Source organism: Rhodanobacter sp. L36, assembly GCF_009765755.1.
Lineage (GTDB): Bacteria > Pseudomonadota > Gammaproteobacteria > Xanthomonadales > Rhodanobacteraceae > Rhodanobacter.
The window spans coordinates 957,975-1,071,431 of the sequence record NZ_LMUV01000011.1 but is presented as its reverse complement, the minus strand read 5'-3'; the positions used below and the strand labels follow the sequence as shown (position 1 = coordinate 1,071,431).

Sequence of the window (113,457 nt, the reverse complement as noted above, 5' to 3'; positions counted from 1 at the left end):
TCGGCATCGGCCACTGCCGCTATCCGACGGCCGGCTCGGAAGGCTCGGCCGAAGCCCAGCCGTTCTACGTTAATTCGCCTTACGGCATCGCCTTCGCGCACAACGGCAATCTGGTCAACACCGACGTGCTGCGCCGGGAAATGTTCGAGGACGATCGCCGCCACATCAATACCGATTCGGACTCCGAAGTGCTGTTGAACGTGCTCGCGCACGAGCTGCAGATCCAGGACCGGATGGAATTGACGCCGGATCACATCTTCAAGGCGGTCGCCGGCGTGCACGCGCGCGCCAGCGGTGGTTACGCATGTGTGGCGCTCGTGCTCGGCTACGGCTTGATCGCATTTCGCGATCCGCACGGTATCCGTCCGCTGGTGCTGGGCGAACGCGTGACGCCGGAAGGCACCGAGTACGCCGTAGCATCCGAGTCGGTCGCGTTCGACGTGCTCGGTTTCCGGCGCGTGCGCGACATCGCGCCGGGCGAGGCAGTGATCATCACCGACCAGGGCAAGCTGTATAGCCGCCACTGTGCCGACGGCGCGCTGCATACGCCGTGCATTTTTGAATACGTGTATCTCGCGCGACCCGATTCGATGATCGAGGATGTCTCGGTCTACAAGGCGCGTCTGCGCATGGGTGAAAAGCTCGCCGAAAAAATCATGCGCGAGCGCCCCGACCACGGCATCGACGCGGTGATTCCGATCCCCGATACGGCACGCACTGCGGCCAGCGCCTTGGCCGGCGCGCTTGGCGTGCCGTTCCGCGAGGGCTTCGTCAAGAACCGTTATATCGGCCGCACCTTCATCATGCCGGGGCAGGGCGAGCGGGTGAAATCGGTGCGCCGCAAGCTCAACGCCATCGATCTGGAATTCCGCAAGAAAAACGTGTTGCTGGTGGATGATTCCATCGTGCGTGGTACCACGTCGAAGCAGATCATCCAGATGGCGCGCGATGCCGGCGCAAAGAATGTCTACTTCGCATCGGCAGCGCCGCCGGTACGCTATCCCAATGTCTACGGCATCGACATGCCTTCGACCTCCGAGCTCGTCGCTGCCGGTCATTCCGAAAAGGAAGTGGAGAAAACCCTCGGCGCCGACTGGCTGATCTATCAGGATCTGAAAGACCTGATCTGGGCCGTGCAGGATGGCAACGAGGCGCTGCAGCAGTTCGACACGTCGTGTTTCTCCGGCGAATACGTCACCGGCCTCGACCAGCGATATCTGGAACAGATCCAGCTGCTGCGCTCGGACGACGCCAAGGCCGCGCGCCGCGTGGGTTGAGTGCGAGAGTCGAGGGCGCCAGAACCGCGCCTTCGTTCCACCATCTCGTGCTACTCGGCTCTCGTCCCTAGATTGATGACTGACCTCCACGCTGCCGCCAAGCGATGCCTCGACGCCACCGATCCGGCGGAAAAGCTGCGCCTGTCGCGTGAAACCTGGGATGCATTGCAGGCTGGCGAATTGCATGCCGATTCATCGTCGACATTGCCCGAGCCGATCACCGCGCCGGGCCGCCCGCTCAAACCGCAGTTGGTCAATGCGCGCCAGGTGCCGCAGCGCGGACTCGGCAGCGCGGAAGGTCGCGCCGCGCTCGTGCATGCCGTGGCGCACATCGAATTCAACGCGATCAACCTGGCGTGGGACGCGGTCTATCGTTTTCGCGGCAAGCCTGACACGTACTACCGCGACTGGGCGAGTTGCGCCAACGACGAGGCGCGCCACTTCGCCATGCTGTCGGAGCGCCTGGCCGAACTCGGTCACGCCTACGGCGATTTCGACGCGCATGACGGCCTGTGGCAGATGGCCGAAAAAACTGCGGACAGCGATATCGCACGCATGGCGCTGGTGCCGCGCGTGCTCGAGGCGCGCGGCCTCGACGTGACGCCCGGCATGATCGATCGCCTGCGCCATCTCGGAGACACACGCACGGTGGAAATTCTCGAAATCATCCTGCGCGAGGAAGTACCACACGTCGCCGCCGGCACGCGCTGGTATCGCCATTGCTGCGAGCGCGCCGGACTCGAACCGGTCGACACGTTTTTCACGCTGCTGCGTGATTACATGGGCGTCAATTTACGTGGCCCTTTCAATCGCCCGGCGCGACTTGAAGCGGGATTCGTGGACGCGGAACTCGATCGACTCACCGCGATGGCGCAAATCGGCTGAACTTGTAATGCAGCTCAGTGCGTGCGCGGCGCCGCGTAATTTTTGCCCGGGTCGAGCGTCGTCACGTAACGGCCATTCCAGCCGGCATCGAAAATCTGCGTGAGCGTTTTTGCCGCCCCGACGCCGTGCACGAACACCGATGCATCGACCGACGTATTGAAATAGCTCCACTCCCAGTTGCCGGTGCCGATGAAGGCACTGCGATCGTCCGCGACCACGTACTTCGCGTGTTCGACTCGCGCGTAGGCGATGAATCCTTCCGGCGCAGGCGGCAGCTGGCTGAACTTGATCGTGATGTTGGGCAGCACAGCCAGACTCTTGAGATACGCCTGCGTCGGCTCGCGCAGTGACCAGTCGGCCACGATGATGCGCACGTCCACGCCACGCGCTGCGGCATCGCGCAGGGCGTTGTCGATCGGCGGCCACCAGCCTTTCGGGCCGAACTGCTTGATCGCGGATATCGTCATCGCCTGGATGCGCAGCACGTGCCGACTCGCTTCGATCATCTGCACCAGCGCAGCTTGTTCCTGCGTCACCCACGCAGGCATCAGCGCCGGTGGGCTGAAAGCGGGAAACACGATCAATGGATCATCGCTGCGCGCATTCAAGATGATGGGATCTGCCGCAGTCACCGGCGCGAATCCCGGCGCCTGTGCCGCGCGTTCGGCTGCCTTTGGCAAGTCGGTTTGATCGGCCAGTTGCCAGTCGACATCGAAGGTGGCCTCGAACGTCTGCGCAAAGCGCGCGTCGAGAACGCGCACGCCGATTTCGTGGATTTGTTCGAGCGCGCGCCAATCCAGGTTTGCGCTGCCGACAAAAACATCGGCGCTATCCACCACCAGGTATTTTGCGTGCAGCACGCCGCCGGTCAGGGCCGTGATCGGCAGCAGCCGAATGGTGATCTTGCCGTTCTGTCGCAAGCGATCGACGCCGACCTGGTTGTTTTTCAGGAAGCTCTGGTCCAGCAATACACGAACGTGGACGCCCGCGTTCGCACGCGCGATCAACGCATCCAGCACCGGCGTCAGACTGCTGCCCGGCCGGTCGGAAATATAGAAAGCGGCGATGTCGATGCTGTGCCGCGCACCGCGGATCATCTGCAACCACACGTCCTGTGTGCGCGGCACGCCGGGCGCGCCGTAGACCGTTGCCTCGGGCACGCTTTCGACGATCTGGAAATCCGCGGCCGGCGCAACACGGTGACGGGTTTCGGCCATGATCGGCAGTGCGAACAGCAGAGCCCACAGGCACGAGAGCATGGGCAGCTTGATCATCGAAGTCCCCCGGAAAGCAGTCGAACAGGTCGCCGGCGAAAGCCGGCTGCACCGAAGCTGATCCATGCTCGCTAGCTTGCTCCGCTTGGCGTGACAAGGGAATTGCCGGTGCGTCGATTCTTCGAATGTCCAGGCGCTTTGCGACGGGTCGTCTGCGCTAAGGTCATAAAAAAGCCGCCTGGCGAGGCGGCTGATCTAACCTTGAAGTTCAAGGATGCATCTTGGTCGGGGAGACAGGATTCGAACCTGCGACTTCTACGTCCCGAACGTAGCGCTCTACCAGGCTGAGCTACACCCCGTGGGAAGCCGCGTATCTTAAACGCCGAGGGTGACCTTGGCAACAGCGCGATGCATGCGGCGCGCTCGCCCGAGGCCGCAGCTTGGCCTTCTGCTAATCTTCACGGCTGCCGTCGCGCGGCCTGCGCCGTGACGGACTTCCCCCATCGTCAGTAGAGGATTTCATGGCGCTTACCCCGGCCCGCACCATGCCCGGCGTACTCGAGCTGCTGCCGCTCGACCAGATCGCGTTCCAGCGCATGCTCGACGTAATCCGCCGCAACTACGAGCGCTTCGGCTTCCTGCCGATCGAGACGCCGGTGATCGAGTATTCCGACATCTTGCTGACCAAGACAGGCGGCGAGACCGAGCGCCAGGTTTATTTCGTGCAGTCGACCGGCGCACTCGGCAAGAGCGACGAAGGCACGCCCGAGTTGGCCTTGCGTTTCGATCTCACCGTGCCACTTGCGCGCTATGTCGCCGAGCACGAGCGTGAACTGTCGTTTCCGTTCCGTCGTTACCAGATGCAGCGGGTTTATCGCGGCGAGCGCGCGCAGCGCGGTCGTTTCCGCGAGTTCTATCAGTGCGACATCGACGTGATCGGCAAGGATGCACTGTCGGTGCGTTACGACGCCGAAATTCCGGCGGTGATTTACAGCGTGTTCCGTGAACTGGCAATCGGCCCGTTCACCATCCAGCTCAACAACCGCAAGCTGATGCGCGGCTATTTCGAAAGCCTCGGCATCGCCGACGCCGAACAGCAAATGCTGGTGTTGCGCGAAGTGGACAAGCTCGACAAGCGCGGCGCCGATTACGTGCGCGACACGTTGATGGGCGAGCTGTTTGGCCTCAACGGGGAGGTCACGCAGAAAATTCTCGCCTTCGTGCAGGTGCGCTCGACGTCTTTGCAAGATGCTCTCGACAAGCTCGATGCGCTGGGCGCTGGTCCACAAACGATGGAGCAGGGCCGTAACGAACTAAAAGAAGTGCTGAACCTCATCCACGCCTTCGGCGTACCCGATTCGCACATTGCATTGAACCTCTCCATTGCGCGCGGACTGGATTACTACACCGGCACTGTCTACGAGACCACGCTCAACGATCATCCGCAGATTGGTTCCATCTGTTCGGGCGGCCGCTACGAAAACCTGGCGAGCCAGTACAGCCGCTCGCACCTGCCCGGCGTGGGCATTTCGATCGGGTTGACCCGGTTGTACTGGCAACTGCGCGACGCAGGTCTGCTCAACACCGCGCAAAGTACGGTCGATGTGCTGATCACCCAGATGGACGAGGCGCAGATTCCGGCTTATCTCGCGCTCGCCAGTGAGTTGCGTGGTGCAGGCATCGCGACCGAGGTCGTGCTCGAAGGCGGCAAGCTCGGCAAGCAATTCAAGTACGCCGATCGTGCAGGCATCCGTTTCGTGATCGTGCTCGGCGAGGACGAGATCGCTCGCAGCGTCGTCACCGTGAAAGATCTGCGGCGCGAAGACCAGTTCGAGGTCGCGCGCACCGAGCTGATCAAGACACTGCGCGTGGAACTGGAACAAGCCGCAGCGATGGGTTGAAGAATTTTCGGTTCGGTCGACGCGATCGCTGATCGCATCGCGACGTTTTTCATGGATTCATGCGGCACTGTCTGGAGCACTTCGTGAGCAACACCATTCTTCTCGACGGCAGCAGCCTGACGCGCGCCCAACTCGTGGCCGTCGCGCGATCCGGTACGTCGGTGGCACTGAACCGAAAACAACTCGAACGCGTGCAGCACGCGGCGGACTTCCTTGCCGACAAGGTCAGTTGCGGCGAGCCGACGTACGGCGTCACCACCGGCTTCGGCAGCAATGCGGACAAACTGCTCGGTGCGCATCGCCTGCGTGACGAATTACCCGGCGGCAATCCGCACGCGCCGGAAGGCACGCTGCTGGAAGAACTGCAGCACAACCTGATCATCACCCACGCGGTCTGCGTGGGAAAACCGTTCGCCGAAGACGTGGTGCGTGCGATGCTGTTGATCCGCATCAACACGCTGATGCGCGGGCATTCCGGCATTCGCGTGAGCACACTGGAAGCCTTGACGGCGATGCTCAACGCCGGCGTGGTGCCGGTGGTGCCGGAGAAGGGATCGGTCGGCGCAAGCGGCGATCTCGCGCCCTTGTCTCACCTTGCCATCGTGCTGCTGGGCGACGGCGAAGCGTTCTACGAGGGCGAGCGCATGCATGGCGCCGAGGCACTCAAGCGTGCGGGACTCGCGCCGATCCGTCTCTCCTTCAAGGAAGGTCTGGCGCTGAACAACGGCACCGCGCAAATGCTGGCGACGGCCGCGCTTGCGCTGGACACGCTGGAACAGTTGCTCGACACCGCCGACCTCGCTGCGTCGATGACGCTGGACGCGTTCGCGGGCCGCAGTGGCGCGCTCCGCGCCGAAGTACACGCGTTGCGTCCGCATCCCGGCCAGGTGGAAACCGCTGCGCACGTGCGCGATCTGCTCAGCAATTCCACGCTCATCGACATTCCTTATCACCTGGTGCCGCGCTTCAAGTCGTGGAGCGCCGATGCGTGGAGCGAGCCGGATGATCAGTCGCTCAGCTTCGACATCAGCTGGGATTGGGTGCCGGCCAATCAGCGGCACGGACGCGAAGCGTTCTACAAGCGCTTCATGCCATTCAGAGGCGGAAAAAAACATCAGCCACAGGATGCGTACAGCCTGCGCTGCATGCCGCAGGTTCACGGTGCGGTTCGCGACGCGTGGGCGCAAGCGTGTCGCGTGATCGATATCGAACTGAATTCGGTCACCGACAATCCGCTGATCTTCCCGGACAACGACGACGCGCAGTTCATCGAGGAGCAGGTGATATCCGCGGGCCACTTCCACGGCATGCCGCTGGCGCTGGCGATGAGCTACGTGAAGGCGGCGATTCCCGTGCTCGCCTCGATCTCCGAACGGCGCCTCAACAAGTTGGTGGATTCGGCGACGAACGATGGCTTGCCGGCTTTCCTCACCGGCAACGAGGACGGCACGGATTCGGGTTTCATGATCGTGCAGTACACGGCCGCTGCGCTGGTCAACGATCTGGCGACGCGGGCGCATCCGTCCAGCGTGTATTCGATTCCGACCAGCGCCAACGCGGAAGATCACGTATCGATGGGCGCGAACGAAGCGCGTCACGTGCTGGAGATGATGGAAGATCTCGGCCATGTGATCGCGCTGGAAATCTACACCGCCGCGCAAGCGCTGGATTATCGCCAAGCCATGTTGAACGCGGCGCGCCGGCTGGCAAGTCGTGGAGGCTGGCAGGCACTGGCGGGCAAGATCGCCAACGCGCCGCGCGAGGATCATCCGCAACACGCGCAGTTCGTCGACGAGGTGCAACAGCTTGCTTCGGCGCTCGCCACTGCGGGCGACTTCCACGCCGGCACCAGCGTGCGCGATGCGCATGCAATCCTGCGCCAGCACATCGCCTTCATGCATCGCGACCGAGCCATGGACGGTGACGTGCGCACGGTGTGTGCACTGGTGCAGCAGGGTGCGTTCCGACAGTCCTGAACGCGACAAACCATTCAAACCTTTGTAGCGGAAGACACGCGATGAGCCTGATCCAGACCCCCGTTTCCTACGGCGAACTGATCGACAAGATCACCATCCTCGAGATCAAGTCACGTCGCATTACCGACGATGCGAAACTCGCCAACGTGCGCAACGAACTTGAGTTGCTTCTCGCGACGTGGGCGAACAGCACGGCGTCGCAAACCGATATCGCCGATGAACGTGCGCGCTTGCTTGCGGTGAACGAACTGCTGTGGGACATCGAGGACAAGATTCGCATGAAGGAGCGCGCGCAGGCGTTCGATCAGGAATTCATCGAGCTGGCGCGTGCGGTGTATTTCCGCAACGACGAACGCGCGGCTTTCAAGCGAGAGATCAACCTCAAGCTCGGCTCCGAGCTCGTCGAGGAAAAGTCATACCAGGATTACCGAGCGGTATGACGTCCGCCATGTAGAGGCGCACCCTGTGCGCGAATGCTCTTACGCAACGTGACGGAGAGCATTCGCGAACAGGGTGCGCTCCTACAATCGCATGGCGAGGGCGGCGGCTTCGAAGCGTTCGATCACGTCGTCGACCGCGATCAAATCCATCACGCCGGGCTTCTCGATCTTGGTGCCCCACGCGATCTCGCTGGCCGGTTTGCCGAGATATTTGCGCGACGCTTCGTCGTACTTGTTGACGCACCAGCGCCGGTCGGAATAGGGGCCCGAGCGATCGGGATTGCTGGCGGCGTGCAGGCCCAGCACCTTGGTACCGGCGGCATTGGCGATGTGCATCGGGCCGGAGTCGGGCGTAAGCAGCAACGACGCGCGGCCGAGCAACGCCAGCAGTTTTTTCAGCGTGTCCTTTCCGGTCAGGTCGATCGGCGCAGAGCGACACGAAGAGATCACGGCATCGGCCATTTCGCGCTCAACGGCCGATGGCCCACCGACGAGCACTACACGCCAGCCACGAATCGTAGCGTGGTCCATTACAGCCGCGTAGCGATCGGGCCGCCAGTTGCGCAGCTCGTGGCTCGACGTGGGGCTGACCAAGAGCGTCGGCGCTGTATCGGGCAGCTGTTCGGCCGCCCAGTCGAGCGCTTCGTCAGGCACGGGAATGTCCCAGCGCACTTTCGATTGCTTGAGACCGAGCGGTTCGCAGAAGCTGCCGATCGCATCGAGCACGTGTTCGCCGCTGCGCTCGGGAATTCGTTCGTTGATGACCAGGCCGTGCAAGTCTTTCGAACGCGCGCGGTCATAGCCGATGCGCCGTTCGGCGTGTATGCCCATGCTCAGCAGGTTCGAGCGCAACGCCACCTGCATCTGCAGCAGCGCGTCGAAACGTCGTCCGCGCAATGCAACGTGCACCGCGCGCATGCCTGTCCATCCGGCCGACTTGTCGAAGGTGACGAATTCCACGCCGGGGAGATCACCGACCAGTTTGCGTTCCAGCTTGCCGACAATCCAGGTGAGCGACGTGTTCGGCCACGCCTGTTGCAGCGTGCGTACCAGCGGCACGACATGCGTAACGTCGCCGATGGCCGAGGTGCGCAGCAGGCAGATCGAAGCGGGGGCTGTCATGGGCTTGGGCTAGAATTGCCAGAGAAATGAGCGGTGGAGTTCGCAGCACTGATGATGCAGGAACGCACACACGAAGATGCGGAAGGCGTGATTCTGTTCGATGCCGCCGTGTCACCACAAGTCGGGCGCGAATGGCTCACGCCGGATTACTGGCGTGAACGTGGCGCGCTTCGGCTGGAATCCGGTGGGCGGGGTGGCGTGGCGATCATCGACACGCCTGCGGGTGAATGCGTGCTGCGCCACTATCGGCGTGGCGGCGCGGTCGCGTCGTTGATGGCTGATCGATATGTGTGGACTGGCGCGAGTCGCACGCGACCGTTCGCCGAGTTTCGCCTGCTCGCGCACATCGCGGAGCGTTCGTTGCCTGGGCCAATCGCTGTCGTGGCGGGCTACCGTCGTCACGGCCTGTTCTACAGCGCCGATTTGATCACCCGGCGTATCGATGACGCGAAGACGCTGGCTGACTACATTTCAGGGAATCGTTTCGATCGCGAGATCGCCGAAGAAGTTGGCGCGCTGGTCGCGCGTTTCCATCGTGAAGGGATCTGGCACGCGGACCTCAACGCACACAACGTGATGATCGCCCCCACCGGGTTGTATCTGATCGACTTCGATCGCGGTCGTGTTCGTGAACCCGAGACTGGCTGGCAGCAGGACAATCTGCAACGCTTGCGCCGCTCCTTGCTCAAGCTTGGTGCAGCGAGAGAGGGCGAAGCAGCTTTTGATCACACTATCTGGCAACCCCTTCTCGATCGTTACGGACGTACGCTGACCGCATGAACTGGCATCTGCATTTTCTCGGCGTCGGCGCCGCACACGCGGTGTCGCTCGGTTCGTCTGCCGCGGTACTCGAGCGCGACGGCGTGCCGATGCTCTTGATCGATTGCGGGCCGGATACGCTCGATCGCTATCTGGCGGCTTACGGCGCACCACCGGCTGCGGTATTCATCACGCATACGCATATGGATCATGTAGCCGGGCTGGAACAGTTGTTCATCAAGCTGTGGTTCGACGAACGCCTGCGCGGAAAGACGCGGCTGTTGGCGCATGCGGCGCTGGTTCCATGGCTGCAGACGCGAGTCGCCGATTATCCCGGCGTGCTTGCCGAGGGCGGCGTCAATTTCTGGGAAGCATTCCGCTTCGTGCCATGCACGCGCGGTTTCTGGCTCGATGGTCTGTGGTTCGACGTGTTCCCCACGCGGCATCACGTGCCTGGAACGTCCTACGGTCTGGCCCTCGATGGCAGCTTTGTGTACACCGGTGACACCCGCCCGATACCCGAAGTACTCGCGCGCTACTCCGCCACCGGCGAAACGATTGCCCACGATTGCAGCCTGGTGGGCAATCCCTCGCACAGCGGCATCGATGATCTCGAGCGCGAATACGTCGATGAAACGTTGCGTGCGCAATTGCTGCTGTATCACTACGGCAGCGTCGCCGATGGCGTGACATTGGCCGCGCGTGGCTACCGCATCGCGGCCCAGGGCGATCGCATCGAACTGCCTGCTCCTTCCACGCCAAGGCCCGACGCAGGCTGAAGTGAAGGCCTGCTCGCTTGCCTGTCGTGGGGCCTGCGGCTATCCTTCCGCTTCTTTGTCGGGCCCGATGCTCGCCGAAGAGAGTGATGCGGAGAGATGTCCCGGTGATTGTTCGGGGAAAGTCTGGAGTCGCGTATACGGTCAAACGTATCGACCATTCCGCTCTGTGTACGGTAGTGCTGAAAAGTTATGCGGAGAGGTGTCCGAGTGGTTGAAGGAGCACGCCTGGAAAGTGTGTATACGGTCAAACGTATCGCGGGTTCGAATCCCGCTCTCTCCGCCAGATTATGAATCAAGCCCCTGATTTCAGGGGCTTTTTTGTTTGGCCGGCGGTACTATCCACAATTCTACCCATGAGTCACTTTTCCTTGTTTAACCCATCCCCAAAGCGGCGGTGTGACTAGCAAGGCGATCCAGACGAGCGTGATAGGTAGGAGAATAATTACCGTGGTCGACAGGGTGGGGCAACTATTCACTAGATCCGCATACGCTTGGGCAATCTTGACCCAGTTCAGAAGGATGGCCGCGCATGTGCCCCAAGCAATGCTGGCTAGCATAGCCAGCCGGTGCCAAGCGTTGGGCCACGTTGTATCGAATGCGAAAAATCTGGATTGGGAGTACCGGATTTTGGTGGTATGTATGAGTCTTGAGACCAGTGGTGTTCCCCGATCTTCCGCCGACTTGACTCGTTCAATGCAGAGCCTCACCGTTGTTGCGCACGCTCGTGGACCTAGTCGATCGCTATCAAGACACAACCATTTAAATCCGGTTCTGAATGCGGCCAACTGCTGATAAACGTAGGCGACATCCTTTGCGTTTTGCAGTCCTAAGAGTCCAAGCCTTTCAACGCAGGCATCGAACACGGGATTAACAGGCGACTCAAAGCTGGGGAAGTTCGGTTTTTCCCCGCGGTCGAACATTTCCGCCAACGATGGGAAGGTGGATTGAACCGGAGATACGGCCTCCAGAAAAGATCCTATTTCTCCCGCGAGAGCGGCTGCCAAAGTCTGTCCGTCGCGGAAGCGCCTGTAGTCTTCTGAGACAAAGTGCGCCAAGTAACCGACGATGATTGCGCCGGCTACGGCAATGACTGCGCCATACAGACTTTCCATTTGTGCGTCCCTTATTGCTGAACATACCCGCGAGCGCGCATGCACTCTGCGAGCAGCGACCGCGTGGCGAACGGATTGAACGGGCCGTTCTGCGTGTGCAGATCGACGTCGTACTCGCACTGCGCCTTGTCTTGCTCGAAGTTGGAATAGTCGCCGTCTGGCTTGGACCATTTCAGCGAGGCGCAGCTCGCCAGCACGGCAGACACCACGCAGGTCGCGATCAATCGTTTCATCCCTGTCCCCTGTTCGGTTGTGACGCGTGTGAGCGTGACACCTCATCCCGGGCGATACGGTACACCGGGTTCGCCGCAGCGGCTACAGGTCGAATCTGAACCCCTGAGACGCCCCCGTAGCTATCGTAGGCTTCGAATTTTCTCCTTAAATTGTGCATCACTCGGACCACATTCGTGATCAACATACAGTCTCAGTATTCGCCTGAAGCAGCAGATCATTTGGCACGCGGTCGAGCATGGCTCACTGAAAGCTCAAGCGGCGATAACTGCGCTGCAATCGCCTACGCTGCTCTGGAGCTAAGGTTTGCCATAGAGCGCCTGACTGTCAGCTACTGGTATTCGCTGCGCAACCAAGAGATACAAGCGCGTGACCTGCATGAAATTAGATCTTTCAAGCGCGTTGAGAAGCGAATCTATGAACTAGGCGGGCACCAGAAGGAAATCAACGGCAACTTCGAATTCATGCGCATCATGCTCGAGGCGTTGAAGATCGATAGACCTTGCGAAACTCCCAAGATGGGTGAAATAGCTAGCCACTGGCACGTGTGTAGCGAGTACTGCCATATCGGCTGGCCGCTCGCTTCGATCGCCCCGGAGGTTAAAAGCGCAGCATTCGTGGAGCTGACTGAAGTTTCGGAGTCTTTGCTCCGCTACGTGACGAGTTTCGGCTGGCCCGTGTTTCGAGACCAGGCGACGATCCACCTTAGAGATAAGTTTGTGAGGGGTGAGATATCTTCGGAAGACGTGCTGGACCACTTCAGGAAGACAGGGCTGTATGCGGTGGAAAAGCCGGCGGGCGACAAGGTTGCCAGATTTATGGGTATAGCCGTTCCGCCACAGTTGGAAGCCTGATTCGCTGAGGCTGGCCACTGGTTAATCTTTCCTCAACCCACTCCAGGGGCGGGCAATCCCATGCTTCCCGATCGCGGCAACCTGAAACGCATGCTGGTGAGCCTGGACAAGGCCGTCGCCAATGCGGTGAAGCATCACCCGGACGAAGTCGATTTCCGCGCGACGTTCCGCGAATCCGTGCGTCTGCTCATGCTTGAGTCCAGCGAGTGCGATCACGAGTGGATTCACGGCCAGCTCGAGGAAATGCTCGCGCGGCATGGGCTGAAAGACTTCGAGCTGTAGCCACGATGGCGCACGACGTGCAGGTACGCTGGAATCGCGCAGTTCGCCAAGGACAGCCAATCGACCGATGGTTCGCCCACGTGGACTTGCCGACCTACACGATGGGCTTCGCTCAGGTCGAGTATGTCGACGGGCAATGGTGGTTGATCGTCTTCACCATGGCGTGCCGGCGTGCGCACCCCGAGTTGAAGGAACAGCGCATTCCCTATGCGTCACCGCGGACGGCCAAAAAGCACCTGGAGGCATGGGTGCGGGCGAACTGGCCGATGATCAAACGGCGATTTGGCTTGTACACGCCGCCCGTCATAGGTAATTCGTCGTAGCTGCCGGCGCACTTCCGCCCATCGGCCAGCCCCTACAAATTCCGGTGCATGCCGCCGATGCCGGGCAGATGGCCGCGGCGTCACGCTGTGTCTGCCCCGTGAGCCGGGACCAACCGACAGGACGTCAGGCGCAAGCCGGCATCAGGATGTCAGGTGGCACCGGCAGAGCGGGGCGACTCTTTTCCACGTGAGCTGCGCGCATGGTTCTGTACACGGTCAAGCAAGACGCCATGGGGTTGTGGAGCGTTCGCCGCATGGGCTTGGCGTTGTTCAGTGACTTGAAACTCGCCGCGGCCATCGAGTTGGCGCGATCGGTAGCCCGCGACGAACACGTCCGCAGCGCCCGGCCAGTAAATATCGAATTCCACGACGTGTCGTCGGTGATCCGGCTGGGCAGCTACGCGCGTGAGCGCGTGCAGGAACGCGTCACGACTTGGTGAGCGCTTAGTACCTCAGACTACGTCCTAGCCCACAGCGCGGTCCGTATCAAGTGCAATCCTCTCCGAATCCGCTGTACCCGGTTTGAGAACAACATGGGATGGACAATGGATAGCTGCGGAGGATTTTGAAGCGATGAATCATCAAATTTCACTATGAACGAAAATTCTGACGATCTGCTGAATCTATCGACCAGTCGCAATACAAATTTCAATTCCGCAGCATCGAATTCCGCTACCGGCTGCGCCGCGTGATCGAGTAGAAAATACTTGCCTCGTGTTGTAGAAAACCATGCGAATAACTGCAAACTCTGTGTTTGCCCGGCATCGATAGTTGCTCGTTGTCCGGCGCCCAGACCGTCCCATAAAAGCGGGTAAGACACGTTGCGTGCTTTCTGTCTAAGCCATGCGCTCACGTCTTTTGCGGCTTCGCCGGCAAAAGGAATGCCCAAGAACGCTGGCTTGTTCAGTATCGTTATATTCCAGCCTTGAAGCGCGGAAGTTCCCCCGCCGCCGCCGCCGGAAATAATCAATCGCGGCCGGTTAGACCTGATCGATAAAAGAGTGCTTAGGGTAGCGCCGACTACCGCGCCAATGACCAGAAGCGCCCAAGGGCTTAACGAGGTGATCAAACTATGGATCTTCGGCCACATACGTCCGCCTTCTTCCCTGGGCACAATCTAGAATATATCGCTAAACCACCTCCGCCAACGCGTACCCATTCAACACCGCGCTGGAAGTGATGGGCGCGCGAGGAACGCGCGGGCTCTGCGCAACCATCTTCGCGATGTTGCGACGCTGCTCTGCCATCACTGCAGCCTTGTGCCTGGTCGTAGCGAGCTCGGCCGCGCGCGAGACGCGTTCCGCGATCGGTAGCGCGCGCCACGCGGTAGGGTCTTCTGCTTCCAGGTCGTGGAACGCGGTTTCTACGCGTTCCTCCGCGGCGTGTATTTCGTCGTTGTGAAGCTCACGGCCGGCGGCTACGTGCATTGCGTCGAGTGCGATCTTGTCCATTGCTCAGGCTCCGTTGCGTGCAGCACATGAGGCGACTGCGTCGAAAACGCGACTGTACTTATCAGACGCGTTGCGCTGCTGCTGCATCTCGTTTGCCATTTGCCGATAAGTGATTTCGCGTCCGTCGTCGGCTAAATACGTGCTGCTTCCATTGTTGTGCACGAGGTGGTCGAGCATTTGCTGGTGAAAATCGTCCAAGAGCACATCATCCGACGACGTGTCTCTCGCCGGCGGCGCGGTGTCTTCGGGCAGGGCTCGACGTTCCGACTGCGCAAATTCGGATGGGTCGATCATTTCGTGCGCGATATGACCGACAAATTCGAGCGCATGCGCTGGAGGGAATAGCATTCCAAGTGCTGTTCCTGCGCCGTGAATCGCCGTGGCGACACTGGCGGCCCTCTGTCGCCACGGGGCCAACTGCTCGGCAGGCAATTCTTGTCTGTCGACTTCGGCGATGGCTTCTTCGTATCCCGGAAGATCTTCCATAGCCGCTTCGTGCAGCGATGCATCGACCTCGTGTATCGGATCGGGAATCACGCCGTCCATGATCTTCTGCGCAACGTCAGGCTGCACGTCAGGCAGATCGCCGTCTGCCATGCGCGTCAGCGAGTCGGCCATCGTTTCCGCGTGCGCGTTCGCCGCGGTCGGATCCGTTGGTACGCCAGGCGCCGATCGGTTGAAGTGTTCTTCGGTGGAGACGGCCGAAGCTGCGTCGACATCGGCCGGATTCACGGCGCCGTGCGTGTAGTGGCCCATCGTGCCGAAGGCGGCGCCCAAGATGGCATCCGATGCGATCGCTTCGCCATCGAACACGCGATATTGATTCGCCTGCGAGTCGTAGCCGTTGGCTTTCAGCACGGTGCTGGTCGCGTACCGCTGCGCCGCACCGAGCCCGATGCTCGTCGCGCTGCCGCCGATGATGCTCTGCGCCAACGTCTTGCCGAACTTCATCGGGACGAACGCGGATGCGGCGGAAAAGATGCCGGCCACGCCTGCCTGTTCCATCGCCGTGTTGTCGTCCAGGCCGTTCTGCTTCGCTTCCAGGAACGTGCTGTGCGCGCCAGTGCTACCGAGCAACGCGGCTGCGCCCCACGGTCCCGCCACCGCCGCGCCCGCGCCGCCGATCGTGACGTTCTCGGCCGTACCGGACACGACGCGGCCCACCGCGCCTGTCTGCCGTGGATCCTGTCCACTCGCGCCCCATTCGGCCACGACCTGCGCAGCCGCCGCGGACTTCGCGCGCGTGACTTGGTCGAAGACTGGAACCGTCTCGGGCAAGCCGAGTGTCTGCATGTTCTGGTTCGACTCATCGACCAGTTGTCGGAACGCGTGATAGTTCTCGTCCAGCGGCGTGCCCTGCAGCGTGTCTTCTGCCAAGGAGCCCAGTTTGTCGCCAGCGGACGCTAAGCCCTTGGGTATGGCAGTCAGCAGTCCTTGCAGCGCGCCAGGGGCAGGCACGGCGGTCGTGCCCGCCATCTGCGAAATGCGGGAATCGTCGTCATCGGTCCAGGACAGAAAGCCCATCTCAGTTTTCCATTTGAGTTTGTGGAGCAACACGCAGCCAGGACATCAGACGCGCGTACGCGATATCGACGTCCACACCGACCACATCGAGACACCAGCGGAAGCTAAACGGCGCGCAGCTGGCTTTGTTCTGTATCCACGCGAGGGCACTGCGCTCGTCTTTGCGTGCGAGTGCAGTCGGATCCAGTTGCCAGCGCTTCGCGAGGCGTTCCAAGTCCCTGATCGCAACGTTCACCATTTCCGCCGCCATCTGGCGGGCAGGGCCGTAGCCGGCCGTTCGCTCGATGTCGTACGCGGGATCGGCTTGGACGGCTCGCGACTGATGCATCAATCGCCCCAGCCGCCGGAGCTGCTTCCAGATCCGAGCGTGCCGTAATCGGTGCCACCGGTCAGGCTGTTGCCGCCGCTGTAGTAGCCGGTGCTGTTGCCCGAGCCCAAGTAGCCATAGTCGCCACCGCTGTCGCCGCTGATGCCGCCGGCGCTATTCATGTCGTTCATGAAGCTGCTGCTGTTGCCGCCAACGCTCGACATGTCGCTGCTGAAGCTGCTGTTGTTGCCGCCGAGGTTGTAGGTGTCGTTTCCGCTCGAGTTTTGGCCGGCGTTATCCATGCCGCCATTGCCGCCGCCGAAGGATGCAAGGCCAGCCGCGGAAGCCGTCGCGAACTGTGTTCGTTGGGTGTTGTGCGCCAGCAAAAGCAGAGAGGCTTTTTGCTTCATGTAGTTCAGAGCGGTGTTGTTGTAGTTGTATGCCTGCGTCGAACGATCGAGCACGCCGCGGCGGATCGAGTCCGCCAGTGCCGCATTCGGCGATCCGTCCATCGTGACGCCCGAGCCGCTGTAGCCCGCAGCCATTTTGCCTTGCGTGCTGGCGATATCACGTGCCATCGCCTGGTCTGCTGCCTGACCTTGCTGCAGTGTCGTGTCGGCGTTGAACTGCGCGACCTGTGCATCGTGCTTGTCGGCGGCGATCTGATCGGAGATGGCATGCTCGGTTCCGAAGAACGAGATGCCCGCGGCTACGTAGTTAGTCATTTGGCTTAGCCGTAATACGAGACGTTGAGAATTCCGCCGGCGACTTCGGTAATCAGTCGGATCGCCGCCAGGTTGCCGGCGTAGTCGATTTCCGTAGCCGCGGTGATGCGGTTGCCAGTGGTGGCGGTCGGGTTCGTGCCGTCATCGCGCCAGCGGATCACCTGCGCTTCCGCGCCGATGCGTGCCTGCCGAGCGCCGGCCGGCGGCGTCAACGCGAAAGCTGTACCGGTCGCCGTGATCTGCTGATAACCCAGCGGAATAAGTGCGGCATGGAACACGGCGGATTGCTGGACTTTTTGACCGTTGCGCGAATCGAATAAAGACATTTCAGTTCCTCGAAAATAATTTCAAAAAAGTAGAGCGGGTGTTCGCGAGTTGGCCTTGGAAGAACAAGTCGCGGCGACATCAGGCCCCCACCGGCACCAACCCTCCCCGTGCCGCCTTCGATGGGACCCGCTCACAGATTCATGTCCGGCCAGCCGAAGGGCAGAGAAAACGGCGCAACTGATTCCGAATCAATTGGTCGATGAGCCGCGGTGTTAGGCACAGCAACGGTTTCGGCTTGCGCGGGCTGTGCTGAGTCGCACGGGAGTCGCGTTTCGGATCGCCGCTGCTCCAAGCTGCGCTGAATTTCCAGCTGCTGGTACGTGGGCATGCGCGTCATTGATCGACTCGGTATCCGAGCGAAGTCAGGTGGCGATTTAGGTTGCGACTCGCCAAACTCTTGATGGCGTGCGTGTCGTAGCCCAAGTGGGTATTGCGCAGGATGTCGGTGATCTGCGGATTGTCCCGCGCCATCAATCGGGCTTCTTCATGAGCCAGGTTGATGATGTGCGTTGCGTCGTTGCCGTACTGGGCGGTGAGCTCTGCCTTTGCATCCTCGATGCCCGTGGCCTTCTCTTCCGCGCTGGGCGGCGGCATCGACAAGGCGCTTGCGACGCGCTGCTGGTACAGCGCCGCCACGGCAGGCTCAACACCTAGGGCAGTCAGATGTGCGTGGACAGCGGCCGCGGTCTTGGCTGGTGCCAGCTCGGCGGCGGCCGCCGCTTCTTCAGCTGGATCTTCATCGCCGAAGGGCGACACCGTCGTGTCCGGCATGCGTGGGCCTGGCGGTGTTTTCGTCGTCGGCGCAGCGATTCCCATAAGTGCGCTTGCGGAAGGTGGAGCAGGCGGCGCAGGGGCAGGGGCAGGTGCGGCCACCGGTGCCGGCGCGGACATGGTGGGGAAATTAGCCATGGGCTGCCGCCTCACGCGACAGTTCGCGCGCTTGCTCAATGCATGTCACGGCTTCGGTGTATCGCCGTTCAATGCTGGGCGGAGTCAGTCCGCCAAGGTGAGGGCCGCCAGGCATTCGATGGCGGGAATACAGAATTCGCAGAAGTCCCGCGAGCAGGTCGTTCTCGATGGCGAAACCGCTGGCCGCGTGGATGGGGTAGCCAACGGGCAGGGCGCGGTGAACAGCGACGTTTGAGGCCACGAGTTCGGCGTATTCGTCCGCAGCTTCCTTGAACTTGGCTTCGAAGCGGGCGGCCTTCGCCACGCGGTCCCTCGCCTTCGCCAGCGTGTCCGCCCAGGCCGCATCGATGGTGGCGGCTGCCGCATCCGCACGAGCACGTTGTTCGCGTCGTTCGATCGCCTGTCGGAGACTTTCCGCGCGAACGACTGCATCGCGACATCGGACCAGTTCGACGTGCGCGCGGTCGGCCAGGGCTTGGTCGCCGCCATCGGCTGCGGCGAGCGCGAGCTCGTCGTATCGCTGCAGCAAGTCGGCTTCACGCACGCGCAGTTCCTCCAGCGTGGCGACTGCCTGTTCCGGGGTCTTTTGCTGCTTGAGCTTCAACGCTTGAAACATGTGTGGAGTCCATCGTCAGGATGTCTCCATTTTACTCCATATCGTGGGTTGAAGTATGGGTAGAAACTCGAAGTGCCTTGTACATGGCGGATAACCTCGGACGATGGCGGAGAGAATCACCGCCAATCGGCAAAATCGGAGCTGAATAATGTTTACGGATCAAGGCGTTCGCGGTATCCACGCGCCCGCGCGCGTAGTACGACCTGAAGCTGGCAATTGTGGCTATTTTGTCCACACCTTTGGCTGCGTAAGGTGTTGAAGGTGTGGCTAAAATAGCAACAAAAACAACGTGTTGCATTCAATTGCGAGTGGGAGCAATCTCTGCGCTGCAGCCGACCGGCTGTGCAAAAAACGGGGAATCCAATGTTCACACTGCAAATCCTGTGCGCCACCATCGAAGACGCCGAGCGGATCATCGCCACCCTGAAATACGGCGTCGCACCTTCCGTTGTTTCGGAACTCGCCGACCGGGCCGATGCGCCACTACTGATCGAGAATGAATCAACGCCACGGCCCGGCACGCTGGATGCCGCACGCGCTGCGTTGAAGGGGCTGCAGCAGCGGCACGGCGCCGACAAGATGGAGGTGCCGCTCGAAGTCCTGGGCCGGTTCAGTGCCGGCCGCGTCGGCGAGGTTTCGCCGGTCGACTACGAAGCGTTCGTCGCTGCGTGCGAGGCTGCTTGACCGTCATGCACCTGACGCCGGGCGAGCTCTCTGCACGCTGGCACGGCGTCATCAAGCCGCATACCTTGGCTGTCTGGCGGAACAAGCGAAAGGGCCCGCCCTTCGTGAAGTTCGGCCGGCGGGTGCTTTATCCGGCGTCTTTGCTGGAGGAATGGGAAAAACGACAGCTGGTGCAAACCACGGGGTGATTTTGGCCAGGGTTGCGGGCATTTGGTCAGGGTGTAATCAACGACCCTGACCGGCCACAACCCTTACTGCACTTGATCTGGTCAGGGTGGTCAGGGTGGTCATAGTTAAATTAAGATATATACACACAGTTAGGAATCTCCCCCGCTGGCAGAAAGAGTCCGCGACTCACAGCGCCCAGAACTTTCCAATGCGAAAAAACCCTGGTTTCTATGACCACCCTGACCAAGCGTTGTGCCGCAACGGTTTGCGCGGGGCAGGGTTCGCGTGGTGGTCAGGGTTGACCCTGACCAGGAGGGCTATTTGCCCAATGCCGCGTTTGACTCGACCAGAAAAAGAATGTTCGAGGCGGCGAGGTTGAGCGCATAACGTGCCACGTGCTCTGGCACCACTACTACTTCGGAACCTTGACCGTGCCCGCCCATGTTGTTGCGCACTGTCGGGACGCCGCTCGCCAACAGGGTCCGAAGCGAACTCAACTGAGATTCGTAACTCTTCGCGAACAGTCCGTTGTCTGCGCAACAGTCGATCAGGGCGGCAGCGGTCGGCTTGGTTGGCGTCCATTCCCGTTGGTCGCAAATCGCCTTCATTGTGCTTTCAAGGGCCTTGAGTGAGTCGACCAAGCACTCTTTGTGGCGTCCATGCCGGTAATGCTCGTGAGCCGCTAAAAATTCATCGTTGGCACCTGCGAATCCTTTCTGTCGTAGTAGGACAAGTGCGGGCTTTACGGCTTCGCTGTGTACATACTCAGAGTCGATTCGTATTAGGTGATTTGCTTCGAAGCGAAATCCGATAGCGTGTTCCTTGAACCGAAGGTTCAATTCATTGACGGCGTCGCGTCCAATTTTGAACTTGTCCGCGAAGTATTCCCGCGAATCCCACCTGTCCGGCGAAGTGGCAACGGAAAAGCAAAGTTCAATCACATCCAGCGCTCTTTCGGTGTTTTCCTCTTGCCCGAAAAATTCAAAGAGTTCCGATCTGTGGTCGCGCCGACCCGGTATGAGGTGGAACACCCCATATTCACGACATAGCGCTTTGACTACAAGTGCATAAGCATCGACTGTTTCAGATGAATAGTCCGATGCAAATGCATCATCGATGATGTGCAAAATTTGCACTCGTAGCGGTGTGGGCAAATCGTCGTACGTGTAAACGTCGGAGACTTCGCCCCGCGCACGCCGCTGTCGCTTTGAATAAAGGTCGAAGATAGGCATGACTGGGCGTCCCTGTTCCGCCGCTATCGGCCCCCTATCTTCGCGCAATCGTTACCCCCATGCACTGGCATCCATACTCATGTGCGCCTCAAACGCCAAGCGCGCTTGCGGCAGCCCCGGCAATATCCGCTGCAGCTCACGCTCGCCACCGATGCGCGCGCGGATGTCCTTCGCCAAGATTCCGCCCGCCGCTAGAATCCGGGTCAGTGACTTCCAAAAGCTCACGGAGTGGTCGGCCTTGAAGTCGCCCAAGCTGCGCGCCTTCGTCTGATAGTCGCTGTAGGCCGCGGCCTTCGAAACGGTAACGGGATCCTCGCCCCAGTGATTGCCGGCAATGTTCTCTGCGGCCAGCGCTTCATAGAGCCAGCGTTCCGGGCCCCGCAGGCTTGCGGTTTTCTGCTCAGTGGCCGCGCCGGTGTTCGGAACATGCCAGACGTTGAAGTCCGTGATGTCGTGAGCGAGCAAGTCGTGCAGCATGGCGGACAGGCCGCCGTTGTCCATCTGCTTGCGAATCGAATCGAAATAGTCGATGTCCTGCTGCCGTTGGTTGCCCATGTCTATCACGCAAAATCTGCGCTCGAATGGTCCGGCAGGAACTACCCAGGCATCGTTGCTCGCAATCAAGAGATGGACACAGTTTCGAACATTCCGCGCGACCTGATACTTCTGTTCCATGTCGAGCGAGCGTTCAGTCACCAGCGTTTTTAGCACTGCCTCGTGCTTGCGATCGCCAGCAAAAAACGCTTCATCAGCGAACAGGAAAACCTTGTCTGCCAGATGGCCGTTGAAGTCGCCGGTGACGCGTCGCGAGTTGGCAACATGCATGCCATGCGCGCCGAAAATTCGACACAGCATTTCACCGAGTGTCCCTTTGCCGGTGCCGCGACCACCGCGGAGAACTAGAGCCACATGGCCAGGTTCTCCCGGCTTCTGCACGAGACGCGCGAGCCAGCCCATCACGTAGCGGTCCAGCTTCTCGTCGCCCGAACAGATGACATCGCGGATGTGGCTGCGCATGAGTGACCAGTCGCCGGCGATATCTCGCACCGCGAAGCCGCCCCACGTGTTGAGCACGTTCTCAGACGCGCCGCCGCCGGGCGCGAAGTCCGTTCCACCTTCGAACGTCTTTCGCCGTGGCGACTCCCACCACTTAGCAGCCAGCGGCGATCCATCGAATTTTTGATTCGCCAGCAGACCGAAAAAGCCGTCGCGCGTGTAGCGCTCAAATATCTTTTGGCCCGTCGCCTGGTGGCTTCGCGTTCGGTAGATGACGGTGTTGGGTGGTTCTGCAACTGCAGCCCACTCGGTATTCAACATATCGAACGGATGCAACGTCGCCACATCTTCGTTCGACATCTCGACTTTCTCGAACACGGCTTCGGCCGAATCCGATCCCGGCGGACTGGTCATGTACTTCCAGGCGTGCTCGACCTTCTCGGCCAGGCGATCGGCGGACCATCCGCAGCCTTCATCCCAGTGCTCGGACAGCATCAGGTCGACCGTCATGGCGACGTCCGCACAGATAGCCAAGCACCTCGCGGCCACGCGGTACGCCGCTTGATCGCCGCCGGCGCCCTTGACCGAACGTTCGGCGGTCTTGAGATATTCGATGACACTTTTTTCGGCGCGTTCGGGGTCGGGCTTCAGCGCCGTGCGGTTGCTCGCGCGGACGCGCGCTGGTTTCAGCATGGACAGCAACCAGTCGGGGCAATCGATGATTGGCGCCTGTACAAGTTCGGTGTACTCGTTGCCATCAACAACCGAACCGGGCCCCAGCACGTATCCGTTTTTCCCGCGGATATCGATCCCAGATGCCAATGTGTCGACGCCGTTCGCGACAGCGTGCGGCACGTACAGAAACACGTGCTGGCCGCCCGAGCCGGATCGAGTCGTGTACGTGGGCGGCAAACCGCCGTGCGCTTCGCAGATCCGCGCAAATTCGGCCACGCCGTCTTTGCCGTTCTTGACGTCGAGGTCGATGACGACCATGTGGCGACGCTGACCGTCAGCAATCCGTTCGCCGGCATAGATCCCGTAGTTGAGGTTGCCTTTCGCAAACCAGTCTTGTGCCTTCGCGACATCGCTGCTCGCGACCGACGGCCATGCCGCAACGTCGGGTTCCTTTCGGTTTTCCTTGACTGGAAAAATTCTGAAACCGGCGGCTGCTGCTTCGATGGCGCAGTGACGCTGCTGCAATTCAGCTGCACTCATGCGGCGGCCTTTGTATCGCGCTCAGCAAACCGTGCGGCCAACCATTCGTCTATCTCTGCTTCGCTCCAGATGGAACGCCGGCCCGCTTTCGCTGGTGCGGGGAAGCTGCCGTTCTTGATGCCATCGTAGATGGCGCTCTTACCTTGGCCGGTCTTGGCCGTGACGTGCGGGAGAGTGAGGGCTTGCATTCTGTCGGCTCCGTACGGACGCGTTGTGGTCCGGTGCCTAAAGAATGGAGTGGAAGCGCGTTTTTGTAGTGGACAGTTAATGCACGTTGATTTCTGTCCATCAATCAAACATGGATTTGAGGCGCTTCTCCAATCGACGTCTCACCGATCGACCATCTTTCAGTCCGAACAGCTCAGCCACGACCGCAAAGCTTCCCTCGTCAGACCGGGAGCGCTCAAGGCGCGGCCTCGTTTTGTCATTCCGAACTTTGAGCAGTTGCTCTGCCATGGCTAGGTCTTCTTCGACATCGGCGGCGGGCCGACCGCGCCGGCCAGGTTGCAGAAGTTTCTCCACGGCTTCGCCGAGATGTGCCCACTTCTCGGCATCGGTGTGGTTAAAAATATCCGCCCATAGGTCAGCGCGTTTTATCAGCGCGCGCACGTCCGCGATGGTCGCCATCATTTCTTCCCCGCGCAGTAACGCGCCCAGTCGTTCATGAGCTTGGCACGGCGAGCCAGCTGGTCGCCGCGGGAATACGCGGCCTCGCTGGCATTCTTGAGTCTGTGCGCCATGGCTGACTCGATGATTTCGCGCGGATGGCTGGTCGTCTCGCCAGCCCAGTCGCGGAAGCTGGAACGGAATCCGTGCGCGGTGATCCCGGGCTCCAGATCCTTGAGCAGCTTCATACCCGCCGCCGTGGTCAACGGCCGGCCCCTGACGCCAGGGAACACGTTGCCAGTCGTCTGCGTTGACAGCGATCGCAGCAGCGCCACAGCCGCCGGAGACAACGGCACGCGATGTTCTAGTCCGGCCTTCATCCGCGAGCCGGGGATGATCCAGACGGCGGCGCCAAGATCAAATTCTTCCCATTGCGCCGCGGCCGCTTCGCCGGGTCGGGTGGCCGTGAGTATTTGCAGATCGAGCGCGCGAGCGGCCAAGCCAGTGCGCGCACGCAGCCGCGCCATGAATTCGGGCATGTCGGCGTACGCCAGGGCAGGGCGATGCTCTACGGCCTTCACCTTGCTCCGCTTCGGCAGCAACTGGTCTAGGTGGTTTTTCCACGCTGCCGGGTTGTCGCCGGTCCGCAGTTTCCGCACGGTCGCCCATGCAAGAACCGATTCCATGCGGCCGCGGACACGCGACGCTGTTTCGGGCTTCGTCGTCCAGATCGGTTCGATGCACTCCATCACCAGAGCGGTGTCGATCTTTGCAACGTCAAGTTTCCAGATGGGCGCGCAGTACGTGACCAACGTGGCGGACCACTGCGCCGCGTGTTTGTCGTTACGCCAGCCGGCGCGATGCGCATCGATGTACTTCTCGCAGCAGACGCCGAAGGCCATGACGTGCGCTTCCGCGACGCGCTTCGCTTGCTGCTTTCGATCTCGATCGGCGATGGGGTCGATCTTGTCCACCAACAACTCGCGCGCTTCCTCGGCTTTCTTTCGCGCCTTCTCCAAGGTTCTGTCCGGGTACTTTCCCAGTCCCATCTCGCGCGCTTTGCCGTCTAGCTGGAATCGAAACACCCACGACTTGCTGCCCGATGGGGATATCTGCAGGTAGAGTCCACCACCATCGCCAAGATATCCCGGCGTCGATGCGCGATTGACTTCCAATGCCGTCAGTTTCTTTGTTTGCCTTGCCATATCCAACCCCCGTTTCTACCCATGATTATCCTCCGGATAGAGACGGATGGCAACGGACATACCCGGAGAGCAAACGCTTTGCAAGCCTTGTTGCGTCGGTGCGCAGCAACTACCATGGACGTTCTTGGACAGACCTTTGGCGGTCGCTCTCTCCGCCAGCTTTCAGATCCAGAAGTAAACCAGCAAGCGCCTGGCGCTTGACGTCTATGGTGGCCCCGTCGGTCCCCCCGCGACGATAGTTCGTAAACTCCGCCAGGTCCGGAAGGAAGCAACGGTAGCGAATGATTCGGGTGCCGGGGTGTGGCTGGCGGGGCTGCCGCCTTTTGCGGCATCGATCTTCATCGACTTAACTGACTTACCACCTGCGACTTGGCACAATCACGGTTCGCCCCAAGGTAGTCAGGCATGTCTTATCAGGTACTCGCACGCAAGTGGCGGCCGCGCAAATTCGCCGAACTGGTCGGGCAGGAACACGTCGTCCGCGCGCTCAGCAATGCGCTGGATACCGGGCGCATGCATCACGCCTATCTGTTCACCGGCACTCGCGGCGTCGGCAAGACCACCATCGCGCGCATCTTCGCCAAATCACTGAACTGCGAACGCGGTCAGTCGGCCGAGCCGTGTGGCGAATGCGCAGTTTGCACGTCGGTCGATGAAGGGCGTTTCGTCGACCTGCTGGAAATCGATGCGGCCAGCAACACCGGCGTGGACGATGTGCGCGAAGTGATCGAGAACGCGCAGTACGCGCCGTCGCGCGGACGCTTCAAGGTGTACCTGGTCGACGAAGTGCACATGTTGTCGAAGAACGCGTTCAACGCGTTGCTGAAGACACTGGAAGAACCACCGCCGCACGTGAAATTCCTGCTCGCCACGACCGACCCGCAGAAGCTGCCGGTGACGGTGTTGTCGCGCTGCCTCAAGTTCAATCTCAAGCGCTTGCTGCCGGATCAGATCGCCGGACAGATGCGGCATATCCTGGCTGCGGAAAATATTTCCTACGAGGACGCCGCGATCGGCGAACTCGCACGCGCTGCCGACGGTTCGTTGCGTGATGGCCTGTCGCTGCTGGATCAGGCGATCGCCTATGGCGGCGGTGCGCTGCATGTCGACGACGTTCGGACCATGCTCGGTAGCGTGGCGCGCGGGCAGGTGCTCGGCGTGCTCGACGCACTGGCAGCCGACGATGGCGAAAGGTTGCTTGCCGAGTGCACGCAGATTGCATCGTATTCGCCGGATTTCGGTGGCGTGCTGGATGACCTCGCCAGCGTGCTGCATCGCCTTCAGCTGATCCAGCTCATCCCTGGATATCGACCGGAAGAGGGTAGCGACGACGACGGCGCACTGATGGCGCTGGCTGAACGCATGGCGCCGGAAGACGTGCAGCTCTATTACCAGATCGCCACGTCGGGCCGACGCGATCTTGCGCTTGCGCCCGATGCGCGTACCGGTTTCGAAATGGCGATCCTGCGCATGCTGGCGTTTCGTCCGGGCGATGGTGCACCTTCGGCGCGTACGTCGGCACCGCAAGTTGCAAGTGCACCGCCCGCCGCGAAGGCGCCCGCGCCTGCGCGGCCATCGGCTGCAGTCGAGCGTTCTGCCGAACAGACGTCGGTGCACGTATCTCAAAAGCCGGAACCATCGGTAGCCGTGGCGAACACGCCGACGTCGACGCCGATGCCGATAGCGCGCGATGCGGATGGCATGCCGGACTGGGATGCATTGATCGAGCGTGCCGGCTTGCGTGGTCCGCTGGGTCTGCTCGCGCAAAACGCGGTGTTGCGCGGGCGCGATGGACAAACACTCGTGCTCGCGTTGCAGGGCGCGCACATGCACCTGGCGGTCGAGCCGATGGTCAGTCAGATGGAGGAACGCATTGGCCAGGCGCTGGGCGAACGCATTCGCTTGCGCTTCGTCGGCAATACTTCGAGTGCATCACCTGAAACACCTGCGGCACGTGCGGCGCAGGCACGCGATACCGCACAGGCGGCTGCCGAGCAGTCGATCGAAAACGATACGCTGGTGCAGTCGCTGAAACGCGAATTTGGTGCCCGCGTGGTGCCGCAATCCGTCAAACCCTTTGGCAATTGAGGTTCGAGTCAGATGATGAAAGGTCAAATTGGCCAGCTGATGCAGCAGGCCCAGCGCATGCAGGAAGACATGAAGCGCGCGCAGGAAGAAATCGCCAAGCTCGAAGTCACCGGCAGCGCCGGTGGCGGCCTGGTCAGTATTGTGATGAGCGGTGCACATGAAGTGCGACGCGTACAGATCGATCGGCAGACCTTCGCGGATGATCCGGAAATGGCTGAAGACCTCGTCGCCGCCGCCATCAACGATGCGGTGAACAAAGTGGCCGACGTCAGCAAGAACAAGCTCGGTGGCGTCACCGCCGGCATGAATCTGCCTGCCGGCTTCAAGATGCCGTTTTGAGACTGGGAATAGGGAATGGGAAACGAAGAATCGTGAAAGCCGAACGACGCTTGCCCTGTTTCTGATCACCGATTCTCCACTCCCATTCCCGATTTCTGGACATCGAATGAGCGGCTCGTCATTACTCGCTGAATTGATTGAAGCGCTGCGCTGCCTTCCCGGCGTCGGCGGCAAGAGTGCGCAACGAATGGCCTTCCATTTGCTGGAGCGCGAACGCGAACGCGGGTTGCGTCTGGCCAGTGCGCTGGAGCAGGCGATGCAGCGCATCGGTCGTTGCAATCAGTGCCGCAACTTCAGTGAACACCCTCTGTGCAGTTTGTGCGCGAACACCAGTCGTGACCGACAAGTGTTGTGCGTGGTCGAGTCGCCGACCGATCTCGCCGCCATCGAACAGGCGACCGGATTTCGCGGTCAGTATTTCGTGCTGATGGGCAGATTGTCCCCGCTGGATGGACTGGGGCCGGAAGAGCTGGGTCTGGCGCAACTGGCGCAGCGGCTGGGCGAAGGCGAGATCGAGGAAATGATCATCGCCACCAATCCCACAGTCGAAGGCGAAGCCACCGCGCATTACCTCGCGCAACTGGCGCGCGCCGGCGGCGTGCGGCCAACTCGGCTCGCTCATGGCGTGCCTCTGGGTGGCGAACTTGAATACGTGGATCGCAGCACGTTGGCGCATGCATTCGGCGGGCGACAGGCGCTGGATTGATCGGCGATGAAAAGCGAGCCTGTTCTTTCGCACGATATTCCCGCGCCGGATGAATATCGCAGCCTGCGTGTCGCTGCGGGACTCAGCGCCATGAGCGAGGCGTCCGCCGCGCAAGGTCTTCCATCGAGCTGGTGTTCCGTATGCGTGCGCGTCGATGACCAACTCATCGGCATGGGGCGCGTCGTCGGAGATGGCGGTTGTTTCTTTCTTGTTGTCGATATTGCCGTGGATCCGAACTGGCAGAAGCAGGGTATCGGCAAACGCATCATGGCTTCGTTGATGGAGCAGCTTCACGCACGCGCACCCGCCGGCGCGATGATCGGTTTGTTCGCCGATGGCCAGGCGCATCGTCTCTATCAGCAGTACGGTTTCAAACTCGTGGCGCCTGCGGCGCAGGGTATGCTGCGACTTTAGAAGCAGGAGTGCAGGCATGGGCGACACCATCTTCGGCAAGATCATCCGGCGCGAAATACCTGCCGATATCGTCTACGAGAACGATGACGTGCTGGCCTTCCGCGATCTGAATCCGCAGGCGCCGGTGCACGTGTTGTTCATTCCGAAGCACGCTATGGCCACGCTCAATGATGCGATCCCATCGGATGCAACGCTGCTTGGAAACTTGCTGCTCGCTGCAGCCGACTATGCGAAGCGCGAGGGTTTTGCGGAGCAGGGCTATCGCACGGTGATCAACTGCAACGAGCATGGCGGGCAGACGGTGTTTCATCTGCATGTGCATCTGCTCGCCGGTCGCTCGATGCATTGGCCGCCGGGCTGACGAATGGCTCTCTCATGGAATAAAAAAGCCGGCTTGCGCCGGCTTCTTTTGAACGTTTACTTGTGTGGAGGTGGACGCACCACGATCACCCGGCGACCGCCGCCGCCCCAGTAACCGCCGCCCCAACCACCAAAGCCGCCGTAACCGTAATATCCCGGACCCCAGCCCGGGCCCCAGAACGGATCGTAGTACCCGGGGTAGTCGACCATGATCGGTCGCTTGGGCCACAGGTAGACGACGTCAGCCTCGACGCGCGGATAGGCGTAATCGTAGTCGCCGACTTTTTCCGACACTGTGCCGTGCAGGGTTCCGGTCACCGTCACTTCGCGTCCGCGCATGAAGACTTCCGGATCGTAGAAGCCGCTGCGGCATGCGACGAAGCGACCCTGGTTGTCGCCGGTATTGCCACCTTCCGGACGCGCCTGGCTGTCGAGCGGACGTGCCATCAGGTAGAAGCAGGTTTGCGCCTCGCCAGGTTCGGTCTTGATGATCTGTCCGCCCCAGCGCACGTGCGTGCCACCGGCACCGCCCTGCTGCGCGCTGGTGGTCGACACGTCCGTGTAATTGCCTACGAGAGGCGTTGGAATGCTCGCGCAACCGGCCAGCAAGGCCAGTGCAGCAGCGAGGGTCAGAGGACGGTACAAGGACATGTCGTTTCTCCATCGTGGACGAAGGTGTGCACCTTCGCGTCTGTGTTCATTTGACCACGCCGGCCGGTCGAAAATCCCGAACCATTCGATGAAACATTTTTACTGATTCAGTCGGCGGTTCGTCATGGGTGTAACGCAGTTCCAGATAAAAGCGTGCAAGCGTCGCAAGTTCTTCACGTTGCGCCGACAGTGAACGCGCGGCGCGACTCAGATAGTGCTTTGGTCCCTCGCCAGATCGACGCTTGACGCCGCGACTTGCCAGCTTGCGCTCCAGCTCACGCATGGCCGCACGAAGCGGATCGCGTGGCTGGCGTCGAAGTAGCGCCCAAGCCAGCCCGATGCCAATAAACAGTACGCTGCCGATCGCCAGCAGGATGCCCAGCGTCGTCGTGTCCGTATCGTGGATACCGAACGGCGTAAGCAACCCGCGCTGGCGTAGCGCGTTGAAACCAACAACGCCTTGATCCCACCAGCGGTTGACGATGTCCCAGTGATTCTGCAAGCCCTGAATCCAGCCGCTGCGATACCAGGCCTCCTGATCACCAGCTGCCGCAGCAGCGCCAAGCGTCACGCGTTCCGGCCGGACCGCCGCCGTCGGATCGACGCGAACCCATCCGCGGCCGGCGAGCCACACCTCGCTCCATGCGTGGGCGTCGGAGTTGCGTACCAGCAGATAGTTGCCGAGCGCATTCCAGTAACCGCCCTGATAACCCGTGACGACGCGTGCAGGAATACCGGCGGCGCGCATGAGTATCGTGAAGGCGGATGAATAGTGTTCGCAGAATCCTTCATGCGTTTCGAACAGGAAATCGTCCATCGCATCGCGGCCCAGTGGCGCGGGCGCGAGCGTGTAGCGAAAACCACCATCGTGGAAGAGCGCTAGTCCGGCGCGGATGATCGCCTCGTCGTCAGCGCCGTAGCGCTGTCGCCATTGGGCGCCCAAGTCGAGCGTGCGCGGATTGAAACGATCGGGCAGGCGCAAACCCGCGACGCGTGTTGCGTCGTCGAGGATCGGTTGAAGTCTGTAATGCAGCGCCGAGTGAAGATCGTAGGTGACTGGGTCGTTGATCGGCCGATCGGCGACAACTTCACGATCGGGCCGAAGGCTCGCCTGCGCCGGTGCGGCCAACGGCACATCGAGCGTTGGAAGAATGCGTTGCTGGGTTGGCTCAAGGCTGATGCGATAGGCAATCGACCTGGTCGCTTCAAGCGCCGCAGGCTGCGTCAGTGCGCGCCTGCCTCCAGCATAACGCCAGTTGCGGCCATCGTAGTTCCACATCACATAGGCGCGGAAATAACGCAGGTTCGGCGGCGGCGGCCGATCCCCGAAACTGACGCGCATCGCCGGGTGATCATCGGTGAGCAGGTCGATGAAATCGCCGGGCGACATCGAATCGCTCAATCCTGTGCTGGCCGCTCCATTCGAAGGTGTACCCCACAACGGCGATCCCAGCCGGGGCACCAGAACGAAAGACAGCAACGCCAGCGGCAACGCGGCGACCAGCAACAAACCGCTTGCAAGAATCGAATGCCGAAAAGCGATCGGCGCCTGCGCAGGCTCAAGCGCGCGCAACGTCGCCAGTGCGGGCAGCAAACCCAATGCAACCACAAAGGTCGCCAGCATGGTCTGATCGAACAGCAACGCCGCCATGAGCGCGAAGCACGCGAAGCTGATGCCGACACGCGCATCGCGCGCGGTTTCGGTCTCCAGCAGTTTCAGCACAAGCAAACCTACCGCCAGCGCCGTGCCCGGCTCGCGCCCGAAGATATTGCCGTAGTGGACGATGACGGCGAGCGTCAGCAAGGCCAGCGCGGGCAACTTGAGCCAGCCGGGAACGCTGCCGTCGCGCTGCCGCCGCTGCCACCAGCGCCAGCCGAGGATCATCACCAGCGCAACGCTGAGCCACCAGGGAACGTGGGTCGCGTGCATGCCGATCACGAACAGCATGGTGATCGCGAGCAGATCGAACACGCGCTCGCCGACCGGCGGCTCGACTTTCTTTTTCGAGAAGAAATTGAAATTCACGGCAGCTGCGCCAAAGCACTCATGCAGTGTGCGTAATGCAGCGGGCCGCCACCGCTGGCGATTTCGTCGCCCGGCAGCCACAGGCTGTAATTGCGCCGTTGCGTATGCGCTTCGTCCACCCAGCGTGCCAGGCGCGCGATGCGCGTTTCGTTGTCGAGTCCGCCGAGTTGCCGCCAGTCCAGTTCCCATTGGGGCCGACTCTGCGGTTGCTCGAAATCCTTCACCAACAGGTTCGAATAACGCGCGCTGGCCTTCCACGCGATGTGACGTTGGGGGTCTCCGGCGCGATAGTCGCGCAATGCAGCGAGTTCATCGCCGCGATGCAGTCGCATGTGACGCGCATCATCAGACGCGCCGCGCGGCGGTGGGCCTTCCGTTTCAGGCCGCGGCCACACCAGCACTTGCTGATCCGGATGCAGCCAGCTCCACGCTCGAAACATACCCAGCGGCCAACTGCTCCATAGCCTGAGACGAGGTATTGGATGCCAGCCGCGCTGCGTCGTGGCCATGTGGACTTTGATGCCGACAGCGAGAGAGGGCGACAGCGCGAAGGGTATCGATTGGCCATCCAGATCAAGACGGATCGCCTGGCGCGTGCGCGCGGATTCGAACGTCAGCGTGAGTTCCAGCGCTTCGCCGGCGACAGCTTGTCCGGCGTGAATATGGCTTAGCCGTAAACCGTCGAGAGTGCGAAACGTCACCAGCATGCTCGCCGCGCTTGCGGCGCCGAGCAGGCAAGTGAGCAGTAACGAAGCATTGTTGGCGTAGTTCAGTGCGCCGACCAGCATCACCAGCAACAGCACGGAAAAACCGGCTCCAAAGCCGCTCGGTACGATGTAGATGCGTCGACGGTGAAGTTCGATCGGCACGCTTTCGGCGCGACGATAACGAGTGAGCGCCGGCAGCCGGCGTTCGGCCAGAGTTTGTATGCGCTGCAGGATGCCGCGCATCAATCCACCGCGACCTCGGCCAGCAGTTGCCGCGCGAGATGATCGCCGTTGCCGCCGCGCGCAGGCAGCAGGCGATGCGCTGCCAATGGAACGAACAGCGCCTGGATATCTTCTGGCAACACATAGCTCCGTTCGCTGAGCAGTGCCCAGGCGCGAGCCGCACCAAGCAGCGCGAGTCCCGCACGCGGCGACAGGCCAATGCGGATATCCGCATGGCGGCGACTCGCGGACAAAAGCGCCTGCAGATAATCGAGCAGCGATGCACTGGCGGTGACTGCTTGCGCCTGTCGACGTAGTGCGATCAACGCCGGGCCATCGAGATGCGGCGTCAGCTGTGCGAGCAGTTCGCGGCGATCGTTGCCCACGAGCAGTGCGCGTTCCGCCGTGGCGTCCGGATAATCCAGTGACAATCGCAGCATGAAACGGTCGAGCTGCGAGTCCGGTAGCGGAAACGTGCCGTTGAGGTCGAGCGGATTCTGGGTGGCCACCACGAAAAACGGTTGCGCCAGCGCATGCGTCTGACCGTCTATCGTGACTTGGTCCTCGGCCATGGCTTCGAGTAGCGCGCTCTGCGTTTTCGGGCTGGCGCGGTTGATTTCATCGGCAAGCAGCAGGCCGGTGAAGATCGGCCCCGGATGAAAACGGAACTCGCCTGACTCGCGCTCGTACACGCTCACGCCGATGATGTCCGACGGCAGCAGGTCGCTGGTGAACTGCACGCGCTGAAATTCCAGCGCAAAGCTCGCGGCGAGCGCGTGGGCGAGCGTGGTCTTGCCGACGCCGGGCACGTCTTCCAGCAGAAGATGTCCGCCGGCGATAAGGCAAGTAAACGACAACTTCACCTGACGCGGTTTGCCCAGCAGTACCTGGTTGACCTGCGCCATGGCGGCGTCGAGTCGTTGACGCAAGGTTTCGTCGCGAAGCGGGGTATCGGGCATGGTCTGGAGAGCATCCGTGGAATGTGAGGCAGCGTCTTGGCTGTGAGTGTATCCGTCGGTCGGCGATCTCATGGCAGATGCACGCCACACTTCCGCAACAGGCGAGTCAGTGCGATCAGTGGCAGGCCAATCAACGCAGTAGGATCCTGGTTGTCGATGGATTCGAACAGGCTGATGCCGAGGCCTTCGCATTTGAAGCTGCCGGCGCAATCCAGCGGTTGCTCGTGATCGACATAGCGAGTGATCTCTTCGTCATCGAGCCGCCGGAACCGCACGCGGGTTTGATCGACGTGCGTATGTCGCTGGCCATCGCGGGTATCGAAAAGGCACAACGCCGTGTGAAAAATAACCTCGCGTCCCGAACTGGCGACAAGCTGCGCGCGGGCATTCGCGACACTGCCGGGTTTGTCGAGGATCAAGCCATCGAGTTCGGCAACCTGATCGGAGCCCATGATCAGTGCGTCGTTGAAATCACCTGCTACGTCCTGTGCCTTCGCGATGGCCAGTCGCAAGGCTCGGTCGCCCGATTTTTCGTTCGGTTTGGAAGTTTCATCCGTGCCAGGTGCCCGTTGCTCGAACACCAGCGTCAGCCGGCGCAGCAGGTCGGCGCGATAGCTTGAGGTCGATGCAAGCACGATGCGCGGCGCGTGCGTGCCGGCGTCGCTCACGAATCGGTTTCGCGCTGGATGTGGTCGCGCATGGCGCTGTTCAGATCGATCTGCGCCTGGTTGAGTGCCTGCAGAAGCGGCTGCAGGCGATCGCGCGTATCACGCATGGAGGCAGCAGCCTCGTTCAGCTCATGCTGGCTCGCGCTTGGCGAGCGGTCACGTATCCACAACCGTTGCTGCAGCAGCGCGCGAAGTCCGCCGTCGATAGCGAGACGGGCCTCCTGTTCGCTAGCGGCGGGCAGGTCGGGGTTGAGCGACATTACGGCATGCGCCTGTTGCAGGCCGGTGCGGCACGTCTTGAGGTCGGCTTCGAGGAGGTCGGCGAGGTCGAGCAAATTTTGCAGGCTGCCGCCGCTATGCCCTTGGCGTCGCCGCCGCCACAGCGCCCAACCCACGGGGACAACGACTAGAACCAGCAGCACGATGATGCCGAGCGGCAGATAGACATTCACAGGTAGCAGCTCGCAATGAAGAAGGATTGAGTCTGCCGTATTGCCGGGCGATCAGGCAAAATACCCCTCCGTTTGGTCCGTAGCCATCGCCTGAAGCGCCACGCGGGTTGACTTGAAGCGGCTTCAAAACTAAAATTTGTCGATTATGTCCGTGACACTGCCAGAGTCCGTGGACGCTTGGCGCATGGTCTCGGCGCGGCGTTTATTCGAAGGAACGTTGCCCATCGCGGCCATGTCACGCTTGCGCGAGGCACTGGCTGGTACCGATGGTCTTGTGCATTTCGAGTTGGATTTCGGGCGCGACAGCCTCGGCACCGACTATGTCCATGTTCGCGCGCGGGCATCGCTGACGTTGACCTGCCAGCGCACACTTGAGCCATTTGTGTTGCCGGTTGAAGTGGATACGCGACTGGGCCTGATCAGGTCGGAGCGCGACGAAGCCGGCCTGCCACCGGATTGCGAACCGCTGCTGGTGCCCGAGGATGGCCGGTTGAAGCCGGCTGATGTGATTGAAGACGAATTGCTGTTGGTGCTGCCGCTGGTTCCGGTCAATCCGGACAGCAGCCTGCCCGACGAAGTGACAGGCCACTCGCCGGAAGAAGATTCCACCGGCGAGGGGCGCTCGGAAAATCCGTTCGCGATATTGCGCGAACTGAGGAAGTAAACCACCGACCCGGATCCTTCGATCCAGGTCATGTCGATCCAGATCATCAAAGTTTCCGTTGGAGAAATGCCATGGCCGTTGCCAAGAGCCGCCGTACCCCGTCCACCCGCGGCATGCGTCGTTCGCACGATGCGTTGAAGACCGTGCAGCTTTCCACCGACCCGACCAGCGGCGAGGTGCATCTGCGCCACCACGTCACCAAGGACGGCTACTACCGCGGCAAAAAAGTCATCGAGACCAAAGGCGCGGTGTCGGTCGAAGATTGATTGCAGACCCGGGCCTTCGCGGTTCCGGATGCCATCTAGCGAGACGGCGCGGCGACGCGCCGTTTTGCGTTAATCGACGTTGGAACGTAACGTTGCGGTGTTGCGTGAACGCTGCTCCTCGCGTTCCGCCCATGTTTCCCTTGCTGGATAGTTGAATGGCCCAGATCTACGCCCGTATCGTCGCCACCGGCAGCGCCTTGCCCGAACGCGTGGTCACCAACGCCGATCTCGAAAAGATCGTCGACACCAGTGACGAATGGATCCACAGCCGCACAGGCATCCGCCAGCGCCACATCGTGGCCGACGGTGAAACCACCGGCGACCTGGCTTTCCGGGCGGCGCAGGCCGCATTGGAAGCGGCGGGCATCAAGGCATCCGAACTCGACCTGATTGTGCTGGGCACGACGACGCCGGACATCATTTTTCCTTCCACCGCCTGCCTCGTGCAGCATCGCCTCGGCGCCAACGGTTGCGCGGCATTCGACGTCAACGCGGCCTGTTCCGGTTTTGTCTACGCGCTTGGTATCGCCGACAAGTTCATCCGCAGCGGGCAGTCGAAAAAAGTGTTGGTGATCGGCGCCGAAACGCTGACCCGCATGGTCGACTGGACCGAGCGCGAAACCTGCGTGTTGTTCGGCGACGGTGCCGGCGCGGTCGTGCTTGAGGCATCGAGCGAGCCGGGCATCTACGCCACGTGCCTGCACGCCGATGGCGGTTTCAAGGATCTTCTGTACAACCCCGTCGGTGTTTCCGTTGGTTTCACCGACGAGCCCAATCATGGCGTGCGCATTCGCATGGCCGGCCGCGAAGTGTTCAAGGTGGCGGTGAAGACGCTCGATTCGCTGGTCGAGGAAACCCTGCAGGCCGCCGGCATGGTCGAGTCGCAGATCGACTGGCTGATTCCGCATCAGGCCAATCTGCGGATCATCGAAGCCACGGCGAGGCGGCTGAGCATGTCGATGGATCGCGTCATCGTGACGGTCGACAAACATGCCAACACATCATCGGGCTCGGTGCCGCTCGCGCTCGATTTCGCGGTACGCTCGGGCAAGGTGCAGCGCGGACAGAACCTGTTGCTCGAAGCGTTCGGTGGTGGTTTCACCTGGGCATCGGCGTTGTTGCGTTACTGATTGCTTTTCACGAAGCGCATGAGAGATGCCGCCGTTTAGCGGCATTCTTTTTGTGGACGGTGCACGCGGATACAGCTGCGTATGGGCGGCGATGCTGGCACCATGGCGGTTTTCGCCACGGGAATTCCGGTCTCCATGAGTTCAAGCGCCGCCGCACTCGCATTCGTCTTTCCCGGGCAAGGCTCGCAATCGGTCGGCATGCTCGTCGAACTCGCCGCAGCGCATGAGGAGGTCGAAGCGACATTCGCGGAGGCCTCTCAAGGCGCCGGCATCGATCTGTGGACGCTGGCGATGCAAGGTCCCGAAGACCAGCTCAATCGCACAGAGAACACCCAGCCCGCGTTGCTCGCTGCCAGCGTGGCGGTATGGCGTGTGTGGCAAAAGCTGGGCGGTACGCAACCGTCGCAGTTGTCGGGTCACAGCCTCGGTGAGTACAGCGCGCTGGTCTGTGCGAAAGCACTCTCGTTGCGCGATGCGGCTGCACTTGTGGCCGAACGCGGACGGCTGATGCAGTCGGCGGTTCCGGCGGGTGTCGGTGCGATGGCAGCGATTCTCGGCGGCGACGATGCTCAGATCGCTGCTGTGTGCGAAGAAGTCGCCCAGGGGCAGGTCGTATCGCCCGCGAATTTCAACTCGCCCGGGCAACTGGTGATCGCAGGTCACGCCGAAGCCGTTGATCGCGCATTGGCGCGTCTGGCCGAACTCGGTGTGAAGAAAGCGATCAAGCTCGCGGTATCGGTTCCATCGCATTGCGCGTTGATGCGCGACGCGGCGGATCGTCTCGGCGAGCGCATGGCGTCGATCGATTGGCAGATGCCGTCGATACCGGTCATTCAAAACGCCGAGGCGCGCAGCTATGACACGGTGGAAGACATCCGCAGCGCGTTGCAGCAACAGTTGTATCTCCCGGTTCGGTGGATGCAATGTGTGCAAGCACTTGCTGCCGGTGGTGCCACGCGCATCGTTGAATGCGGCCCTGGCAAGGTGCTGAGCGGCTTGATCAAGCGCATCGACAAGACCATCGAAGCGCGCGCCATTGGTACGCCGACCGAAATGGATTCGGTTCGCGGCGAGTGGACGTGATCCGACACTTCTTTTGTTCTTTTGATCTCCTGTTTTGAAATCTGGAACCTCTCAATGAGCAATGCACTGCAAGGTGAAATCGCACTTGTTACCGGCGCCAGTCGCGGTATCGGTGCCGCGATCGCCGACGAACTGGGGGCAATGGGCGCCACGGTCATCGGCACCGCAACCAGCGAAGGCGGCGCGACGGACATCGGCGAGCGGCTCGCCGCGCATGGCGGCCATGGCCGTATGCTCGACGTGACCGACACGGCCTCTGTCGATGCACTCGTCGATGCCATTGGCAAGCAATTCGGCGCGATCTCGATCCTCGTCAACAATGCGGGCATCACGCGCGATCAGTTGCTGATGCGCATGAAGGAGGACGACTGGAACGTGATCCTCGACACCAACCTCAGCTCCGTCTATCGCACTTCCAAGGCGGTGATGCGCGGCATGATGAAGGCGCGCAAGGGCCGCATCATCTCGATCGCTTCGGTGATCGGACTCACCGGCAATCCCGGGCAGGCCAATTACGCGGCGGCCAAGGCAGGCATCATCGCGTTTTCCAAATCGCTCGCACGGGAAATCGGCACGCGTGGCATCACGGTGAATGTCGTGGCGCCCGGCTTTATCGACACCGACATGACCCGCGCTTTGCCGGAAGAGTCCAAGCAGGCGCTGCTCGGTCAGATCGCACTGGGTCGTCTCGGCGACGTGGCCGATATCGCCAAGGCAGTGAGTTTCCTGGCGTCGCCTGCCGCGGCGTATATCACTGGCGAAACCCTTCACGTCAACGGTGGTATGTACATGCCATGAGGTTTACGTTGGCGATGGTCGCCAGCAGCTTCGTTTTAGGCGACAATTGCACGTTCGCGTCAGTCAGGACGACTTGGCGCCATGTGTCACCGGCGGATCATGGCGGCGCCTCCGCTTAACCATTACAATGCCGCCGGCCTTTTGCAGGCATCACGCCGGCACAGACAAACAACTACTCCTTGAGAGAGGTATGGGCAACATGAGCACCATCGAAGAGCGCGTCAAGAAAATCGTCATTGAGCAGTTGGGCGTGAAGGAAGATGAAGTCACGGCGAATGCTTCGTTCGTGGACGATCTGGGCGCAGATTCGCTGGACACGGTCGAGCTGGTCATGGCCCTCGAGGAAGAGTTCGAGACCGAGATTCCGGACGAAGACGCCGAGAAGATCACCACCGTGCAGCAGGCTGTCGATTACATCAAGGCCCATTCCAAGGATTGATCGATCACGTGCATCGATCGGGTTCGCCTGGTCGATACGCGGAATCGATGCGTGACGGACAGGTGTTTCACGTTGCCTGACCATCCATGTGGCTATACCGAACGCTGCGCCGACAAGGCGCAGTTTTCGTTTCTGCAAGTTGTAACGTCCGATCCCGTATGGTGCGCGCGGTGCGTCCTTGCCGGTTGGCTTGACGTATCTGCAATCCGTGGCGCGAGAGATTTGCCAGCAGCGGGTTCACGGAATCACGAAGGAAGACAGCATGAGCAAGCGACGCGTGGTAGTGACCGGCATGGGCATCATCTCGTCGGTCGGCAACGATATCGCCACCGCCTGGGATCACGTCATCAAGGGCGAAAGTGGTATCGGCCCGGTGACTCATTTCGACGCCTCCGCATACGCCACGCGTATCGCCGGACAAGTGCGTGATTTCGATCCTGCTCAATGGATGGCGGCGAAAGACGTCAAGAAGATGGATCCCTTCATCCACTACGGTGTCGCCGCCGGCACACAGGCGCTGCGCGATTCCGGGCTCGAAATCACCGAGGAGAATGCACCGCGTATCGGCGTGGCCGTGGGTGCAGGCATTGGCGGTCTCTACACGATCGAAGCGACCACGCTGGAATTGAACGCGAAGGGCCCGCGCCGCGTGTCGCCGTTCTACGTGCCCAGTTCGATCATCAACATGGTCTCTGGCCAGTTGTCGATCATGTTCGGTCTGAAGGGTCCGAACATCGCCTGTGTCACTGCATGCACCACGGGTGCGCACAATATCGGCCTGGCCGCGCGAATGATCCAGTACGGCGATGCCGACGCGATGATCGCCGGCGGCGCCGAGTTCGCCACGACAGGCACTGCAATGGCGGGCTTCTGTTCGGCCAAGGCCATGTCGACTCGCAACGACGAGCCGACCAAGGCCAGCCGTCCGTGGGACAAGGATCGCGACGGATTCGTGTTGTCCGACGGCTCCGGCGTGCTGATGCTCGAAGAATACGAAATGGCCAAGGCGCGCGGCGCGCGCATCTATGCCGAGCTGGTCGGGTTCGGCATGAGCGGCGATGCGTATCACATGACGGCGCCGAGCGAGGGTGGTGAGGGTGCAGCGCGTTGCATGCTGGCCACCCTGAACGACGCCAAGCTCAACACGACCGACGTGCAGTACATCAATGCGCACGGCACCTCCACGCCACTGGGCGATCTGGGCGAAGTGATGGCCGCCAAGACGGTCTTCGGCGATCATGCGTACAAGCTGGCGATGAGTTCGACCAAGTCGACGACCGGGCATCTGCTCGGTGCAGCCGGCGGCGTCGAGGCGATCTTCACCATCCTCGCGCTGCGTGATCAGGTGTTGCCGCCGACGATCAACCTCGACGAGCCGAGCGAAGGTTGCGACCTGGATTTCGTGCCGCACACCGCACGCGATGCGAAGTTCGACGTGGCCATTTCCAACTCGTTCGGCTTCGGCGGCACCAACGGCACGCTGGCGTTCCGTCGCGTCTGAGCGTGACCTGCCATCGGCGTATCCTGAGCGGCCGGCGCGATCTTCTCGCGCCGGCCGCTGCTTTTCCGCAACGCTATCCGTGCCTGCTTGAAAGTGTGGTGCGCGGCACGGCGCAATCGCGCTTCGACATCCTGTTCGCGCTTCCGCGCGACAGCCTCACGCTATACGCAGATGGACGTCTAGTTGACAGCGCGGCAAGCCTTGTCGAAGGCCGCTTCCTCGACGCGCTTGATGCGGCGTGGCGGGCGGAACGGCTGTCGGCCTCCGACGACGATCTGCCTTTCCACGGCGGCTGGGTGTTGCTGCTGGCGTACGAACTGGCGGCGCAGATCGAACCGACGCTGCATCTTCAATCTTCCCCCGTTCTGCCTGTAGCGTTGGCCTTGCGTTGTCCCGCGGCGGTGATTGTCGATCACGCCAACGACTGCACGATCCTCGTGGCCGAAGCGGGCTGCGAAGAATTGCTCGACGAGATGGAAGCCGGTCTTTCGGCGACACCTTCTATTCCTTCGCTACCTGTACTGAAAGAATGGAACGAAGACGCACCTGCGTTGTTCCTCGACGGCGTCGATCGCATTCACGAACACCTGCGCGATGGCGACATCTTCCAGGTCAATCTTTCGCGGGCATGGCATGCGCGTTATCCGCAAGCCGTCTCGCCGGCGTCGTTGTACTCGGTGCTGCGCGAGGCGAATCCCGCACCATTTGCCGGACTGCTGCAACAGCCGGGATGGTCGGTGGTGAGCTCGTCGCCGGAGCGACTGGTGGAAGTGCGCAACGGCGTCGCGCAGACGCGGCCCATCGCCGGCACACGCCCGAGATTGCCTGGCGATGACGAACTCGCGCGCATTCGCGAGTTGAGCGCGCATCCGAAGGAACGTGCCGAGCACGTCATGCTGATCGATCTCGAACGCAACGACCTTGGTCGCGTCTGTGTGCCGGGCAGTGTCGTGGTGGACGAGCTGATGGTGGTGGAAAGTTACGCGCATGTTCACCATATCGTCTCCAATGTACGGGGCCGCCTGCGCGCCGACGTAACGCCGGGCGAAATCATCGCCGCCACGTTTCCCGGCGGAACCATCACCGGTTGCCCCAAGGTGCGCTGCATGGAAATCATCGCCAATCTCGAAGATGCTCCACGCGGCGCCTATACCGGCGCGCTGGGCTATCTCGATCGCAATGGCGATCTCGATCTCAACATCCTCATACGCACGCTGACGCTCACCGGCGATGAAGTGAGTCTTCGTGCCGGTGCGGGCATCGTCGCCGATTCGGTGGCGGCGCTGGAGCTGGACGAAACTCGCGCCAAGGCGCGCGGTCTGCTGCGCGCGCTGGGAGTGCCGGACTGATGTCGGTGCGCATGTTGGTCAACGGGGAATCAAAAGATTCCGTTTCCGCGCTCGACCGTGGCTTGAGCTATGGCGACGGATTGTTCGAGACCATTCGCTTCGTCGGCGATGTTGCGCCGCTATGGAAGCGCCACATGCAACGACTCGACGATGGTTGTCGTCGCCTCTCGCTACCGGTGCCCGATACATCAGTTCTGCAACAAGAAGCGCGAACAGTTGTGCAAGGCATGCTGCACGCCGTGGTTCGCATCACGCTGACGCGCGGGACGGGCCCGCGCGGTTATGCGCCGCCGTCGATGCCGCAGGTTACGCGAGTGGTTGCGGCTTTCGATCCGCCGACGTTCGATCAGGCCGTTCACGACGATGGCGTTCGCATGCGTGTGTGTGAGGTTCATCTTTCCGAACAACCGTTGTTGGCCGGGATCAAGCATTTGAATCGGCTGGAACAGGTGCTGGCCCGTGCCGAGTGGAACGCTCTGGATATCGGCGAAGGCCTGTTGCGCGACATGCACGACCGTGTGATTTCGGCGACCATGGCCAACCTGTTCGTGGTGATCGATGGCGTGCTGACGACGCCTTCACTGGAACGTTGCGGCGTGGCGGGGGTGGCGCGTGCGGAAATTCTGGCGACACTGCCGCACGTGCATGTGTGCGACATGACGCTCGACGCGCTGCATGGCGCGCGTGAGGTCTTTCTCAGTTCGAGCGTACGCGGCATCCTGCCGGTTCGTTCGCTGAATGAAGTTGCCTATGCGCCGGGTCCGACAACGCGAACGCTTCAACGACATTGGCGCAACCTGGGATTTTCGATGGAGCAGGCTGGATGAATCGCAAATCGATGCACGGACGTGCGCTGTCGCGCATGCTGGTTGTCGTCGTGCTGCTGGCGATTGTCGGCGCGCTGTTCTATGGCTGGAACGAGTTCAACCGTTTCAGTCGCGCGCCGCTCGATATTTCCGTGCAAGGCGGTAGCGTCGACGTCGGACGCGGTACCAGTTTCCGCAATATCGTCGGTGAGCTGCGTGAGCGTGGCGTCACGCACGCTAACCCGATCTACTGGCGACTGCTGGCCGAGCAGATGCGCGTCGCCGACCGGCTGCACGCGGGTGAATACGCGCTGGACATCGGCATCACGCCGCGACAGCTGCTTGCCAACATGGCCGCGGGCAAAGTCCTGCAACGCAATTTCACCATCGTCGACGGCTGGAGCTTCGCCGAACTTCGACAGGCGCTGTCGCAGGCAGACAAGTTGCGTCACGACAGCGCCGGTTTGGACGACGCAGCGATCATGCAGAAAATAGGCTCCCCCGGCGACGCGCCGGAAGGCCGCTTTCTCCCGGAAACCTATGCCTATGTGAAAGGCGATGGTGACCTGGACATCCTCAAACGCGCGCATGCCGACATGAGCAAGACACTCGATGCGCTTTGGCCGGCGCGCGACAAGAATCTGCCGCTGGCCACGCCGTACGATGCGCTGATCCTCGCCTCCATCGTGGAGAAGGAAACCGGCCGGGCCGACGAGCGTGCGCGCATTGCCGGCGTGTTCGTGCGACGCCTTGAAAACCACATGCTGCTGCAGACCGACCCGAGTGTGATCTACGGCATGGGCGCGTCGTATCTGGGCAATATCCACAAAAGCGACCTCACCACCGACACGCCCTACAACACATACACGCGCGCGGGTTTGCCGCCGACGCCGATTGCGCTTCCGGGCAAGCCGGCGCTGATGGCTGCGCTACATCCGGCCGCGGGCACGGACTTGTATTTCGTGGCGCGCGGCAACGGTGAGCATGTGTTCTCCAGCACGCTCGAAGAACACAATCGCAATGTCGATTGCTATCAACGGAAACATTGCCAGTGACTTCGACGCGCGGAAAATTCATCAGCCTCGAAGGTGGCGAAGGCGCCGGCAAAAGCACCTTGCTCGCCGGGCTTCGTGAGTACATCGAAAGCCATGGCATCGACCTCGTGCAAACGCGCGAACCCGGTGGCACCGCGTTGGGCGAAGCGGTGCGTGGCATCGTGCTCGATCCTGCGCAGAAAGGCCTTGCTGCCGAAACCGAACTGCTGCTGATGTTCGCCTCGCGCGCGCAGCTCGTGCGCGAAGTGATCGAACCGACGTTGAGCGAGGGCCGCTGGATTCTTTGCGATCGTTTCGCCGATGCGAGTTATGCGTATCAGGGCGGTGGTCGTGGCCAACCGTTGCAACGCATCGCCGAGCTCGAACGCTGGGCGTGCAAAGGCGTCGTTCCCGATTTGACCTTGCTGCTGGATGTGCCCGTGGCGATCGGTCGCGCCCGCGCGAGCGGACGCGGCGATGCCGACCGCATCGAAGTGGAGACCGATGCGTTCTTCGAGCGCGTTCGAGCGAGTTATCGCGCGCGCGCCGCCGCCGAGCCATCGCGCTTCCACGTGATCGACGCGAGTCGCAGCCCAGCCGATGTGCTCGCCGATGCCACACGTGCGCTTTCATCGCTCGTCGTGGAAACGCGATCGTGAGCACCTTGCCCTGGCATGCCGAGCACTGGACGCGGTTGCAGGCGCGACGGGAGCGCGATGCGTTGCCGCACGCGCTGCTCGTGTGCGGGCCGACGGGTCTGGGCAAGCGGGCTTTCATCACGCGTTTCATTGGCGGGCTGTTGTGTCAGACGCCGGTGAACGGCGATGCCTGCGGACACTGTCGCAATTGCCTGCTGGTAGCAGCTGGCTCGCATCCGGATTTGATCGGGTTGAGTTTCGGCCTGCGCAAGGACGGCGTGCAGCGCGCGGAAATCGTGGTGGATCAGATTCGCGAACTCTCAACGCGGCTCGCCATGCGCAGCCAGTTCGGCGGATGGCAGGTGGCCACCATCGATCCCGCCGATGCTATGAACATGGCTGCTGCGAATGCGCTGCTGAAAACGCTTGAGGAACCGTCCACACAGACGTTGCTGATCCTGCTGGCCGATGCGCCGTGGCGATTGCCGCAGACCATTCGCAGTCGCTGCCAGCGAATCGAATTTCCATTGCCGATCGCTGACGAAGCGCTCGCATGGCTGCAGGCCGAGGGTGTGCGCGATGCAAAAGCTGCGCTCGATGCTGCCGGTGGAAACCCCGGGCTGGCGCGTTCGTGGGCGGCCGAAGGCGCGCTCGATCAGCGTCTGGAAGTTCGCAAGGATCTGGCGGCGCTGGCGGCCGGTCGTGGCCAGACGATGGAAGTGGTCAAACGCTGGCTCGACAACCAGCCCGCACAACGCCTGTGGTTTGCCGCGCAAGCCGCGGCTGATGAACTGAAAGCCCGCGCAGATGGCGGTTCCGGACCGATGGCCAGCGCGCTCGACGAAGAAATGCTCGGGCAGTGGTATCACGCGGTCAATCGAACGCGCGAAAGTCTGCGAGGTCCGTTGCGCGGCGATCTTCTTCTGCTTGAATTGCTGGCGCAGTGGCGTTGATGTTTCCGCCATGAGCAAGGCGTCTGCGAATGCTCGCACCACGGCGCCTGTTTTTTCCGCAGCGACACGACTGCTGGTCATTGCACCACATCCGGATGACGAAACGATCGCGACGGGGTTGCTGATTCAGCAGGTGCGTGCCGCTGGTGGCAACGTGCGCATCGTGTTGCTGACCGATGGCGACAACAATCCGTGGCCGCAGCGATGGATGGAACGACGCTGGCATATCGGCATTGCCGAACGACGGCGCTGGGGCAAACGCAGGCATGCCGAGGTCGCGCTGGCGATGCAGCGACTGGATGTTTCCGCGTCGTCGCTTCAATCGATGGGCTGGCCCGACATGGGCCTCACCGATGTGTTGATGCATCGCGGGGGGCAGGCCGTGGCGTCGATGGCCGAGGCGATCGAGGCTTACCGCCCCAACCTTGTCGTCATGCCTTCGATCGATGATCGCCATCCGGATCACGGAGCCGCGCACGTGCTGGTTCGGTTGGCGCTTGCTAGTGTCGATCACGCGCCCGAGCAGTGGACGTATCTGATCCACGGGCGGTCTCGCGAGTTGCTGGACATTGAACTGCATGGGTCAAAAGAGCAGCAGGCAAGGAAGGTGGCCGCGCTCGACGCGCATCGCACGCAGATGGCGCTGAGCGGCCGCCGCATGCACCGGCTGGCCGGCGACTCCGAGCGGTTTGCCACGGTTTCTTTCACCACACCTGTTTCGGCGTTGCCTTGGAAGCCGCCGTCATGGATGCATCCATGGCTGCGCGTGAACATCGCCACTCGTGCGGGCATGCAGAGTTGGCCATGGCGGGATGCACCCTTGCGGCGCGACGAGCGCGGCAGCTATCACCTCGTCGATGCGTCATCGGCAGAACCCGGCCTGCGCTTCGTCAAGCTGACGTCCGATCTGCGTACGTTCTGGATCTTCGATCACTGGGGCTGGCAAAAGGCATAGGGCGTTTTGCCCATGGCTTGCGGCTTGCGCGACGTGGATGACAGGGCTAGTTTCTGCGGCAGGGGGGATGATGTGGGCGCACCTGGAGGTGGCTTCGTCCCGGGCACGTCATCGATGTCAGAGCAGCTCGCATGCGCAGTCCGGATCACAACTCGAACAGGGACGACCAAGGCGTGGCCGCGTCCGGCGAAAGCTTCTACGCGGCGCTGTCGGACATCGGGCAGTTGCTGGTGCGTTCGCTCGACCCCGCGGTTCTCTATGAAGCGGTGATCGAAGTACTGCAGCGACGCATCGGCGCGATGCTGGTGATGATCGGCGAAGTCGATCGCGAAAGCGGCATGTTCCGGCGCATCGCGCCATCGAGAATTTCACCAGGAATGCAGGACATCTATCCAGAACGGCTGCCCTTCGCACTGGCGCAACTGTCGTTCTGGCAGGGAACACCGCAACTGGAAACGGACGTCCGCAATCTTGCGGGCCTCGAGCCATTTCGCCAGGCGTATGTGCGACACGACGTGATGTCGTCGATCGCGGTGCCGGTGATGAAGTTCGGCGAAGTGCGAGCAGGCTTGGTGATCCGCTCGGCGCACGCCGGCTTTTTTTCACCTGCGATGATCGAGTTGCTTCGGCAGGCCGCGGCGAATATCGGGCTGGGACTCGAAGCGCACGAACAACGCAAACTGCTGCTGCAGTCGGTGCGTGACGAAGCACGCCAGCGACGCGCGCTTCGTCTGCTCAGCGAAATGGTCAAGGTGGTCACGCACAGCGTGGACGAACCAGGGCTGCTCGCTGATGCGTGCCGCGTGGTGCGTCAAACCGGCGATTATCCAGCCGCATGGATCGGACTTCTCGACCGCCATGCGACAAACACGCTGCGGACCGCTGCATGCGAGGACGGCACGAATTCGTCGTCGATCGAAGCAAGCCTGGACATGCTCGATCCCGCGCACATGGACGACGCGGTGATGACCGCGATGCGCGGCGGACAATCCAGCGTGAAAAGGTTGAAGCCCGGAGGCGCCGCGCCGCGTCCCTTCTCCGGCGTGAATCACGATCTGCATTCCATGCTGGCGTTGCCGTTGCGTGTCGATGGCGCGCTGATCGGCGTACTCGTGATGGGCGCCGCCAACGCGCACGTGTTCTCGTCGGTGGAGACGCAGGTGTTCTCAGAGATGGCGGTGGAATTGGGACTGGGCATCCAGATGCAGCGTGCGCGTGCCGCGCGGCTGATGGCGGAGAGCGATTTGCGTTTCAACCTGCAGCATTTTCGGACCGTGCTCGCAAACCAGTACGCCGGCATTCTGGTGATGGCGCAAAACGGCCGCGTGAAATTCGCCAACGATGCATTCTGCAAATTGTTCAAGCTGTCCGAAACGCCTGCCGAACTGGAAGGCTCTTCCATGGCCGATATGTTCATGCGGTTGAAAGCGATCTACGAGCACCCCGAAAAGGAGTGGCAGCGGATTCAGCAGATCCTGTCGCGCAACGAAGTGGTTCGTGGCGACCAGGTGTCGATGAGCGACGGTCGCATCTTCCTGCGCGATTTCACACCGATCACGATCGACGACGAGCCGCAAGGATGGTTGTGGCATCAGCGCGACATCACCGAACAGAAAATGCACGAGGCGCGGGTTGAACGGCTGGCGTTCTATGACGTGGTGACCGGGTTGCCGAACCGTCGACTGCTGTTCGAGTTGCTTGAACAGGCGCGCAGCCGCGCCGGTGCGCAACATTCATTGCTCGCGGTCGGCGTGCTGGATCTCGATCGCTTCAAGAACGTCAACGACACGGTCGGTCACGGCGGCGGAGATCGCGTGCTGGCCGAGGCGTCGGCGCGCATTCTCGGCATGTTGCGCGAGGCCGATGTACTCGCGCGTTTCGGTGGCGACGAGTTCGCGCTGGTGATCCCCGGCCTGGACAGCAGGGAGCAACTGGAGGTGATCAGTCGCTGCGTTTTGCAGGCACTGCGCGCGCCGTTCCATCTGGCGGACGAGCAGCTTCATCTTTCGGCCAGCATCGGCTGGACGCTTTATCCGCTGGACGATTCCGACGCCGAAGGGCTCGTTCGTCATGCCGACCTCGCCATGTATGTCGCCAAGGAAGACGGCAAGGATCGCGACGCGCTGTACGAGCCGGCGATGGAGTTGGAGCAGGTTCGGCTGCAGGCCATGCGCGATCGGTTTGCGCAGGCCTTGAAACACGCGCATCTGAAGCTGTTGTTCCAGCCGATCGTGTATATCGATGGCCTGCCTGGATCGAACGGCGTGGCCGGCATGGAAGCGCTGCTTCGCCTGCACGACACCGATGAGGGCCTGGTCGAGCCCGTGGATTTCATGCACGTGCTGGACGATCCGCAACTGGCACGGCCGATCGGGCGCTACGTGCTGGATGAGGCGTTGCGACAATGCCAGACGTGGATGCGCCATGGCCTGTCGCTGCCGGTCTCGGTGAATATCAGTACACGGCACCTGCTGCATCCGGCTTTTTTCAGCGACATCGATGCCGCGCTCGAAAGCTATCCGAAGGTGATGGACGTGGGCTTTGGCATCGAGGTGACCGAGACCGGGCCGATGATGGACCATGCGCGGGCCAAGATCGTCATCGAAGAATGCCGCCGTCGCGGCATCCGCGTCGGGCTGGACGACTTCGGCACCGGCAGTGCGTCGCTCAGTCACATCCAGCAACTCGACATCGAGCACATCAAGCTCGATCAGAGCTTCGTGAAGAACATCCTCAGCGACGAACGCAATATGGCGATCGCTGCGGGCGTCATCACCACGGCGCGTCTGCTCGCCAAGACGGTGATCGCCGAAGGTGTGGAGACGGCGGAGCAGGGCGATTTGCTGGCGTCGCTGGGCTGTCATCAATTGCAGGGCTTTTCGATTTCCCGGCCGATGCCCGGCCCGTCGGTGCCGAACTGGGTTGCCCGGTGGATTCCGCCGTCGTCGTGGGGGCGACTGGTCGGCGAACGTCGCTCGCAGATCGCGAACCGCAAGGCGTAAGCACCCAAAGACGTCCCTGAGACCCAGCATCGCCGCAAAGGTGGTGCGCGCGGACCACACCGTCTAAGATCGGCCCAGGGTGAGCGGACCGTTCGATCGTCCGTCAGGAGTGCAGCATGAAATCCGCAGGCGCCCGTCAGGGCATCATTTCTCTGAAGATCAAAGACGCCGCGTCGCTGTACAACGCGTACATGCCGTTCCTCAAGAATGGCGGTCTGTTTGCGCCGACCGCGCAGTCGTACACGCTGGGCGATGAAGTGGTCCTGCTGGTCACGCTGGCCGAAGAAACCGAACGGCTTTCGGTAGTTGGCAAAGTGGTATGGATCAGTCCGCTCGGCGCGCAGGGCAATCGCACGGCCGGCATCGGCATCCATTTCAACGAGTCGAGCGATGCCGAGGCGGCGCGCAGCCGGATCGAGAATATCCTTGCCGGCACGTTGGCCTCCGAGCGGGCCACGCATACGATGTGACGATGCCGTCACGCCATCGGCGCATGCCGCCGATCGTACGTTCGCAGTCGTCAATACTTGTCGTCTTACCCATGCGCGCTGATACAATGGCGTGATTCGCGATCCCACCTCGCGGAATATCGGACGCTCGCGGTTTCATGCCTGCGAACGTGGCTCACGCCCAAGGCTGTTTCGGCCTGCCGGATCGAAAGTCGCCGGACCGTCCCCGCGGTCACTGATGCGCCCGAGGGCGCGGAGGTACGTTGCATCGTGCTTGCCGAATACTGGCCCGTTCTGCTCTTCATCGGCGTCGCCACCGGACTCGGCCTCGTGCTGCTGGCCATCGGCCTGCTCGCCGGACCGAGTCGTCCCGAAGCGGAAAAACTCGCACCGTACGAATGCGGCTTTGAAGCATTCGAAGATGCACGCATGCGCTTCGACGTTCGCTATTACCTGCTGGCGATCCTCTTCATCATTTTCGATCTTGAAATTGCCTTCCTGTTTCCGTGGGCGGTGGTGTTCGAAAAAATCGGCGTCACCGCGCTGACTGAAATGGCCGTGTTTCTGCTGCTGCTGATCGTCGGCTTTGCCTACGTGTGGAAGAAGGGAGCGCTCGAATGGGAGTGATCGATTCCATCAGTCGCACAATGCACAACCCGCCGCCAGTCAATGTCGTCGACGACATCCTCCGTCCGGGCGGCGACAACCCGCTGGTGCAGCGCGGCTTTGCCACCGCGCGCATGGACGAGTTGATGAACTGGGCGCGCACCGGTTCGATGTGGCCGATGACATTCGGCCTGGCCTGTTGCGCAGTCGAGATGATGCACGCCGGCGCGGCGCGACTGGACCTCGATCGCTACGGCGTGATCTTCCGCCCGAGCCCGCGCCAGTCCGACGTGATGATCGTGGCCGGCACGCTGGTCAACAAGATGGCTCCGGCGCTGCGCAAGGTCTACGACCAGATGCCGGAGCCGAAATGGGTGATCTCGATGGGCAGCTGCGCCAATGGCGGCGGCTACTACCACTATTCCTATTCGGTGGTGCGCGGTTGCGATCGCATCGTGCCGGTAGACATCTACGTGCCCGGCTGCCCGCCGACGGCCGAGGCGTTGATCCACGGCATCCTGCAGTTGCAGAAAAAAATCCGCCGCACCAGCACCATCGCGCGTTCGTGAGGCTCTGACATGTCCGATCCACATCCGACCTCGCTGGCCGAGCAACTCGCTGCGCGGTTCGGCGACACGCTCACCATCAGCAAGGTGCGCAACGAGGTCACCGCCGAACTCGCTGCCGCCGACCTGATTGCGGTCGCGACGGCACTGCGCGATGAACCCGCGTTCCGCTTCAGCGAACTGATCGATCTGTGCGGCCTGGATTATCTCGGTTACGGGCAGACCGAATGGGAAACCGATACCGCCGGTGGTGATGGCTTCTCGCGTGGCGTGGAAGGGCAGGCGATGGGCCGCTTCGACTGGGCTGGACGTCCGCGCGACCACAACGAGCCGCGCCGTTTTGCGTCGGTTATCCAACTGCTTTCGATCGAACACAATCGTCGTCTGCGGCTGCGTGTTTTCTGCGCGGATGATTCGCTGCCGGTGGTGCCTTCGCTGACGCTGATCTGGCCGGGCGTGAACTGGTTCGAGCGCGAGACGTTCGATCTCTACGGCATCATTTTCGATGGTCATCCGGACCTGCGCCGCATCCTCACCGACTACGGTTTTGTCGGCCATCCGTTCCGCAAGGATTTCCCGCTCATCGGCAACGTCGAAGTGCGCTACGACCCCGAGCAGAAACGCGTGATCTACGAGCCGGTGTCGATCGAGCCGCGCGTGCTGGTGCCGCGCACGATCCGCAACGACGCAGATCTGGTGCAGGCCAGCGCCGAAGCCGCCGACAAGTGGCGGGAGAATTGAGCATGCAGGAAATCCGCAACTACACGATGAACTTCGGCCCGCAGCATCCGGCTGCGCACGGCGTGCTGCGCCTGGTGATGGAGATGGACGGCGAAACCATCGTCCGCGCCGATCCGCACGTGGGCCTGCTGCATCGTGGCACCGAGAAACTGGCCGAATCGAAACCGTTCAATCAGTCGATCGGCTATATGGACCGCCTCGACTACGTGTCGATGATGTGCAACGAACACGCGTACGTGAAAGCCATCGAGACCCTGCTGGGCATCGAGGCACCCGAGCGCGCGCAGTACATCCGCACGATGTTCGACGAAATCACGCGCATCCTGAATCACCTGATGTGGATCGGCTCCAACGCGCTCGATCTCGGCGCGATGGCGGTGTTCCTCTACGCGTTCCGGGAACGCGAAGAACTGATGGACGTCTATGAGGCCGTATCGGGCGCGCGCATGCACGCCACGTATTACCGTCCCGGCGGCGTGTATCGCGATCTGCCCGATCACATGTCCAAGTATCGTGAGTCGCCCTGGCACAAGGGCAACGACCTCAAGCGCATCAACAGCTGGCGCGAAGGTTCGATGCTGGACTACATCGAGGCGTTCACCAACGATTTTCCGTCGAAGGTGGACGAGTACGAAGACCTGCTGACCAACAACCGCATCTGGAAACAGCGCACCGTCGGCATCGGCGTGATCAGCCCGGAACTGGCCCAGCAGTGGGGCATGACCGGTGCGATGTTGCGCGGTTCGGGCATCGCGTGGGACCTGCGCAAGAAGCAGCCATACGCGAAATATGCCGAGATGGATTTCGATATTCCGGTTGGCGTCAACGGCGACTGCTATGACCGTTACCTGGTGCGTGTCGAAGAGATGCGCCAGTCGAACCGGATCATCCAGCAGTGCGTGAAGTGGTTGAAGGCCAACCCCGGCCCGGTGATGCTGAAAAACTTCAAGGTCTCGCCGCCATCGCGCGAAGAGATGAAGGAAGACATGGAAGCGCTCATCCATCACTTCAAGCTGTTCACCGAAGGCTACTGCGTGCCGGCCGGCGAAACCTACGCCGCGGTCGAGGCGCCGAAGGGCGAATTCGGTTGCTACCTCGTATCGGACGGCGCCAACAAGCCGTTCCGCGTGCATCTGCGCGCGCCGGGCTTTGCCCATCTTTCATCCATGGACACCATCGTGCGCGGCCACATGCTCGCCGACGTGGTGGCCATGATCGGCACTTACGACCTCGTGTTCGGCGAAGTGGATCGCTGAGCCGGCACGACGGAGAAACGCATGAAAGCCACCGGACATTTCGAGCAGGTCAGGAACGTCGATCCGCTCGCCGCACTCAACGATCACACGCGTCAGCATATCGACGCATGGGTCGCCAAATTCCCGCCCGACCGCAAGCGCTCGGCGCTGATTCAGTCGCTCTTCGCGGCGCAGGAACAGAACGGTGGCTTCCTCACCGACGAGCTGATCGCCGCGGTGGCGAAGTATCTCGACCTGCCCACGGTGTGGGCGTACGAGGTCGCCAGTTTCTACTCGATGCTGGAGACCAAGCCGGTCGGCCGCAACAACGTGGCGATCTGCACCAACATCTCTTGCTGGCTCAACGGCGCTGAAGGGCTGGTCAGCCATTGCGAAAAGAAACTCGGCATCAAGCTGGGTGAAAGTACGCCCGACGGTCGCGTGTATCTGAAGCGCGAAGAGGAATGCATTGCCGCCTGCGTCTACGCGCCGGCGATGACGGTGAACGGCCATTATCACGAACATCTCACTACCGAAAAGCTCGACGCGATCCTCGATGGCCTGACCATTGACGGACCCGCGGCGCATGGCCATGCAGAGGGGAATCACTGATGGCCGTCGGACCCGCACCACAGGAACACCAGGTCGTCTACACCACGCTGCATTTCGACAAGCCGTGGGCAATGGACAGCTATGTGCAAATGGACGGCTACAAGGCGTGGAAGAAAATTCTCGCCGAGAAACCAGATCCCGCCACGCTGATCGAGGAAATCAAGAAGAGCAGCCTGCGCGGTCGCGGCGGCGCGGGTTTTCCGACCGGCCTGAAATGGTCGTTCATGCCCAAGGGCACGATGCAGAAATACATCCTCTGCAACTCCGACGAATCGGAGCCCGGCACGGCGAAGGATCGCGACATTCTTCGCTACAACCCGCATGCCGTGATCGAAGGCTTGGCGATCGCCTGCTACTGCACCGGTTCGACCGTGGCTTACAACTACCTGCGTGGCGAATTCCATCACGAGCCGTTCGAGCATCTCGAAGAGGCGCTGAAGGAAGCGTACGCGGCGGGTCTGCTCGGCAAGGACATTCAGGGCACCGGTCTGGACGTAGACATCTACAACGCGCTTGGCGCGGGTGCGTACATCTGCGGCGAAGAAACCGCGTTGATGGAATCGCTCGAAGGCAAGAAGGGCCAGCCGCGATTCAAGCCGCCGTTCCCCGCCAACTTCGGCCTGTACGGCAAGCCGACTACGATCAACAACACCGAGACGTATGCGTCGGTGCCGGCGATCCTGCGCAACGGCGCGGACTGGTTTCTCAATCTGGGCAAGCCGAATAACGGAGGTCCGAAAATCTTTTCGGTGTCCGGCCACGTGGCCAAGCCCGGCAATTTCGAAGTGCGTCTGGGCACGCCCTTCAAGGATTTGCTGGCGATGGCCGGTGGCGTACGCAACGGTCACCAGCTGAAGGCGGTGATTCCCGGCGGCGCGTCGATGAAGGTGCTGCCGGCCGACATCATGATGGACATGACGATGGACTTCGATTCGCTGCAGAAGGCCGGCTCCGGCCTCGGCTCCGGCGCGGTCATCGTGATGGACGAAACCACCTGCATGGTGAAGATGTGCCATCGCATTTCGCGTTTCTATTTCGCCGAATCCTGCGGCCAGTGCACGCCGTGCCGCGAAGGCACGGGCTGGATGTATCGCGTGCTGTCGCGCATCGTGGAAGGCAAGGGCACAACAGACGATCTGCATCGCCTGAAAGCCGTGGCGGGCCAGATCGAAGGCCACACCATCTGCGCATTCGGTGAAGCCGCCGCGTGGCCGGTGCAGGGTTTCCTCGGGCGGTTCTGGAACGAGTTCGAATACTACGTCGAGCATGGTCATTCCATCGTCGACGACAAGCTTGAGGTCGCAGCATGAGTGCGCAGCCTGCCAATAACGCCGCCCCCGATCTGCTGAACATCGAGATCGACGGCAAGCCCACGCAGATCCGCAAGGGCGCGATGATCATCGAGGCGGCCGACGGCGTCGGCATCGCGATCCCGCGTTTCTGCTATCACCGCAAGCTGCCGATCGCTGCCAACTGCCGCATGTGCCTGGTCGATGTGGAGATGGGCGGCAAGCTGATGCCCAAGCCGCAACCTGCGTGTGCGACGCCGGTCGCCGAAGGCATGAAGGTGATGACGCGCAGCGACAAGGCGTTGAAGTTCCAGAAAGACGTGATGGAATTTCTGCTGATCAATCATCCACTCGATTGCCCGATCTGCGACCAGGGTGGCGAGTGCGAATTGCAGGACGTCGCGCTCGGCTACGGCCGCAGCGTGTCGCGCTACACCGAGCGCAAGCGCACCGTGGCCGACGAAAATTTCGGTCCGTTGGTCGCCACCGAAATGACCCGCTGCATTCAGTGCACACGCTGCGTGCGTTTCACCAGCGAGATTGCAGGCACGTACGAATTGGGTGGCATGAGCCGCGGCGAGAACTTGCAGATCGGCACCTATATCGGCAAGACGATCGAAACCGAACTGTCCGGCAACATCATCGATGTGTGCCCGGTCGGCGCGCTGACCAACAAGCCATTCCAGTTCCAGGCACGTGCGTGGGAGCTGATCGCCAAGCCATCGATCGGTTATCACGATGCGCTCGGCTCCAACCTGTGGCTGCACACGCGCCGCGGCGAAGTGCTGCGCACGGTGCCGCGCGACAACGAATCGATCAACGAGTGCTGGCTCTCCGACCGCGATCGCTACAGCCATCAGGGCCTTTACGCCGCCGACCGCATCAGTGCGCCGGAAGTGAAACGCAACGGCCAGTGGCAGGCGACCACTTGGGAAGACGCGTTGAGCGTTGCCGGTGAAGCGCTGCGCAAACTGCCGGGCAACGAACTGGGCGTGCTGGTGCATCCGTCCACTTCGAACGAGGAAGGCGATCTGTTGATGCGGCTGGCTCGCGGCCTGGGCAGCGCACACGTCGATCACCGTCTGCGCCAACTCGACTTTTCCGACAACGCGATCGCTCTTCCATTCGGTTTGCCGGTCGCCGGGTTTGCGCACGTCAGCGCGGCGTTGCTGATCGGCTCCGATCTGCGTCATGAGATGCCGCTACTCAACCATCGCTTGCATCAGGCAGTGAAAAAGGGCGCGAAGGTTTACACCGTTAATCCCGCCCATTTCGATTTCAATTACATGCTGGCTGGCGAATCGATCATTGCGCCACAGGCCATGGTCGACGCACTACTCGCCCTGGCGAAAGCTGCGGTCGACGGCGGCGCATCCGCACCATCTGCATTGGCCGACGCGATCAACGCAGCGCCGAGCGACGATGGAGACAAGGATGCGTTTGCCGCGTTGAAGCAGTCGGCGGAGCAGGGTGGGGCCGTCGTGTTGCTCGGCGAAGCCGCGGTCACGCATCCGCAGGCATCGTGGTTGCGCGCCGTCGCCCGTTTCATCGCCGATGCCACGGGTGCGGCATACAGCGAGTTGTCGGTCGGTGCCAATGCCGTGGGCTTGTCGAAGCTCGGCGTTGTGCCCGGCAACGGCGGACTGGATGCGCAAGCGATGCTCGCGCAGCCGCGCAAAAGTTATCTGTTGTACGGCGTCGAGCCGCCACATGATTTCGCCGATGGAAGTGCCGTGCTCAAGGCGCTGCACGAAGCGGAAAAGGTCGTAGCGTTCAGTGCTTTCGCCAGTCCGGCGCTGCGCGATGTGGCCGATGTGATTCTGCCGATCGCCCTGCTGCCGGAAATCGACGCCACGCTGGTCAACGTGGAAGGCCTTGCGCAAAGTGTTCTCGCCGGTGCGAAAGCGCCGGGTCAGGCGCGTCCGGGTTGGCGCGTGCTGCGTGCACTTGGTGGCGCCATGAAGCTCGCCGGTTTCGAGTTCGATGACATGGCCGGCCTACGCGAGGGCATCAGCGAACGTTCCATTTCGCCGCGCGATGGGCTTGCCACGCGCGCGACATCCACAGGTCTGACGCGTATCGCCACTTGGCCGATCTATCGCGGTGACGCCGTGCTGCGTCGGTCTTCCGCGTTGAACGCGCATCCGCTCAATCGCGCGCCTGCCGTACGTGTGAACGCGGATGAAGCGCAGCGCCAGGGACTTACTGGAAGCGCCAAAGTGCAGACAGGTCAGGTGCAATTGCCGCTGGTGATCGATGCGTCGGTGCCGGACGGCACGGCGTGGATCGAGGCCGCACAGGACTCCACCGCTGCGCTGCCACCGTATGGCGCGCCCATCACGCTGAGCAAGGCATGAGCATGGCTGATCAACTCATCCACCAGGTCTTGTGGCCGATCATCTACATCCTGTGCATCACGGTGCCGCTCATCATCGCCGTGGCGATGTTCGTGTACTGGGAGCGCAAGGTCATCGGCTGGATGCACGTGCGCCTCGGGCCGAACAAGATCGGTCCGTTTGGTCTGCTGCAGGCGTTTGCCGACGTATTCAAGTTGTTGCTGAAGGAAGTAATCCTTCCGACCAACGCGAATCGTTTTCTGTATTACCTCGCGCCGTTGCTGACGTTGATTCCAGCGCTTGCTGCGTGGGCGGTCATTCCCTTCAGCAGCAAGATGGTGCTGTCGAACGCGAACGCCGGCGTGCTGTATCTGCTGGCGATGACCTCGCTGGGTGTGTACGGCATCATCCTCGCCGGCTGGGCCTCGAACTCGCGTTACGCCTTGCTCGGCGCGATGCGCTCGGCGGCGCAGGTCATTTCGTACGAGCTGGCGATGGGCCTTTGCCTGGTGTGCGTACTGGTGCTCGCCGGGTCGCTCAACCTCACCGACATCGTCAACGCGCAGGCCGGGCACAAGGGTTTCTTCGACTGGTTCTGGTTGCCGTTGCTGCCGGTGTTCGTGATCTATTTCATCTCCGGCGTGGCCGAGACGAACCGTGCGCCGTTCGACGTGGCCGAAGGCGAATCGGAAATCGTCGCCGGCTTCCACGTGGAATATTCCGGCTCCGCGTTTGCGATCTTCTTCCTGGCCGAATACGCCAACATGATCCTGGTCAGCTTCCTGGCTTCGATCCTTTTCATGGGCGGCTGGCTGAGTCCGTTGCAGGGATGGATTCATGCCGACGTGTCGCCTTGGGTAAACTGGATCTGGACCGGCGGCTTCATCTGGCTTTTCATCAAGGCCTTCGCGTTCTCCTTCATGTTCCTGTGGTTTCGCGCCACCTTTCCGCGTTATCGCTATGACCAGATCATGCGTCTGGGCTGGAAGGTATTCATCCCCATTGCGATCGTGTGGGTTCTCGTTGCCGGCTGCATGAAGTACTACGGCCTGGTCAGCATCGGTACGGGGGTCTGAAGAATCTCATGTCCAGCGTCACCCGCTATTTCAAGAGTCTTTTGCTGGTCGAACTGTTCCAGGGCATGGCGCTGACCATGCGCTACATGTTCAAGCCGAAGTACACCGTGCGCTATCCGATGGAGCACATTCCGAAGTCGAATCGTTTCCGCGGTCTGCATGCGTTGCGCCGCTATGCGAACGGTGAGGAGCGCTGCATCGCGTGCAAGTTGTGTGAAGCGGTTTGCCCGGCATTGGCAATCACCATCGACTCCGCACCGCGCGCGAGCGACGGCCAGCGCCGCACCACGCGTTACGACATCGACCTGTTCAAGTGCATCTACTGCGGCTTCTGCGAAGAAAGCTGCCCGGTCGATTCGATCGTCGAAACCAGCATCCACGAATATCACTTCGAGCATCGCGGTGAAAACGTGGTGACGAAATCGCAGTTGCTTGCCATCGGCGATCGCTTCGAAAAGCAGATCGCCGCCGACCGCGCACAAGACGCAGCGTACCGCTGAGGGCCATGATGAATCCTCAACTGCTTCAACTCATCTGCTTCTACGCGTTCGGTTTCGTCACCGTGGCAGCCGCGTTGTCGGTAATCACGCTGAAGAACACGGTCCACGCCGTGCTGGCACTCGTGCTCACGTTCTTCAGCGCCGCTTGCCTGTGGATGCTGATCGACGCGGAGTTCCTGGCGCTGGCGCTGATCGTGGTTTACGTCGGCGCGGTGATGGTGCTGTTCCTGTTCGTGGTGATGATGCTCGACATCGATCAGGAGCGACTGCGCGAGGGCTTCGTGAAGTTCCTGCCGGTTGGCCTGATCGTCGCGGCGGCGATGCTCGCCGAAATGCTCGGGCTGATCGGCGTGCGTGCGTTGCATGCGCACGTGATGGGCGCCGACCCGGCGGCAGTGGCCGGCGTGTCGAACACCGAATGGCTCGGCATGGCGTTGTACACCCGCTACTTGCTGCCGTTCGAGGTTGCGGCCTTGATCCTGACCGTGGGCGTGGTGGCTGCTGTGGCGCTGACCTTGCGCCAGCGCGCCGATGCGCGTTACGAAACGGCGGCGCAGCAGGTCAAAGTCAACGCGCGTGATCGCGTGCGCATCGTGAAGATGGACGCCGTACTCGATTACGAAACCAAGGATTCGCCGGACCATTCTTCACAGGGGCCGCAACCATGATCACGCTTTCGCATTACATCGTGCTCGGCGCCGTGCTGTTCTGCATTGCCGTCGCCGGCATGTTCATCAACCGCAAGAACGTGATCGTGCTGCTGATGTCGATCGAGCTGATGCTGCTCGCGGTGAACATGAATTTCGTGGCGTTCTCGCGCTTCCTCGGCGATGTTTCCGGCCAGGTGTTCGTGTTCTTCATTCTTACCGTGGCTGCGGCGGAAGCTGCCATCGGCCTGGCGATCCTGGTGCTGCTGTTCCGCAATCGCAGCACGATCAACATCGCCGACATCGACAGCATGAAGGGCTGATCACATGGGTCTTTCGACAACCATTCTGCTGACGATCGCACTCGCACCGCTGGTCGGCTGCGTGCTGGCCGGTTTTCTCGGCAAGTTTCTCGGCCGCGCCGGTTCGCACAAGGTCACTATCCTCGGCGTCGCGATTTCGTGCGCGCTGTCGTTCTACGTGCTTTACCAGCTCACGCTGGGCGGCGCGGTCGAATACAACCAGAACCTCTACACCTGGTTTCAGGTCGGGCCGTTCAACGCCAGCGTCGGCTTCATGGTCGACCGGCTGACCGCGATGATGCTGGTGGTAGTGAGCTTCGTTTCGCTGCTGGTGCATCTGTACACGATCGGCTACATGAGCGACGACCCGGGCTACAAGCGCTTCTTCGCCTATATCTCGCTGTTCACCTTCTCGATGTTCATGCTGGTGATGAGCAACAACTTCATGCAGCTGTTCTTCGGCTGGGAAGCGGTGGGCCTGGTGTCGTACCTGCTGATCGGCTTCTGGTACAAACGGCCGACGGCGATTTTCGCCAACCTCAAGGCGTTTCTGGTCAATCGCGTGGGCGACTTCGGCTTTCTGCTCGGCATCGCCGGCGTGCTGTATTTCCTCGGCACGCTGGATTACGCCACCGCGTTCGGCGCTGCGCCGGGTCTGGTCGGCAAGACATTGCAGATCACTGCGAACACGCACTGGGATGCGGCCACGGTGATCTGCATCTGCCTGTTCATCGGCGCGATGGGCAAGTCCGCACAGGTGCCGCTGCATGTGTGGCTGCCCGACTCGATGGAAGGCCCGACGCCGATCTCCGCGTTGATCCATGCGGCGACGATGGTGACCGCCGGCATCTTCATGGTGGCGCGCATGTCGCCACTGTTCGAACTGTCGCAGAGCGCGCTCAGCTTCGTGATGGTGATCGGCGCGACCACCGCGCTGTTCACCGGCTTGATCGGCATCGTGCAGAACGACATCAAGCGGGTGATCGCGTACTCGACGCTGTCGCAGCTGGGTTACATGACGGTGGCGCTGGGCGTGTCGGCATACAGCGGTGCGGTGTATCACCTGATGACGCATGCGTTCTTCAAGGCGCTGCTGTTCCTCGGCGCCGGCTCGGTGATCATCGCGATGCATCACGAGCAGGACATGCGTTACATGGGCGGCCTGCGCAAGTACATGCCGATCACCTGGATCACCATGTGGATCGGTTCGCTGGCGCTGTGCGGCGTGCCGTTCTTCTCCGGTTTCTATTCGAAGGATGCGATCATCGAAGCGGTCGGCGAATCGCATCGCTGGGGTTCGCACTACGCGTACTTCTGCGTGATGGCCGGCGCGCTGGTCACCTCGCTGTACACCTTCCGCCAGATGTATCTGACGTTTCATGGCAAGGAACGCTTCACCGTGGTCCACGGTTCGCATGGACACCACGATGATCATGCGGTGGTTCATCACAGCGCGCACGCTGACGCGGCCGAGCCTTCGGCACACGATGCGCCACACGACGATCATCACGGCAGCCACGAGCCCGGCGTGCTGGAACATGCGCCGAAGGAATCGCCGTGGGTCGTGACTTTGCCGCTGATCCTGCTGGCGATTCCGTCGCTGCTGATCGGTTTTTTCACTGTCGGGCCGATGCTGTTCGGTAACTGGTTCGGCAAGGCGATTCATGTGGAGGAGGGCGACAACGTACTGGCTGAGCTGGGTCGTGAATTCCACGGTTCATTCTCGATGGCCTTGCACGGCTTCTCCCTGATCGGGCCGTTCGGCCTGGTGCTGCTGGCCTTCATCATTCAAACCTACATTTATCTGTTCAACCCGGCGATGGCCGGCAAGATCAAGAGCGCATTGAAGCCGTTGTGGACGGTGCTCGATCGCAAATACTGGGTCGACAATATTTATTTCGCGATCTTCGCCCGCGGCGGTGTGGCACTGGGCCGCGGTTTCTGGAAAGTCGGCGAGCAGGGCGCGATCGATGGCGCGATGGTCAACGGTTCGGTCAGCGTCATCCACCGCATCGCTGCCACGGCGCGTCGCCTGCAGTCGGGTTACCTCTATCACTACGCCTTCGCGATGATCCTCGGCCTGATCCTGCTCATGGGTGGCTACTGGATCGTCGACTCGGGGTTCGCGGGTCCCGGCATGGCCGGGCAATAAGGGAAGCAGGCATCTATGTTCACTCACTTGCTAAGCCTGCTGATCTGGCTCCCGGTCATCGGTGCGATTCCTTTACTGCTCGCCGGTAACGCGCGCCCTAACCTTGCACGCTGGCTGTCGATGCTGGTGGCGGTGCTGACTTTCGTCGTCAGCCTGTTCCTGCTGGTGCAATACAACGCCGATGCGGGCGGCATGCAGATCACCGAAAACTATCTGTGGATCGCCTCCTGGGGCGTGCATTACGGCTTGGCGGTGGATGGTATTTCGGTGGCGCTGATCGTGATGACCACCTTCGTTGGCATTCTGGTGGTGGCCGGCGCGTGGCAGGTCATCCAGGATCGGCCGCACCAGTACATGGCCGCGATGCTGATGCTGGAAGGCTTGCTGATCGGCGTGTTCTGCGCGACCGATGCGCTGCTGTTCTATGCGCTGTTCGAGGCGATCCTGATTCCGATGTTCATCCTGATCGGTATCTGGGGTGGTCCGCGTCGGGTTTACGCGACGCTGAAGTTTTTCATCTATACGTTCTTCGGCTCGGTCTTCATGCTGGTCGCGCTGTTGTATCTCTACAACAAGGCCGGCACGTTCGACATGGCGACACTCGCCGCGTTGCCGCTCACGATGAAAGAGCAAACCTGGATCTTCTTCGCGTTCCTCATCGCGTTCGCGATCAAGGTGCCGATGGTTCCGGTGCACACCTGGTTGCCTGACGCGCATGTCGAGGCGCCGACCGGTGGCTCGGTAGTGCTGGCGGCGGTGATGCTGAAGGTCGGCACGTACGGAATGCTGCGTTTCATCCTGCCGATCGTGCCGGATGCGGGCGCGCACTTCGCGTGGCTGGTGATCGTGCTGAGTCTGGTGGCGATCGTCTACATCGGTTACGTCGCGCTGGTGCAGGAGGACATGAAAAAGCTGGTGGCGTATTCGTCAGTGGCGCACATGGGCTTCGTCACGCTCGGCATCTTCATCGCGTTCCTGCTGGTGCGCGATTCTTCGAACACTGCGATGGCCGAACTGGGCATGCAGGGCGCGATGATCCAGATGATTTCGCACGGCTTCATTTCAGGCGCGATGTTTACCTGCATCGGCGTGTTGTACGACCGTATGCACACCCGCCAGATCAAGGACTATGGCGGCGTCATCAACGTGATGCCGTGGTTCGGCTTCTTCTACGTGCTGTTCGCGATGGCGAACTGCGGCTTGCCGGGCACCAGCGGTTTCGTCGGCGAGTTCATGGTGATCCTGGCAAGCTTCAGCGCCAATCCGTGGATCGCGTTGTTCGCCGCGTTCACGCTCATCATCGGCGCGGCTTACACGCTGTGGCTGGTGAAGCGCGTGCTGTGGGGCGAGATCACCAACCATCACGTGGCCGAGATGAAGGAAATCAACGGACGCGAGACGTTCGTGCTGGTGTCGTTCGCCATCGCCGTCATCGCACTCGGCGTCTGGCCGCAACCGCTGGTCCACTTGATGGGCAGCTCGGTGTCGCAGCTGGTTCATCAGCTCGCCGTCCACAAGATCTGATCGGGATACACCATGCCGAATTTGAATGACATCCTGATCATGTTGCCGGAGTTCTTTCTGGTAGCGATGGCGTGCGTCCTGTTGATCACGGACGCTTTCATGAAGGCTGAAGAGCGGCCTTACCTGCACTGGATTTCGATCGCGACTCTAGCGGTAAGCATTTATCTGGTGATCGCCGGCCAGCCGGGGCAGGCGGCGACCGCGTTTGGCGGCATGTTCGTGCGCGACGAAACTGCGGAAATTCTCAAGGTGTTCGCGCTGGTTACGACGGTGCTGGTATTCGTGTATTCACGACCGTACCTGATCGATCGAAAACTGCTGATCGGCGAGTTCTACACGCTGATGATCTTTGCGGTACTCGGCATCATGTTGCTGGTTTCCGCAGGGAACCTGGTGTCGGTGTATCTCGGCCTTGAGTTGCTGTCGCTGTCTTCGTACGCGCTGGTGGCCTTGAATCGCGATGCGGTGCTGCCGTCGGAAGCTGCGATCAAGTATTTCGTGCTGGGTGCGCTGGCATCGGGCATGTTGTTGTACGGCATGTCGATGGTCTATGGCGCATCAGGCATGGGCGGTACGCCGACGCTGGATCTGGCGCAGCTGCATCACGTGATGGGCTACACCAAGGCGCCGACGCTGCTGCTGTTCGGCCTGATCTTCATGATCGTCGGCGTCGGCTTCAAGCTCGGTGCCGCGCCGTTCCACATGTGGATTCCCGATGTCTACCAGGGCGCGCCGACGCCGGTCACGGCGTTCATCGCATCGGGTTCCAAGCTCGCCGCGTTCGGCATGGCGTTCCGGTTGCTCGATGCCGGCATGGGCGATCTGTCGCATCAATGGCAGTTGATGCTCGCGGTGCTGGCGGTCGCATCGCTGGCGATCGGTAATCTCGTCGCGATCGTGCAGACCAATCTCAAGCGCATGCTGGCTTACTCGACCATTTCGCACATGGGCTATCTGCTGCTGGGTCTGTCCGCAGCGAACGCGGAAGGCTATGCCGCGGCGATGTTCTATGCGATCTGCTACGCGCTGATGAGCGTGGCCGCGTTCGGCGTGATGCTGGCGATGGCGCGCGCGGGTTTTGAGTGCGAGGAAATTTCCGACCTGAAAGGCCTCGGCAAGAAATCGCCCTGGATGGCGTTGCTGATGCTGCTGACCTTGTTCTCGCTCGCCGGCGTTCCGCCACTGGTCGGGTTCTGGGCAAAGGCGCTGGTGCTTGAAGCGGCGATCCACGCCCACATGATGTGGCTGGCGATCGTCGGCATCGTGTTCGCGATCATCGGCCTGTACTACTACCTGTACGTGATCAAGGTGATGTATTTCGACCAGCCCGCCGAAGGCAGCGTGCTGCAGTCGAAATCGGATATGTCGATGCGCGTGATGCTCTCGCTCAACGCGCTTGGGTTGCTGGCGCTCGGTCTTTATTGGGGGCCGTTGCTTGGCTGGTGCAGGCACGCTTTCGGCATCTGACGTAAGACGAATATTTGCCGCCGAGGCTTGCAAGAAACCGGCCATCCCGGTACACTCTTCGGACTCTGATGCGGGGTGGAGCAGTCTGGCAGCTCGTCGGGCTCATAACCCGAAGGTCGCAGGTTCGAATCCTGCCCCCGCTACCAGATCTTTCTTTTTTCAAGAAAGCCTCCTAGTGAGGCTTTTTTGTTGGGCGCATGGACGCGTCGCGTGTAGTTGCCAGTCAGCTCGCGTCGGAAAGAGCTGCACGAGGAGGAACATCGGCGTGATAAGGAAATGGGCCGTTGGAGCCCATTTTTTGTTTCTGGCGGTACGAGACAAGCGAATCCATGGATACACAGGCACTGACACAACGCTTCAACGAAGTACTGGCCGATCTGGGCCTCGAATGCATTGGCGTGGAGTTCACCCCGTCACACGGGCAGAGTACCCTGCGTGTTTACGTTGACCTGCTCGACAAGAGTGGAGCGGTCGAAGGCGAACGGCGCGAAATCGGTATCGAGGATTGCGAAACTGCCAGCCGCGAGCTTTCCGCGCTGCTCGACGTCGAGGATCCGGTTCCCGGCCATTACGTGCTGGAAGTGTCCTCGCCGGGTATCGACCGGCCGCTGTTTACCGCCGCACAGTTTGCGAAGGTCAACGGCCAGGAAGTGAAATTGCTGCTGAAGGCGCCGCTCGAAGGGCGTCGTCGCCTGCGAGGTAAGTTGATCTCGGTGGAAGGCGAATATATTTCGCTGGAAGCGGAGGGCAAGACATTCGAATTCGATCACGCGCTGGTGGAAAGTGCGCGCGTGGTGCCGGACTGGGTCGCGCTGGGTTATGCGCCGCAGCCAAAGCGCGGTGGTGGCAAAGCGCCCGCTAAACAATAGGTCGCAAATAAATTGAATAGTGCGGTCATGGATGGCCGCTTCTTCCAGGCGCTAAGGATGAGCGCAAAAGTCAACGTTTTGGACGCCGGTCGGCGCCTGTGGAGTTGCTGCAATGAGCAAAGAGCTTTTGCTGGTCGTTGATGCGGTCGCCAATGAAAAGGGCGTGCCGCGCGAAGTCATTTTCGAAGCGATGGAAGCCGCGCTGGCGTCCGCCGCGAAGAAGCGCTATCCGGACGAAGAGCCGGATATCCGCGTGTCGATCGATACGGACACCGGCGAATACCAAACTTTCCGTCGCTGGGAAGTCATCGCCGACGACGGCGAGATGGAATCGCCGTTCTACCAGCTGCGCCTGATGGATGCGCTGGACGAACGTGACGATGCCCAGCTCGGCGAATACATCGAGCAACAGGTCGAGAACGCCGAATTTGGCCGTATCGCCGCACAGGCCGCCAAGCAGGTAATCGTGCAGCGCGTGCGCGAAGCCGAGCGTCAGCAAGTCGTTGATGCTTTCGCCGATCGCGTTGGCGAACTGGTCACCGGCATCGTCAAGCGCGTCGAGCGCGGCAACATCTACCTTGATCTGGGCAGCAATGCCGAGGCGTTCATTCCGCGCGACAAGACGATTCCCCGCGAATCGGCGCGAGTCGGCGATCGCGTTCGCGGTTACCTCTACGAAGTGAAATCCGAAATCCGCGGACCGCAATTGTTCGTGTCGCGCGCGGCGCCGGAATTCATGATCGAACTGTTCAAGCTCGAAGTGCCGGAAGTCGGCCAGGGCCTGGTCGAGATCAAGGGCTGCGCACGTGATCCAGGTGATCGCGCGAAGATCGCCGTGCTGGCGCACGACAGCCGCACCGATCCGATCGGCGCGTGCATCGGCATGCGCGGTTCGCGCGTGCAGGCCGTGTCCAACGACCTCAACGGCGAGCGCGTCGACATCATCCTGTGGCACGAAAACCAGGCGCAGTTCGTCATCAATGCGATGGCGCCGGCGGAAGTGCAGTCCATCATCATGGATGAGGAAAAACACTCCATGGACATCGCCGTTGCCGAGGACAAGCTGTCCCAGGCGATCGGTCGCGGTGGCCAGAACGTGCGTCTCGCCAGCAAGCTCACCGGCTGGCAGCTCAACGTGATGACGCAGGATCAAGTCACCGCCAAGAGCGAGTCCGAGCAGGAAGCTGCGCGCCAGCTGTTCATGGACAAGCTTGAGGTGGATCAGGAAATCGCGGTCATCCTCGTGCAGGAAGGTTTTTCCAGCGTCGAGGAAATCGCCTACGTGCCCAGCGCCGAACTGCTGGCTGTGGAAGGCTTCGACGAAGACATCGTCGAGGAACTCCGCGCGCGTGCACGCGATGCGCTGCTGACCGAAGCACTGGCGGTGGAAGAAGGCGTCGAGGACCACCATCCCTCGGAAGAACTGCTCGCGCTGCAAGGCATGGACGAGTCCACTGCGTATGCACTGGCCGCGCGTGAAGTGAGCACGGTCGATGACCTCGCTGACTTGGCGGTCGACGATCTCATCGATATCGAAGGCATGGACGAAGTACGCGCTGCGGCGCTGATCATGGCTGCGCGAGCGCCGATGATCGAGCGGCTGGAGAAAGGCGGCTAACCGCCGGCGGCGGCACCCGGAAGGGTGCCAGGAAGGGCTTGAAACAGCCCTTCACCCTGGACGGAGGTGGCGGTGCATAACATGCCGCACGAAGATGATAAGCGCGGGAACGGCGGAGCAAAGAACACGATGTCGGACGTCACGATCAAACAACTCGCCCAGGTTCTGGGCATGCCGGTCGACAGGCTGCTTTCGCAGCTTGGCGAGGCGGGCATGAAATTCTCCGACCAGGAGCAAGTCATCAGCAGCACCGAAAAGGTGAAATTGCTGGGCTTCCTGCGTCGCACGCACGGCAAGACCGAAACCGCCGCCGAGGTCGATGACAGCGCTCCGCGCCAGATCACCCTCAAGCGGCGCACGGTCGGCGAACTCAAGGTCGCCACGCCAGGTGCGCGCGGAACAGCAGGTACGGCCAAGACCGTCAACGTCGAAGTACGCGCCAAGCGAACCTACGTCAAGCGCAGCGTGATCGCCGAAGAAGCGAATGCCGAACCCGAGCGCGAGGACGCCGTGCGCAAGTTGCAGGAATCGCAACAGCAGCGCGAGCAGGAAGACCAGGATCGCCTGGATACGGATCGTCGCAAGCAGGAAGAGGCGCAGCAGCGCGCCCACGACGAGCAGCAGAAGCAGCACGAGAAGGAACAGCGCCATCAGGCCGCGGTCGCCGCTGCGGAACCCGAGGACAATGGCGATGTTGCCGACGTCGTCGAAGAAGCTCCGGCGGATGTCGTTGCCGACAAGCCGGTCGATCCATCCGGCGTGCAGCGCATGGACACACGCGAGCTGGGCATGATCCTGCCGCGCATCCACGAGCCACGCAAACGCGAGAAGCTGGTCAAGCCGGCTCCCGCGCCTGCGCCCGCACCGGCCGTCGTTGCGCCCGTGGCAGCACCGCGCGCCGGCACTGCACCCGCAGCTGCGAATCCGGCTGCCGCCGCATCGTCCGGTGATGCAGCACGCAAGCCGAAACATTTGCGCGAGCGCAACGAAAGCCCGAGCAGCAGCAAGGAAGAGCGCGACGGCGGCAAGCGTTTCGCCGGTGGCCAGATGCATCTGAGCGAAGCCGACCGCGCGCGTCGTTCGTCCAGCAGCAACAAGCGCGGCAAGCCTGGTCGCAGCAATCCACGCGAGATGCTTTCGCGCGGCAACAACAGCAATTCGTCCGGCCCGCATGGCTTCTCGCGGCCCACCGCGCCGGTGGTGCGTGAAGTGGTCGTGGGCGATACCAACGTCGTTGCCGAACTCGCGCAGAAGATGGCGGTGAAGGGCTCCGAAGTGGTGAAGGCGCTGTTCAAGATGGGCGTCATGGCGACCATCAACCAGACCATCGATCACGATACCGCGGTGCTGGTGGTCGAGGAACTGGGCCACACACCGGTGGCAGACAGCCAGAACAATGCCGAAGACACGCTGGCGGCCCACACCCAGAATGTGGAACTGGAAGGCGAGAAGGTCACGCGCCCGCCGGTGGTCACGATCATGGGTCACGTCGATCACGGCAAGACTTCGCTGCTCGATTACATCCGCACCACCAAGGTGGCGTCCGGTGAAGCTGGCGGCATCACGCAGCACATCGGTGCGTATCACGTGGAAACGTCGAAAGGCGTGATCACGTTCCTGGATACGCCAGGACATGCAGCTTTCACTTCCATGCGTGCACGCGGTGCGCAATCAACCGACATCGTGGTGCTGGTGGTTGCGGCCGACGACGGCGTGATGCCGCAGACCATCGAAGCGGTAAAACATGCGCGCGCTGCGAAAGTGCCGATGATCGTCGCGGTCAACAAGATGGACAAGGAAGGCGCCAACCCGGACAACGTCAAACAGGGTCTGGTGCAGTACGAAGTCGTGCCGGAAGACTGGGGCGGCGACGTGCAGTTCATTCCGGTGTCGGCCAAGACCGGTGCAGGTATCGAGGATTTGCTCGACGCGATTTCCGTGCAAGCCGAAGTGATGGAACTTCGCGCCGTCGCCGATGGTCGCGCCTCCGGCGTCGTGATCGAATCCAGCCTGGATCGCGGTCGCGGTCCGGTGGCGACCGTGCTCGTGCAGCAAGGTACGTTGCGCAAGGGCGACTTCGTTGTCTGCGGTATTGAATACGGCCGCATGCGCGCACTGATCGACGAAACCGGCAAGCAAGTATTGGAAGCGGGTCCGTCGATTCCGGTGCAGGTGCTTGGCTTGTCCGGCGTGCCGGAAACCGGCGACGATTTCGTTTGCGTCGAGGATGAGCGTCTGGCGCGCGAAGTGGCGCAGGAGCGCGAGCTCAAGCGTCGCGAAACGCGCATGGTCAGCAAGAGCAACCGGCTCGAGGACATCATCGCCAAGATGGGTCAGGGCGTGGAGCAACAGACGCTCAACATTCTGGTCAAGGGCGACGTGCAGGGTTCGGTGGAAGCATTGCGCGAATCGCTCACGCAGATCGGCAACGAGCGCGTGCGCGTCAACGTGGTTTCCTCGGGCGTCGGTGGCATCAACGAGTCCGATGCGACACTGGCTGCGGCGTCGAAGGCACTGGTCATCGGTTTCAACGTGCGCGCTGATGCGTCGGCACGCAAGGTCATCGAAACGGCCGGGCTGGACGTGCGCTATTTCTCGATCATCTACGACGTCATCGATCAGGTCACGCAAGCTGCGACCGGCTTGCTCGGCATGGAGGTCCGCGAAGACATCATCGGTATCGCGCAGGTTCGCGATGTGTTCCGCAGCTCCAAGTTCGGCGCCGTGGCGGGTTGCATGGTCACCGAAGGCGCGGTCAAGCGCAGCAAGCCGATCCGCGTGTTGCGTGACAACGTAGTGATCTTCGAGGGCGAACTGGAATCGCTGCGTCGATTCAAGGATCTCGTCGACGAAGTGCGCAACGGCATGGAGTGCGGCATCGCGGTCAAGCAATACAACGACGTGAAGCCGGGCGACCAGATCGAATGCTTCGAACGTACCGAAGTGGCGCGTACGTTGTAAAAGCACGAGCGGAACAGGCACCGGGAACAAAAGCGTCGCGGCTGGTGTTCCCCGTTCCCCGTTCCCGTTGAATTCCCCCTCCGTCTCAATTCGACAACAGCCTATGCCCTCTCGCGACTTCAAACGTACTGACCGCATCGGCGCCGAGCTGCGTCGCGAGCTTGGCTTGCTCGTACATGCGGCTGTGCGCGATCACGGGCTGCCGTCGGTGAGTGTGTCCGACGTGGAGATCACCCGCGATCTCGATTGGGCGACGGTGTGGGTCACGGCGTTGATGCCTGAGCAAGGGTTGCCGACGGTCAAGGCGCTGAACGAGATGAGCTACGAGATACGCCACTCGCTCGCACACAGCGGCATGCGCATGCGTCGTGTCCCCGAGCTGAAATTCAAGTACGACGATTCGGTCGACAAGGGCGAGCGGATCGAATCGCTGTTGCGCGAACAGTCGCGCGATCTCAAGCCGCCTGCCGACGACAAGCAGGATTGACTCGTTCTGCATCGTCCGTTCAATCGATGAAGCGCCGCATTCCACGCATCTCTCTTCGCGAACTGCACGGTATCGTGCTGCTCGACAAACCGCTTGGCCTAAGCTCCAACCAGGCACTGCAATCGGTACGACGCTTGTTGCGCGCCGCCAAAGGCGGTCATACCGGCGCGCTCGATCCACTCGCCACAGGTCTGTTGCCGCTGTGCTTTGGCGAGGCGACCAAACTGGCTGGCAGCCTGCTCGGATCACGCAAGGCTTATCTGGCCCAATGCAGATTGGGCATCACGACCGATACGGCCGATAGCGAGGGCGATGTGCTTCAACAGCGTCCAATACCGGCACTCGACGATGCCACGATCGAAGCCGCGCTGGTCAAACTTCGCGGGCGCATTCGCCAGGTGCCGCCGATCTATTCGGCAATAAAAAAAGACGGCGAGCGCATGTATGTCAAGGCGCGTCGAGGCGAGGCTGTCGATGTGCCGCCGCGGGATGTGGACGTCCATCGGCTGGAACTGTTGTCGCGAGATGGCGACACGTTGACTCTCCATGTGGAATGCGGCTCGGGCACTTACGTGCGGTCTCTTGCGGTGGATATCGGCGAGGACCTCGGTTGCGGCGCGCACATCACCGCCTTGCGCAGGCTGTGGGTGGAACCATTTCGCGAGCCACGCATGGTGACTCTGCAGATGCTGGAACAGGCTGCGGAGCAGGGCGACGGCGCGTTGCTTAAGTGGCTGCTGCCGATATCCGCCGGACTATGCGATTTGCCTGTATTGCAGCTCGATGCCGCGCAAAGCATGGCGATCGCGCAAGGCCAGCAGATACCGTTACCCGATGCGCCAGCGACGGGGCCATGCGCTGCTTATGCCAGCGATGGCGCGTTGCTGGCATTGCTGGAACTTGATCCCGATGGTCGCGCTCGCATCCTGCGCGGCTTCAACCTTCCACCGGACCAGCGGATTTCCGCGGATGAGCCGCAGCGCACTTGTTGAAACACCGTTCACATCAGTAGAATAGACAGGTTATTTCAACGCTTTCATTCATCAAGGCGAAGCTTGCGCAACGTCATCGTGGTGACGTTGCGCAAGCTTCGCATCGCACGCTCTTATAGATATTTCAAGGAAACAGATACCCATGTCCCTCACCGCAGAACAAACCGGCAAGATCATTGCTGATTTCGGCCGCGTTCCCAATGACACCGGTTCGACCGAAGTCCAGGTGGCACTGCTCTCCGCACGCATCGACCACCTCACCGGCCACTTCAAGGAACACAAGCAGGATCACCATTCCCGCCGTGGTCTGCTGAAGCTGGTCAATCAGCGCAAGCGCCTGCTCAGCTATCTGAAGGATCGCGATCTTGCGCGCTATCAGACCCTGATCGAACGCCTCGGCCTGCGCCGTTAATCCACCGGACGAGGAGTAGAACAAAGTGGCAAAAGTAACCAAGTCATTCCAGTACGGTAGTCACGAAGTCACTCTGGAGACGGGCGAAATTGCCCGCCAGGCGTCCGGCGCGGTCATGGCCAGCATGGGCGGTACGGTGGTGCTGGTCACCGCCGTCGCCGCGACCAAGCAGAAGGAAGGTCAGGATTTCTTCCCGCTCACGGTCGACTACGTCGAAAAGTTCTATTCCGCTGGCCGCATCCCTGGCGGCTTCTTCAAGCGCGAAGGTCGCCCGACCGAAAAGGAGACGCTGACTTCGCGCCTCATCGATCGCCCGGTGCGTCCGCTGTTCCCGGAAGATTTCAAGAACGAAGTGCAGGTCATCGCGCAGGTCGTTTCGCTCAATCCTGAAGTTGACGGCGACATCGTCGCGCTGCTCGGCGCATCCGCTGCGCTGTCCTTGGCCGGCATCCCGTTCAAGGGCCCGATCGGTGCCGCGCGCGTCGGTTTTGCCAACGGCAAGTACCTGCTGAACCCGTCGCATACCGAACTGAAAACGTCCGAGCTGGATCTGGTCGTTGCCGGTACGTCCGGTGCGGTGTTGATGGTCGAATCCGAAGCCAAGCTGCTCTCCGAAGACGTGATGCTCGGCGCGGTGATGTTCGGTCACCAGCAGATGCAGGTCGCTATCCGTGCGATCGCCGAGCTGGCTGCCGAAGCCGCCAAACCGTCGTGGGACTGGAAAGCGCCGGCTCGCAACGAGTCGCTGGTCGCCGCCATCAAGGGTGCGGTCGGCAGCAAGCTGGAAGAAGCCTTCCAGGTGCGCGACAAATTGCAGCGCCGCGACGCGATCTCCGCCATCAAGGCCGATGTGTTCGGTGAACTCAAGGCCCAGGCCGAAGAGAAGAGCTGGCACGGCGCCGAGCTGTCGAAGGAATTCGGCGAGCTCGAATACCACACGATGCGCGACAGCGTGCTGAAAACCAAGGTGCGCATTGACGGGCGTCAGCTCGACGACGTGCGTGCGATCAATGTCCGCGTCGGCGTGCTGCCACGCACTCACGGCTCGGCGCTGTTCACGCGCGGCGAGACGCAGGCGCTGGTCGTTGTCACGCTGGGCACCACGCGCGATGCGCAGATCATCGATGCGCCGGAAGGCGAGTCGAAAGATCCGTTCCTGTTCCACTACAACTTCCCTCCGTTCTCGGTGGGTGAAGCCGGCCGTTTCGGTGCGCCGAAGCGCCGCGAAATCGGCCACGGTCGCCTCGCCAAGCGCGGCGTGCAGGCAGTGAAGCCGAGCATCGAGGAATTCCCGTACGTGGTACGCGTGGTTTCGGAAATCACCGAATCCAACGGTTCCTCGTCGATGGCATCGGTCTGCGGTTCCTCGCTGGCGATGATGGATGCGGGCGTGCCGTTGAAGGCGCCGGTGGCTGGCATCGCGATGGGTCTGGTCAAGGAAGGCAACGACTTCGTCGTGCTCTCCGACATTCTGGGCGACGAAGATCATCTCGGCGACATGGATTTCAAGGTGGCTGGCAGTGCCGACGGCATTTCCGCGCTGCAGATGGATATCAAGATCGACGGCATCACCGAAGAGATCATGAAGGTGGCGTTGGAGCAGGCCAAGCGTGGCCGTCTGCATATCCTCGGCGAGATGAGCAAGGCGCTCACCACCGCACGCACGGAAATGAGCGAATACGCACCGCGCCTGATCACCATCAAGATTCATCCGGACAAGATCCGCGAAGTCATCGGCAAGGGCGGCGCCACCATCCGCTCGATCACTGAAGAGACCGGCGCCACCATTGATATCAATGACGACGGCACCGTGATCATCGCCTCGGTCAACCGTGAAGCGGGCGACGCGGCGAAGAAGCGCATCGAGCAGATTGTTTCCGACGTCGAGCCCGGCCGCATCTACGAAGGCAAGGTCGCCAAGCTGATGGATTTCGGCGCGTTCGTGACGATCATGCCGGGCAAGGACGGCTTGGTGCACGTGTCGCAGATCTCCAACGAGCGCGTCGAGAAAGTGTCCGACAAGCTCAAGGAAGGCGACATCGTCAAGGTCAAGGTGCTCGAAGTCGACAAGCAGGGCCGCATTCGCCTGTCGATGAAAGCCGTGCTGGAAGACGAAGCCAGCAACGCCTGAATCCACGCTTGAAGTGATTTCACAAGGCCCGGCTCGATGCCGGGCCTTGTGCGTTTCCGGACTCGATGTTTTTGCGCAACATCCTTTTGCTAGGATGCAATGTCATGGCATGAGGAAGTATCGATGGCTGAGCAGGCAAATGATTTCATCAAGGATTACCAGACGCTGGCGCAGCAGTCGTGGGATGCCTGGACAAGGCAGCAACAGCCGCAGGCAAATCCGTTCTTCACGCCGCCAGTTGCGCCTGCTTCGGGCAACGACACGCTTGAGCGTACGCTCGCCGGCCTGAAAGGCTATTTCGATCTGATGCAGGGCGCGGCCATCGCGAGCAACGCGAATACGACGGGTGACTGGCGTCAGCAATTGCAGCAGATGTTCGGTGGCGCAAGCCAGCCTTTTTCTCAAGCGTTTAGCGGCATTGATGGCGCTGGTGCCGAAAGCTTCGCCAGGCAATGGCAGTCGTGGATGCAGGCTGCGCAGCAAGGCGGTTTCGGCGATCTGTCGGGCATCGGCGGGACGTCGCCTGCGTTCGGTCTGAATCGCGAACAGCAGATGCAGCAGCAAACGCTCGCGACCGCCGTCATGGAATCGCTGCAGGCGGCAGCACGCTACCAATCGCTGATTCAGCGTGCCAATGCACAAGGCGTGGAACGCCTGCAGGACAAGTTGACGCAACACGCTGAACCAGGCCGTCAGATCGATTCGCCCAAGGCGCTGTACGACCTCTGGGTAGACAGCGCCGAAGAAGCGTACGCAGAAATCGCCTTGTCCGACGAGTTCCGTGATGCCTATGGCGAGATGGTCAATTCGCAAATGCGCGTGCGGCAGCTGCAACAGATGAGGACCGAACAGCTATGCAAGGAACTTGGTGTTCCCACGCGAAGCGAAGTATCCAGCCTGGGCGAACGCTTGCAGCAGCTGCGTCGCGACCTTCGTAGCAACGAGTCGAAGGCGGGTGACGCGCAGGCGAAGGAAATTCAGTCATTACGCCGCGAACTCGATGCCGTCAAGCAGCAGCTCGGTGCAGCGTCGGCTAGTTCCAGCGTGAGAAAGTCGCTGTCGAAGCCAAAGACTTTGGCCGTAAAGAAGGCTGTTTCGAAACCACCTGCGAAGAAGTCGGGCGAGTCCGTTGCGCCTGCCAAAACCAAGCCCGCGGCCAAACGTGGGTCCGCAGCAGTTGCCAAAACCACGCCGCGCAAGCGCAAGTAAGGAGACGACATGTATACCCCATTGCGCATCGATCCCACCCGCGTTCTCGGCGACATCGCCAACTTCCAGCGCAAGCTCGCCGCAGGCATGAGCCATCTGCGCGGCATGCGTGAACCGGAATACGCGAACACGCCACGCGAACTGGTCTACAGCGAAGACAAGCTCAAGGTCTGGCACTTCACCGGTCATGGCAAGAAGACCTCGAAAACGCCGCTGCTGATTGTCTACGCGCTGGTCAACACCGTATGGATGACCGACCTGCAGGCAGACCGCTCCATGGTGCGCAACCTGCTTGAGCAAGGCGAGGACGTCTATCTGATCGACTGGGGTTATCCCGATGGTGCCGATCGCTGGCTGACGCTCGACGATTACATCAACGGCTATCTCGATCGCTGCGTCGATGCCGTGAGAAAAAGGCACGATCTTGAGGCGATCAATTTGCTCGGCATCTGCCAGGGCGGCGCGTTCTCGCTTTGCTACACCGCACTGCACGCGGACAAGGTGAAGAACCTGATCACCATGGTCACGCCGGTGGATTTCCATACGCCGGACAACATGCTGTCGCTCTGGACGCGCAACCTCGACGTGGACCAGTTCGTCGACACGATGGGCAATATTCCTGCGGGGCTGATGAACTACGTGTACCTCACGCTGAAACCGGTGCGATTGAATCAGCAGAAATACATCGGCATGGTCGACATCCTCGACAATCCGACCGAGCTGGAAAATTTCCTGCGCATGGAGCGCTGGATTTTCGATTCACCCGACCAGGCCGGAGAAGCATTCCGTCAGTTCATCAAGGATTTCTATCAGGGCAACAAGCTGGTGAAGGGCACACTGGAAATCGGCGGAAAGCCGGTCGACCTCGGCATGGTGACCCAGCCCGTGCTGAACATTTTTGCCGAACAGGATCACTTGGTGCCGCCGGATGCATCGCGCGCACTGGGCAAGCATGTCGGCAGTACCGATTACACGCAGCTTGCTTTCAAGGGTGGACACATCGGCATCTACGTCTCCGGTCGCGCGCAGCGTGAAGTGCCGCCGGCGATTCATCAATGGCTGCACAAGCGATCCTGACCGCAGGGAAGACGGACGACGTGCTATGGCGCTTTGACGAAGGGCGGTTCAACGCTCGCAGGTTTGCGGATCTCAGCAGCGTCGCCGCGCGTCCTCGCACTTCAGTCCCCGTCCCTTACATAAATAAGCAGATGACTCCCAGCAATTCCTCCATTTCAGAAACCCACGACTCCATTCGCGCCGTGCAATGGCAAGGCGATCATCTGCGTTTGCTCGACCAACGTCGGTTGCCGAACGAGGAAGTGTGGATCGATTGTCGCGATGCGACCGAGGTGACGCAGGCCATTCGTGACCTGGCCGTGCGTGGTGCGCCGGCGATCGGCATTGCTGCCGCGTGGGGCGTTGCGATGGCTGCGCAGCAAAAGGCACCGATGGATATCGTGCTGGCGATGCTGCGTGCTGCGCGTCCGACCGCAGTCAATCTGATGTGGGCCCTGGATCGCATGAAGAAACGCATCGCTGTTGGTGCGGATGTCGATGCACTCGTGCGTGAGGCGCAAGCGATTCAGGACGAGGACCTCGCAGCCAATCGCCGAATGGGCCAACTGGGTGCCTCGTTGATCACTCCCGGTTCCGGCGTGCTTACGCATTGCAATACCGGATCGCTGGCGACCGCAGGTTACGGTACGGCGCTTGGCGTAATCCGCGCAGGTGTCGCTGCGGGCCGCATCGCGAATGTCTATGCGGGTGAAACGCGGCCATGGCAACAAGGCGCGCGGTTGACCATGTGGGAACTGGTGCGCGATGGTATTCCCGCGCAACTGATCGCCGATTCGGCAGCAGCGCACCTGATGAAATCCGGCGCCGTGCAATGGGTCATCGTCGGCGCTGATCGCATCGCCGCCAACGGTGATACCGCGAACAAGATCGGCACCTATCAACTCGCGATCGCCGCGAAATATCACGGCGTCAAATTCATGGTGGTCGCGCCCTCGTCGACGGTCGACATGGCCACCGGGAATGGCGAAGAGATCGAGATCGAGTTGCGCGATCCCGCCGAGCTGTTGAGCATGGCGGGGCAACGCACGGTAGTGCAGGGCGCGAACGCGTGGAACCCGGTTTTCGACGTGGCGCCCGCCGAATTGATCGATGCCATCGTCACGGAACGTGGCGTGATCGAGCGCCCCAACAGCATCGCGATGCAGGCGATGTTCGGCTTCTGAAATGCTTGCGATCAGGCCCCTGCGCCGACGCGATGAGCGCAGCAACGAGCGCTGCCTTGCTTGGAAGTTGATCAATTTCTAAGCATCTTTCCGACGGCTTGGAGGGCCTCTGGAAAACGCCATGTAAGTGCTTGATTTCGGTGGCTAAATTACTGTCGTTTCAGGCGCCTACGTGATACACTTCGCAGGTTGATTTCCGGTCGCTGGCGCAAGCGCTCGAGACACGGCGGCAGCGCCCTTTTTTTGTCCTCTCGGAAGCCAATTCATGGCAGAACTCGCCAAAGAAATCATTCGCGTCAACATCGAAGACGAGATGCGTCAGAGCTATCTCGATTACGCCATGAGCGTGATCGTGGGACGCGCCTTGCCGGATGTGCGCGATGGTTTGAAACCCGTGCATCGTCGCGTGCTGTTTGCGATGAACGAGCTGGGCAACGTCTGGAACAAGCCATACAAGAAATCGGCGCGCGTGGTCGGTGACGTCATCGGTAAATACCATCCGCACGGCGACCAGTCGGTCTACGACGCGATCGTGCGCATGGCACAACCATTCTCGTTGCGTTACCTGCTGGTCGATGGCCAAGGCAACTTCGGTTCGGTCGATGGCGATAACGCCGCCGCGATGCGTTACACCGAGGTGCGCATGTCGCGCCTCACGCACGAACTGCTCGCCGACATCGACAAGGAAACCGTCGACTTCGGACCGAACTACGACGAAAGCGAACACGAGCCGCTGGTATTGCCCGCGCGCGTGCCGAATCTGCTGATCAACGGCTCAGCCGGCATCGCCGTCGGCATGGCGACGAACATTCCGCCGCACAATCTCAATGAAGTCATCGCCGCCACGATGGCGTTGATCGAAGATCCGTCGCTCGGCATCGACGACTTGATGAAGTACATACCGGGCCCGGATTTTCCGACTCACGGCATCATCAACGGATCGTCCGGGATCATCGAGGCGTATCGCACAGGTCGCGGCCGCATTCTGGTGCGCGCGCGTGCGGAGATCGAAACCGAATCCAATGGCCGCGAGACGATCATCGTCCACGAGCTGCCGTACCAGGTGAACAAGGCGCGGTTGATCGAGAAGATCGCCGAGCTGGTGAAGGAAAAGAAACTCGAAGGCATCAGCGAACTGCGCGACGAGTCCGACAAGGACGGCATGCGTGTCGTCATCGAAATCCGCAAGGATGCGATGGGCGACGTGGTGTTGAACAACCTGTTCCAGCAAACGCAGTTGCAGGTCACCTTCGGCATCAACATGGTGGCGCTGCTCGACGGCCAGCCGCGTCTGCTGAACCTGAAAGACATCCTCGAAGCGTTCATTCGCCATCGCCGCGAAGTCGTCACGCGTCGCACGATCTTCGACCTGCGCAAGGCACGTGCTCGCGCGCACATCCTCGAAGGTCTCACGGTGGCGCTGGCTAACATCGACGAGATGATCGAGCTGATCAAGACCTCGGCGTCACCGGCCGAAGCGCGCGAGCGCATGGTCGTGCGTCGCTGGGAAGCGGGCCTCGTGCGCACGCTGCTTTCGGCCACGGGCGCGCACGCGTCGCGACCGGAAGACATGGATCCGCGTGATGGCCTGAAAGACGACGGCTATCAGTTGTCCGAAACGCAGGCGCTGGAAATCCTTGCGATGCGCCTGCACCGCCTCACCGGCCTGGAGCAGGAAAAGCTTTCCGACGAATACAAGCAGATCCTCGAAACCATTCGCGGCCTGATCGAAATTCTGGAAAATCCCGAGCGCCTGCTTCAGGTAATCCGCGGCGAGCTGGAAACCGTCAAGGAAGAATTCGGCGACGCGCGCCGCACCGAGATCCAGCATTCTCAGGAAGATCTCAACGTCCTCGACCTGATCGCGCCGGAAGACGTGGTGGTTACGCTTTCGCATACTGGCTATATCAAGCGTCAGCCGGCCAGCACTTACCGCGCGCAAAAACGCGGCGGCAAGGGACGTTCCGCGTCTGCGTTGAAGGACGAGGATTTCGTCGAGCAGTTGTGGGTGGTCAACACGCACGACACGCTGCTGACGTTCACCAGCACCGGTCGCGTGTACTGGCTCAAGGTGTATCAGATGCCGGACGCCGGCCCGAATGCGCGCGGCAAGCCGATCATCAATTTGCTGCCGCTGGGCGAGGGTGAGAAAGTGCAGGCCGTGCTGCCTGTACGCGAGTACACCGAAAATCGCTTCGTGTTCTTCGCAACCAAGCAGGGCACGGTGAAAAAGACGCCGCTGACCGAATTCGCGTTCCAGCTGCAGAAGGGCAAGATCGCGATCAAGCTCGACGAAAGCGATGCGCTGGTCAATGTTGAACTTACTGACGGCAACAGCGATATCCTGTTGTTCGCGTCCAACGGCAAGGTCAATCGTTTCGACGAGAACACCGTGCGCTCGATGGGCCGCACCGCGACTGGCGTGCGCGGCATGCGCCTGGCCAAGGATGCACATGTCGTGTCGCTGATCGTGGCGGCCGAGGGAGACATCCTCACTGCGACCGAACGCGGTTACGGCAAGCGCACCGAGTTGGTCGAGTTCACCAAGAAGGGTCGCGGCACGCAGGGCGTGATCGGCATTCAATGTTCCGAGCGTAACGGTGCGCTGGTCGGCGCCGTGCAGGTCACCGAAGCGCACGAGCTCATGCTGATTTCCAACCAGGGCACGCTGGTGCGTACTCGCGTTGCGGAAGTCTCGCAGCTCGGACGCAACACGCAGGGTGTCACGCTGATCAAGTTGCCGGCCGATGAAAAACTGGTCAGCGTGATGCGACTGGATGCGTTCGAGAGCAACGGTGACGATGCGGAAGTCGTCGATGTCATCGCGCCTTCCGGCGATGAGGATTCCGATGCGGTGGATGCGACACCGGTCGACGAATAAACGTTGATGTAAGTCAGTCAAAAAAAGCCCCGGTCATGCCGGGGCTTTTTTATCTCAAGGCAACGCCGCAATGGAACATGTAACTACCGAGAGAACAAATCAGGCGTCGATCACCGCCAGCATGGCCTCGGCAGTCGATACGCGGAGTTCTCCCGGCGCTTCGATCTGCAGTGATCGCACGACGCCATCTTCTGCATACAACGCAGAGCGTCGCGTGCGCAGACCCATGCCGAACGCGGTGCCATCCAGTTCGAGGCCGAGTGCGCGAGTGAAGTTGGCGTTGCCGTCCGCGAGCATCAACAATCCTGCGGGAACCTTCAACGATGCGGCCCACGCCTGCATCACGTAGGCGTCGTTCACCGCGAGGCACATGACGGTGATACCACGTTTCTGCAAGGCGTCATGGTTCGCGATGTAACCCGGCAGATGCTTGTTGGAACACGTCGGCGTGAATGCTCCGGGCACGCCGAACATCAGAACTTTTCTCCTGGCAAACAGCTCGACTGCGTGGCGCTGTTGCATGTCGACATCGATGACCTGAATGGGCGCGTCTGGAATGGATTGGCCGGGCTGAATGCTCATGCGTTTCTGGTGCCTGTGAAAGAGGGGCTGCGACATGCTAGTCGCGCAGTGTTGCGCTGTCGCCTTGAATCGCCGGCAACAGCACCTATTTTGTTCTGCAGGCGGTGATGGCACCGCAACCCATTCGAGGAAACAACCATGAGTCTTGGTCGTCACACCATCTGGAACAGCAACGGATTTTCCGGCGACATCCGGCAGACTTTCGATCGGTTCCTGCAAGCCGGTGCGTCCGACGCGGCGCGCAACGCCGATAGCCAGTGGGCGCCGCGCGTCGATATTCGTGAAGACGAACAGCGCTTCGTGATCCTTGCGGACATCCCCGGCATCGATCCTGCCCAGATCGACGTGAGCATGGATAAAGGCGTGCTCAGCATCAAGGGTCAGCGCGACGTGGCAACCGATGCACAAGACGGAAAATTCACCCGCGTCGAGCGCGCTCGCGGTGCGTTCCATCGGTATTTCTCGTTGCCGGACAGCGCCGACGCAGAAGGCATCACCGCCAACGGAAAGTTCGGCGTACTGGAAATCGTCATACCGAAGAAGGCGCAAGCAACGCCGCGACGCATTACCATCAACGCCGCCCACTAAGCATCACGCAGTTCGTGGGACATACCGCGGCGGCGCATATCCGTCGCGGGTTTTTGCGTGAGTCGGGGAGTGTCCGTGGAATTCAAAGACTATTACGAAATTCTGGGCGTGAAGCCGGATGCCAGCGAGACCGAGATCAAGTCGGCCTATCGCAAGCTGGCGCGCAAATACCATCCGGACAAGAACAAGGAAGCCGGAGCCGAGGACAAGTTCAAGTCGATCAACGAAGCGAACGAAGTCCTGAAGGATGTGGAGAAACGTCGTTCCTACGATCAGCTGCGCGCAGGCGGATATCGGCAGGGGGAACAGTTTCGCCCGCCGCCGGGTTGGCAGGGCCAGCAGGGTTTCGGCGACGGCGGCGACGGCGATTTCAGTGATTTTTTCGAGAGCCTGTTCGGACGCGGCGCTGCGGGTGGTGCACGTGGTCAGCCACGACCGCGGCGCGGGCAGGATTTGCAGGCACAGGTGCAGATCGATCTGCAGACGGCGTTCGACGGTGGACGCACGCGGTTGTCGTTGCATGATCCCGCCATCGGCGAGCGCGTGCTCGAGGTCAAGATTCCCGCAGGTATTCAGCCGGGCCAGGTGATTCGACTTTCGGGCCAGGGGCAGGCCGGCATGGCGGGCGGACCGAAGGGCGACCTTCTGCTGGAAGTGGGTATTCGCGACGACGCGCGCTTTCGTCTGGATGGCCGCAACGTAGTGCACGTGTTGCCGATCAGCCCGTGGGAAGCGGCACTTGGTGCGAGCGTGCCGGTGCCGACGCTGGCCGGTACGGTCGACCTGCGCATCCCCGCCGGTTCGCAATCGGGAAAGAAGCTGCGCCTGAAAGGTCGCGGCATGCCCGGCGCGCACCCGGGCGATCAACTGGTGGAACTGTCGATTCGCGTACCACTGGCGGAAACCGATGAGCAACGCGCGGGCTACGAAGCGTTGCGCGAACAGTTCGAGGCTTACGATCCGCGACGCTGATGTTTTGGCCGTCCATATCATCGCCAGAAAAAAAACGGCGCCTTCGGGCGCCGTTGTTCTTCAAGCACATGTGCAGGCTCAGCTTGGCAGGAATTCCTGCAACGCCTTGACCAGCTCTTCTTCCTTGATCGGCTTGGTGACATAGGCTTTCGCACCCTGACGCATGCCCCACACCTTGTCGGTTTCCTGATCCTTGGTGGTCACCAGGATGATCGGGATATGCGCAGTGTCCGGGTTCTTGTTGATCGTGCGCGTGGCCTGGAACCCGTTGAGGTTGGGCATCACCACGTCCATCAGGATCAGGTCCGGCTTTTCCGCCTTGGCGGCTTCGACGCCTGCGGCGCCGTCTTCGGCCGACAGAGCCTCGTGGCCCAGTTTCTCGACGATCCGCTTGATGCCAAGCAGCTGCGACGGGGAATCGTCAACGATCAGGATGCGTGCCATATGGTGATAGTCCCCTGCGATTTTCGATCATTCTAAGTCGTGGCGTCGGCAGTTCCAAGCGCAACCGTTCACTGCTCATCGCCAATGCGAACCAGTGTACGGCCGAACGACTCACCCGCAAGCATGCGATCGAACACTGCGGGAAGGCCGTCGAGCGCTACTTCGTCGGTCGCGATGCGAGAAAGGTGCTGCGGTTTCCAGTCGGTCGCAAGATGTTGCCAGACAGTGTCGCGCAGTTCGCGCGCGGTGCCGGCGGAAGCGATACCGAGCAGGCTCGCGCCGCGAATGATGAATGGCATCACGGTGCTGTTGAAAGCAATGCCGCCGGCATTGCCGCAGATGGCGACGTTGCCGTAAGGCTGCACCAGCGGCAGCAGGCCTGCGAGCATGTCGCCGCCGACATTGTCGAGTACGCCGCCGAACCGCGCCGAATCCATCGGCTTGCCGCTGAAGACAAGTTGATGACGATCCACGCATGCACTGGCGCCGAGGCCACGCAGAAAATCGAAGTGCGCGCTCTTGCCGCTGATCGCATGCACTTCATAGCCGGCACGCGTGAAGATGTCGATCGCCAGCATGCCCACGCCACCACTGGCACCGGTAATCGCAATGGGCCCTAGTGCGGGCGTCTGTCGATTGTCCTGCATGCGCAGCAATGCAAGTGCGGCGGTGAAACCTGCGGTGCCGAGAATCATGCTCTCGCGCAGGCTTATGCCGCGCGGCAACGGTATCGCCCAGCGTGCATCGAGACGCGCGTATTCGCCGTAGCCACCGTCGCGCGTTTCCGACAATCCACTGCCGGTGCAGAGCACCGCGTCGCCTTCCTTGAACGCAGGATCGGTGGACGCCACTACATGTCCGGCGACGTCGATGCCGCCATTGAGCGGATAGTTGCGCAGGATGCGTCCCTTCCCGGACCCCGCGAGTGCGTCCTTGAAGTTCACCGACGACCACGCCACTTTCACCAGCACTTCGCCTGCGCTCAGCGCATCGACATCGATGATTTCGACAGCTCCGCGATAACCGTCGTCATCGTTGTGGATGCGAAAGGCACGAAAGGGAATGGCTGCGGTCATGGCGCGTCCCATGAAAAGTTCTGTCGGATGACGATCAGGCTTCGACGCTGCGGCTGTCGATCCACTTGGGCGTGTCGCTTGACTGATAGTGCGCCATCCAGTCGAACAGTTGCGCCATGTTTTCGCCGAACCAGATGTTGTCGAGTTGCTCGGCGCGCACGAAACGTTCGGCCACCATGTGATCCATCATCTCGCGCAACTTCGCGTAGAAACCGCGCACGTCGAGGAACGCGCACGGGTATTTATGCAAACCCAGTTGTGCCCAGGTGAGCATCTCGAACATCTCGTCCATCGTGCCGAAGCCGCCGGGCAGGGCGACGAATGCGTCGGACAATTCGAACATGCGTGTCTTGCGCTGATGCATGGTCTCGACGACATGCATTTCGCTGAGCCCTGCATGCGCCACTTCAAGTTCCACCAACTGACGCGGGATGACGCCGATCACCTTGCCGCCACCGGCGAGCACGGCATCCGCCACCACCCCCATCAGGCCGACCTTGCCGCCGCCATAAACCAGCGCGATATGACGACGAGCCATTTCGGCGCCGAACGCTCGCGCAACTTCGGCGTATTCGGAATGCTTGCCGGGACTGGAGCCGCAATACACGCAGAGTGTGTTGAGTCGGGACATTGGAAATCTCAGGAAACGAAGAATGAGTAACGAGGGCGCAAGTTCGAAGGCTCAGGGTAAACGAGAGGTTCTGTTTTCGCGCCCTCGCTACTCGTCCTCGTCTCTGCAGAAGCGCAAACAAAAAAGCCCGCTCACGTAACGAGCGGGCCTCCTACGTACCGACCGAATCAGTTGCCCTTGTGGATGGCTCGCTTGTCGACCGACAGCGCTGCTTCGTGCACGGCTTCGGAAAGCGTCGGGTGCGCGTGAATGATGCGCGCCATATCTTCAGCCGAGCCCTTGAATTCCATTGCCACAACGCACTCGGCAATCAACTCGGAAACACCGGGGCCGACCATGTGCACACCGAGGATGCGATCGGTTTCGGCGTGCGCAATCATCTTTACCTGGCCGATCGCTTCATTCATCGCGACAGCGCGGCCGATCGCGGCGAACGGAAAACTGCCGACTTTGTACGGCACGCCTTCGTCCTTCAACTGCTGCTCGGTCTTGCCGGCCCAGGCGATTTCAGGCTCCGTGTAGATCACCCACGGAATTGTGTCGTAGTTGACATGACCGGCCTTGCCGGCGATCCACTCGGCCACCGCCATGCCTTCCTCGAAACCCTTGTGCGCGAGCATCGGGCCGCGCACCGCATCGCCCACCGCCCAGACGCCATCCACGCCGGTGTGGCAATGCTCGTCGACCACGATGCGGCCGCGCTCGTCCAGCTTCACGCCGGTGTCGTCGGCCAGCAGCCCTGCGGTGTATGCACGACGGCCCACGGCGACCAGCAATTTTTCGACCACGAGCGACTGCTCGCCGTCCTTGTCGGTGTACGTGAGATGGACGCCGTCCTTCTTGATTTCGGCCTTGCCGAGTTTCGCGCCGAGCTTGATGTCCAGGCCCTGTTTCTTGAATTCGCGCTGAGCCACCTTGGCAATATCCGCATCGGCGGTACCGATGAAATCGGGTAGCGCTTCGAGGATGGTGACTTTCGCGCCGAGCCGATTCCACACGCTGCCCAGCTCGAGGCCGATCACGCCGGCACCGATCACGCCCAATGTCTTCGGTACCTTGTCGATGTCGAGCGCACCGGCGTTGTCGATGATGTTCTTGCCGTCGAACTTGGCGAACGGCAGTTCGATCGGCACCGAACCCGATGCAAGAATCACGTTCGTCGCGGCGAGTGTCTGCTTGCTGCCGTCGTTACCGGTGATTTCGACCTGATTGCCCTTGAGCAGCTTGCCGGTACCGAAAAAGCTGGTGATCTTGTTGACCTTGAACAACTGGTCCACGCCACCGGTGAACTGCTTGACGATCTTGTCCTTGCGGCCGATGAAAGTCGCCATGTCAACCTTGGCGTTCTCGACGGTAATGCCATGCGTCGGCAGGTTGTGCGCGATGTTGTAGAACTGCTTGGACGAATCGAGCAGCGCCTTCGACGGAATGCAGCCGACATTGAGGCACGTGCCGCCCAGCGCAGCCTTGCCATCCTTCCCAACGAAGGCGTCGATCACGGCGATCTTCAGGCCCAGCTGTGCAGCGCGGATCGCGGCGTGATAACCGGCCGGACCGCCGCCGATGACGATGACATCGAATTTGTCGCTCATGGTTTTGGTTCCTTTGGAGCGTGTCGTGTTGCTAAATCGTCAACACCAATGACAAAAATTTGGTGAGCGTGGATCGGATCGCACGGCTCACCATCAGAGCTTCGTTACTTATTTCCTGATCGCGGGGGCCGCGATCAGGGCCGCTCAAATACCAAGCAACATCCGCTGCGGATTCTCCAACTGATCCTTGATGTCGACCAGGAACAGCACCGCGTCCTTGCCGTCGATGATGCGGTGGTCGTAGCTGATCGCGATGTACATCATCGGCGCGGCGATCACCTGGCCGTTCTCGACGATGGCGCGGTCCTTGATCGTGTGCATGCCGAGAATGGCGCTTTGCGGCGGGTTGACTATCGGCGTGGAGAGCAGTGAACCGAACGTGCCGCCATTGGTGATGGTGAATGTGCCGCCCTGAAGATCATCCAGGCTCAGCTTGCCGTCTCGCGCCTTCTTGGCGTAGTCGGAGATGCCCTGTTCGATCTCTGCGAAGCCCATGTCCTGCACGTCGCGCAGCACCGGCGTCACCAGGCCTTTCTCGGTGGACACCGCAATCGAGATGTCCTGGTAGCCGTGATAGATCACGTCGTTGCCGTCGACCGATGCGTTAACGATCGGATGGCGCTTCAGCGCCTCGGCAGCGGCCTTGACGAAGAAGCTCATGAAGCCGAGCTTGATGCCGTGAGTCTTCTGGAACTGCTCGCCCAACGACTTGCGCATCTTGACCACTTCGGCAAGGTTCACTTCGTTGAACGAGGTGAGCATCGCGATCGAGTTCTTCGACTGCATCAGGCGTTCGGCGATCTTCGCGCGCATGCGCGTCATCGGCACGCGCTCTTCAGGACGCGAACCCGGCGTCGGTTTCGCAGCGGAAGGGGCGGCGGGTGCGTTGTCACCCTTGCCGTAGTTGACAAGGTCTTCCTTGGTCACACGGCCATCGCGGCCTGTGCCGGCAACCTTGGATGGATCGATCTTTTCTTCCGTGGCGACACGCAGGCCGGCCGGCGAGAGGTCTTCCGTTCCTTTGCCTGGAACTTTCGGCGCAGCCGGTGCGGGGGCAGCAAGCGCAGCGGCCTTCGGGGCTTCCGCGGCCGGTGACGGTGCGGCAGCGGCGGCGCCTTCCTCGATGATCGCGATGACCTGTTGGCTGTTGACGGTGTCGCCTTCCTGCTGGCGGATTTCCTTCAGCACGCCGTCGACCGGCGAAGGAACCTCAAGCACCACTTTGTCGGTTTCGAGATCGACCAGGTTCTCGTCGCGCTTGACCGCGTCGCCGGCCTTCTTGTGCCAGCTGGCGATGGTGGCGTCGGAGACCGACTCGGGCAGAACAGGAACTTTGACTTCGATGGACATAGCGAATCCTTGGATTTTTATTCTGCCGAGTGATCGGTGCCGACAGGCGCCACAAGCGCCTGTTCGACGAGTGCGGCCTGTTCGGCGACGTGAGTGTTCAGATGCCCGGCCGCCGGTGCCGGCGAGCGCGCGCGTCCCGCATACGAAAGGCTGTGCTTGCTGCCGATGCAGGCCTGCAGATGATGACGGATCTGGAACCATGCCCCCTGATTCATCGGTTCTTCCTGGCACCAGATCACTTCCTTCGCGGAAGCGTACTTGTCCAGTTCGGCAGTGACCTCGGCGCGCGGGAACGGATACAGCTGCTCCACGCGCACGATGGCGACGTCTTTCAATTCGCGCTTGTCGGCTTCCTCGAGCAGGTCGTAATAAACCTTGCCGGAGCAGTACACCACGCGCTTCACTTTCTTCGCCGGCAACTCGCGATGCTCGCCGATCACCAGCTGGAATTCGCCGTCGGCCAGTTCGTCCAGCGACGACACTGCCAGCTTGTGACGCAGCAGCGATTTCGGCGTCATCACGATCAGCGGCTTGCGCACCGGACGCAACATCTGCCGGCGGATCATGTGGAAATCCTGTGCGGGCGTGGTCGGCACGCACACCTGCATGTTCTCGAACGCGCACAACTGCAGGAAGCGTTCGAGGCGTGCGGATGAGTGTTCCGGACCCTGGCCTTCGTAACCGTGCGGCAAGAACAGCGCGAGGCCGCACAGACGATTCCACTTCGCTTCGCCGGAGCTGATGAACTGGTCGATCACCACTTGCGCGCCGTTGGCGAAATCGCCGAACTGGCCTTCCCAGATATGCAGCGTGTCCGGATCGGTGGTGGAGCGGCCGTACTCGAACGCCATCACCGCTTCCTCGCTGAGCAGCGAGTCGACCACCTCGACGTCGGCGCCGTCGCGAATCGTCGCCAGCGGCATGTACGTATGGCCGTCCTTCTGATCGTGCAGCACGGCGTGGCGATGGAAGAACGTGCCGCGGCCGGAATCCTGGCCAACCAGACGCATGTCAAGGCCGGCGTCGATCACCGTGGCGTAGGCGAGGTTTTCCGCAAAGCCCCAGTCGGCCGGCAATTCGCCGGCAGCCATCTTGCGACGGTCGTCGTAGATTTTCGCCACGCGCGCCTGCAGCGTGATGTCGGCGGGCAGGGTGAGAATCTTGCCAAGGAGTTCGTTGAGCTTCGCCCTGGGAACGCGCGTATCCGTCGACGTGGAAAGCTTGCCGCCGAGGAACGGCGTCCAGTCGACGTGGCCATCGCGCACTGCCGGTGCCGGATCGAGATCAGTCATCGGCGCGCCCGCTTCGAGGCGATCGCGATAGGCATCGAACTGCTTCTGCGCGTCACCTTCGGCAAGCACGCCTTCCTTCACCAGCTGCTGCTGATAGAGATCGCGCGCGGTCGGTCGTTTGCGGATGATCTGGTACATCATCGGCTGCGTCGCGGCCGGCTCGTCCGCCTCGTTATGTCCGTGACGGCGATAGCAGACCAGATCGATCACCACGTCGCGGCGAAACTCCTTGCGGAAATCGTAGGCGAGGCGGGTCACGGCGATCACCGCTTCGGGGTCATCGCCATTCACGTGCAGCACCGGCGCATTCACCATCTTCGCCAGGTCGGTGCAATACATCGTGGAGCGCGCGTCCTGAGGATTGGACGTGGTGAAACCGACCTGATTGTTGATGACGATGTGCAGGCTGCCGCCGATCTTGAAGCCGCGCGCCTGCGACATGTTCAGCAGTTCCATGTTGACGCCCTGGCCGGCGAACGCCGCGTCGCCGTGCACCAGCACGGCCATCGACTGCTCGTGCATGGTGTCGCGGCGTCGACCCTGGCGCGCGTGCACGGAACCGGCGACTACCGGATTCACGATTTCCAGATGCGACGGGTTGAACGCGAGCGCGACATGCAGGCCGCCCTTGGGCGTCTTGACGTCGGCGGAGAAACCCATGTGGTACTTCACGTCGCCCGAATGCGCGGGGTCGTCCGGGTGTTCGAAGCGACCTTCGAATTCGTCGAACAAGGTTTTCGGCGGCTTGCCGAGAATATTGACCAACACGTTGAGACGGCCGCGATGGGCCATGCCGATCACGAGTTCCTTGATGCCGTTGTCGCCGGCGGCGCGCACGACGTCGTCGATCATCGGGATCAGGCTGTCGCCGCCTTCCAGCGAGAAGCGCTTCTGCCCGACGTACTTGGTGTGCAGATAACGCTCCAGACCTTCGGCCGCGGTGAGGCCATCCAGCACATGCTGCTTGCCCGCCTTGTCCAGCACGCACTTGCCGGCAGCCTGTTCCAGCCGGCTGTAGATCCAGGCGCGCTGCGCGTGATCGCTGATGTACATGAACTCCGCGCCGATGCTGCCGGCGTAGGTTTTCTGCAACCGCGAAAGCAGCTCGCGCAACTTGAGCCGCTGGCCGCCACCGGCGTAGTTGCCGGCGTCGAATTCGGTATCAAGGTCGGCATCGCCCAGGCCGTGGAACGCCAGCCCGAGATCCGGCGCGGACATTTTTTCGGTGAGGCCGAGCGGATCGAGATCGGCGGCGAGATGCCCGCGCGAACGATAAGCCGTGAGCAGGCGCAACACGCCGGCCTGCTTGCGTGCGTGTTCGTCGTCTGCGGGCGCGGATGCTGCGCCGTTGCCTGCGTGGCGCTGTTTCTGTGCAGCTTCGATGCGCGCAATCGCGCTGTTGTGCGAAACGTCGCCCGATTCACGACCCTTGAAGGTCTCGAAGTACTTGTTCCAATCGGCGGACACCGCGGAGCTGTCCGCAAGCCATGCGTCGTAAAGGGATTCGACGTAATCGGCGTTGCCGCCAGCGAGTTGGGACGACTCGAAAAACTCGCGGATCAGGTTTGTACTCACGTCACCACCGGCAGGGAAGGGATGCTTGCAGTCATCCGGTGACCTTGAAGTCGCGGCGTTTTGCCGGGAATCAAGCTCGTTTGCGCCGGCATGGGGGCCGGACAGACCGATCAAACGGATGACGGGAGAGAATCCGGACAATTATAGCCTTTGCCTGCTGCGACGCGACAACCTGCAGGCCACCCGAAAGGCACGCGATCAGCTCCCGTTCGGGCGAAGGCTTCAGAGATTGAGCGCCTGAAGTACGGTGGCGATTTCGGCGCGTTCCCAAACATCATCGAAATGCTGGAGCAACGGCACCTGCGAAGCACGGTCGTTGAGCGCGGCACGGCCCTGCGGACGATCCGCCTCGGGCAGGAACAGATAACCGCCAGCGTCGTTGAGCAGATACGTCGAAGTGTGCGCAAGGTCGACCTCTTCAACCGGCACGCGAACCTGCACCGCGCTGGAGAGCCGCTGCGTCAGCGCGATCAAGCGGTGATCGTGGCGCAAGGCTGCGGCCGGATCGTGCAGCAGGATGCGAATCTGTGCGGCGCGCCCGGAGATCGCGATGCGCTTCACTTCGTCGAGTTCGTCCGTGCTTGAATAGGTGTCGCGATCGAGCATCGGCAGGTAGATCGACAACTGGTGCCGCGCACCCGCGAGCACCTTCAAACGTGCTGCCGCAGCCTCCGCGCGAGTGGTCACAGGCAGCGCAGCAATATCGCGCGTGGGCCGACCACCGGCGTCACCAGCGGTCAGCGACAGACGCATCGCGCGATGTTGCAAACCGGCGTCCTCGAACTCGTCGCCGTAGGCGCTGAATCCCGCGCGCTCGTAGAACGCAATGGCGCTGACCTGGGCTGCGAGGCCGAGTTCGGGCCAGCCGAGTGCGCGCGCTCGCTCGACCAGTTCGCGCAACAACGCGACGCCGACGCCGTGACCGCGCCACTCGCGCAACACCGCCATGCGGCCGATCTTGTGTTCCGGCGTGAGTCGTCCGCAGCCGATCGGCTGACCGGCATCGTCGAGCGCCAGCACGTGACAGCAATCGGCATCGAGGCCGTCGCGTTCGCGCGATTCGGGCACGTTCTGCTCGACCACGAACACCTGCTGGCGGATGCGTCGCAAGGCATCGCGATCACGCTCGCGCGACCACTCGGCAACTTCGATGTGGAAGTTTTCCAGCTTCATCGACGGCGTGATTTTCTCAACAAGAGGTGTCCATCGTTGACCAGCGCGAGCAACAAGGCGAACTCGATGTGATCGATCTTCCTGCCTGCCGTGTCAAGGCTGCGTTGCGCGCAAAGCTGCTCGGCCATGCCGGGCGTGGCGTTATACGCCTGTCCGTTGGCGAACAGCGTGCAGCCTTTCCTGCGCTGGCTCCATGCAAGCCGTGACCATGGATGACGCAGCAATTGCGCACCAGCGTCGAGCTGTTTGGCGAGCGCGCCATCGGCCAGCGGTTTGTCGGGAATCGCGGGAAACTGCGCATTTCGATAGCGTGTGATGAAGCGGCCAAACCAGTCGCGCAACATGTCGTCGTCCAGCGCCGCGGCAAACGGCAGCGCGTACTTGATCCGTTCTATCACCGCGCGATCGATCTCGCCGATCGCCTTCGCCGGCTTCAGGTCCGGATCGGCGTAGCGAAGTTCTTCCGGCAGGTGTTCGGCGATGAAATCGGCCAGATCGCCGGTCAGTTCCGCCTGCGACGGCGCACGCATGCCGATCGAATACGTCATGCACGGGCCGCCGAACGCGACGCCGTCGTGCGGTATGCCGGGCGGCAGGTAGAGCATATCGCCGGTTTCCAGCAGCCACTCGTGGGTCGATTCGAACTGCGCGAGCTGCTTGAGTTCAATGTCATGACGAAAACCTTTCGGCGCCATCGGATCGTCGCTGATCGCCCAGTGTCGCTGGCCAAGTCCCTGCAGCAAAAACACGTCGTACTGGTCGACATGCGCGCCCACGCCGCCGCCGGGTTCAGCATAGGAAATCATCACGTCGTCGACGCGCCAGCTCGGCAGAAAACCAAAGCGGTCGAGCAGCGCGGCGACATCGACGTCCCACTTGTCGACGTCCTGCACCAGCAGCGTCCAGTTCGACTCCGGCGTGCGGCTGAAGTCGTCTTCGCTCAACGGCCCGGAATTCACGTGCCAGCGATCACGCTTCTCGTCATGCACGATCAACCGCGCCAGCGCCGCCGGTTCGCACGCAAGCCCGGCGAGATCATCCGGCTCCAGCGGCGCCTTGAAATCAGGAAACGCGTTGCGTATCAGCAACGGCCGCTTCTGCCAGTAGTCGCGCAGAAACTGCGCCGGGCTCATGCCGAGCGGTTGCGTGGCAGAGCCTTTGACTTCGATGGGAGGGAGCTTGCGGGAGGTTTTGGAGATGGCCATCCACGCATTGTAACCGGGCGATGTTGGGGAGCGAATTCGTGGGCAGGTTTGACGGGAGATGGAGCGTCGTCGGCCGCTATGTACTGTTAGGTTCGCGAAGACTGGGTCTAGCGTCACGGACGTTTTTCCTCACACGTTTTGCTCGTCGCCCCAGCAGGCTGGGGTCCAACTGCATGGACGCGTCGATGTTCAGAGCTAGTGCGTTTCGTGCCGCTACGCGGACCGAGTTACTTCTCTTTTGCTTTTCCAAAAGAGAAGTAGCACCCAAGAGAAAGCGACACCCCACTTGGCGCTTGCCGGGCATTCATGCGCGGCAAGTTCGTGAGACGGAGCGGGGCCTTTCGACAGCACCTCCTGTGCTGGCGAAAAGGAGCCGGCATCCATGTCGACTCCCGCTGCGCGGTCTGTCGTCGTCACCTCATCGCCGCACAGGGGCCCCGGGTAGAGCAGCGCGCCATCGTGGCGCGCACTCCACACTTCGACGATGCGCCGTCGCGAAATTGATCATGTTGTGCGTCGTTGCATGCCTGCTCACAACGTCGGCAGCTTGCGCGCGACAGTTCAAGCGTCGAGCGCAACACTTTCAACTTTGCACGCAAGAGTTTTTTCGTTGCGCGCAACCCTCAGAGCTTCGCGCGCAACTCTCTGAGCCTTGCGTGCGAGGAAAAAAGGGTCGTGCTCCGCTCTTTAAACCTGCGCGCAAGGTTCGCCACCTTGGACAAGCGCTGATTCGCTCTCAGGCGCGATGCGGCGAACATGGCCGCCTTTCGACGTGGTGCTAGATGCGAACAGGGAAAGCGAGCGTCAAAGCTGCCAACGATCGAATCGATGATTGAAGCTGTGTCTGATCTATGCTGATCGCAAAGATGAGGTGGTTGCCGATACCCGGTTGATCGAATGCCTCACCCGAAATCCTGATATGCCCCGAGCCAGCACCCGTCGCTTCCAGCGCCAACTGGCCTTCAGCGTCTCAAATCTAGCCGTGCCGGTAAGCGCCTCGTACAGCGAAACGAGCTGAGCTTGAAATGTCTCAAGCTCGCCAGTCAGAAAAGCAGCGGAAAACTTGCCGCAAAAGCTGCCGCAGTTGATTTGCACTTCTGCAGACAGCCAGTTGTCGTCGAAATACTCGCCAGATGCCTTGCGCTCGTAACCGATTGCGGTGATCGCCAGGCGCTCATGCTTTTCTCCTCCGAAGGCAACGGACCTCATGGCTGTTCGCGGGTCGTCAGATATCGCTTGCGAGCTTTGCCGCTCGGCCGATGTAGCTGCCGGGTGTCAGATCGAGCAACCGCTGCTTCGCGTCGGCGGGCAGGTCGAGGCTGGTGATGAAGGTGCGCATCGAATCCTGCGTGATGCCTCGGCCGCGGGTGAGGGCTTTCAATTGTTCGTAGGGTTCTGGCAGGCCGTAGCGGCGCATCACGGTTTGCACGGCTTCGGCGAGCACTTCCCAGTTGGCGTCGAGATCGGCAGCGATGCGGTCGGCGTTGACGGTGAGTTTGCCGAGGCCTTTCTTGAGCGATTCGAGCGCCACGAGGGTGTGTCCGAATGCCGTACCCAATGCGCGCAGCACGGTGGAATCGGTGAGGTCGCGCTGCCAGCGGCTGATCGGCAGTTTTTCGGCGAAATGCCCGAGCAATGCGTTGGCAAGACCGAAGTTGCCTTCGGCGTTTTCGAAGTCGATCGGGTTGACCTTGTGCGGCATGGTGGACGAGCCGACTTCGCCGGCTTTCAGCGACTGCCTGAAATAACCGAGCGAGATATAGCCCCAGATGTCGCGCGCCAGATCGATGAGGATGATGTTGGCGCGGCGCACGACGTCGCAGTATTCCGCCACGCCGTCGTGCGGTTCGATCTGAGTGGTGTACGCGTTGTAGTCGAGGTCGAGGCCTTCCACGAAGCGCTGCGAAAACGCCTGCCAGTCGATGTCCGGATAGGTGATGGCGTGCGCGTTGTAGTTGCCGACGGCGCCGTTGATCTTGCCGGAGATTTCCACCGCGGCCAGCTGGCGGCGCTGACGTTCGAGGCGCGCGACCACGTTGGCGATTTCCTTGCCCAGCGTGCTCGGCGAAGCGGTTTGGCCGTGGGTGCGCGAAAGCAGGGGCAGCGCGGCGTTTGCGTGCGCCAGTTCGCGCAGTTGCCCGATGATGGTGTCGAACATCGGCAGCAACACCTGCGCGCGGGCATCACGCAACATGAGTGCGTAAGAAAGGTTATTGATGTCTTCGCTGGTGCAGGCGAAGTGCACGAATTCCTTCGCCTGCGCCAACGTCGTATCGGCGCCGATGCGTTCCTTGATGAAATATTCCACTGCCTTGACGTCGTGATTGGTGGTGGCTTCGATGGCCTTGATGCGCGCACCGTCATCGACGCTGAAATGCTTAGCGATGGCTTCGAGCGTGTCGATCTGGTCGGCGTTGAACGATGGCAGTTCGACAATGTTCGGATCGGATGCGAGCGCCAGCAGCCATTCGATTTCCACCCGCACGCGCCGATGCATCAGGCCGAACTCGCTGAAGATCGGGCGCAGTGCCTCGACCTTGCCGGCATAGCGTCCGTCCAGCGGAGACAGGGCGGTGAGGGCGTGACTGGACATGGGCGCGTTCCGAGAATGGAAACGGCCATTTTACATGGCCGCGGCGTATCCCAGTTGCGCGCGTTGTCGCGCCGCCGACGGCAGGCGGCCTATAGTTGTGCCTTCCATTGTTGAAGGGTCCGGCCATGAAGGGTTTTCGCATCGAGCACGACAGCATGGGCGAGCTGCAGGTGCCAGATGGCGCGCTGTATGGCGCACAGACGCAGCGCGCGATCGACAATTTTCCGATCTCCGGCCTGCACTTGCCGCGGCCTTTCATTCGCGCGATGGGATTGATCAAGGCGGCCGCGGCGGACGTCAATCTGTCGCTTGGATATCTGAAGAAAAATCAGGCGGTGGCGATACGCAGGGCCGCCATGGCAGTGGCAGACGGCGAGCACGACGCGCAGTTCCCGATCGACATTTTCCAGACCGGCTCGGGCACCAGCACCAACATGAATGCGAACGAGGTGATCGCCCATCTCGCAGTGGCCGCCGGCGCGAAGATCCATCCGAACGATCACGTCAATTACGGGCAGAGCTCGAACGACGTGATCCCGACAGCGATCCACGTCAGCGCGACGCTCACAGTCAGCGAGCAACTGCTGCCGGCACTGAAGCATTTGAAGAAGACCATTGGCAGGCGCGCGCGCGAATTGCGCAGCACGCCCAAGACGGGCCGCACGCACCTGATGGATGCGATGCCGGTGACGTTCGGGCAGGAGCTCTCCGGCTGGGCGGCGCAGATCGGTTCATCGATCGAGCGCATCGAGGATGCGCTCAAGCGCATGCGTCGTTTGCCGCAAGGCGGAACGGCGGTCGGCACCGGCATCAATGCCGATCCCAAGTTCGGCCCGGCGATGGCGCGGCAGTTGAAGAAACTCACCGGCGTGGCGTTTGAATCGGCGGACAATTATTTCGAAGGCATGGCGTCGCAGGATGCGGCGGTCGAACTGTCCGGCCAGCTCAAGACGCTGGCCGTCGCGCTCATGAAGATCGCCAACGATCTGCGCTGGATGAATTCAGGGCCGCTGGCAGGGCTTGGCGAAATCGAACTGCCTGCGTTGCAGCCGGGCTCGTCGATCATGCCGGGCAAGGTGAACCCGGTGATCCCCGAAGCCACCGCGATGGTGGCCGCGCAGGTGATCGGCAACGATGCGTCGATCACCATCGCGGGGCAATCCGGCAATTTCCAGCTCAACGTGATGCTGCCGCTGATCGCGCACAACCTGCTGCAGTCGATCGGCATTCTCGCCAACGTCAGCACGCTGCTCGCCGACAAGGCGATCGCCGGTTTCAAGGTCAATGCCGCGCGGGTCAACGAGGCGCTGGCAATGAATCCGATCCTCGTCACCGCGCTCAATCCGGTGATCGGTTACGAGAAGGGCGCGGCCACCGCCAAGCAGGCGTACAAGGAAAAGCGCCCGATCATGGACGTGGCGCTGGAAACGACCGGTCTCTCGAAAGATGAACTCAAAAAGCTTCTCGATCCGATGACGCTGACCAAGGGCGGCATCCACGGCGAGTGATCCGAAAACAACAACGGACGCCGAGGCGTCCGTTGTCGCATGCATCAAACGTTTATCGCGAAAACAGCTGCAGCACCCGTTTTGTCAACGATCTTCCTTGGAATCGTTTTCGCAATCCGCGACTTCGTGCTCGCCGACGATCAAGGCATAAGGTTTGAAAGCGGGCAGTTGCGATGCGAGTCCATCCTGCGCGGTCTTGATGCCTGCGATGTCGCTGCAGATCTTCATCGCGGATTGAGTCACCGCATCGGTTTTCGCCTCGATGTCCTTGTCGATCTGATCCGTGTTGCCGCTGGCGACGCCCTTGGCAACGCTGCTGATCGCTTGTCCCGCAATCGCCGCGCCCGCCTTGCCGGTTTCGATGCCGTGTTCGCGAACCGCGACAACGTGCTGGTAGTACTGCTGCAGCAACTGGCGCTGCGCGTCGTTCACTGCAATCGACTGTTGCCCGATGGTCAGTTCGCCTGCGGCGCTGATCACCGCTTCCGGCGCACCATGCGCATGCAGTGTCGCCTTGCCGTCGTGAACATGGATGCCGCCATCGAGAATATTGCTGTCGCCGATACTGAAGTCGCTGTCGTTGCCGTTGTGACCGCAGGCGGCAAGCAGGGCGGTGATCATCAGTACACCGATGAGCTTTCGTGGGGACATGGGATTTCCTTCAAGGCAAAGATGGATTGAGGCGGAGATGACGTATGGAAGGACGGATGGGCCTCAGCGGCCCATCCGTTCAATCAGTCAGCTGTCGTCGCGCCAGCGGCGGAACCAGATGGCTGCTGCAATCAGTGCGACGCCGACGATGATCCCGATCCACATCTGCGGCAGTGCCAGGGTCGAGTAGGTCTGACTCAGATTCATGATGTCCAGGCTCGGCTCGCCGCCGTGGTTCTCCATGAAGTGACTAGCCGACAGTGCGATGTTGGTGCCGGGGAAGACGCTCAGGAGGCCGCGTCCCACGATGTTGCTCCAGAACCAGCCAGTGGGCAGATGGAACAAACCCATGACATCGAACCACGTGACCAGCAGGCCGGAAGCGATCGGCAGAGCGATGGCCCAGAGGAACGGCTTGCCGCGAGCCCAGGCGGAGCAGAGCATCAACCAGCCGGCTGACGGCAGCGCCCACAACAGATAGATCGGGATGTAACCGACAAGATTCGCCATCACGCGGAATGGATGCGCCAGCACCAGCAATTGCCACACGTTGATGCCGTGGAAGGACAACACGATCGCGAGAATGATCAGCTGCAGCATGCCGACCACAATACCGACCACGACCGCGATCATCGGAGCGAGCAAGGTCGCGCTGGCCAGCTTGGCGAGCACCGTGCCCGTGTCGGAGATCGGCAACGACTTCCAGAACAGGATGCTGCGGTCGCGACGATCGTCGTAAAGCGAGCCCAGGCAGTAGAAGAAGATCACGAAGCCCAACACCGTCACGATCAATCCCATCGCCGAATACATGGCCAGATCCAGCGCCATGCCGACGTGACTCATGTCGCCCGCATCCATGTTGTCGATGACATGACGCAGGTTTCCGCTCGCACCGAAGTTGATGCCGTGCTGCGCACCAAGGACCTCGGCGGTGATGATGGTCATGATGTTGAGCAGCAGGAAGATGCCGCCGGTAATCACCGGCGCCCACAGGAACCCGCCCTTGTGTTCCCAGAACTCGCGCTTGACCAGCCAATAGAACGTTTTCATGCGTAGGTTCCTTTCATGGTTGCGACGAACAGGTCGCTGACCGAAGGTCGGCGGATTTCGCCGAACGTCTCCAGCTGCGCGCGACTGGCGCCGTCGAACAGGAAAATGCTTTTGCCGAAGACCTGGCGCTCGTCGATGGGCTTGAGCGCGCGCGCGGCATCGGCCTTGTCGGCGTTCACCATCACTTCGATGAAGCGTTCGCCGATGGCATCCATGTCGGCGTCGAGCACGATCTTTCCGTCGCGGATGAACATCAGGTCGGTAAGGATGTGTTCGACTTCTTCGACCTGATGCGTGGTGACGATGATCGTCTTGTTCTCGTCGAAATAGTCTTCCAGCAGGTTCTGGTAGAACTGCTTGCGATAGAGAATGTCCAGGCCGAGGGTCGGCTCGTCCAGGATCAGCAAGCGCGCGTCGATCGCCATGACCAGTGCGAGATGCAGTTGCACGATCATGCCCTTGGACATCTGGCGGACGCGCTGATTCGGTTGCAGCTTGGTGCGCGCCAGAAACGCCTCGCACTTGGCGCGATTGAAGCGCGGATGCACGTTGGCGACGAAATCGACCGCCTCGCGAACGCGCAGCCATCGCGGAAGCACCGCGACGTCGGCGATGAAGCAGACGTGTTCCATCAGCTTGTCTCGCTGCTTGCGCGGATCGAAACCCAGCACGTTGAGGTCACCGGTGAAATCGGTGAGGCCCAGGATGGCTTTCAATGCCGTGGTCTTGCCGGCCCCGTTGGGGCCGATCAGGCCGACGATACGGCCCGATTCCACCTGGAAGCTTGCGTGGTCCAGCGCCATCGAGGTCTTGTACTGCTTGGTCAGGCCGCTGGCCGTGATCACCGTGCTCATTGCTGATCTCCCTTGGAGGCCGGATGTTCGGCGTCGGCTTCGCGCATCAGCGTCTTGAGATCGAGCCCCAGGCGCTGTAGCCGCAGGAACAACATCGGCCATTCTTCGCGCAGAAAACGCTCGCGTTCCGATTTCAACAGTGCGTCGCGCGCACCTTCGATGACGAACATGCCCAGTCCCCTCCGTTTTTCCACCAATTGTTCATCGACCAGTTCCTGGTACGCCTTGGAGACGGTCAGCGGGTTGATCTGGTAATCCGCTGCCACTTGACGTACCGACGGCAGCGGGTCGCCCTCGTTCAAGGCGCCGTCCAAGATCATCGCCACGACACGCTGGTGCAGTTGGCGGTAGATCGGGACGCTGTCGTTCCAGGTAATGGTCATGTTTTATTCCTTGCTGATACGGCCGAACTTGTTGCCAAACGAATAGTAGGGCATGGCCAATTGCGACCCGACCAGGCTGAATTGCACGGGATTACTCAAACCTCCGGCCTGTGCGAACACCGGCACCGGCGTGGTCACGACGTCGGTCAACATGCTTGCGGCACGCTGTTCGTCGGCCGAGGGAGAGACATTGATCGGCGCCAGGTTGGTGACCTTGGTGCCATGAATCTGGGCGGCAGGCATGTGGCTCAGATCGGTGTAGTTCTTGCTGACCGTGGCCAGTGTGGCGCTGGTTATCAGTGCGGCGGCGACGCTGGCGAGCAGGGTATGCGTTTTCATGACAGGCCTCCTTAGTGACCTCGTTGTCCGGTGTTGTAGTGAACTATAACACCATGTTTCAGACCGTCAAGAAAAATATCGAAATTCGCGGCATGACTGATGGGCTATACGGCGGGAATCGAGGCAGCAAGCTGCCCCAGCGCGGACGGCACGCGTTTCAGATGACGACGAATCGATTTTCAATGGGCGTGACCTGTCGCGCCGGACTACCGAATCAGGTCGGCAGGCTCGAAATCGGGCTCGTGGGAGCAACCGCGTCAGTGAATCAGGATCTCGTCGGCAAACAGCCAGGCCTCATGTCCGACACCGGGATGCTGCGGTGGCAGCGCGCCGTAGCGAACGGCATCGATGCGCACGTAGCGCGCCTTGGCCGATCGTGGATTGGCGAAATGCACGGTGCGCACGGAAGCGTGGATGTCTTCCGGATCGGCGGTCAGTTTCCCGTCATGCCAGGTGGTCCAGTGCTGGCCGTCGTCCGACACGGAGAACAACACCCGTTTCGGCAGGAGAATCCACGATTCGCTGTCCTGCAGAAAGCGTGCGTCGATGGAGTGAATAGATGTGGGTTGGCCCAGGTCGATGGTCGCGTCCATGTCGGTGCCTTGCCAGCCGAGCCATGCGCCGCCTTCGGCATCCGTTCCGCCGAGCACGCCATCGAGCAACGCCTGATCGGTGGCTACGTTGTAGGGCGCTTTCGGAGGTGCGCCCAATCGAATCGGCTTGCCCAGCGCCAGTTGTCCGATCAGGGTGAAAGTCTGTGGATGATCGTAAGCGCGACCGTCGCGATAGGGCGCCACTTTCACGATGCCCGGCCGCCGGATATCGACGCTGTCGAGAAAACCTGGCGATCGGGCATCGGGTTCACCGCCATTGACCGTGTAGTGATTGCTTATCCCGTCGAGGCCGTGGCGCGCACGAAGTTGCCAACCGTTTCTCTGCGCATTCAAGGCAACGGTGTAATCGACGACGTTGCTTTCGGCGGCGCCATAGGCCACGCGCAATTTGTCGAGTTGCGGATAGTGCGCCTGCAAGCGGCGCTGGAAATCCGCGTAGTTCGCGTCGTCACGCTGGCCGGCCGTCCACAGACTTTCGGCAAAGGCCTGCAGCCGCGGATAGAGTCTGGTTTCCGCGTTGAGCGGGTCGGCGTATTCGCTCCATAGCGGCGCTTCCGCACCAAGCACCTGGTCACGATGCGCTGCAAAACTGGCGGCGGGGTCGAGTCGATACATTGTCGCGGTACCGAGCTTCGCCATCGCCGTGTCGAGGTAATACGGGCTGGCGTTGATGATGCGATTGCCGTTGGCCAGCGCCTTGTTGCCCTCGGCATCGCCACGCCAGACCTCGATCACCGCGGTTTTATCGGCGCCGCCTTCGAGAATCTCGTCCCAGCCGATCAAGGTTTTCCCTCTGCTTTCCAGATAGCGGTGCATGCGCTTGATGAAGTAGCTCTGCAATCCTTCTTCATCCTTCAAGCCTTGCGCGTGCATCAGCGCCTGACACGACGCGCATACCTTCCAGCGATCCTTCGGCACCTCGTCGCCACCGATATGCACGTAGGGGGAAGGGAACAGCACGATCACTTCGTCGATCACGTTCTGCAGAAAAGTGAACGTCGAATCGTCGCCGACGCAATAAATGTCTTTCAGCACGCCCCACGTCGTAGAGACTTTCAACGGCTGGCGCGTGCAGGAAAGTTCGGGATATGCCGCCAGCGCAGCGGTGCTGTGGCCGGGCATTTCGATTTCGGGAATGATCATGATGTTGCGCTGACGCGCGTAATCGACCACATCGCGAATCTGGGCCTGCGTGTAAAAACCGCCGTAGCGACGGCCATCCGCTTCGGTACGCCACGCGCCGACCTGGGTCAGCCGCGGATATTTTTTTATCTCTATCCGCCAGCCTTGGTCGTCGGTGAGATGCCAGTGGAATGTGTTGATCTTGTAGTAGCTCAACAGGTCGAGCTGTTTCTTCACGAAGGCGACCGGATAAAAGTGCCGACTGACATCGAGCATCGTGCCGCGATAGCCGAATGCCGGTTGGTCGTGAATATCCACCAGCGGCAATTCGACCTGCGCGGCAGACTTCAGCGGCAGCAACTGACGCAGGCTCTGCACGCCCCAGAAAAGTCCGCGATCCTGCGCAGCGGTGATGCGAATGCCCTGAGTCGTGATCTGCAGACGGTAGGCCTCATCTCCAGTGATCGCCGGATCGATCTGCAGCACGATGCGATGGTCATCGCCCGTCGCACTGTCGCGCAACCGGATGCCGTTCTGCTGCAGGATTTGCGCGCGCAGAAAGTTCGCGATCTCGATACCGCGCTTGTCGTGCGGCGCGCGGATGCGCGTGCGCGCATCGAGCACGAAATGGCCATCGCTTACCGACATCTGCTGCGGCTTGGGGATGATCGTGACGACCGATGCAGCAAGCACGCTCGATGCACCGAGCATCAAACCCAGCGCGAGCACAGCGCGAATCGCTCGATGGAAGTTCTTGAACAGCGGATCAGCCGCACGCGGGTTGAACGTAACGCCGACCGGCGTCGGGCAGGCCAGCATTGAACGACACAGGAAAGAACGCATGCGCCACACCCCGAATGGACCAGCCCGCAGTGTGTCGTGCTGCTGCGCCGATTTCCACCGATCGGTTGCTGCAAAGAAAAACGGCCCCGCAGGGCCGTTGCACACATTCAGCCTCGAAGGACGATCAGGCAGCTTGCGCCAGTTCGATCGAAAGCCCGCCGATCGATGCCTTCGCTGCGGCGATCGCCTGCGCCTTGTGCTCGTCGCCATGGGCAAGGCCTTCGGCGCGTACGAACTGAAGTGCATCAATACCGATAAAGCCCAGCACAGTACGCAGATAGGGTTCCTGAAAGTCCATCGCCGCATAAGGAGCGCTACCGTAGCTGCCGCCTCGGCTCGAAGCGATGATCACCTGCTTGCCTCCGGCCAAGCCTTCGGCGCCGCTGGCCGAGTAACGAAATGTCTTGCCTGCGATGAGGATGCGGTCGATCCAGGATTTGAGTTGGCTGGAGATTCCGAAGTTGTACATCGGCGCGCCGATCACGACGACATCGGCGGCGAGGAATTCTTCCAGCACCTCGTTGCCGAGCACGGCATCCGGATGCGCGGCGTCGGGCACAGGCGTCCAGTGCGGCAGTGACTGGGCGGCAAGGTCGCGGTAGGTCACTTCGATATCGGGGTTGTTCCTCGTGAGCTCGGCTACGATTTCCGAACTGAGCTGGCGCGACACCGAATAGCCGCCCAGCGCGCTTGAATCGATATGCAGCAGTTTCATGTGGCGTGTCCTGATCAGAGCCGTCGAAACGGCGACTCGTTCAAGCTACATCCCGAACAATCAATCGATAAGATGGTAGTTTACGGACTTATCGTTTCGCGAGAGAAACAGCCATGACGGTACTTGGTGGAGCACTGCAGGATCTCAACGACCTGTATTTCTTTGCGGCGGTCGTCGAACACGGCGGCTTCTCCGCGGCCGGACGCGCGCTGGGCGTGCCCAAGTCGCGATTGAGCAAACGCGTGGCGCAGCTCGAAGAACGTCTCGGCGTGCGTCTGCTCCAGCGGACCACGCGTCGGTTTGTGGTCACCGATGTCGGCGAACGTTTCTACGCGCACTGCCGCGCGGTACTCGAGGAAGCGCAGGCAGCCCAGGATGCAGTAGACGAATTGCGCGCCGAACCTCGCGGCGTGGTGCGTCTGAGCTGTCCGGTGTCGCTGGCACAGACGGTACTCGCGTATTTGATGCCCGAATTTCTCGCCCTGTATCCCAAGATGCAGGTGCGGCTGCTCTCGAGCGATCGCAGGGTCGATGTGATCGGCGAAGGTTTCGATCTCGCCATCCGCGTGCGCACCAAGCTCGATACGGACGCCAACCTGGTGGTGCGCAGCTTCGGTCAGGCGCGGCCGTTGTTGGTGGCCAGCCCGATCCTGTTGAACGCGCACGGACGTCCCACCACGCCGGACGAACTGTCGGGCTTGCCGGCTCTTTCGATGCGCGAGCACGAAGGCGCGCAAATCTGGGATCTCATCGATGCACAGGGCGCGCAGGTCAACGTCGAGATGCACGCGCGATTGATCAGCGGCGATTTCGCGGTGCTGCTGGAATCGGCGCGCCGCGGTATGGGCGTGACGCTGCTGCCTGAGTTCGTCTGCGCGTCGGCGATCACGCGTGGTGAGCTCGAAGTGGTGTTGCCAGGCTGGAGTGCGCCCGAAGGCATGATGCACTTCGTGTATCCGAGCCGACGCGGCATGTTGCCGGGCGTGCGCGCGCTGGTCGACTTTCTTGCAGAGCGTCTGCCCGCCACCACCGCGCAAAGGCACGAGCAGTGCAAGACACGCCCGCTGGACGATCTGCCGGCGACTTGATGCGTGAAGTGTCAGCCATGCGGTACGCTGCGTTTTTTATGGACATCCATACGGCCGAACGATGATCGATACCAAGCTGCCTAAAGTCGGAACCACCATCTTCAGCGTGATGAGCCAGCTCGCCGTGGAGCACAAGGCGGTCAACCTGGGGCAGGGCTTTCCCGATTTCGAACCGCCGCAAGCGCTGCGCGATGCGCTGAGCCGCGCGATGAACGAAGGCCGCAATCAATACGCGCCGCTGCATGGCATCGCACCGTTGCGCGAGCAGATCGCGCTGAAGACAGAGCGCCTTTACGGCCGCAAGGTGAACGCGGACAGCGAGATCACAGTCACTTCCGGTGCTACCGAGGCATTGTTCTCCGCAATCGCGGCAGTCGTGCGCGCAGGTGAGGAAGTGATCGTGTTCGACCCCGCGTACGACAGCTATGAACCGGCGATCGAACTGCAGGGCGCGCGTGCGGTGCACATTCCGCTGACCGTGCCGACATTCGCGATCGACTGGCAACGCGTGCGTGATGCGATCACGCCGAAGACGCGGATGATCCTGATCAACAGCCCGCACAACCCGACCGGCGCCGTGCTGTCTGCTAACGATTTGGAAGAACTGGCGTCGATCGTGCGCGACACCTCGATCGTCGTGCTGTCCGATGAAGTTTACGAACACATCGTGTACGACGGCGCGCAGCATGAAAGCGTCTTGCGTCATCCGGAGCTGGCAGCGCGCAGCATCGTGGTGTCCTCGTTCGGCAAGACGTATCACTGCACGGGATGGAAGGTGGGATATGCCGTGGCGCCCGCGGCGTTGTCGGCCGAATTCCGCAAGGTGCACCAGTACCTCACGTTCTGCACGTTTCATCCCGCGCAGGTCGCGTTCGCCGAATTCATGGCGTCGCATCCGGAGCACTATCTGGAATTGCCGGCGTTCTATCAGGCCAAGCGCGATCGCTTTCGCGCGTTGATTGAGCCGTCGCGATTCAAGCTGCTCGATGTTCCCGGCGGTTACTTTCAGCTGGTCGACTACTCGGCCATTCGCGATGAGGGCGATCTCGCCTTCAGCAAATGGATGGTGGAAAAAGGTGGCGTTGCGGCGATTCCGCTGGCGCCGTTTTACGAAAGTCCACCGGACACGCGGTTGCTGCGACTGTGTTTTGCCAAGAGCGACGCGACGATGGACGCAGCGGCGGAACGGCTATGTCAGTTGTGAACGCGTCACAGCATGTCATGTCGCCGTTGACGGTCTCGCTGGTGCAGGGCGCCACGCGGTGGCACGACCCTGCGGCCAATCGTGAGTACTACGGCGCGCTGGTTCGCACGGTCAAAGGCAGTGACTTGATCGTGTTGCCGGAAACGTTTTTGTCCGGCTTCAGCAACGACACCGCACTCAGCGCCGACACCATGGACGGCGAAGGAGTGGAGTGGCTGCGTGCGCTGGCCATCGAAACCGGTTCGGTGATTTGCGGCAGCCTGGCGATTCGCGAAAACGGCACGGTCTACAACCGTTTGTTGTGGATGCGACCCGACGGCAACTTCGCACAGTACGACAAGCGGCATCTGTTCCGCATGGCCGGAGAACACACGCGTTATGGCGGCGGAAGCGAGCGGCTGATCGTCGAACTGAAAGGCTGGCGCATCCTGCCGCAGGTCTGCTACGACCTGCGTTTTCCGGTCTGGCTGCGCAACCGACGGTTGGCCGAAGCCACAGGAGGCATGGACTACGACCTCGTGTTGTTCGTCGCCAACTGGCCAGCACCGCGACGCCATCCATGGCGCACGCTGTTGCGCGCCCGCGCGATGGAGAACCTGAGTTACGTGATCGGCGTCAATCGCGTCGGCGTGGACGGCAACGACCTGCCGTATGCCGGCGACAGCGCCGTGATCGATCCAGTGGGCGAAACGCTGGTCGAACTCGGTGCACTGGAACAGGTCATCACGGTCGTGCTTGATCCTGCGCCGCTGCTCACACACAGGGAACGTTTTCCGGCGTGGATGGATTCGGACGAGTTCACGCTGCACGCGGATTGATGTTCTCGGTCGTCGGACATACATCGGCCGGTCGATATCGGACGTCCAAACCATCGCTCTAAGATTCGCCGCACATAGCCGGCGCGCGATGGGCGCGGCCGCTCAACGGGGAAATCCATGAAGCTGAAGCCGATCCTGAATTTCGGTTGCGCAATCGGTCTGTGCGCGCTGTCCGGTGCCGCCGCAGCGCAGTCTGGCCGCCCGACCATCGCCGTTGCGGAATTCACCAACCAGACCAACTCGGCCTACTGGTGGAACGGCGATGTCGGTCGTCAGCTCGGCGATGTATTGAGTAACGAACTGAGCTCTACCGGCGACTTCAACATCGTCGAGCGACAGAAGCTCGACGCGGTGATCGGCGAACAGGATCTGGCCAGCTCCGGACGTGTACGACAGGGCACTGGCCCACGCACCGGCAATATCACGGGTGCGCGCTATCTCATCACCGGATCGGTGAGCGCATACACCGAAGACACCAGCAACACCGGCGGTGGCCTGAGCTTTCACGGCATGTCGTTCGGCGGCAACAAGAGTCAGGCGTATGTCGCGATCGATCTCCGCGTGATCGATTCGGAAACCAGCGAAGTTCTCTATTCGCGCACGGTCGAAGGCAACACCACCAACAGCAGCGTCGATGTCGGCGGTTATTTTCGAAACGGTCTGGGCAGCACGTTCAGCCAGAAGAAAAACACGCCCGCCGGCAAGGCCGTGCGAGGCGCGATTGTCGAGGCGACGGATTATCTCGACTGCGTGATGGTCAAGCGCGACAGCTGCATGGCCAGTTTCAATCAGAAAGAACAGCGCCGTCGCGACAACGATCGCAAGGTGCTCGATCTGCAGTGAGTCGTTCTTCAGCGAAAACGATTTGCAGCTTCAGAGTATCGCCAGCACCGATTCCGGAGGACGGCCGATGGCCGCCTTGCCATTGGCAACGACGATCGGTCGCTCGATCAAGATCGGATGAGTGACCATCGCGGCCATCAGCGTTGCGTCATCGAGTGCGGGGTTATCCAGTCCGAGCGTTCGGTATTCCGATTCGCCTGTGCGTAGCAATTCGCGCGGCGACATGCCGAGCTGGTCGAGCAGGACGATGAGTTCGGGCTGCGAAGGTGGATGGTCGAGATAATTCACCACCTCGAACGCCACGCCGCGCTGCTCCAGCAAGGCCAGCGTGGCGCGCGACTTGGAGCAACGGCTGTTGTGGTAAACGCGCACCGTTGCTGCAGTCTTCGTCGTGGTTCGCCTGTCAGCGATCAGCGATTGCCCGAGCGATTTCCGCCACGGCCCGGAGGACGGCCACCGGACGGCGCGCCGCCATGGCCTTGCGGTCGCGGACCACCTTGCGAGCGATTGCCACCTTGGCCTTGCGGACGACCGGCGCCTTGACCTTGTGGCCGTCCCGCACCTTGACCTTGCGGACGTGCGTTGCCGTTTCCATTTCCGTAGCTGTTGCCATTGGCGTTGGCGCGATTGCCTTGGCCCTGCGGACGACTGGCGCTATTGCCTTGGCTCTGCGGACGGCCAGCGCTCGGACGATTGCCATTGCCGCGCGCTTCGCCACCGCCGCCAAAGCCACTGTAGGGATTGCCGCTGCCTCGATTTTCACCGCCGCCTGTGCGGGCACCGAAGGGCTTGCCGGCGGGGCGACGTTGTCCGGCCGCCGCGCTCGTATTGCCGCGCGGCGCGCCACCGGGACGTGCGCCGCTGCCATCGCGTGTTTCGCCTGCGAACCAGCTGCGTACCGCTGGCAATTCCTGGCCCGGTGCGACGCGTCGTCCCTTGCCGGCGGCGCGGTTGCCGCCCGCGCCACGTTCGGGGCGCGCGACGTTGCCGTTCACTTCCTTGCCATCGCGTCGTGCAGGCGGTTTGCGACCGCGCGTCGGTTCGTCGCGGATGCGATCGAACGCACGCAGTTCGCGCGCTTCATCCTGACCGCCGGTCCATGCCGTGCCGGCGCCACGCTCGGGACGATATTCAGTCACGCTGCGATTGGCGCGGCGTTGATGCAACACCGGGCTCAGTGTAAGCACGGGTTGTGGCGCACCGAGGCCGGTCTGTTCGCGCAACTGCTTGACGCTTTCGGCGTCGAGCGATTCGCAATCGCCGCGACGCAGGCCGCGCGGAAGTTCGATCTTGCCGTAGCGAATGCGTTTGAGGCGGCTGACCAGGAAACCCTGTGAATCCCACAGGCGACGGACCTCACGATTGCGGCCTTCGCGGATCACCACGCGGAACCAGCTATGGCTACCGCCGCGACTGATGATGGCGATTTCGTCGAAACGCGCCGGGCCGTCGTCGAGTTCCACGCCGGCCTTCAGGCGTTCGATGATTTCATCCGGCACTTCACCATGCACACGGCACAGGTATTCACGCTCGAGACCGCTCTTGGGATGCATCAAAGCGTTGGCGAGTTCGCCATCGGTCGTCAGCAGCAACAGGCCAGTGGTGTTGATGTCGAGTCGTCCGACCGCAACCCAGCGCGCGCCTTTCAGTCGCGGCAGCTGTTCGAAAACGGTGGGGCGGCCTTCAGGATCGTCACGGGTGGTCAGCACGCCTTCGGGCTTGTGATAGATCAGCACTTCGGTGTCGTCGCGACTGTCGGTGGCGACGACGAACTGCTTGCCGTCCAGCACGACGCGATCACCGGCATGCACGCTGGTGCCGATGCTTGCGGGAGCGCCGTTGAGTTCGACTTCACCGGACTGGATGCGGACCTCCAGCATGCGACGCGAACCGAGCCCAGCGTTCGCGAGCACCTTGTGCAGGCGCTCTTCGATGGCGGGAGCATTCGGGTCGGCCTGGGTGCCACGCTTCAGGGATAAAACGGTTTTTTGCGGCGCAGTCATGCGCGGTACTCCTCGGTGTCTTGCTCGTCGGTACCGGGTTCGGCATCGGCAGGGTTCGCTGCCTCGTCGGCAGTGTCGTGTGGGGTTTCGTGTTCCGGATCGCTGTCGGTGTCTGTTTCGCCATCGGCGGCAGGTGCATCGGCGTCGGTCATGGTGTCGTCGGCATGCGTGGCATGCGCATGCGCTTCGGTTGTCTGATCCGTCGTGGTTTCTTCGTGCGTTTCGTTGGGCGTTTCCTCGTCCGGATCGATCGGCAGATCACGTGCAACACGGACGGGCAGGGGATCCTGTTCGAAGCGCATCTGCGGATCTTCCATGTCGCGGATTTCGGAGAGCGGTGGCAACTGATCGAGCGACTTCAGGTTGAAGTAGTCGAGAAAGGCGCGGGTGGTTCCGAACAGCGCCGGTTTGCCGGGCACGTCGCGATAGCCGACGACGCGAATCCATTCGCGCTCCTCCATGGTCTTGATGATGTTGGAGGACACCACCACGCCGCGGATCTGTTCGATTTCCGGCCGGGTGATCGGCTGGCGATAGGCGATCAGCGCCAGCGTTTCCAGCAACGCGCGTGAATAGCGGCTGGGCTTTTCGGTCCACATCCGCGAGATCCACGGATGCACTTCCTGGCGCACCTGATAACGGAAACCGGATGCGACTTCCTTCAGCTCGACGCCGCGGCCGTTGCAGTCTTCGGCCAGCGCTTCGAGCGCCTTGGCGATCTGCTCCTGAACCACATCGTCGGCTTCGTTGAACAGATCGCCCAGCTGATGAATCGTCATCGGCTGACTGGAGGCCAACAAAGCGGCCTCGATCACGGGTTTGAGTTGCTCGATCTGCATGGGCCTAGGTCGTATGCCGATTCAATGAATGGTTCATTTCGAAATCGATTCGATGTGTGCCGGTTCGTCGCTGCGGTCGTCGTCGGAATCCGGCCCGGTTTGTTCTTCCGCGTGGCCTACCTTGGCCTTTACATAGATCGCTTCCAGCGGTGCTTCCTGGATGATCTCGATCAGCATTTCCTTCGCAAGTTCGAGCATGGCCAGGAAAGTGACCACGATGCCGAGGCGTCCTTCGCTGACGTCGAACAGGCTCTCGAAGCGATGAAAACTGTCGTCGCCCAGCCGGCTCAGCAGATCGCCCATGCGCTGGCGAACGCTGAGCGCCTCGCGCCGGATCGCGTGGTGCCCAAACAACTCGGCGCGATGCATCACATCTTTCAGCGCCAAAAGCATTTCGTTCAATTCAAGTGGTGGCGGCAACTTGATCACGTTGCGTTCGCCCACTTCGGCGTGCGCCACCACCGTGTCGCGTTCCAGCCGCGGCATTTCCTCGATGTCCTCGGCCGCACGCTTGAAGCGCTCGTACTCCTGCAGGCGTCGCACCAGCTCGGCTCGCGGATCGTCCTCCAGCCCTTCTTCGGCTGGCGGTCGCGGCAGCAGCAGCCGCGACTTGATCTCGGCCAGGATCGCGGCCATCAGCAGGTATTCGGCGGCCAGCTCCAGCCGCATCACATCGCGCATCAGCTCGATGTAGGTCATGTATTGCCGGGTGATCTCGGCGACCGGGATATCCAGGATGTCCAGGTTCTGCCGGCGGATCAGATACAGCAGCAGATCAAGTGGCCCCTCGAATGCTTCGAGAATGACTTCCAGTGCATCCGGCGGAATGTACAGGTCCTGCGGCATCTGCAGCAGCGGTTGGCCGCGCACGATGGCCAGAGGCATTTCCTGCTGCTGCGGTACCGACGCAAAAGCATCTTCCGGTGCGGGGACCAGGCTCTGTGGCTCGACTGGCTCAGTGGTCATCGATGCATGTCGTTGGGCCGCCTTCAGCGGCTGGCAGTGCGTTCTGTGGTGATCGGATTCATTCCAGCAGCGCGCGGGAAGCTCCGTGCTCGGAACACGGCCTAACGGCGGCGCCCCCGGGTATTGCAGTGTTCAACATCATCTTCAACCGGGCGCATTCCGCGCCTGCGTCACGAAGGCATGACGAAGCCACTCGCTGGTGGTTCGATCAGGCGGATCGCAAACGACCCATTCGTGCCGAGATCCGGGTTGTTAGCCACGGCAAAGGACGCGGGTCGTCAAGGTGGCGAATAGCGACGCCACTGACGGTTCAATCGTTCGGTTCGAGAGCTATCGGTGGAATCCACTGGTTTCGCCGAAGGTATCGGCAAAAGGCTGTCCGGGGAGCCACGCGTTGGCGAAGAGTAATGGCTGGCCGGATACAAGTCCAGCGATCGCCATTTGGCTTGATTCCCGAGCTGATCCTGTCACTGACAGGTTTATCTCCGGCGTCGGCGCGGGCACAATGAAAAAGCCGGCGCCGAAGGAATGGATCCATCGACAGGCCGGTCAACCGGATCATGGGCCGTATGTGACCCAATGCGTCCGCTACAGATCGCGACGGGGGCCGCTGGCATGAGGCGGAGCGTGCTGATGGAGAAGGGGAGAAACGCTTTCGCCGGCTGGACCGGGGCGCATTCAGTTGTCGACCGATGTGATCGTCGTGCGCTGCGCGCGCTTTCCGTGCCGGGGTGTCATGCGACTCCCAAGCGTCGCGTAGTGATGCGCGCTGCGGTGCGCGCGTTATCCGATACCGACACACAGCATTTGCGATGCGCTCGCTGTCCAAATAACAGGCGCGTCATCGCGTGTGCCTGTCGCACGAGTGCGAAATTTTGCATGGCTGGCATGTCGATTGCATTACCTGCCGTGTCGAACGCGGTAGGGGCCGTGTCCGGGACTGGCTGGAGCTGGTCTGGATCATTCAGGGGTGAAGAGGGCGCTGGATCGGACCGACGCGAAAAATTGGCGCGACGATACGATGCACGATGATCGGAAATGCAGTCTGCCGATGGCAACTGCAAGTACAAAGGAAAACGTACGACGATGATGAACGAAAAAAATGGACAAGGTGGCGACGATCCGGAGCAGCTGCGGCCCGCGCGCATGCAAATCGAGACGACCGTATTGATGAGCCGCCACGGTGAGTCTCATCCGACCGAGCTGGTGGATATTTCAGCGACCGGTGCGCTGTTGCGACGCCCGCTTGGGTGGTCCGGCGAGCCGGGGCAGAGCTGGATACTCGACATGATTTTCGGACACGATCTGCACATCCATCTGGAGGCGATGGTGGCGCGTGTTTCCGATCATCACATCGGTTTTTCCTACAGCCGTATCCCGGAAGACAAACAGGTGCCGCTATGGAATCTGCTTGGCGGATACGCGGATATTCTGGAGTACTGGAAAGACAGCTGACGCGCACTGCCTGTTTCACCGAGAACGACGCCCGCATTGCGCGGGCGCCTTCGTTTCAGGTGGCGGCTTTCGTCCCGTCACGCAGTTCGCGACGAAGAATCTTGCCGACATTGGTCTTGGGCAAGGCATCGCGAAACTCGATCGCCTTGGGCCGCTTGTAGCCGGTCAGGTTTTCGCGGCAGAACTGCCTGAGCGTTTCCTCGGTGAGGTTGGGATCCTTGCGCACGACGAACAGCTTCACCACTTCGCCGGAGTGCTCGTCCGGCACGCCCACGGCCGCGACTTCGAGCACACCAGGATGCTGCATCACGATGTCCTCGACCTCGTTCGGGTACACGTTGAAACCCGATACGAGGATCATGTCTTTCTTGCGGTCGACGATATAGAAGTAGCCGTTCTCGTCCATCTTCGCGATGTCGCCGGTGTGCAGCCAGCCATCGCTGCCAAGCACCTTGAT

The 113,457-nt window shown here is 61.3% G+C and carries 112 protein-coding genes, 3 tRNA genes and 1 other RNA gene (2 of these 116 running past the window's edge); 69 read left to right on the top strand and 47 right to left on the bottom strand.

Annotated elements, in window-relative coordinates; all coding sequences use genetic code 11:
- Window positions 1–1,277, top strand: partial view of an amidophosphoribosyltransferase gene (gene purF, locus GSQ73_RS14560; protein ID WP_158885209.1) — the 3' portion only. 199 nt of this gene lie to the left of the window's left edge; only the last 1,277 of its 1,476 coding nucleotides appear in the window; the start codon falls outside the window, past its left edge; it ends in the stop codon at window positions 1,275–1,277.
- A gap of 75 nt (window positions 1,278–1,352) precedes the next feature.
- Window positions 1,353–2,162, top strand: a complete 810-nt coding sequence (locus tag GSQ73_RS14555; protein ID WP_158885207.1) for a ferritin-like domain-containing protein — start codon at window positions 1,353–1,355, stop codon at window positions 2,160–2,162.
- 14 nt (window positions 2,163–2,176) lie between these two features.
- Here GSQ73_RS14555 and GSQ73_RS14550 read toward each other — a convergent pair whose 3' ends face one another.
- Both GSQ73_RS14550 and GSQ73_RS14545 read right to left on the bottom strand, forming a co-directional pair.
- Window positions 2,177–3,436 (bottom strand): phospholipase D-like domain-containing protein, encoded by a 1,260-nt coding sequence (locus tag GSQ73_RS14550; RefSeq protein WP_158885205.1) that lies wholly within the window; start codon window positions 3,434–3,436, stop codon window positions 2,177–2,179.
- Window positions 3,437–3,658: 222 nt separating this feature from the next.
- A tRNA-Pro gene (locus tag GSQ73_RS14545) sits at window positions 3,659–3,735 on the bottom strand.
- A 162-nt stretch (window positions 3,736–3,897) separates the two neighbouring features.
- On the opposite strand from GSQ73_RS14545, the gene hisS reads away from it, so the two are divergent.
- The 3 genes from hisS (at window position 3,898) to GSQ73_RS14530 (ending at window position 7,693) form a co-directional block, all read left to right on the top strand.
- Window positions 3,898–5,277 carry a histidine--tRNA ligase gene (gene hisS, locus GSQ73_RS14540; protein ID WP_158885203.1) on the top strand — a complete coding sequence of 460 codons (1,380 nt, stop codon included), beginning with the start codon at window positions 3,898–3,900 and terminating at the stop codon, window positions 5,275–5,277.
- An 83-nt stretch (window positions 5,278–5,360) separates the two neighbouring features.
- A complete protein-coding gene (locus GSQ73_RS14535) occupies window positions 5,361–7,253 on the top strand; it encodes an aromatic amino acid ammonia-lyase (protein WP_254063414.1) in 1,893 nt (630 codons plus the stop codon).
- A gap of 41 nt (window positions 7,254–7,294) precedes the next feature.
- A complete protein-coding gene (locus GSQ73_RS14530; protein WP_158885199.1) occupies window positions 7,295–7,693 on the top strand; it encodes a DUF6165 family protein in 399 nt (132 codons plus the stop codon).
- 81 nt (window positions 7,694–7,774) lie between these two features.
- On the opposite strand, the gene GSQ73_RS14525 is transcribed toward GSQ73_RS14530, so the two are convergent.
- Window positions 7,775–8,815 (bottom strand): glycosyltransferase family 9 protein, encoded by a 1,041-nt coding sequence (locus GSQ73_RS14525; RefSeq protein WP_158885197.1) that lies wholly within the window; start codon window positions 8,813–8,815, stop codon window positions 7,775–7,777.
- Window positions 8,816–8,863: 48 nt separating this feature from the next.
- Here GSQ73_RS14525 and GSQ73_RS14520 point away from each other — a divergent pair, with 48 nt between their 5' ends.
- The 3 genes from GSQ73_RS14520 to GSQ73_RS14510 all read left to right on the top strand — a co-directional run bounded on the left by GSQ73_RS14520 (window position 8,864) and on the right by GSQ73_RS14510 (window position 10,636).
- Window positions 8,864–9,595 (top strand): 3-deoxy-D-manno-octulosonic acid kinase, encoded by a 732-nt coding sequence (locus GSQ73_RS14520; RefSeq protein WP_158886497.1) that lies wholly within the window; start codon window positions 8,864–8,866, stop codon window positions 9,593–9,595.
- Complete coding sequence (locus GSQ73_RS14515; protein WP_158885195.1) at window positions 9,592–10,353, top strand: MBL fold metallo-hydrolase; 762 nt, start codon at window positions 9,592–9,594, stop codon at window positions 10,351–10,353. The genes GSQ73_RS14520 and GSQ73_RS14515 overlap by 4 nt, the downstream gene beginning before the upstream one ends.
- Before the next feature lie 193 nt (window positions 10,354–10,546).
- Window positions 10,547–10,636: transfer RNA gene (locus tag GSQ73_RS14510), tRNA-Ser, on the top strand.
- A gap of 64 nt (window positions 10,637–10,700) precedes the next feature.
- Here GSQ73_RS14510 and GSQ73_RS14505 read toward each other — a convergent pair.
- Both GSQ73_RS14505 and GSQ73_RS14500 read right to left on the bottom strand, forming a co-directional pair.
- Window positions 10,701–11,465 (bottom strand): hypothetical protein, encoded by a 765-nt coding sequence (locus tag GSQ73_RS14505; protein WP_158885193.1) that lies wholly within the window; start codon window positions 11,463–11,465, stop codon window positions 10,701–10,703.
- Window positions 11,466–11,476: 11 nt separating this feature from the next.
- Window positions 11,477–11,698, bottom strand: coding sequence for a hypothetical protein (locus GSQ73_RS14500; RefSeq protein ID WP_158885191.1), 222 nt, complete (start codon window positions 11,696–11,698; stop codon window positions 11,477–11,479).
- Window positions 11,699–11,872: 174 nt separating this feature from the next.
- On the opposite strand from GSQ73_RS14500, the gene GSQ73_RS14495 reads away from it, so the two are divergent.
- The 4 genes from GSQ73_RS14495 (at window position 11,873) to GSQ73_RS14480 (ending at window position 13,595) form a co-directional block, all read left to right on the top strand.
- Complete coding sequence (locus tag GSQ73_RS14495) at window positions 11,873–12,550, top strand: hypothetical protein (protein WP_158885189.1); 678 nt, start codon at window positions 11,873–11,875, stop codon at window positions 12,548–12,550.
- 60 nt (window positions 12,551–12,610) lie between these two features.
- The gene (locus GSQ73_RS14490; protein ID WP_158885187.1) at window positions 12,611–12,832 is read left to right on the top strand and encodes a hypothetical protein; all 222 of its coding nucleotides are present in this window, start codon (window positions 12,611–12,613) and stop codon (window positions 12,830–12,832) included.
- A gap of 80 nt (window positions 12,833–12,912) precedes the next feature.
- Window positions 12,913–13,155, top strand: a complete 243-nt coding sequence (locus GSQ73_RS14485) for a hypothetical protein (RefSeq protein WP_216844784.1) — start codon at window positions 12,913–12,915, stop codon at window positions 13,153–13,155.
- A 200-nt stretch (window positions 13,156–13,355) separates the two neighbouring features.
- Window positions 13,356–13,595: a hypothetical protein gene (locus GSQ73_RS14480; RefSeq protein ID WP_158885183.1), complete on the top strand. Its 240-nt coding sequence runs from the start codon at window positions 13,356–13,358 to the stop codon at window positions 13,593–13,595.
- Window positions 13,596–13,612: 17 nt separating this feature from the next.
- Here GSQ73_RS14480 and GSQ73_RS14475 read toward each other — a convergent pair whose 3' ends face one another.
- The 8 genes from GSQ73_RS14475 to GSQ73_RS14440 form a co-directional block, all read right to left on the bottom strand.
- Entirely contained in the window at window positions 13,613–14,245 is a 633-nt protein-coding gene (locus GSQ73_RS14475) for a hypothetical protein (protein WP_158885181.1), read from the bottom strand.
- A 40-nt stretch (window positions 14,246–14,285) separates the two neighbouring features.
- The gene (locus GSQ73_RS14470) at window positions 14,286–14,606 is read right to left on the bottom strand and encodes a hypothetical protein (protein WP_158885179.1); all 321 of its coding nucleotides are present in this window, start codon (window positions 14,604–14,606) and stop codon (window positions 14,286–14,288) included.
- A gap of 3 nt (window positions 14,607–14,609) precedes the next feature.
- A complete protein-coding gene (locus GSQ73_RS14465) occupies window positions 14,610–16,130 on the bottom strand; it encodes a hypothetical protein (protein WP_158885177.1) in 1,521 nt (506 codons plus the stop codon).
- Window position 16,131: 1 nt separating this feature from the next.
- Complete coding sequence (locus tag GSQ73_RS14460) at window positions 16,132–16,461, bottom strand: hypothetical protein (protein WP_158885175.1); 330 nt, start codon at window positions 16,459–16,461, stop codon at window positions 16,132–16,134.
- Window positions 16,458–17,162: a hypothetical protein gene (locus GSQ73_RS14455; protein ID WP_158885173.1), complete on the bottom strand. Its 705-nt coding sequence runs from the start codon at window positions 17,160–17,162 to the stop codon at window positions 16,458–16,460. Before GSQ73_RS14455 ends, GSQ73_RS14460 begins: the two co-directional genes overlap by 4 nt.
- A gap of 5 nt (window positions 17,163–17,167) precedes the next feature.
- On the bottom strand, window positions 17,168–17,488 hold the full coding sequence (locus GSQ73_RS14450) for a hypothetical protein (protein ID WP_158885171.1): 321 nt from the start codon (window positions 17,486–17,488) through the stop codon (window positions 17,168–17,170).
- Between the two features lie 334 nt (window positions 17,489–17,822).
- Window positions 17,823–18,260 (bottom strand): hypothetical protein, encoded by a 438-nt coding sequence (locus GSQ73_RS14445; RefSeq protein WP_158885169.1) that lies wholly within the window; start codon window positions 18,258–18,260, stop codon window positions 17,823–17,825.
- 130 nt (window positions 18,261–18,390) lie between these two features.
- Window positions 18,391–19,014, bottom strand: a complete 624-nt coding sequence (locus GSQ73_RS14440; RefSeq protein WP_158885167.1) for a hypothetical protein — start codon at window positions 19,012–19,014, stop codon at window positions 18,391–18,393.
- 363 nt (window positions 19,015–19,377) lie between these two features.
- Here GSQ73_RS14440 and GSQ73_RS14435 point away from each other — a divergent pair, with 363 nt between their 5' ends.
- Together GSQ73_RS14435 and GSQ73_RS14430 are read left to right on the top strand one after the other, a co-directional pair.
- Entirely contained in the window at window positions 19,378–19,698 is a 321-nt protein-coding gene (locus tag GSQ73_RS14435; RefSeq protein WP_158885166.1) for a hypothetical protein, read from the top strand.
- Between the two features lie 5 nt (window positions 19,699–19,703).
- The gene (locus GSQ73_RS14430; protein WP_158886495.1) at window positions 19,704–19,886 is read left to right on the top strand and encodes a DNA-binding protein; all 183 of its coding nucleotides are present in this window, start codon (window positions 19,704–19,706) and stop codon (window positions 19,884–19,886) included.
- A 297-nt stretch (window positions 19,887–20,183) separates the two neighbouring features.
- Here the strand turns inward: GSQ73_RS14430 and GSQ73_RS14425 are convergent, their stop codons facing one another.
- The 5 genes from GSQ73_RS14425 to GSQ73_RS14405 form a co-directional block, all read right to left on the bottom strand.
- Window positions 20,184–21,098 (bottom strand): hypothetical protein, encoded by a 915-nt coding sequence (locus GSQ73_RS14425; protein ID WP_158885165.1) that lies wholly within the window; start codon window positions 21,096–21,098, stop codon window positions 20,184–20,186.
- Window positions 21,099–21,149: 51 nt separating this feature from the next.
- On the bottom strand, window positions 21,150–23,294 hold the full coding sequence (locus GSQ73_RS14420) for a bifunctional DNA primase/polymerase (protein ID WP_158885163.1): 2,145 nt from the start codon (window positions 23,292–23,294) through the stop codon (window positions 21,150–21,152).
- A gap of 11 nt (window positions 23,295–23,305) precedes the next feature.
- On the bottom strand, window positions 23,306–23,497 hold the full coding sequence (locus GSQ73_RS14415; RefSeq protein WP_158885161.1) for an AlpA family phage regulatory protein: 192 nt from the start codon (window positions 23,495–23,497) through the stop codon (window positions 23,306–23,308).
- 100 nt (window positions 23,498–23,597) lie between these two features.
- On the bottom strand, window positions 23,598–23,936 hold the full coding sequence (locus GSQ73_RS14410; RefSeq protein WP_158885159.1) for a hypothetical protein: 339 nt from the start codon (window positions 23,934–23,936) through the stop codon (window positions 23,598–23,600).
- On the bottom strand, window positions 23,936–25,120 hold the full coding sequence (locus GSQ73_RS14405; RefSeq protein ID WP_158885157.1) for an integrase arm-type DNA-binding domain-containing protein: 1,185 nt from the start codon (window positions 25,118–25,120) through the stop codon (window positions 23,936–23,938). The genes GSQ73_RS14410 and GSQ73_RS14405 overlap by 1 nt, the downstream gene beginning before the upstream one ends.
- Before the next feature lie 216 nt (window positions 25,121–25,336).
- Here GSQ73_RS14405 and ffs point away from each other — a divergent pair.
- The 6 genes from ffs to GSQ73_RS14375 all read left to right on the top strand — a co-directional run bounded on the left by ffs (window position 25,337) and on the right by GSQ73_RS14375 (window position 29,028).
- Window positions 25,337–25,433: signal recognition particle sRNA small type (gene ffs, locus GSQ73_RS14400), an RNA gene on the top strand.
- Between the two features lie 92 nt (window positions 25,434–25,525).
- Complete coding sequence (dnaX, locus tag GSQ73_RS14395) at window positions 25,526–27,208, top strand: DNA polymerase III subunit gamma/tau (protein WP_158885155.1); 1,683 nt, start codon at window positions 25,526–25,528, stop codon at window positions 27,206–27,208.
- 15 nt (window positions 27,209–27,223) lie between these two features.
- The gene (locus GSQ73_RS14390) at window positions 27,224–27,547 is read left to right on the top strand and encodes a YbaB/EbfC family nucleoid-associated protein (RefSeq protein WP_158885152.1); all 324 of its coding nucleotides are present in this window, start codon (window positions 27,224–27,226) and stop codon (window positions 27,545–27,547) included.
- Window positions 27,548–27,653: 106 nt separating this feature from the next.
- Window positions 27,654–28,253, top strand: a complete 600-nt coding sequence (gene recR / locus GSQ73_RS14385) for a recombination mediator RecR (protein WP_158885150.1) — start codon at window positions 27,654–27,656, stop codon at window positions 28,251–28,253.
- Window positions 28,254–28,259: 6 nt separating this feature from the next.
- Window positions 28,260–28,667, top strand: coding sequence for a GNAT family N-acetyltransferase (locus tag GSQ73_RS14380; protein WP_158885148.1), 408 nt, complete (start codon window positions 28,260–28,262; stop codon window positions 28,665–28,667).
- A gap of 16 nt (window positions 28,668–28,683) precedes the next feature.
- Window positions 28,684–29,028, top strand: coding sequence for a histidine triad nucleotide-binding protein (locus GSQ73_RS14375; protein WP_158885146.1), 345 nt, complete (start codon window positions 28,684–28,686; stop codon window positions 29,026–29,028).
- A 56-nt stretch (window positions 29,029–29,084) separates the two neighbouring features.
- Here GSQ73_RS14375 and GSQ73_RS14370 read toward each other — a convergent pair whose 3' ends face one another.
- From GSQ73_RS14370 to GSQ73_RS14345, 6 genes are all read right to left on the bottom strand, one after another.
- The gene (locus GSQ73_RS14370) at window positions 29,085–29,678 is read right to left on the bottom strand and encodes a Slp/YeaY family lipoprotein (protein WP_158885144.1); all 594 of its coding nucleotides are present in this window, start codon (window positions 29,676–29,678) and stop codon (window positions 29,085–29,087) included.
- Between the two features lie 46 nt (window positions 29,679–29,724).
- Entirely contained in the window at window positions 29,725–31,704 is a 1,980-nt protein-coding gene (locus GSQ73_RS14365; RefSeq protein ID WP_254063412.1) for a DUF3488 and transglutaminase-like domain-containing protein, read from the bottom strand.
- Window positions 31,701–32,654 (bottom strand): DUF58 domain-containing protein, encoded by a 954-nt coding sequence (locus GSQ73_RS14360; RefSeq protein ID WP_158885142.1) that lies wholly within the window; start codon window positions 32,652–32,654, stop codon window positions 31,701–31,703. The genes GSQ73_RS14365 and GSQ73_RS14360 overlap by 4 nt, the downstream gene beginning before the upstream one ends.
- Window positions 32,654–33,592, bottom strand: a complete 939-nt coding sequence (locus tag GSQ73_RS14355) for a MoxR family ATPase (protein WP_158885140.1) — start codon at window positions 33,590–33,592, stop codon at window positions 32,654–32,656. The genes GSQ73_RS14360 and GSQ73_RS14355 overlap by 1 nt, the downstream gene beginning before the upstream one ends.
- Before the next feature lie 68 nt (window positions 33,593–33,660).
- On the bottom strand, window positions 33,661–34,260 hold the full coding sequence (locus GSQ73_RS14350; RefSeq protein WP_158885138.1) for a Maf family nucleotide pyrophosphatase: 600 nt from the start codon (window positions 34,258–34,260) through the stop codon (window positions 33,661–33,663).
- On the bottom strand, window positions 34,257–34,712 hold the full coding sequence (locus GSQ73_RS14345) for a hypothetical protein (RefSeq protein WP_158885136.1): 456 nt from the start codon (window positions 34,710–34,712) through the stop codon (window positions 34,257–34,259). The genes GSQ73_RS14350 and GSQ73_RS14345 overlap by 4 nt, the downstream gene beginning before the upstream one ends.
- Before the next feature lie 184 nt (window positions 34,713–34,896).
- Here GSQ73_RS14345 and GSQ73_RS14340 point away from each other — a divergent pair, with 184 nt between their 5' ends.
- From GSQ73_RS14340 to gyrA, 41 genes are all read left to right on the top strand, one after another.
- Complete coding sequence (locus tag GSQ73_RS14340; protein WP_158886491.1) at window positions 34,897–35,376, top strand: YceD family protein; 480 nt, start codon at window positions 34,897–34,899, stop codon at window positions 35,374–35,376.
- Between the two features lie 71 nt (window positions 35,377–35,447).
- Complete coding sequence (gene rpmF / locus GSQ73_RS14335) at window positions 35,448–35,642, top strand: 50S ribosomal protein L32 (protein ID WP_077441856.1); 195 nt, start codon at window positions 35,448–35,450, stop codon at window positions 35,640–35,642.
- A 155-nt stretch (window positions 35,643–35,797) separates the two neighbouring features.
- Complete coding sequence (locus tag GSQ73_RS14330) at window positions 35,798–36,772, top strand: beta-ketoacyl-ACP synthase III (RefSeq protein ID WP_158885134.1); 975 nt, start codon at window positions 35,798–35,800, stop codon at window positions 36,770–36,772.
- Window positions 36,773–36,907: 135 nt separating this feature from the next.
- On the top strand, window positions 36,908–37,855 hold the full coding sequence (fabD, locus tag GSQ73_RS14325) for an ACP S-malonyltransferase (protein WP_158885132.1): 948 nt from the start codon (window positions 36,908–36,910) through the stop codon (window positions 37,853–37,855).
- Between the two features lie 54 nt (window positions 37,856–37,909).
- Window positions 37,910–38,653: a 3-oxoacyl-ACP reductase FabG gene (gene fabG, locus GSQ73_RS14320; RefSeq protein ID WP_158885130.1), complete on the top strand. Its 744-nt coding sequence runs from the start codon at window positions 37,910–37,912 to the stop codon at window positions 38,651–38,653.
- Window positions 38,654–38,852: 199 nt separating this feature from the next.
- The gene (gene acpP, locus GSQ73_RS14315) at window positions 38,853–39,092 is read left to right on the top strand and encodes an acyl carrier protein (protein WP_007805185.1); all 240 of its coding nucleotides are present in this window, start codon (window positions 38,853–38,855) and stop codon (window positions 39,090–39,092) included.
- Window positions 39,093–39,354: 262 nt separating this feature from the next.
- A complete protein-coding gene (gene fabF, locus GSQ73_RS14310; protein ID WP_158885128.1) occupies window positions 39,355–40,593 on the top strand; it encodes a beta-ketoacyl-ACP synthase II in 1,239 nt (412 codons plus the stop codon).
- A gap of 2 nt (window positions 40,594–40,595) precedes the next feature.
- The gene (locus GSQ73_RS14305) at window positions 40,596–41,942 is read left to right on the top strand and encodes an aminodeoxychorismate synthase component I (RefSeq protein ID WP_158885126.1); all 1,347 of its coding nucleotides are present in this window, start codon (window positions 40,596–40,598) and stop codon (window positions 41,940–41,942) included.
- Window positions 41,942–42,769 carry an aminodeoxychorismate lyase gene (gene pabC / locus GSQ73_RS14300; RefSeq protein ID WP_158885124.1) on the top strand — a complete coding sequence of 276 codons (828 nt, stop codon included), beginning with the start codon at window positions 41,942–41,944 and terminating at the stop codon, window positions 42,767–42,769. The genes GSQ73_RS14305 and pabC overlap by 1 nt, the downstream gene beginning before the upstream one ends.
- Complete coding sequence (gene mltG / locus GSQ73_RS14295; protein WP_158885122.1) at window positions 42,766–43,803, top strand: endolytic transglycosylase MltG; 1,038 nt, start codon at window positions 42,766–42,768, stop codon at window positions 43,801–43,803. The genes pabC and mltG overlap by 4 nt, the downstream gene beginning before the upstream one ends.
- Entirely contained in the window at window positions 43,800–44,441 is a 642-nt protein-coding gene (gene tmk, locus GSQ73_RS14290) for a dTMP kinase (protein ID WP_158885120.1), read from the top strand. The genes mltG and tmk overlap by 4 nt, the downstream gene beginning before the upstream one ends.
- Window positions 44,438–45,373, top strand: a complete 936-nt coding sequence (holB, locus tag GSQ73_RS14285) for a DNA polymerase III subunit delta' (RefSeq protein WP_158885118.1) — start codon at window positions 44,438–44,440, stop codon at window positions 45,371–45,373. The genes tmk and holB overlap by 4 nt, the downstream gene beginning before the upstream one ends.
- Before the next feature lie 10 nt (window positions 45,374–45,383).
- Window positions 45,384–46,328 carry a PIG-L family deacetylase gene (locus GSQ73_RS14280; protein ID WP_158885116.1) on the top strand — a complete coding sequence of 315 codons (945 nt, stop codon included), beginning with the start codon at window positions 45,384–45,386 and terminating at the stop codon, window positions 46,326–46,328.
- Between the two features lie 131 nt (window positions 46,329–46,459).
- The gene (locus GSQ73_RS14275) at window positions 46,460–49,330 is read left to right on the top strand and encodes an EAL domain-containing protein (RefSeq protein ID WP_158885114.1); all 2,871 of its coding nucleotides are present in this window, start codon (window positions 46,460–46,462) and stop codon (window positions 49,328–49,330) included.
- A 116-nt stretch (window positions 49,331–49,446) separates the two neighbouring features.
- Window positions 49,447–49,800 (top strand): PilZ domain-containing protein, encoded by a 354-nt coding sequence (locus GSQ73_RS14270; protein WP_158885112.1) that lies wholly within the window; start codon window positions 49,447–49,449, stop codon window positions 49,798–49,800.
- A gap of 249 nt (window positions 49,801–50,049) precedes the next feature.
- Window positions 50,050–50,406 carry an NADH-quinone oxidoreductase subunit A gene (locus tag GSQ73_RS14265; protein ID WP_158885110.1) on the top strand — a complete coding sequence of 119 codons (357 nt, stop codon included), beginning with the start codon at window positions 50,050–50,052 and terminating at the stop codon, window positions 50,404–50,406.
- Window positions 50,397–50,954 carry an NADH-quinone oxidoreductase subunit B gene (locus tag GSQ73_RS14260; RefSeq protein ID WP_158885108.1) on the top strand — a complete coding sequence of 186 codons (558 nt, stop codon included), beginning with the start codon at window positions 50,397–50,399 and terminating at the stop codon, window positions 50,952–50,954. The genes GSQ73_RS14265 and GSQ73_RS14260 overlap by 10 nt, the downstream gene beginning before the upstream one ends.
- Window positions 50,955–50,963: 9 nt before the next feature.
- Window positions 50,964–51,692, top strand: a complete 729-nt coding sequence (locus GSQ73_RS14255) for an NADH-quinone oxidoreductase subunit C (RefSeq protein WP_158885106.1) — start codon at window positions 50,964–50,966, stop codon at window positions 51,690–51,692.
- A gap of 2 nt (window positions 51,693–51,694) precedes the next feature.
- Window positions 51,695–52,948, top strand: a complete 1,254-nt coding sequence (locus GSQ73_RS14250; protein WP_158885104.1) for an NADH-quinone oxidoreductase subunit D — start codon at window positions 51,695–51,697, stop codon at window positions 52,946–52,948.
- A gap of 21 nt (window positions 52,949–52,969) precedes the next feature.
- The gene (nuoE, locus tag GSQ73_RS14245) at window positions 52,970–53,539 is read left to right on the top strand and encodes an NADH-quinone oxidoreductase subunit NuoE (RefSeq protein ID WP_158885102.1); all 570 of its coding nucleotides are present in this window, start codon (window positions 52,970–52,972) and stop codon (window positions 53,537–53,539) included.
- Complete coding sequence (gene nuoF / locus GSQ73_RS14240) at window positions 53,539–54,849, top strand: NADH-quinone oxidoreductase subunit NuoF (protein ID WP_158885100.1); 1,311 nt, start codon at window positions 53,539–53,541, stop codon at window positions 54,847–54,849. Before nuoE ends, nuoF begins: the two co-directional genes overlap by 1 nt.
- Window positions 54,846–57,185 carry an NADH-quinone oxidoreductase subunit NuoG gene (gene nuoG, locus GSQ73_RS14235; protein ID WP_158885098.1) on the top strand — a complete coding sequence of 780 codons (2,340 nt, stop codon included), beginning with the start codon at window positions 54,846–54,848 and terminating at the stop codon, window positions 57,183–57,185. Before nuoF ends, nuoG begins: the two co-directional genes overlap by 4 nt.
- 2 nt (window positions 57,186–57,187) lie before the next feature.
- Complete coding sequence (gene nuoH / locus GSQ73_RS14230; RefSeq protein ID WP_158885096.1) at window positions 57,188–58,240, top strand: NADH-quinone oxidoreductase subunit NuoH; 1,053 nt, start codon at window positions 57,188–57,190, stop codon at window positions 58,238–58,240.
- Window positions 58,241–58,248: 8 nt separating this feature from the next.
- Window positions 58,249–58,740: an NADH-quinone oxidoreductase subunit NuoI gene (gene nuoI, locus GSQ73_RS14225; protein ID WP_158885094.1), complete on the top strand. Its 492-nt coding sequence runs from the start codon at window positions 58,249–58,251 to the stop codon at window positions 58,738–58,740.
- An 8-nt stretch (window positions 58,741–58,748) separates the two neighbouring features.
- On the top strand, window positions 58,749–59,408 hold the full coding sequence (locus tag GSQ73_RS14220; protein WP_158885092.1) for an NADH-quinone oxidoreductase subunit J: 660 nt from the start codon (window positions 58,749–58,751) through the stop codon (window positions 59,406–59,408).
- Window positions 59,405–59,710 carry an NADH-quinone oxidoreductase subunit NuoK gene (nuoK, locus tag GSQ73_RS14215; protein ID WP_158885090.1) on the top strand — a complete coding sequence of 102 codons (306 nt, stop codon included), beginning with the start codon at window positions 59,405–59,407 and terminating at the stop codon, window positions 59,708–59,710. Before GSQ73_RS14220 ends, nuoK begins: the two co-directional genes overlap by 4 nt.
- Window positions 59,711–59,714: 4 nt before the next feature.
- Window positions 59,715–61,841, top strand: coding sequence for an NADH-quinone oxidoreductase subunit L (gene nuoL, locus GSQ73_RS14210; RefSeq protein ID WP_158885088.1), 2,127 nt, complete (start codon window positions 59,715–59,717; stop codon window positions 61,839–61,841).
- 15 nt (window positions 61,842–61,856) lie between these two features.
- A complete protein-coding gene (locus GSQ73_RS14205; RefSeq protein WP_158885086.1) occupies window positions 61,857–63,365 on the top strand; it encodes an NADH-quinone oxidoreductase subunit M in 1,509 nt (502 codons plus the stop codon).
- 12 nt (window positions 63,366–63,377) lie between these two features.
- On the top strand, window positions 63,378–64,832 hold the full coding sequence (gene nuoN / locus GSQ73_RS14200; protein ID WP_158885084.1) for an NADH-quinone oxidoreductase subunit NuoN: 1,455 nt from the start codon (window positions 63,378–63,380) through the stop codon (window positions 64,830–64,832).
- 69 nt (window positions 64,833–64,901) lie between these two features.
- Window positions 64,902–64,978 (top strand) — tRNA-Met (locus tag GSQ73_RS14195).
- Between the two features lie 183 nt (window positions 64,979–65,161).
- Window positions 65,162–65,701, top strand: coding sequence for a ribosome maturation factor RimP (gene rimP, locus GSQ73_RS14190; protein WP_158885082.1), 540 nt, complete (start codon window positions 65,162–65,164; stop codon window positions 65,699–65,701).
- A 112-nt stretch (window positions 65,702–65,813) separates the two neighbouring features.
- On the top strand, window positions 65,814–67,319 hold the full coding sequence (gene nusA, locus GSQ73_RS14185; RefSeq protein ID WP_158885080.1) for a transcription termination factor NusA: 1,506 nt from the start codon (window positions 65,814–65,816) through the stop codon (window positions 67,317–67,319).
- Between the two features lie 129 nt (window positions 67,320–67,448).
- Window positions 67,449–70,280 (top strand): translation initiation factor IF-2, encoded by a 2,832-nt coding sequence (gene infB / locus GSQ73_RS14180; protein WP_158885078.1) that lies wholly within the window; start codon window positions 67,449–67,451, stop codon window positions 70,278–70,280.
- Between the two features lie 103 nt (window positions 70,281–70,383).
- Window positions 70,384–70,767 carry a 30S ribosome-binding factor RbfA gene (rbfA, locus tag GSQ73_RS14175; RefSeq protein WP_158885076.1) on the top strand — a complete coding sequence of 128 codons (384 nt, stop codon included), beginning with the start codon at window positions 70,384–70,386 and terminating at the stop codon, window positions 70,765–70,767.
- A gap of 26 nt (window positions 70,768–70,793) precedes the next feature.
- Window positions 70,794–71,759, top strand: a complete 966-nt coding sequence (truB, locus tag GSQ73_RS14170; RefSeq protein ID WP_158885074.1) for a tRNA pseudouridine(55) synthase TruB — start codon at window positions 70,794–70,796, stop codon at window positions 71,757–71,759.
- Between the two features lie 142 nt (window positions 71,760–71,901).
- Window positions 71,902–72,171 (top strand): 30S ribosomal protein S15, encoded by a 270-nt coding sequence (rpsO, locus tag GSQ73_RS14165; RefSeq protein WP_007513234.1) that lies wholly within the window; start codon window positions 71,902–71,904, stop codon window positions 72,169–72,171.
- A gap of 25 nt (window positions 72,172–72,196) precedes the next feature.
- Window positions 72,197–74,302, top strand: a complete 2,106-nt coding sequence (pnp, locus tag GSQ73_RS14160; protein ID WP_158885072.1) for a polyribonucleotide nucleotidyltransferase — start codon at window positions 72,197–72,199, stop codon at window positions 74,300–74,302.
- 123 nt (window positions 74,303–74,425) lie between these two features.
- Window positions 74,426–75,511 (top strand): poly(R)-hydroxyalkanoic acid synthase subunit PhaE, encoded by a 1,086-nt coding sequence (locus GSQ73_RS14155; protein ID WP_158885070.1) that lies wholly within the window; start codon window positions 74,426–74,428, stop codon window positions 75,509–75,511.
- Window positions 75,512–75,520: 9 nt separating this feature from the next.
- Complete coding sequence (locus GSQ73_RS14150; RefSeq protein WP_158885068.1) at window positions 75,521–76,588, top strand: class III poly(R)-hydroxyalkanoic acid synthase subunit PhaC; 1,068 nt, start codon at window positions 75,521–75,523, stop codon at window positions 76,586–76,588.
- 131 nt (window positions 76,589–76,719) lie between these two features.
- Window positions 76,720–77,751 (top strand): S-methyl-5-thioribose-1-phosphate isomerase, encoded by a 1,032-nt coding sequence (gene mtnA / locus GSQ73_RS14145; RefSeq protein WP_158885066.1) that lies wholly within the window; start codon window positions 76,720–76,722, stop codon window positions 77,749–77,751.
- A gap of 265 nt (window positions 77,752–78,016) precedes the next feature.
- On the top strand, window positions 78,017–80,632 hold the full coding sequence (gyrA, locus tag GSQ73_RS14140) for a DNA gyrase subunit A (RefSeq protein WP_158885064.1): 2,616 nt from the start codon (window positions 78,017–78,019) through the stop codon (window positions 80,630–80,632).
- A 99-nt stretch (window positions 80,633–80,731) separates the two neighbouring features.
- On the opposite strand, the gene GSQ73_RS14135 is transcribed toward gyrA, so the two are convergent.
- The gene (locus GSQ73_RS14135) at window positions 80,732–81,214 is read right to left on the bottom strand and encodes a peroxiredoxin (RefSeq protein ID WP_158885062.1); all 483 of its coding nucleotides are present in this window, start codon (window positions 81,212–81,214) and stop codon (window positions 80,732–80,734) included.
- Window positions 81,215–81,352: 138 nt separating this feature from the next.
- Here GSQ73_RS14135 and GSQ73_RS14130 point away from each other — a divergent pair, with 138 nt between their 5' ends.
- Together GSQ73_RS14130 and GSQ73_RS14125 are read left to right on the top strand one after the other, a co-directional pair.
- A complete protein-coding gene (locus tag GSQ73_RS14130) occupies window positions 81,353–81,802 on the top strand; it encodes an Hsp20/alpha crystallin family protein (protein ID WP_158885060.1) in 450 nt (149 codons plus the stop codon).
- Window positions 81,803–81,877: 75 nt separating this feature from the next.
- Window positions 81,878–82,774 carry a DnaJ C-terminal domain-containing protein gene (locus tag GSQ73_RS14125; RefSeq protein WP_158885058.1) on the top strand — a complete coding sequence of 299 codons (897 nt, stop codon included), beginning with the start codon at window positions 81,878–81,880 and terminating at the stop codon, window positions 82,772–82,774.
- Window positions 82,775–82,852: 78 nt separating this feature from the next.
- Here GSQ73_RS14125 and pilH read toward each other — a convergent pair whose 3' ends face one another.
- The 10 genes from pilH to purB all read right to left on the bottom strand — a co-directional run bounded on the left by pilH (window position 82,853) and on the right by purB (window position 95,705).
- Entirely contained in the window at window positions 82,853–83,218 is a 366-nt protein-coding gene (gene pilH, locus GSQ73_RS14120; protein ID WP_158885056.1) for a twitching motility response regulator PilH, read from the bottom strand.
- A gap of 68 nt (window positions 83,219–83,286) precedes the next feature.
- Complete coding sequence (locus GSQ73_RS14115) at window positions 83,287–84,294, bottom strand: YhdH/YhfP family quinone oxidoreductase (RefSeq protein ID WP_158885054.1); 1,008 nt, start codon at window positions 84,292–84,294, stop codon at window positions 83,287–83,289.
- Between the two features lie 34 nt (window positions 84,295–84,328).
- Window positions 84,329–84,925: a TIGR00730 family Rossman fold protein gene (locus GSQ73_RS14110; protein WP_158885052.1), complete on the bottom strand. Its 597-nt coding sequence runs from the start codon at window positions 84,923–84,925 to the stop codon at window positions 84,329–84,331.
- A 167-nt stretch (window positions 84,926–85,092) separates the two neighbouring features.
- The gene (lpdA, locus tag GSQ73_RS14105; RefSeq protein WP_158885050.1) at window positions 85,093–86,517 is read right to left on the bottom strand and encodes a dihydrolipoyl dehydrogenase; all 1,425 of its coding nucleotides are present in this window, start codon (window positions 86,515–86,517) and stop codon (window positions 85,093–85,095) included.
- Between the two features lie 144 nt (window positions 86,518–86,661).
- On the bottom strand, window positions 86,662–87,867 hold the full coding sequence (gene odhB, locus GSQ73_RS14100) for a 2-oxoglutarate dehydrogenase complex dihydrolipoyllysine-residue succinyltransferase (RefSeq protein ID WP_158885048.1): 1,206 nt from the start codon (window positions 87,865–87,867) through the stop codon (window positions 86,662–86,664).
- Between the two features lie 17 nt (window positions 87,868–87,884).
- Complete coding sequence (locus GSQ73_RS14095; protein WP_158885046.1) at window positions 87,885–90,734, bottom strand: 2-oxoglutarate dehydrogenase E1 component; 2,850 nt, start codon at window positions 90,732–90,734, stop codon at window positions 87,885–87,887.
- 222 nt (window positions 90,735–90,956) lie between these two features.
- The gene (locus GSQ73_RS14090; RefSeq protein ID WP_158885044.1) at window positions 90,957–91,907 is read right to left on the bottom strand and encodes a GNAT family N-acetyltransferase; all 951 of its coding nucleotides are present in this window, start codon (window positions 91,905–91,907) and stop codon (window positions 90,957–90,959) included.
- Window positions 91,904–93,112 (bottom strand): cupin domain-containing protein, encoded by a 1,209-nt coding sequence (locus GSQ73_RS14085; RefSeq protein ID WP_158885042.1) that lies wholly within the window; start codon window positions 93,110–93,112, stop codon window positions 91,904–91,906. Before GSQ73_RS14085 ends, GSQ73_RS14090 begins: the two co-directional genes overlap by 4 nt.
- Before the next feature lie 849 nt (window positions 93,113–93,961).
- Window positions 93,962–94,321, bottom strand: a complete 360-nt coding sequence (locus tag GSQ73_RS14080; RefSeq protein ID WP_158885040.1) for a hypothetical protein — start codon at window positions 94,319–94,321, stop codon at window positions 93,962–93,964.
- Between the two features lie 16 nt (window positions 94,322–94,337).
- Window positions 94,338–95,705 carry an adenylosuccinate lyase gene (gene purB, locus GSQ73_RS14075; protein ID WP_158885038.1) on the bottom strand — a complete coding sequence of 456 codons (1,368 nt, stop codon included), beginning with the start codon at window positions 95,703–95,705 and terminating at the stop codon, window positions 94,338–94,340.
- Between the two features lie 125 nt (window positions 95,706–95,830).
- On the opposite strand from purB, the gene GSQ73_RS14070 reads away from it, so the two are divergent.
- A complete protein-coding gene (locus tag GSQ73_RS14070) occupies window positions 95,831–97,213 on the top strand; it encodes a class II fumarate hydratase (protein ID WP_158885036.1) in 1,383 nt (460 codons plus the stop codon).
- A gap of 84 nt (window positions 97,214–97,297) precedes the next feature.
- On the opposite strand, the gene GSQ73_RS14065 is transcribed toward GSQ73_RS14070, so the two are convergent.
- From GSQ73_RS14065 to GSQ73_RS14035, 7 genes are all read right to left on the bottom strand, one after another.
- A complete protein-coding gene (locus GSQ73_RS14065; RefSeq protein ID WP_158885034.1) occupies window positions 97,298–97,864 on the bottom strand; it encodes a DUF2884 family protein in 567 nt (188 codons plus the stop codon).
- Window positions 97,865–97,951: 87 nt separating this feature from the next.
- Window positions 97,952–98,914: an ABC-2 transporter permease gene (locus GSQ73_RS14060; protein ID WP_158885032.1), complete on the bottom strand. Its 963-nt coding sequence runs from the start codon at window positions 98,912–98,914 to the stop codon at window positions 97,952–97,954.
- Complete coding sequence (locus GSQ73_RS14055; protein WP_158885030.1) at window positions 98,911–99,768, bottom strand: ABC transporter ATP-binding protein; 858 nt, start codon at window positions 99,766–99,768, stop codon at window positions 98,911–98,913. Before GSQ73_RS14055 ends, GSQ73_RS14060 begins: the two co-directional genes overlap by 4 nt.
- Entirely contained in the window at window positions 99,765–100,151 is a 387-nt protein-coding gene (locus GSQ73_RS14050) for a GntR family transcriptional regulator (RefSeq protein ID WP_158885028.1), read from the bottom strand. The genes GSQ73_RS14055 and GSQ73_RS14050 overlap by 4 nt, the downstream gene beginning before the upstream one ends.
- 3 nt (window positions 100,152–100,154) lie before the next feature.
- On the bottom strand, window positions 100,155–100,490 hold the full coding sequence (locus GSQ73_RS14045; RefSeq protein WP_158885026.1) for a hypothetical protein: 336 nt from the start codon (window positions 100,488–100,490) through the stop codon (window positions 100,155–100,157).
- 257 nt (window positions 100,491–100,747) lie between these two features.
- On the bottom strand, window positions 100,748–103,069 hold the full coding sequence (locus GSQ73_RS14040; protein WP_158885024.1) for a family 20 glycosylhydrolase: 2,322 nt from the start codon (window positions 103,067–103,069) through the stop codon (window positions 100,748–100,750).
- A 124-nt stretch (window positions 103,070–103,193) separates the two neighbouring features.
- Complete coding sequence (locus GSQ73_RS14035; RefSeq protein ID WP_158885022.1) at window positions 103,194–103,784, bottom strand: NAD(P)H-dependent oxidoreductase; 591 nt, start codon at window positions 103,782–103,784, stop codon at window positions 103,194–103,196.
- Between the two features lie 113 nt (window positions 103,785–103,897).
- Here GSQ73_RS14035 and GSQ73_RS14030 point away from each other — a divergent pair, with 113 nt between their 5' ends.
- The 4 genes from GSQ73_RS14030 to GSQ73_RS14015 all read left to right on the top strand — a co-directional run bounded on the left by GSQ73_RS14030 (window position 103,898) and on the right by GSQ73_RS14015 (window position 107,737).
- Complete coding sequence (locus tag GSQ73_RS14030; protein WP_158885020.1) at window positions 103,898–104,872, top strand: LysR substrate-binding domain-containing protein; 975 nt, start codon at window positions 103,898–103,900, stop codon at window positions 104,870–104,872.
- Between the two features lie 61 nt (window positions 104,873–104,933).
- Window positions 104,934–106,076 (top strand): pyridoxal phosphate-dependent aminotransferase, encoded by a 1,143-nt coding sequence (locus GSQ73_RS14025; protein WP_158885018.1) that lies wholly within the window; start codon window positions 104,934–104,936, stop codon window positions 106,074–106,076.
- Window positions 106,077–106,093: 17 nt separating this feature from the next.
- Window positions 106,094–106,894, top strand: coding sequence for an amidohydrolase (locus tag GSQ73_RS14020; RefSeq protein ID WP_174236105.1), 801 nt, complete (start codon window positions 106,094–106,096; stop codon window positions 106,892–106,894).
- A gap of 117 nt (window positions 106,895–107,011) precedes the next feature.
- Complete coding sequence (locus GSQ73_RS14015) at window positions 107,012–107,737, top strand: CsgG/HfaB family protein (protein ID WP_158885016.1); 726 nt, start codon at window positions 107,012–107,014, stop codon at window positions 107,735–107,737.
- 30 nt (window positions 107,738–107,767) lie between these two features.
- On the opposite strand, the gene arsC is transcribed toward GSQ73_RS14015, so the two are convergent.
- From arsC to GSQ73_RS13995, 4 genes are read right to left on the bottom strand one after another with little or no spacing between them, the layout of a single operon-like run.
- Window positions 107,768–108,109 (bottom strand): arsenate reductase (glutaredoxin), encoded by a 342-nt coding sequence (arsC, locus tag GSQ73_RS14010; RefSeq protein ID WP_158885014.1) that lies wholly within the window; start codon window positions 108,107–108,109, stop codon window positions 107,768–107,770.
- 38 nt (window positions 108,110–108,147) lie between these two features.
- Complete coding sequence (locus GSQ73_RS14005) at window positions 108,148–109,740, bottom strand: pseudouridine synthase (RefSeq protein ID WP_158885012.1); 1,593 nt, start codon at window positions 109,738–109,740, stop codon at window positions 108,148–108,150.
- Window positions 109,737–110,579, bottom strand: coding sequence for an SMC-Scp complex subunit ScpB (scpB, locus tag GSQ73_RS14000; protein ID WP_158885009.1), 843 nt, complete (start codon window positions 110,577–110,579; stop codon window positions 109,737–109,739). The genes GSQ73_RS14005 and scpB overlap by 4 nt, the downstream gene beginning before the upstream one ends.
- Window positions 110,580–110,612: 33 nt before the next feature.
- Window positions 110,613–111,545: a ScpA family protein gene (locus GSQ73_RS13995; protein ID WP_158885007.1), complete on the bottom strand. Its 933-nt coding sequence runs from the start codon at window positions 111,543–111,545 to the stop codon at window positions 110,613–110,615.
- A gap of 1,086 nt (window positions 111,546–112,631) precedes the next feature.
- Between GSQ73_RS13995 and GSQ73_RS13990 the strand changes: the two genes are divergently transcribed.
- Window positions 112,632–113,000: a PilZ domain-containing protein gene (locus GSQ73_RS13990; RefSeq protein WP_158885005.1), complete on the top strand. Its 369-nt coding sequence runs from the start codon at window positions 112,632–112,634 to the stop codon at window positions 112,998–113,000.
- A gap of 55 nt (window positions 113,001–113,055) precedes the next feature.
- Here the strand turns inward: GSQ73_RS13990 and GSQ73_RS13985 are convergent, their stop codons facing one another.
- Window positions 113,056–113,457, bottom strand: the 3' end of a protein-coding gene (locus GSQ73_RS13985) for an AMP-binding protein (RefSeq protein ID WP_158885003.1). The gene runs 1,278 nt beyond the window's last position; the window shows 402 of its 1,680 coding nt (coding positions 1,279–1,680); the start codon falls outside the window, past its right edge; the stop codon is at window positions 113,056–113,058.

Bases quoted from the DNA above. Each gene is read 5' to 3' on its own strand.
- GSQ73_RS14555 (WP_158885207.1), top strand. From the start codon at position 1,353: ATGACTGACCTCCACGCTGCCGCCAAGCGATGCCTCGACGCCACCGAT.
- GSQ73_RS14550 (WP_158885205.1), bottom strand. From the start codon at position 3,436: ATGATCAAGCTGCCCATGCTCTCGTGCCTGTGGGCTCTGCTGTTCGCA.
- hisS (WP_158885203.1), top strand. From the start codon at position 3,898: ATGGCGCTTACCCCGGCCCGCACCATGCCCGGCGTACTCGAGCTGCTG.
- GSQ73_RS14530 (WP_158885199.1), top strand. From the start codon at position 7,295: ATGAGCCTGATCCAGACCCCCGTTTCCTACGGCGAACTGATCGACAAG.
- GSQ73_RS14525 (WP_158885197.1), bottom strand. From the start codon at position 8,815: ATGACAGCCCCCGCTTCGATCTGCCTGCTGCGCACCTCGGCCATCGGC.
- GSQ73_RS14515 (WP_158885195.1), top strand. From the start codon at position 9,592: ATGAACTGGCATCTGCATTTTCTCGGCGTCGGCGCCGCACACGCGGTG.
- GSQ73_RS14505 (WP_158885193.1), bottom strand. From the start codon at position 11,465: ATGGAAAGTCTGTATGGCGCAGTCATTGCCGTAGCCGGCGCAATCATC.
- GSQ73_RS14500 (WP_158885191.1), bottom strand. From the start codon at position 11,698: ATGAAACGATTGATCGCGACCTGCGTGGTGTCTGCCGTGCTGGCGAGC.
- GSQ73_RS14490 (WP_158885187.1), top strand. From the start codon at position 12,611: ATGCTTCCCGATCGCGGCAACCTGAAACGCATGCTGGTGAGCCTGGAC.
- GSQ73_RS14480 (WP_158885183.1), top strand. From the start codon at position 13,356: ATGGTTCTGTACACGGTCAAGCAAGACGCCATGGGGTTGTGGAGCGTT.
- GSQ73_RS14475 (WP_158885181.1), bottom strand. From the start codon at position 14,245: ATGTGGCCGAAGATCCATAGTTTGATCACCTCGTTAAGCCCTTGGGCG.
- GSQ73_RS14470 (WP_158885179.1), bottom strand. From the start codon at position 14,606: ATGGACAAGATCGCACTCGACGCAATGCACGTAGCCGCCGGCCGTGAG.
- GSQ73_RS14465 (WP_158885177.1), bottom strand. From the start codon at position 16,130: ATGGGCTTTCTGTCCTGGACCGATGACGACGATTCCCGCATTTCGCAG.
- GSQ73_RS14455 (WP_158885173.1), bottom strand. From the start codon at position 17,162: ATGACTAACTACGTAGCCGCGGGCATCTCGTTCTTCGGAACCGAGCAT.
- GSQ73_RS14450 (WP_158885171.1), bottom strand. From the start codon at position 17,488: ATGTCTTTATTCGATTCGCGCAACGGTCAAAAAGTCCAGCAATCCGCC.
- GSQ73_RS14445 (WP_158885169.1), bottom strand. From the start codon at position 18,260: ATGCCGGACACGACGGTGTCGCCCTTCGGCGATGAAGATCCAGCTGAA.
- GSQ73_RS14440 (WP_158885167.1), bottom strand. From the start codon at position 19,014: ATGTTTCAAGCGTTGAAGCTCAAGCAGCAAAAGACCCCGGAACAGGCA.
- GSQ73_RS14435 (WP_158885166.1), top strand. From the start codon at position 19,378: ATGTTCACACTGCAAATCCTGTGCGCCACCATCGAAGACGCCGAGCGG.
- GSQ73_RS14430 (WP_158886495.1), top strand. From the start codon at position 19,704: ATGCACCTGACGCCGGGCGAGCTCTCTGCACGCTGGCACGGCGTCATC.
- GSQ73_RS14425 (WP_158885165.1), bottom strand. From the start codon at position 21,098: ATGCCTATCTTCGACCTTTATTCAAAGCGACAGCGGCGTGCGCGGGGC.
- GSQ73_RS14415 (WP_158885161.1), bottom strand. From the start codon at position 23,497: ATGCAAGCCCTCACTCTCCCGCACGTCACGGCCAAGACCGGCCAAGGT.
- GSQ73_RS14410 (WP_158885159.1), bottom strand. From the start codon at position 23,936: ATGGCGACCATCGCGGACGTGCGCGCGCTGATAAAACGCGCTGACCTA.
- GSQ73_RS14405 (WP_158885157.1), bottom strand. From the start codon at position 25,120: ATGGCAAGGCAAACAAAGAAACTGACGGCATTGGAAGTCAATCGCGCA.
- dnaX (WP_158885155.1), top strand. From the start codon at position 25,526: ATGTCTTATCAGGTACTCGCACGCAAGTGGCGGCCGCGCAAATTCGCC.
- GSQ73_RS14390 (WP_158885152.1), top strand. From the start codon at position 27,224: ATGAAAGGTCAAATTGGCCAGCTGATGCAGCAGGCCCAGCGCATGCAG.
- recR (WP_158885150.1), top strand. From the start codon at position 27,654: ATGAGCGGCTCGTCATTACTCGCTGAATTGATTGAAGCGCTGCGCTGC.
- GSQ73_RS14380 (WP_158885148.1), top strand. From the start codon at position 28,260: ATGAAAAGCGAGCCTGTTCTTTCGCACGATATTCCCGCGCCGGATGAA.
- GSQ73_RS14375 (WP_158885146.1), top strand. From the start codon at position 28,684: ATGGGCGACACCATCTTCGGCAAGATCATCCGGCGCGAAATACCTGCC.
- GSQ73_RS14370 (WP_158885144.1), bottom strand. From the start codon at position 29,678: ATGTCCTTGTACCGTCCTCTGACCCTCGCTGCTGCACTGGCCTTGCTG.
- GSQ73_RS14360 (WP_158885142.1), bottom strand. From the start codon at position 32,654: ATGCGCGGCATCCTGCAGCGCATACAAACTCTGGCCGAACGCCGGCTG.
- GSQ73_RS14355 (WP_158885140.1), bottom strand. From the start codon at position 33,592: ATGCCCGATACCCCGCTTCGCGACGAAACCTTGCGTCAACGACTCGAC.
- GSQ73_RS14340 (WP_158886491.1), top strand. From the start codon at position 34,897: ATGGTCTCGGCGCGGCGTTTATTCGAAGGAACGTTGCCCATCGCGGCC.
- rpmF (WP_077441856.1), top strand. From the start codon at position 35,448: ATGGCCGTTGCCAAGAGCCGCCGTACCCCGTCCACCCGCGGCATGCGT.
- GSQ73_RS14330 (WP_158885134.1), top strand. From the start codon at position 35,798: ATGGCCCAGATCTACGCCCGTATCGTCGCCACCGGCAGCGCCTTGCCC.
- fabD (WP_158885132.1), top strand. From the start codon at position 36,908: ATGAGTTCAAGCGCCGCCGCACTCGCATTCGTCTTTCCCGGGCAAGGC.
- fabG (WP_158885130.1), top strand. From the start codon at position 37,910: ATGAGCAATGCACTGCAAGGTGAAATCGCACTTGTTACCGGCGCCAGT.
- acpP (WP_007805185.1), top strand. From the start codon at position 38,853: ATGAGCACCATCGAAGAGCGCGTCAAGAAAATCGTCATTGAGCAGTTG.
- fabF (WP_158885128.1), top strand. From the start codon at position 39,355: ATGAGCAAGCGACGCGTGGTAGTGACCGGCATGGGCATCATCTCGTCG.
- pabC (WP_158885124.1), top strand. From the start codon at position 41,942: ATGTCGGTGCGCATGTTGGTCAACGGGGAATCAAAAGATTCCGTTTCC.
- mltG (WP_158885122.1), top strand. From the start codon at position 42,766: ATGAATCGCAAATCGATGCACGGACGTGCGCTGTCGCGCATGCTGGTT.
- GSQ73_RS14280 (WP_158885116.1), top strand. From the start codon at position 45,384: ATGAGCAAGGCGTCTGCGAATGCTCGCACCACGGCGCCTGTTTTTTCC.
- GSQ73_RS14275 (WP_158885114.1), top strand. From the start codon at position 46,460: ATGCGCAGTCCGGATCACAACTCGAACAGGGACGACCAAGGCGTGGCC.
- GSQ73_RS14270 (WP_158885112.1), top strand. From the start codon at position 49,447: ATGAAATCCGCAGGCGCCCGTCAGGGCATCATTTCTCTGAAGATCAAA.
- GSQ73_RS14260 (WP_158885108.1), top strand. From the start codon at position 50,397: ATGGGAGTGATCGATTCCATCAGTCGCACAATGCACAACCCGCCGCCA.
- GSQ73_RS14255 (WP_158885106.1), top strand. From the start codon at position 50,964: ATGTCCGATCCACATCCGACCTCGCTGGCCGAGCAACTCGCTGCGCGG.
- GSQ73_RS14250 (WP_158885104.1), top strand. From the start codon at position 51,695: ATGCAGGAAATCCGCAACTACACGATGAACTTCGGCCCGCAGCATCCG.
- nuoE (WP_158885102.1), top strand. From the start codon at position 52,970: ATGAAAGCCACCGGACATTTCGAGCAGGTCAGGAACGTCGATCCGCTC.
- nuoF (WP_158885100.1), top strand. From the start codon at position 53,539: ATGGCCGTCGGACCCGCACCACAGGAACACCAGGTCGTCTACACCACG.
- nuoG (WP_158885098.1), top strand. From the start codon at position 54,846: ATGAGTGCGCAGCCTGCCAATAACGCCGCCCCCGATCTGCTGAACATC.
- nuoH (WP_158885096.1), top strand. From the start codon at position 57,188: ATGGCTGATCAACTCATCCACCAGGTCTTGTGGCCGATCATCTACATC.
- nuoI (WP_158885094.1), top strand. From the start codon at position 58,249: ATGTCCAGCGTCACCCGCTATTTCAAGAGTCTTTTGCTGGTCGAACTG.
- GSQ73_RS14220 (WP_158885092.1), top strand. From the start codon at position 58,749: ATGAATCCTCAACTGCTTCAACTCATCTGCTTCTACGCGTTCGGTTTC.
- nuoK (WP_158885090.1), top strand. From the start codon at position 59,405: ATGATCACGCTTTCGCATTACATCGTGCTCGGCGCCGTGCTGTTCTGC.
- nuoL (WP_158885088.1), top strand. From the start codon at position 59,715: ATGGGTCTTTCGACAACCATTCTGCTGACGATCGCACTCGCACCGCTG.
- GSQ73_RS14205 (WP_158885086.1), top strand. From the start codon at position 61,857: ATGTTCACTCACTTGCTAAGCCTGCTGATCTGGCTCCCGGTCATCGGT.
- nuoN (WP_158885084.1), top strand. From the start codon at position 63,378: ATGCCGAATTTGAATGACATCCTGATCATGTTGCCGGAGTTCTTTCTG.
- rimP (WP_158885082.1), top strand. From the start codon at position 65,162: ATGGATACACAGGCACTGACACAACGCTTCAACGAAGTACTGGCCGAT.
- nusA (WP_158885080.1), top strand. From the start codon at position 65,814: ATGAGCAAAGAGCTTTTGCTGGTCGTTGATGCGGTCGCCAATGAAAAG.
- infB (WP_158885078.1), top strand. From the start codon at position 67,449: ATGTCGGACGTCACGATCAAACAACTCGCCCAGGTTCTGGGCATGCCG.
- rbfA (WP_158885076.1), top strand. From the start codon at position 70,384: ATGCCCTCTCGCGACTTCAAACGTACTGACCGCATCGGCGCCGAGCTG.
- truB (WP_158885074.1), top strand. From the start codon at position 70,794: ATGAAGCGCCGCATTCCACGCATCTCTCTTCGCGAACTGCACGGTATC.
- rpsO (WP_007513234.1), top strand. From the start codon at position 71,902: ATGTCCCTCACCGCAGAACAAACCGGCAAGATCATTGCTGATTTCGGC.
- GSQ73_RS14155 (WP_158885070.1), top strand. From the start codon at position 74,426: ATGGCTGAGCAGGCAAATGATTTCATCAAGGATTACCAGACGCTGGCG.
- GSQ73_RS14150 (WP_158885068.1), top strand. From the start codon at position 75,521: ATGTATACCCCATTGCGCATCGATCCCACCCGCGTTCTCGGCGACATC.
- mtnA (WP_158885066.1), top strand. From the start codon at position 76,720: ATGACTCCCAGCAATTCCTCCATTTCAGAAACCCACGACTCCATTCGC.
- gyrA (WP_158885064.1), top strand. From the start codon at position 78,017: ATGGCAGAACTCGCCAAAGAAATCATTCGCGTCAACATCGAAGACGAG.
- GSQ73_RS14135 (WP_158885062.1), bottom strand. From the start codon at position 81,214: ATGAGCATTCAGCCCGGCCAATCCATTCCAGACGCGCCCATTCAGGTC.
- GSQ73_RS14130 (WP_158885060.1), top strand. From the start codon at position 81,353: ATGAGTCTTGGTCGTCACACCATCTGGAACAGCAACGGATTTTCCGGC.
- pilH (WP_158885056.1), bottom strand. From the start codon at position 83,218: ATGGCACGCATCCTGATCGTTGACGATTCCCCGTCGCAGCTGCTTGGC.
- GSQ73_RS14115 (WP_158885054.1), bottom strand. From the start codon at position 84,294: ATGACCGCAGCCATTCCCTTTCGTGCCTTTCGCATCCACAACGATGAC.
- GSQ73_RS14110 (WP_158885052.1), bottom strand. From the start codon at position 84,925: ATGTCCCGACTCAACACACTCTGCGTGTATTGCGGCTCCAGTCCCGGC.
- lpdA (WP_158885050.1), bottom strand. From the start codon at position 86,517: ATGAGCGACAAATTCGATGTCATCGTCATCGGCGGCGGTCCGGCCGGT.
- odhB (WP_158885048.1), bottom strand. From the start codon at position 87,867: ATGTCCATCGAAGTCAAAGTTCCTGTTCTGCCCGAGTCGGTCTCCGAC.
- GSQ73_RS14090 (WP_158885044.1), bottom strand. From the start codon at position 91,907: ATGAAGCTGGAAAACTTCCACATCGAAGTTGCCGAGTGGTCGCGCGAG.
- GSQ73_RS14085 (WP_158885042.1), bottom strand. From the start codon at position 93,112: ATGGCCATCTCCAAAACCTCCCGCAAGCTCCCTCCCATCGAAGTCAAA.
- GSQ73_RS14080 (WP_158885040.1), bottom strand. From the start codon at position 94,321: ATGAGGTCCGTTGCCTTCGGAGGAGAAAAGCATGAGCGCCTGGCGATC.
- purB (WP_158885038.1), bottom strand. From the start codon at position 95,705: ATGTCCAGTCACGCCCTCACCGCCCTGTCTCCGCTGGACGGACGCTAT.
- GSQ73_RS14070 (WP_158885036.1), top strand. From the start codon at position 95,831: ATGAAGGGTTTTCGCATCGAGCACGACAGCATGGGCGAGCTGCAGGTG.
- GSQ73_RS14065 (WP_158885034.1), bottom strand. From the start codon at position 97,864: ATGTCCCCACGAAAGCTCATCGGTGTACTGATGATCACCGCCCTGCTT.
- GSQ73_RS14060 (WP_158885032.1), bottom strand. From the start codon at position 98,914: ATGAAAACGTTCTATTGGCTGGTCAAGCGCGAGTTCTGGGAACACAAG.
- GSQ73_RS14055 (WP_158885030.1), bottom strand. From the start codon at position 99,768: ATGAGCACGGTGATCACGGCCAGCGGCCTGACCAAGCAGTACAAGACC.
- GSQ73_RS14050 (WP_158885028.1), bottom strand. From the start codon at position 100,151: ATGACCATTACCTGGAACGACAGCGTCCCGATCTACCGCCAACTGCAC.
- GSQ73_RS14045 (WP_158885026.1), bottom strand. From the start codon at position 100,490: ATGAAAACGCATACCCTGCTCGCCAGCGTCGCCGCCGCACTGATAACC.
- GSQ73_RS14040 (WP_158885024.1), bottom strand. From the start codon at position 103,069: ATGCGTTCTTTCCTGTGTCGTTCAATGCTGGCCTGCCCGACGCCGGTC.
- GSQ73_RS14035 (WP_158885022.1), bottom strand. From the start codon at position 103,784: ATGAAACTGCTGCATATCGATTCAAGCGCGCTGGGCGGCTATTCGGTG.
- GSQ73_RS14030 (WP_158885020.1), top strand. From the start codon at position 103,898: ATGACGGTACTTGGTGGAGCACTGCAGGATCTCAACGACCTGTATTTC.
- GSQ73_RS14025 (WP_158885018.1), top strand. From the start codon at position 104,934: ATGATCGATACCAAGCTGCCTAAAGTCGGAACCACCATCTTCAGCGTG.
- GSQ73_RS14020 (WP_174236105.1), top strand. From the start codon at position 106,094: ATGTCGCCGTTGACGGTCTCGCTGGTGCAGGGCGCCACGCGGTGGCAC.
- GSQ73_RS14015 (WP_158885016.1), top strand. From the start codon at position 107,012: ATGAAGCTGAAGCCGATCCTGAATTTCGGTTGCGCAATCGGTCTGTGC.
- GSQ73_RS14005 (WP_158885012.1), bottom strand. From the start codon at position 109,740: ATGACTGCGCCGCAAAAAACCGTTTTATCCCTGAAGCGTGGCACCCAG.
- scpB (WP_158885009.1), bottom strand. From the start codon at position 110,579: ATGCAGATCGAGCAACTCAAACCCGTGATCGAGGCCGCTTTGTTGGCC.
- GSQ73_RS13995 (WP_158885007.1), bottom strand. From the start codon at position 111,545: ATGACCACTGAGCCAGTCGAGCCACAGAGCCTGGTCCCCGCACCGGAA.
- GSQ73_RS13990 (WP_158885005.1), top strand. From the start codon at position 112,632: ATGATGAACGAAAAAAATGGACAAGGTGGCGACGATCCGGAGCAGCTG.